The organism is Arthrobacter sp. Ha26 (genome assembly GCF_059091705.1).
Map to the genome: position 1 here is coordinate 226,499 of NZ_JBNHGX010000006.1, position 86,429 is coordinate 312,927.

Annotated in this window: 81 protein-coding genes and 1 pseudogene (1 of these 82 cut by a window edge); 41 read left to right on the plus strand and 41 right to left on the minus strand. The window is 63.6% G+C overall.

Going from position 1 to position 86,429, the window contains the following annotated elements; all coding sequences use genetic code 11:
- Window positions 1-101, plus strand: partial view of a hypothetical protein gene (locus AC5RVY_RS15310; RefSeq protein ID WP_493955554.1) — the end only. The gene continues 340 nt to the left of window position 1, outside the view; only the last 101 of its 441 coding nucleotides appear in the window; the start codon falls outside the window, past its left edge; it ends in the stop codon at window positions 99-101.
- 41 nt (window positions 102-142) lie between these two features.
- Here AC5RVY_RS15310 and AC5RVY_RS15315 read toward each other — a convergent pair whose 3' ends face one another.
- On the minus strand, window positions 143-460 hold the full coding sequence (locus AC5RVY_RS15315; RefSeq protein ID WP_493955555.1) for an Lrp/AsnC family transcriptional regulator: 318 nt from the start codon (window positions 458-460) through the stop codon (window positions 143-145).
- A 12-nt stretch (window positions 461-472) separates the two neighbouring features.
- Here AC5RVY_RS15315 and AC5RVY_RS15320 point away from each other — a divergent pair.
- Window positions 473-1,018 (plus strand): annotated as a pseudogene (locus AC5RVY_RS15320) (aminotransferase class I/II-fold pyridoxal phosphate-dependent enzyme); the annotation flags it as partial.
- Window positions 1,019-1,168: 150 nt separating this feature from the next.
- Entirely contained in the window at window positions 1,169-2,581 is a 1,413-nt protein-coding gene (locus AC5RVY_RS15325; RefSeq protein ID WP_493955643.1) for an amino acid permease, read from the plus strand.
- A 146-nt stretch (window positions 2,582-2,727) separates the two neighbouring features.
- Here the strand turns inward: AC5RVY_RS15325 and AC5RVY_RS15330 are convergent, their stop codons facing one another.
- Window positions 2,728-4,911 carry a translocation/assembly module TamB domain-containing protein gene (locus AC5RVY_RS15330; RefSeq protein ID WP_493955556.1) on the minus strand — a complete coding sequence of 728 codons (2,184 nt, stop codon included), beginning with the start codon at window positions 4,909-4,911 and terminating at the stop codon, window positions 2,728-2,730.
- Between the two features lie 389 nt (window positions 4,912-5,300).
- Between AC5RVY_RS15330 and AC5RVY_RS15335 the strand changes: the two genes are divergently transcribed.
- From AC5RVY_RS15335 to AC5RVY_RS15360, 6 genes are all read left to right on the plus strand, one after another.
- Window positions 5,301-8,210, plus strand: a complete 2,910-nt coding sequence (locus AC5RVY_RS15335) for a DEAD/DEAH box helicase (RefSeq protein WP_493955557.1) — start codon at window positions 5,301-5,303, stop codon at window positions 8,208-8,210.
- 208 nt (window positions 8,211-8,418) lie between these two features.
- The gene (locus AC5RVY_RS15340) at window positions 8,419-8,901 is read left to right on the plus strand and encodes a hypothetical protein (RefSeq protein ID WP_493955558.1); all 483 of its coding nucleotides are present in this window, start codon (window positions 8,419-8,421) and stop codon (window positions 8,899-8,901) included.
- 403 nt (window positions 8,902-9,304) lie between these two features.
- Window positions 9,305-10,453, plus strand: a complete 1,149-nt coding sequence (locus tag AC5RVY_RS15345) for a GmrSD restriction endonuclease domain-containing protein (protein ID WP_493955559.1) — start codon at window positions 9,305-9,307, stop codon at window positions 10,451-10,453.
- Complete coding sequence (locus tag AC5RVY_RS15350) at window positions 10,450-11,547, plus strand: AAA family ATPase (RefSeq protein ID WP_493955560.1); 1,098 nt, start codon at window positions 10,450-10,452, stop codon at window positions 11,545-11,547. Before AC5RVY_RS15345 ends, AC5RVY_RS15350 begins: the two co-directional genes overlap by 4 nt.
- Window positions 11,540-12,484, plus strand: coding sequence for a hypothetical protein (locus tag AC5RVY_RS15355; RefSeq protein ID WP_493955561.1), 945 nt, complete (start codon window positions 11,540-11,542; stop codon window positions 12,482-12,484). Before AC5RVY_RS15350 ends, AC5RVY_RS15355 begins: the two co-directional genes overlap by 8 nt.
- A gap of 418 nt (window positions 12,485-12,902) precedes the next feature.
- Complete coding sequence (locus tag AC5RVY_RS15360; RefSeq protein WP_493955562.1) at window positions 12,903-14,489, plus strand: DUF349 domain-containing protein; 1,587 nt, start codon at window positions 12,903-12,905, stop codon at window positions 14,487-14,489.
- A gap of 283 nt (window positions 14,490-14,772) precedes the next feature.
- Here the strand turns inward: AC5RVY_RS15360 and AC5RVY_RS15365 are convergent, their stop codons facing one another.
- A complete protein-coding gene (locus AC5RVY_RS15365; protein WP_493955563.1) occupies window positions 14,773-15,846 on the minus strand; it encodes a restriction endonuclease subunit S in 1,074 nt (357 codons plus the stop codon).
- A 362-nt stretch (window positions 15,847-16,208) separates the two neighbouring features.
- Window positions 16,209-18,242, minus strand: a complete 2,034-nt coding sequence (locus AC5RVY_RS15370; RefSeq protein ID WP_493955564.1) for a type I restriction-modification system subunit M — start codon at window positions 18,240-18,242, stop codon at window positions 16,209-16,211.
- A gap of 1,159 nt (window positions 18,243-19,401) precedes the next feature.
- Between AC5RVY_RS15370 and AC5RVY_RS15375 the strand changes: the two genes are divergently transcribed.
- The 3 genes from AC5RVY_RS15375 to AC5RVY_RS15385 are packed head-to-tail and all read left to right on the plus strand — an operon-like array spanning window position 19,402 to window position 20,679.
- Window positions 19,402-19,563, plus strand: a complete 162-nt coding sequence (locus AC5RVY_RS15375) for a hypothetical protein (protein ID WP_493955565.1) — start codon at window positions 19,402-19,404, stop codon at window positions 19,561-19,563.
- Between the two features lie 4 nt (window positions 19,564-19,567).
- Window positions 19,568-19,987 carry a DUF6228 family protein gene (locus AC5RVY_RS15380; protein ID WP_493955566.1) on the plus strand — a complete coding sequence of 140 codons (420 nt, stop codon included), beginning with the start codon at window positions 19,568-19,570 and terminating at the stop codon, window positions 19,985-19,987.
- On the plus strand, window positions 19,984-20,679 hold the full coding sequence (locus tag AC5RVY_RS15385) for a helicase associated domain-containing protein (RefSeq protein WP_493955567.1): 696 nt from the start codon (window positions 19,984-19,986) through the stop codon (window positions 20,677-20,679). Before AC5RVY_RS15380 ends, AC5RVY_RS15385 begins: the two co-directional genes overlap by 4 nt.
- A gap of 97 nt (window positions 20,680-20,776) precedes the next feature.
- Here the strand turns inward: AC5RVY_RS15385 and AC5RVY_RS15390 are convergent, their stop codons facing one another.
- The 4 genes from AC5RVY_RS15390 to AC5RVY_RS15405 form a co-directional block, all read right to left on the minus strand.
- A complete protein-coding gene (locus AC5RVY_RS15390) occupies window positions 20,777-21,034 on the minus strand; it encodes a helix-turn-helix domain-containing protein (RefSeq protein WP_493955568.1) in 258 nt (85 codons plus the stop codon).
- 894 nt (window positions 21,035-21,928) lie between these two features.
- Window positions 21,929-22,309: a uracil-DNA glycosylase family protein gene (locus AC5RVY_RS15395; protein ID WP_493955569.1), complete on the minus strand. Its 381-nt coding sequence runs from the start codon at window positions 22,307-22,309 to the stop codon at window positions 21,929-21,931.
- 623 nt (window positions 22,310-22,932) lie between these two features.
- On the minus strand, window positions 22,933-23,463 hold the full coding sequence (locus AC5RVY_RS15400) for a GNAT family N-acetyltransferase (protein ID WP_493955644.1): 531 nt from the start codon (window positions 23,461-23,463) through the stop codon (window positions 22,933-22,935).
- Window positions 23,464-23,471: 8 nt separating this feature from the next.
- Complete coding sequence (locus AC5RVY_RS15405) at window positions 23,472-24,341, minus strand: ribokinase (protein WP_493955570.1); 870 nt, start codon at window positions 24,339-24,341, stop codon at window positions 23,472-23,474.
- 144 nt (window positions 24,342-24,485) lie between these two features.
- Between AC5RVY_RS15405 and AC5RVY_RS15410 the strand changes: the two genes are divergently transcribed.
- Entirely contained in the window at window positions 24,486-25,928 is a 1,443-nt protein-coding gene (locus tag AC5RVY_RS15410) for an MFS transporter (protein ID WP_493955571.1), read from the plus strand.
- A 29-nt stretch (window positions 25,929-25,957) separates the two neighbouring features.
- Window positions 25,958-26,962: a nucleoside hydrolase gene (locus tag AC5RVY_RS15415; RefSeq protein ID WP_493955572.1), complete on the plus strand. Its 1,005-nt coding sequence runs from the start codon at window positions 25,958-25,960 to the stop codon at window positions 26,960-26,962.
- A 216-nt stretch (window positions 26,963-27,178) separates the two neighbouring features.
- On the opposite strand, the gene AC5RVY_RS15420 is transcribed toward AC5RVY_RS15415, so the two are convergent.
- Window positions 27,179-27,529, minus strand: coding sequence for a hypothetical protein (locus tag AC5RVY_RS15420; RefSeq protein ID WP_493955573.1), 351 nt, complete (start codon window positions 27,527-27,529; stop codon window positions 27,179-27,181).
- A gap of 294 nt (window positions 27,530-27,823) precedes the next feature.
- Here AC5RVY_RS15420 and AC5RVY_RS15425 point away from each other — a divergent pair, with 294 nt between their 5' ends.
- Window positions 27,824-28,660 carry a class I SAM-dependent methyltransferase gene (locus AC5RVY_RS15425; protein ID WP_493955574.1) on the plus strand — a complete coding sequence of 279 codons (837 nt, stop codon included), beginning with the start codon at window positions 27,824-27,826 and terminating at the stop codon, window positions 28,658-28,660.
- Between the two features lie 256 nt (window positions 28,661-28,916).
- Here AC5RVY_RS15425 and AC5RVY_RS15430 read toward each other — a convergent pair whose 3' ends face one another.
- Window positions 28,917-29,219, minus strand: coding sequence for a YciI-like protein (locus AC5RVY_RS15430; RefSeq protein WP_493955575.1), 303 nt, complete (start codon window positions 29,217-29,219; stop codon window positions 28,917-28,919).
- 140 nt (window positions 29,220-29,359) lie between these two features.
- On the minus strand, window positions 29,360-30,577 hold the full coding sequence (locus AC5RVY_RS15435; protein ID WP_493955576.1) for an MFS transporter: 1,218 nt from the start codon (window positions 30,575-30,577) through the stop codon (window positions 29,360-29,362).
- Window positions 30,578-30,794: 217 nt separating this feature from the next.
- Between AC5RVY_RS15435 and AC5RVY_RS15440 the strand changes: the two genes are divergently transcribed.
- The gene (locus AC5RVY_RS15440; RefSeq protein ID WP_493955577.1) at window positions 30,795-32,054 is read left to right on the plus strand and encodes a S8 family serine peptidase; all 1,260 of its coding nucleotides are present in this window, start codon (window positions 30,795-30,797) and stop codon (window positions 32,052-32,054) included.
- 19 nt (window positions 32,055-32,073) lie between these two features.
- On the opposite strand, the gene AC5RVY_RS15445 is transcribed toward AC5RVY_RS15440, so the two are convergent.
- Window positions 32,074-32,856, minus strand: coding sequence for a GntR family transcriptional regulator (locus AC5RVY_RS15445; RefSeq protein WP_493955578.1), 783 nt, complete (start codon window positions 32,854-32,856; stop codon window positions 32,074-32,076).
- Between the two features lie 504 nt (window positions 32,857-33,360).
- Complete coding sequence (locus tag AC5RVY_RS15450) at window positions 33,361-34,167, minus strand: alpha/beta fold hydrolase (protein WP_493955579.1); 807 nt, start codon at window positions 34,165-34,167, stop codon at window positions 33,361-33,363.
- Window positions 34,168-34,430: 263 nt separating this feature from the next.
- Here AC5RVY_RS15450 and AC5RVY_RS15455 point away from each other — a divergent pair, with 263 nt between their 5' ends.
- Complete coding sequence (locus AC5RVY_RS15455; protein ID WP_493955580.1) at window positions 34,431-35,294, plus strand: pentapeptide repeat-containing protein; 864 nt, start codon at window positions 34,431-34,433, stop codon at window positions 35,292-35,294.
- A gap of 110 nt (window positions 35,295-35,404) precedes the next feature.
- Entirely contained in the window at window positions 35,405-36,409 is a 1,005-nt protein-coding gene (locus tag AC5RVY_RS15460; RefSeq protein WP_493955581.1) for a metallophosphoesterase family protein, read from the plus strand.
- 29 nt (window positions 36,410-36,438) lie between these two features.
- On the opposite strand, the gene AC5RVY_RS15465 is transcribed toward AC5RVY_RS15460, so the two are convergent.
- The 4 genes from AC5RVY_RS15465 to AC5RVY_RS15480 all read right to left on the minus strand — a co-directional run bounded on the left by AC5RVY_RS15465 (window position 36,439) and on the right by AC5RVY_RS15480 (window position 40,572).
- Window positions 36,439-37,212 (minus strand): DeoR/GlpR family DNA-binding transcription regulator, encoded by a 774-nt coding sequence (locus AC5RVY_RS15465; protein WP_493955582.1) that lies wholly within the window; start codon window positions 37,210-37,212, stop codon window positions 36,439-36,441.
- A gap of 161 nt (window positions 37,213-37,373) precedes the next feature.
- On the minus strand, window positions 37,374-38,378 hold the full coding sequence (gene pdxA / locus AC5RVY_RS15470; protein WP_493955583.1) for a 4-hydroxythreonine-4-phosphate dehydrogenase PdxA: 1,005 nt from the start codon (window positions 38,376-38,378) through the stop codon (window positions 37,374-37,376).
- Window positions 38,378-39,583, minus strand: coding sequence for a four-carbon acid sugar kinase family protein (locus AC5RVY_RS15475; protein ID WP_493955584.1), 1,206 nt, complete (start codon window positions 39,581-39,583; stop codon window positions 38,378-38,380). The genes pdxA and AC5RVY_RS15475 overlap by 1 nt, the downstream gene beginning before the upstream one ends.
- Window positions 39,580-40,572 (minus strand): 2-keto-3-deoxygluconate permease, encoded by a 993-nt coding sequence (locus tag AC5RVY_RS15480; RefSeq protein WP_493955585.1) that lies wholly within the window; start codon window positions 40,570-40,572, stop codon window positions 39,580-39,582. The genes AC5RVY_RS15475 and AC5RVY_RS15480 overlap by 4 nt, the downstream gene beginning before the upstream one ends.
- Before the next feature lie 494 nt (window positions 40,573-41,066).
- Here AC5RVY_RS15480 and AC5RVY_RS15485 point away from each other — a divergent pair, with 494 nt between their 5' ends.
- On the plus strand, window positions 41,067-41,912 hold the full coding sequence (locus AC5RVY_RS15485) for an esterase/lipase family protein (RefSeq protein ID WP_493955586.1): 846 nt from the start codon (window positions 41,067-41,069) through the stop codon (window positions 41,910-41,912).
- A gap of 2 nt (window positions 41,913-41,914) precedes the next feature.
- Here the strand turns inward: AC5RVY_RS15485 and AC5RVY_RS15490 are convergent, their stop codons facing one another.
- Window positions 41,915-42,640 carry a hemerythrin domain-containing protein gene (locus tag AC5RVY_RS15490; protein ID WP_493955587.1) on the minus strand — a complete coding sequence of 242 codons (726 nt, stop codon included), beginning with the start codon at window positions 42,638-42,640 and terminating at the stop codon, window positions 41,915-41,917.
- A 176-nt stretch (window positions 42,641-42,816) separates the two neighbouring features.
- Window positions 42,817-43,269, minus strand: a complete 453-nt coding sequence (locus tag AC5RVY_RS15495) for a DUF4383 domain-containing protein (RefSeq protein WP_493955588.1) — start codon at window positions 43,267-43,269, stop codon at window positions 42,817-42,819.
- Window positions 43,270-43,531: 262 nt separating this feature from the next.
- Between AC5RVY_RS15495 and AC5RVY_RS15500 the strand changes: the two genes are divergently transcribed.
- Genes AC5RVY_RS15500 through AC5RVY_RS15515 form a run of 4 tightly spaced genes read left to right on the plus strand, consistent with a single transcriptional unit; the run spans window position 43,532 to window position 45,966 of the window.
- Entirely contained in the window at window positions 43,532-44,002 is a 471-nt protein-coding gene (locus AC5RVY_RS15500) for a hypothetical protein (RefSeq protein WP_493955589.1), read from the plus strand.
- Window positions 43,999-45,228, plus strand: coding sequence for an Nramp family divalent metal transporter (locus AC5RVY_RS15505; protein ID WP_493955590.1), 1,230 nt, complete (start codon window positions 43,999-44,001; stop codon window positions 45,226-45,228). The genes AC5RVY_RS15500 and AC5RVY_RS15505 overlap by 4 nt, the downstream gene beginning before the upstream one ends.
- Window positions 45,225-45,632: a hypothetical protein gene (locus AC5RVY_RS15510; RefSeq protein ID WP_493955591.1), complete on the plus strand. Its 408-nt coding sequence runs from the start codon at window positions 45,225-45,227 to the stop codon at window positions 45,630-45,632. The genes AC5RVY_RS15505 and AC5RVY_RS15510 overlap by 4 nt, the downstream gene beginning before the upstream one ends.
- On the plus strand, window positions 45,619-45,966 hold the full coding sequence (locus AC5RVY_RS15515) for a PRC-barrel domain-containing protein (RefSeq protein ID WP_493955592.1): 348 nt from the start codon (window positions 45,619-45,621) through the stop codon (window positions 45,964-45,966). Before AC5RVY_RS15510 ends, AC5RVY_RS15515 begins: the two co-directional genes overlap by 14 nt.
- A gap of 40 nt (window positions 45,967-46,006) precedes the next feature.
- On the opposite strand, the gene AC5RVY_RS15520 is transcribed toward AC5RVY_RS15515, so the two are convergent.
- From AC5RVY_RS15520 to AC5RVY_RS15530, 3 genes are read right to left on the minus strand one after another with little or no spacing between them, the layout of a single operon-like run.
- Complete coding sequence (locus AC5RVY_RS15520; RefSeq protein ID WP_493955593.1) at window positions 46,007-46,408, minus strand: type II toxin-antitoxin system VapC family toxin; 402 nt, start codon at window positions 46,406-46,408, stop codon at window positions 46,007-46,009.
- The gene (locus AC5RVY_RS15525) at window positions 46,405-46,671 is read right to left on the minus strand and encodes a type II toxin-antitoxin system Phd/YefM family antitoxin (RefSeq protein WP_493955594.1); all 267 of its coding nucleotides are present in this window, start codon (window positions 46,669-46,671) and stop codon (window positions 46,405-46,407) included. The genes AC5RVY_RS15520 and AC5RVY_RS15525 overlap by 4 nt, the downstream gene beginning before the upstream one ends.
- A 59-nt stretch (window positions 46,672-46,730) precedes the next feature.
- Window positions 46,731-47,669, minus strand: coding sequence for a LysR family transcriptional regulator (locus AC5RVY_RS15530; protein WP_493955595.1), 939 nt, complete (start codon window positions 47,667-47,669; stop codon window positions 46,731-46,733).
- A 236-nt stretch (window positions 47,670-47,905) separates the two neighbouring features.
- On the opposite strand from AC5RVY_RS15530, the gene AC5RVY_RS15535 reads away from it, so the two are divergent.
- The 3 genes from AC5RVY_RS15535 (at window position 47,906) to AC5RVY_RS15545 (ending at window position 50,888) form a co-directional block, all read left to right on the plus strand.
- Window positions 47,906-49,024 (plus strand): PrpF domain-containing protein, encoded by a 1,119-nt coding sequence (locus AC5RVY_RS15535; RefSeq protein WP_493955596.1) that lies wholly within the window; start codon window positions 47,906-47,908, stop codon window positions 49,022-49,024.
- 12 nt (window positions 49,025-49,036) lie between these two features.
- Window positions 49,037-50,476 (plus strand): SLC13 family permease, encoded by a 1,440-nt coding sequence (locus tag AC5RVY_RS15540; RefSeq protein WP_493955597.1) that lies wholly within the window; start codon window positions 49,037-49,039, stop codon window positions 50,474-50,476.
- A 208-nt stretch (window positions 50,477-50,684) separates the two neighbouring features.
- The gene (locus tag AC5RVY_RS15545; protein ID WP_050056011.1) at window positions 50,685-50,888 is read left to right on the plus strand and encodes a cold-shock protein; all 204 of its coding nucleotides are present in this window, start codon (window positions 50,685-50,687) and stop codon (window positions 50,886-50,888) included.
- Between the two features lie 136 nt (window positions 50,889-51,024).
- Here AC5RVY_RS15545 and AC5RVY_RS15550 read toward each other — a convergent pair whose 3' ends face one another.
- Entirely contained in the window at window positions 51,025-51,759 is a 735-nt protein-coding gene (locus AC5RVY_RS15550) for a FadR/GntR family transcriptional regulator (RefSeq protein WP_493955598.1), read from the minus strand.
- Window positions 51,760-51,946: 187 nt separating this feature from the next.
- Here AC5RVY_RS15550 and AC5RVY_RS15555 point away from each other — a divergent pair, with 187 nt between their 5' ends.
- Entirely contained in the window at window positions 51,947-52,483 is a 537-nt protein-coding gene (locus AC5RVY_RS15555) for a gluconokinase (protein WP_493955599.1), read from the plus strand.
- Window positions 52,484-52,528: 45 nt separating this feature from the next.
- Window positions 52,529-53,932 (plus strand): GntP family permease, encoded by a 1,404-nt coding sequence (locus AC5RVY_RS15560; RefSeq protein ID WP_493955600.1) that lies wholly within the window; start codon window positions 52,529-52,531, stop codon window positions 53,930-53,932.
- A 94-nt stretch (window positions 53,933-54,026) separates the two neighbouring features.
- Here the strand turns inward: AC5RVY_RS15560 and AC5RVY_RS15565 are convergent, their stop codons facing one another.
- Entirely contained in the window at window positions 54,027-54,413 is a 387-nt protein-coding gene (locus tag AC5RVY_RS15565) for a TfoX/Sxy family protein (protein WP_493955601.1), read from the minus strand.
- Window positions 54,414-54,560: 147 nt separating this feature from the next.
- On the opposite strand from AC5RVY_RS15565, the gene AC5RVY_RS15570 reads away from it, so the two are divergent.
- Window positions 54,561-55,385 (plus strand): SDR family NAD(P)-dependent oxidoreductase, encoded by an 825-nt coding sequence (locus AC5RVY_RS15570; RefSeq protein ID WP_493955602.1) that lies wholly within the window; start codon window positions 54,561-54,563, stop codon window positions 55,383-55,385.
- Between the two features lie 17 nt (window positions 55,386-55,402).
- Here AC5RVY_RS15570 and AC5RVY_RS15575 read toward each other — a convergent pair whose 3' ends face one another.
- On the minus strand, window positions 55,403-56,812 hold the full coding sequence (locus AC5RVY_RS15575; RefSeq protein WP_493955603.1) for an aminotransferase-like domain-containing protein: 1,410 nt from the start codon (window positions 56,810-56,812) through the stop codon (window positions 55,403-55,405).
- Between AC5RVY_RS15575 and AC5RVY_RS15580 the strand changes: the two genes are divergently transcribed.
- From AC5RVY_RS15580 to AC5RVY_RS15595, 4 genes are all read left to right on the plus strand, one after another.
- The gene (locus AC5RVY_RS15580) at window positions 56,811-57,746 is read left to right on the plus strand and encodes a DMT family transporter (RefSeq protein ID WP_493955604.1); all 936 of its coding nucleotides are present in this window, start codon (window positions 56,811-56,813) and stop codon (window positions 57,744-57,746) included. The two genes, AC5RVY_RS15575 and AC5RVY_RS15580, sit on opposite strands and share 2 nt — an antisense overlap.
- Window positions 57,747-57,766: 20 nt before the next feature.
- The gene (locus AC5RVY_RS15585) at window positions 57,767-58,387 is read left to right on the plus strand and encodes an FMN-binding negative transcriptional regulator (protein WP_493955605.1); all 621 of its coding nucleotides are present in this window, start codon (window positions 57,767-57,769) and stop codon (window positions 58,385-58,387) included.
- A 251-nt stretch (window positions 58,388-58,638) separates the two neighbouring features.
- Window positions 58,639-60,072, plus strand: coding sequence for an amino acid permease (locus tag AC5RVY_RS15590; RefSeq protein WP_493955606.1), 1,434 nt, complete (start codon window positions 58,639-58,641; stop codon window positions 60,070-60,072).
- A gap of 156 nt (window positions 60,073-60,228) precedes the next feature.
- Window positions 60,229-60,993: an IclR family transcriptional regulator gene (locus AC5RVY_RS15595; RefSeq protein WP_493955607.1), complete on the plus strand. Its 765-nt coding sequence runs from the start codon at window positions 60,229-60,231 to the stop codon at window positions 60,991-60,993.
- 5 nt (window positions 60,994-60,998) lie between these two features.
- Here the strand turns inward: AC5RVY_RS15595 and AC5RVY_RS15600 are convergent, their stop codons facing one another.
- Genes AC5RVY_RS15600 through AC5RVY_RS15610 form a run of 3 tightly spaced genes read right to left on the minus strand, consistent with a single transcriptional unit; the run spans window position 60,999 to window position 63,061 of the window.
- The gene (locus AC5RVY_RS15600; RefSeq protein ID WP_493955608.1) at window positions 60,999-61,766 is read right to left on the minus strand and encodes an IclR family transcriptional regulator; all 768 of its coding nucleotides are present in this window, start codon (window positions 61,764-61,766) and stop codon (window positions 60,999-61,001) included.
- Window positions 61,767-61,820: 54 nt separating this feature from the next.
- Window positions 61,821-62,570 carry a cyclase family protein gene (locus AC5RVY_RS15605; RefSeq protein WP_493955609.1) on the minus strand — a complete coding sequence of 250 codons (750 nt, stop codon included), beginning with the start codon at window positions 62,568-62,570 and terminating at the stop codon, window positions 61,821-61,823.
- A complete protein-coding gene (locus AC5RVY_RS15610; RefSeq protein ID WP_493955610.1) occupies window positions 62,567-63,061 on the minus strand; it encodes a hypothetical protein in 495 nt (164 codons plus the stop codon). The genes AC5RVY_RS15605 and AC5RVY_RS15610 overlap by 4 nt, the downstream gene beginning before the upstream one ends.
- A gap of 55 nt (window positions 63,062-63,116) precedes the next feature.
- Here AC5RVY_RS15610 and mmuM point away from each other — a divergent pair, with 55 nt between their 5' ends.
- The gene (gene mmuM, locus AC5RVY_RS15615) at window positions 63,117-64,109 is read left to right on the plus strand and encodes a homocysteine S-methyltransferase (RefSeq protein ID WP_493955611.1); all 993 of its coding nucleotides are present in this window, start codon (window positions 63,117-63,119) and stop codon (window positions 64,107-64,109) included.
- On the opposite strand, the gene AC5RVY_RS15620 is transcribed toward mmuM, so the two are convergent.
- Window positions 64,081-64,632: a dihydrofolate reductase family protein gene (locus tag AC5RVY_RS15620; protein WP_493955612.1), complete on the minus strand. Its 552-nt coding sequence runs from the start codon at window positions 64,630-64,632 to the stop codon at window positions 64,081-64,083. The two genes, mmuM and AC5RVY_RS15620, sit on opposite strands and share 29 nt — an antisense overlap.
- 236 nt (window positions 64,633-64,868) lie before the next feature.
- Here AC5RVY_RS15620 and AC5RVY_RS15625 point away from each other — a divergent pair, with 236 nt between their 5' ends.
- Complete coding sequence (locus tag AC5RVY_RS15625) at window positions 64,869-65,276, plus strand: hypothetical protein (protein WP_493955613.1); 408 nt, start codon at window positions 64,869-64,871, stop codon at window positions 65,274-65,276.
- A gap of 11 nt (window positions 65,277-65,287) precedes the next feature.
- Here AC5RVY_RS15625 and AC5RVY_RS15630 read toward each other — a convergent pair whose 3' ends face one another.
- Both AC5RVY_RS15630 and AC5RVY_RS15635 read right to left on the minus strand, forming a co-directional pair.
- The gene (locus tag AC5RVY_RS15630; protein WP_493955614.1) at window positions 65,288-67,441 is read right to left on the minus strand and encodes a putative bifunctional diguanylate cyclase/phosphodiesterase; all 2,154 of its coding nucleotides are present in this window, start codon (window positions 67,439-67,441) and stop codon (window positions 65,288-65,290) included.
- A gap of 186 nt (window positions 67,442-67,627) precedes the next feature.
- Window positions 67,628-67,897, minus strand: a complete 270-nt coding sequence (locus AC5RVY_RS15635) for a GlsB/YeaQ/YmgE family stress response membrane protein (RefSeq protein ID WP_493955615.1) — start codon at window positions 67,895-67,897, stop codon at window positions 67,628-67,630.
- Between the two features lie 240 nt (window positions 67,898-68,137).
- Between AC5RVY_RS15635 and AC5RVY_RS15640 the strand changes: the two genes are divergently transcribed.
- Entirely contained in the window at window positions 68,138-69,004 is an 867-nt protein-coding gene (locus AC5RVY_RS15640) for an HAD hydrolase family protein (protein ID WP_493955616.1), read from the plus strand.
- A gap of 51 nt (window positions 69,005-69,055) precedes the next feature.
- Here AC5RVY_RS15640 and AC5RVY_RS15645 read toward each other — a convergent pair whose 3' ends face one another.
- Window positions 69,056-70,429: a UDP-glucose dehydrogenase family protein gene (locus AC5RVY_RS15645; RefSeq protein ID WP_493955617.1), complete on the minus strand. Its 1,374-nt coding sequence runs from the start codon at window positions 70,427-70,429 to the stop codon at window positions 69,056-69,058.
- Window positions 70,426-71,595, minus strand: a complete 1,170-nt coding sequence (locus AC5RVY_RS15650) for a glycosyltransferase family 4 protein (RefSeq protein WP_493955618.1) — start codon at window positions 71,593-71,595, stop codon at window positions 70,426-70,428. The genes AC5RVY_RS15645 and AC5RVY_RS15650 overlap by 4 nt, the downstream gene beginning before the upstream one ends.
- Before the next feature lie 365 nt (window positions 71,596-71,960).
- On the opposite strand from AC5RVY_RS15650, the gene AC5RVY_RS15655 reads away from it, so the two are divergent.
- A complete protein-coding gene (locus AC5RVY_RS15655) occupies window positions 71,961-72,821 on the plus strand; it encodes a YsnF/AvaK domain-containing protein (RefSeq protein ID WP_493955619.1) in 861 nt (286 codons plus the stop codon).
- A gap of 281 nt (window positions 72,822-73,102) precedes the next feature.
- Here AC5RVY_RS15655 and AC5RVY_RS15660 read toward each other — a convergent pair whose 3' ends face one another.
- Window positions 73,103-73,564, minus strand: a complete 462-nt coding sequence (locus AC5RVY_RS15660) for a DUF4383 domain-containing protein (protein ID WP_493955620.1) — start codon at window positions 73,562-73,564, stop codon at window positions 73,103-73,105.
- Window positions 73,565-73,715: 151 nt separating this feature from the next.
- Here AC5RVY_RS15660 and AC5RVY_RS15665 point away from each other — a divergent pair, with 151 nt between their 5' ends.
- On the plus strand, window positions 73,716-75,029 hold the full coding sequence (locus AC5RVY_RS15665) for a cell division protein PerM (protein ID WP_493955621.1): 1,314 nt from the start codon (window positions 73,716-73,718) through the stop codon (window positions 75,027-75,029).
- Between the two features lie 24 nt (window positions 75,030-75,053).
- Here the strand turns inward: AC5RVY_RS15665 and AC5RVY_RS15670 are convergent, their stop codons facing one another.
- Window positions 75,054-75,485, minus strand: coding sequence for a hypothetical protein (locus AC5RVY_RS15670; RefSeq protein WP_493955622.1), 432 nt, complete (start codon window positions 75,483-75,485; stop codon window positions 75,054-75,056).
- A 39-nt stretch (window positions 75,486-75,524) separates the two neighbouring features.
- Here AC5RVY_RS15670 and purN point away from each other — a divergent pair, with 39 nt between their 5' ends.
- Complete coding sequence (purN, locus tag AC5RVY_RS15675) at window positions 75,525-76,112, plus strand: phosphoribosylglycinamide formyltransferase (protein ID WP_493955623.1); 588 nt, start codon at window positions 75,525-75,527, stop codon at window positions 76,110-76,112.
- Between the two features lie 177 nt (window positions 76,113-76,289).
- Here the strand turns inward: purN and AC5RVY_RS15680 are convergent, their stop codons facing one another.
- Window positions 76,290-77,642, minus strand: coding sequence for an MFS transporter (locus tag AC5RVY_RS15680; RefSeq protein WP_493955624.1), 1,353 nt, complete (start codon window positions 77,640-77,642; stop codon window positions 76,290-76,292).
- Window positions 77,643-77,783: 141 nt separating this feature from the next.
- Here AC5RVY_RS15680 and purH point away from each other — a divergent pair, with 141 nt between their 5' ends.
- The gene (purH, locus tag AC5RVY_RS15685) at window positions 77,784-79,484 is read left to right on the plus strand and encodes a bifunctional phosphoribosylaminoimidazolecarboxamide formyltransferase/IMP cyclohydrolase (protein ID WP_493955625.1); all 1,701 of its coding nucleotides are present in this window, start codon (window positions 77,784-77,786) and stop codon (window positions 79,482-79,484) included.
- Window positions 79,485-79,547: 63 nt separating this feature from the next.
- Here the strand turns inward: purH and AC5RVY_RS15690 are convergent, their stop codons facing one another.
- The gene (locus AC5RVY_RS15690; RefSeq protein ID WP_493955626.1) at window positions 79,548-79,721 is read right to left on the minus strand and encodes a hypothetical protein; all 174 of its coding nucleotides are present in this window, start codon (window positions 79,719-79,721) and stop codon (window positions 79,548-79,550) included.
- Window positions 79,705-80,679, minus strand: coding sequence for a trypsin-like serine peptidase (locus tag AC5RVY_RS15695; protein WP_493955627.1), 975 nt, complete (start codon window positions 80,677-80,679; stop codon window positions 79,705-79,707). Before AC5RVY_RS15695 ends, AC5RVY_RS15690 begins: the two co-directional genes overlap by 17 nt.
- Before the next feature lie 300 nt (window positions 80,680-80,979).
- On the opposite strand from AC5RVY_RS15695, the gene AC5RVY_RS15700 reads away from it, so the two are divergent.
- On the plus strand, window positions 80,980-83,199 hold the full coding sequence (locus AC5RVY_RS15700) for an NADP-dependent isocitrate dehydrogenase (RefSeq protein WP_493955628.1): 2,220 nt from the start codon (window positions 80,980-80,982) through the stop codon (window positions 83,197-83,199).
- Window positions 83,200-83,328: 129 nt separating this feature from the next.
- On the opposite strand, the gene AC5RVY_RS15705 is transcribed toward AC5RVY_RS15700, so the two are convergent.
- The 3 genes from AC5RVY_RS15705 to AC5RVY_RS15715 form a co-directional block, all read right to left on the minus strand.
- On the minus strand, window positions 83,329-83,850 hold the full coding sequence (locus AC5RVY_RS15705) for a hypothetical protein (RefSeq protein ID WP_493955629.1): 522 nt from the start codon (window positions 83,848-83,850) through the stop codon (window positions 83,329-83,331).
- Window positions 83,847-85,070: a serine/threonine-protein kinase gene (locus AC5RVY_RS15710; protein ID WP_493955630.1), complete on the minus strand. Its 1,224-nt coding sequence runs from the start codon at window positions 85,068-85,070 to the stop codon at window positions 83,847-83,849. The genes AC5RVY_RS15705 and AC5RVY_RS15710 overlap by 4 nt, the downstream gene beginning before the upstream one ends.
- 292 nt (window positions 85,071-85,362) lie before the next feature.
- Window positions 85,363-86,429: LPXTG cell wall anchor domain-containing protein (locus AC5RVY_RS15715; protein WP_493955631.1), on the minus strand; the 1,067-nt coding region annotated here is incomplete at its 5' end.

The window sequence follows — 86,429 nt, forward strand, 5'->3', positions numbered from 1 at the left end:
CGTTCGTCGTGAAATCGAAGCGGATAGTTCGCGATTCCGTTGCCGACCTTTCCGTCGTCCGCCAGTTCCTTGGCGGTAACAAAAACGGATCCCGAATTTAGTACACGTCAGTTTGCCAACCCCTCGTTATCCGGTCACCGCGTTACTCGGAAGGGCGGGACTCCTCCTCCGACAGTCGGCTGATGAGCCCGTCGTACCGGGGCGGCATGAGTTCCAGGATGGAGATGGCCGTGCTGGTCCGCTCGATGCCCTCGATCTCGAGGATCTGGTTGGTGATGCGGTAGAGGTCGGTGGTGCCGCGGTCCACCATCTTGGCCATGAGGTCCGCGTCGCCGGTGGTGGCGTGCACCTCGATGACCTCCGGGATCGCGGCGAGCCCGTTCTCCACCAATCCGGTTCGCGACTGGCTGATGGACAGCGAGAGGAAGGCCATATCCCGCTGGACGACGCCGAGGGCCACGACCTGGACGCAATGGCCGCGGCCGTCACCGGCCGCACCAAGGTCATCCTGCTGTGCACCCCCAACGACCCCACCGGCGTGCCGATCAGCCACGACCACCTCGAGGCCTTCCTGCAGTCCGTCCGCTCCGACGTCCTGGTGGTGATCGACGAGGCCTACGTGGAATACGCCGAAGCCGGCAGCGGCTCCGACTCCCTGGCGCTCTACCGCCGGTACGCGAACGTCTGCATCTTGCGCACCTTCTCCAAGGCCTACGGGCTCGCCGGCCTGCGCGTCGGGTACGCAATTACGACGGCGGCAATCGCCGAAGGTTTGCGCCGCACCGCCCTGCCGTTCGCCGTGAGCGCGCTGGCGCAGAAGGCTGCCATCGCGTCGCTGGACGCGGGGGAGGAGATGGCAGCGCGGGTCTCCGCCGTGAAGAAGGAGCGCGCCCGGATGGCCGCGGAGCTGGAAGCCCAGGGCTGGACGCTGCAGCCGAGCCACGGCAACTTCCTGTGGATCCGTGCCGATGACCAGCTCCTGGCGACGCTGGTGGACGCGTTCGACGCCGCCGGCATCCTGGTCCGCGCGTACCCGGGTGACGGCGTGCGCATCACCGTGGCGGACCCCGACTCCAACAACGCGTGCTCCGCCTCCTGGCAGCCCACGCGGCCTGACAGCTCCCTGACTTCCTACCAAACCGTTCCACCTATAACCGAAGGACTCCCCATGGAACACGAGACAACGACGTCTGACCGCGCCCTCGGCGCGGCCCTCAGACCCCGGCAGCTGACGATGATGGGGCTGGGCAGCGCCATCGGTGCCGGCCTGTTTATCGGCTCCGGCGCTTGTATCCAGGCTGCCGGCCCGGCCGTGCTGATCTCCTACCTCGTGGCCGGCACCCTCATCATCCTGGTGATGTGGGCACTCGGCGAGATGGCCGCCGCCAAACCGGACAGCGGCGCCTTTTCCGTCTACACCGCCAAGGCCTACGGTCCGGTGGCCGGCGCCACGGTGGGCTGGCTCTGGTGGATCCAGCTTGTGGTGGTCATAGCGGCCGAAGCGCTCGGTGCGGCAGGACTGCTGGCTACCATCTTCCCGGCCCTGCCGGTGTGGCTGATGGCCTTGGTGTTCATCGTGGTGCTCACCGCCGTGAACCTCACCAGCGTGAAGAACTTCGGCGAGTTCGAGTTCTGGTTCGCCCTTCTCAAGGTGGCGGCGATCGTCGGGTTCCTCCTGGTGGGCTTCGCGCTGCTCTTCGGTTTGGTACCGGGTGTGCAGTCGCCGGGCCTGGCGAACTTCCTGGGGGAGGGCTTTGCGCCGAGCGGGTTCGGCGGGATCGCCACGGCGCTGTTCGTGGTGGCGTTCGCGTTCGGCGGCACCGAGATTGTATCCGTGGCGGCAGCCGAGACTGCGGAGCCGGCGCGCAGCGTGAAGAAGGCCGTCCGGACGGTGCTGTGGCGGGTCCTCATTTTCTACATCGGTGCCATTTTCGTGATCGCTGCCGTGGTTCCCGTGGGTTCGGAGGGGCTGAAGAGCCCGTTCGCTGCGGTGCTGGAGGCCGCCGGTATGCCCGGTGCGGCCACCGCCATCACCCTGGTCGCCGTTGCGGCACTGCTCTCTGCGCTGAACGCCAACCTCTATGGCGCTTCACGAATGGCGTTCTCCCTGGCGGAGCGTGGTGAAGCGCCGCGGCTGTTGGTTGCCGTGTCCAGGGCGCGTGTGCCGGTTGTTGCGGTCCTGGCCAGCGTTGCGTTTGGTGTTGTCACGGTGGTGCTGGAACTGGCATTCCCTGAGATGGTCCTGGGCGTCCTGCTCAACATCGTGGGCTCAACGTGCCTGCTGGTGTGGACGTCCGCCCTCCTGGCCCAGCTCGCGCTCCGCCTCCGCGCCAATCGCGAGGGTACGGACCTGCCCCTGCGGATGCCCGGGTTCCCGTGGCTGACTTCCCTTGGCTTGCTGATCCTGGCGGCGATCTTCACGGTCGGCCTCATCGGCGAGGATTCGCGTCCTCAACTCCTGAGCACTTTTGGGCTGGTGGCAGTTCTGGCGGTGGCGAACTGGGTGAACCACCGTAACCGCCCAGTTCCGGCAGTTGGCGAATCTCCGAAACATGCACAGGAGCCCTCCCTTATTGACTGAGGAGGCACCTGGATTAGAGGATGCGTGGCGAAGGGCTCGTCCGGCTAGTCGGACGAGCCCTTCGCCATTGAGGAGCAGCGAAGCCACCCTTCGCGGGACATGTCGCAGGAGAATCCATGACCCAGTTACAAGAGCGACGGGATCCCCTAGTCTTTGCGAAGGATTCCGGTTAGCCCTGCTAATAAAAGTGCTGCTAAAAGCCACGACAGGGATTTGATGCCTGCGAATGCCGTAGGAAGCAGCGCGCTGCTGGCAATTTGCCAATTCTTAGCTTGCGCTGTATCGACGGCAGGCAACGCCGTATCGAGCGCGTAAAGTATCGGATTGAAGGCGGGGTAGTTCGGAGGCTGTGTGCTGGTTGCACCTGTAACCAGCGCTGACTGTCCCTCGCTGTCGACTACTACGAACTTGGCCGCTTCGCGATTTGTCGGAGTGAATTCACCAGCGTGACCAAAGGCCAGTGTGAAGGCGAGTGCCACTGCGCCGGTAATCCAAAAAAATGTTCGAAGTGGAAAGTACCCATATCCGACTGTCCAGCGGTACAGCCAGTGAAGAGGTTTGGACCACCATCTTGAAATTCGAGTAACGCGTTTAGCGGCCTCGTAGCGCAACCAGCGAGCTTCTCGTGCCTGACCCATGCGATCAAAAACGGCAGCCGCTTCCTTCCACGGCTGCGGGACGAATTCGTTTTTGCTTCTGGGTACCGTATCCAGCCACCGACCAAGGGCGCGCCTGTCGTGTTTTAGAAACCCATGAATGGCGTTCAGCTTCCACTCCTGCGCGGAAGATAGATCAGGTAGCCCCAAGCCTTCAGCTGGTTTCTCCTTGGCGGTTACTAGCGTTTGAACCTCAGCATATGCGAGGTTGATTTGTCCGCTGACCTTCGCAGGGGCCAAGTGAAGAGATTGGAGTTTTGCGCTCGATAGCCTCAGAGCAACTTCGCCAGGATTACTAAACTTTCCCTCCCTGAGGTTCATTTGTCCTCCAACGCGGCAGCTATGAGCGCGGACTTCACCTTCCACATCGATGCCATCGTTAAGGAAGACGCTGCCTGCTACTTCTGCATAGTCGAGCTTAATCGCGACGCTGCCCGCGGACCTTATTGACGCCTTTTGCATGTTTAGTTGACCGCCGAAAACTGCGCCATGTGCCCGCACTTCACCTTCTACCTGCATGCCGTTAAGGAATGCGCTTCCGATGATTCTTGCGTAGGTAAGATTCAAAGGCACCCCAGACGGATTGAGTAGCTTCGCGTTCTCTAGATTGAGTTGACCTCCAAATCGCGCTGCATGCGCGCGGACTTCGCCTTCCGCTATCGCGCCTCCATCCATGAAGAAGTCCCCTTCAATAATGGAACCTTCAAGGCTAAGTGCTGCATGACCAGGATTGAGTAGTTGCGTGCTTCGAAGATGGAGCTGACCACCTATTCGGGAAGCGGCAGCGCGTACTTCTCCTTGAGCTTCTATATCATCTGCAAAAACGTCCCCGGCGATTATTGCTGCGTCGAGGTTGAGCGCCACTCCATCTCTGTGGTGCAGGGTCGCGCCAGTGAGACGTAGTTGGCCTCCAAACTCGGTCCCGTGCGCGCATACCTCCCCCTCGGCGGTTAGGCCTCCATCGAGAAAGACATCGCCACGTATATTAGCTGCGTTTAAATTGAGGGCGGTGTCTCCGCGATGCTGCTGCAAAGAAGCGCCTGAAAGGATCAGGCGCCCAGTGACCTGGATAGCCTCCGCACGCACTTCGCCTCGCGATTTCAGCTTGTCGAGCAGAACGTCGCCCTGAATTCTAGCGGCATCAAGGTTTAGGGCGGTGTGTTGCGCTCCAAATTCCGCCCTCGCCATGTTGAGGCGTCCGCCGATCTCGGCGTTGCTTAGTCTTACTTCCCGAGAAGATGAAGCTTCAAAGAAACTGACACTTCCGGACGCTCTGGCAAAGTTCAGCCGCGTGCCCGGCATCACGCTTCCGGATAGGTCTAGGACGGACATCGTGGAGTGTTGAAAGCTTGGTGGTTCGAGGAAGACGCTCGAGATGATGGATATCCGAGGTTTTATTATCGTGTAATCCAGATCGAGGACTCCAGAGATGAGGGCGCCGCGAATTCTTAGGCCGCGCGGATCGTATGCCAGGCGTGGATCTAGAAGGACCTTTCTCAGAGCCGCAGCAGGGATTTCTGTGCCAGGCGCTCGCGCCAGCAGCCAGTGTCGATCGATAAGCGCGTCGGGAACCCCCGGCGAGAGATCTATCAAGGTGCCGGTTTTTATAGCGGCTCGAAGTCTGTTGATCCATATTCCGATTCCAGACTGGGGGCTATTGGTTACAGTCGTCATTCCGCTACCATCTATCACTTTGAGTAATAAACCAACTCGCGGAGATAACGGTGGCCCGGTATTCGCAGGATAGTTCCAGATGCCGTTTCATTTGACACCACATAGGTTCGTCCTGTGAGCATGCAACCCCATAGTCTAGGCCTGGCACATATAACCTATGGGGAGCTGTGGTGAAACCTTTATCGGAAGGCTTATATGAACTTTTGAGCACAGAAGCGATGATCGACGGTCTGAGTGCACAGCAAGAAGTTCAGCCAATTTTCGCAGACATCGATGACGAGGACTCCCCGGGTATCCTAGCGCAGCACGTCGCCGCGGCTGTCCGGCAGGCCCTCGAAGCAGCCAGTCCAGTGGACCGAGTAGCCCTGGCGAACCGGCTTCTTCATGAAATGAATAGCATAGATCGAATCGCAGCCGGGCCAACGCAGCTGCGATCCCTTCACCGCCCGGGCCTGCACAAGAGACGACAACTCCGCCGGCCCATCACTAAACTCAGTGATTCTGCGCTTCTCACCAACAGCAAGGACGACCCCAACCTGGCTGCCGAGCTTCGGGCCGAGATGGAGTCAGCCGACACCGTTGACCTTCTCTGCGCCTTCGTTCGGTGGACTGGCCTGAGGCTCCTAGAGCCAGCCCTTGAGCAGCTCAATGAGCGCGGCGCCAAGCTCCGGGTCATTACCACCACCTATATGGGTGCAACTGAGCGCCGGGCCATCGACGAGCTCGTCACCCGGTACGGGGCCGAGGTCAAGATCAGCTACGAAACGCAGGCAACCCGGTTGCACGCCAAGGCCTGGCTGTTCCGCCGTAACACCGGATTCGACACCGCTTACGTAGGCAGCTCCAACCTGAGTCAGGCTGCCCTCCTTGACGGGCTTGAATGGAACGTCCGCCTCAGTTCCGTCGCAACACCCGCCCTCCTGCAGAAGTTCGAGGTCACCTTCGACAGCTACTGGGAGCAGCGGGCTTTCCAGAGCTATGACCCGGAGCGCGACGGCGACAAGCTGGACGCTGCGTTGGAACGGAACGGCGGACGTCGCACAGCGGCGCCGGATGCACCTACCGGTCTTGAAGTTCAGCCGTTCCTTCACCAGGAGGAGATGCTGGAGGACCTGGAAGCGGAGCGGCTCAAGGGTTTCAACCACAACCTCCTGGTCGCGGCCACCGGGACCGGCAAGACTGTCATCGCCGCCCTGGACTACAAACGGCTAAGCGAAGCTGCCCGCACAAACCTAAAACTGCTCTTCGTCGCCCACCGGCAGGAGATCCTGAAACAGGCGATGCGCAGCTACCGCGACGTCATGCAGGACGGAACCTTCGGTGAACTCTACGTGGGGGAGCACAAGCCGCAAGGGTGGAAGCACATTTTCGCCTCGGTCCAGTCGCTCTCCTCCCTGGGTATCGAGCAGCTGGAACCGGACTTCTTCGACGTGGTCGTAATCGATGAGTTCCACCACGCAATGGCGCCCACCTACCGCCGCCTGCTCGACCACCTCAAACCGCAGCAACTCCTCGGGCTCACAGCTACACCGGAGCGCGGGGACGGCGTCGACGTTGCCAAGCAATTCTTCGATGGGCGCACCGCCAGCCAACTGCGCCTTTGGGACGCCCTGGACGCCGACTTGCTGGTGCCGTTCCACTACTTTGGCGTCTCCGACGACGTCGACCTGAGCCAGTTGGAATGGAAACGCGGCAACTACGACACCTCACAGTTGAGCGCCCTCTACACCGGCAATGATGCCCGCGCCGCCAAGGTGATCCGCGAACTCAGGGACAAGGTGACCAGCACCGACCAGATGCGTGCCATCGGCTTCTGCGTCTCGGTACAGCATGCCCACTACATGGCTGAGGTGTTCAACCGGGCCGGCATTGCCTCCGTTGCCGTCGACGGCACCACCGCCAATGCCGACCGCGAGGAAGCCCTGCGGCGCCTGGGGCAGCGGGAGATCAACTGTATCTTCGCCGTCGACCTTTTCAACGAAGGCCTGGATCTGCCGCAGGTGGACACCATCCTGCTGCTCCGGCCCACACAGAGTGCCACGGTCTTCCTCCAGCAGCTGGGACGCGGGTTGCGCCGTGCGGAGGGCAAAGCGGTGCTCACGGTCCTGGACTTCATCGGCCAGCAGCGCCGTGAGTTCCGCTTTGACCTGCGCTACCGGGCGCTGACCGGCTACGGGCGCAAAGAGCTGGAGAAGGCTGTCGAGGACGAGTTCCCGTATTTGCCGTCCGGCTCGCAGATCGTACTCGACCGGGTGGCGCAGAAGGTGGTGCTGGACAACATCAAGGCACAGCTCCGGTTCAACCGGGCGCAGCTGGTCCGGGACATTGCCTCGTATGCCGAGAACGAGCTGGAGGCCTATCTCGAGCGGTCGGGAAACGACGTGAAGACGATCTACCGTTCCACCAGGGACTCGTGGACCGGTTACCTCCGGGAGGCAGGGCTGATCCAAGGGTTCTCGCCTCTGGAGACCGTGCTCCGTGGGAAAATAGAGGAGCTGTCTGACGCGGGGGAAAAAAAGCTCCTCGGTCGCATGGCCGCGCTGATACACGTCGACGATCCGGAACGTGCCGCAGCCTATTCCATGCTGGTTGCTCCCGACGCGCCCCGCTACGCGGAGCTCGGTATGCGCGAGCAAGCTTTTGCACGCATGCTTTTTTACACGCTGTGGGATGACGGAGGCGGATTCAGGACGTACGACGACGGACTCGACCGTCTGCGCAGCTACCAGTTTGTGTGCCGCGAGATCCGCCAGATCGTGAAGCTGGGAGTGGCTGCATCGAAACATTCAGCCCAGAGCCTCGGCTCTGGGCTTCAGCACATCCCGCTGCTCTCGCACGCTACCTACCGGCGCGAGGAGGTGCTGGCGGCGCTACAGTACGGTTCCCTTGAGCAGGGCAAGAACGTCCAGCACCGTGAAGGCGTTGCATGGTGTCCGGCCACGTCCACCGATGCTTTCTTTGTCACCCTGAACAAGGACGACAAGAAGCACTCGGCGACCACGATGTACAAGGACTACGCCATCAGCCCGGAGCTTTTCCACTGGGAGTCGCAGAACGCGACCTCACACAGCAGTCCCACAGGACGCCGCTATCTTGACCGGACTTCGCACGGTTCGAAGGTTCTGATCTTCACGAGGGACACGGCGGACGACGAGACCGGGCTGACAGTTCCATACACGTGCCTAGGGCAGGTGGACTACGTCCAGCACTCTGGTGAGAAGCCCATCGCGATCACCTGGAAGCTACATCGGCCAATGCCTGCTGACGTGTATGCGACCGCCGCGGCGGTCGCGCAGTGAGGTTATGCAGGAACAGAGCTATTCGTGTCATGCAAAGCAGAGGAAAGGAACCGTTGACTGGCGCACTTTCTACAAGTGTTAGTCAGATCTTTACTAAACAGGCCCATTCTTCCGATGTTCTTGGGTGTGGCAAAGTTGATGTCGTTCATCAACTTTGGTGCCTTCACGGCCTTCACGCGGGTGAACGCCTCGGTGGTGTTCCCACTATGTGCGCCGGCGCCGGCGCCGGGCCGGGCAGCAGCTGAACCCGGTGTCCTACGTGGTGGTCCCGGTGATAGGCGCCTACCTGCTCTCCCAGCTGGACAGCAACGCCATTGCGCTGGGGGTGTCCTGGCTGGTGCTGAGCGTGCTGGTCCTGGCCCTGATCACCTGCGGCTTCAAGGCCTCGCCGCCGGAGATAACGGCCACTGAGAAGGCGACGGCCGAGGCAGCGCCTGAACCTTTTGTCAGTCGGCTGTTGGCCCGCAGGGCGAAGGGAAGGAACGCCGTGAGGATAACCCTGGGGCAACGGGGTCGCCTTCCCAGCGTAAGCCACCTTCGAGAAGAAAGGGGAGTACGGTCCGGGTTGATGACCTGTCATGGCCTCCGGCTCCCGGAGTTGGTGCGGTCACTGGCCGTCGCCGGCGCGCAGCTCCTTTTGGTGTGCTGGGTGCTGGGCGAGCACACCAGAAGGACCAGCGGCCGGTGCTGAACGCCGCCCGGCGAGCGAGATCAGCATGTACGCGGCGGGAGTGTTCTGGCGGATACGATGGGGGTTGTTGAGGCGGACCTTGGGATCGAGCCCGGTGTGCGGGCGGTCGTGGTGTCGCTGGAGACGGTGGGGCGAGTGCCAGGGTCGGTCCCCATGTACCGGCAGCGGCGGCTGGAAGGGCGTCGAACTACACTCCTTTCGTTTTCTATCCGGCCGAATCCGTTCGGAAGAGCCAACCGGCTGCACACGTATTCACACCGCGGCCGAGGCCAGCGAAAGTTGCTAATCTACTCATCTTCGTTGTACGCGGATTTCGCCTCGTTGCTCACATAAGGCAGCTGCACAGGCGCGGGAAAGAGTGGACTTTCAACCAGCCAGCTGTCCGGCAACATAAGATGTCCTTATGGAATCGGATCTAAGTCAAATCCTTGAAGAGGACTTCCAAGGCGAACCGACCGGAGTTGAGGCTGAGCGCGAAAGCGATGATGAGCCTGAGGTACGTCCTTGGGACCCGGAAAAAATCCGAGTCTCGACGAAAAATTTCTCGCTCCGAAATATATTAGATATGATCGATTCCCAGGATCTAGATCTTGCGCCTGACTTCCAAAGAAACCAAGTGTGGAAGCTTCGGCAGAAATCAAGACTGATCGAAAGTCTTTTGCTGCAGATTCCGTTGCCTGCGTTCTATTTTGCAGAGGATGGGGACGGTGTCTTGCGAGTTGTAGACGGGTTGCAGCGGCTCTCCACGATTCATTCTTATGCCCGCGCGCTTTCCTTTCCGCTACGCGATTTAGAGTACTTGGAGAGTGAAGAGGAAAAGCGGTATAACGAATTATCGTTGCCACTGCAAAGGCGCCTTCTAAATGCACAGATCGTAGTTCATGTGATCGATCCAAAAACACCGGATGAAGTGAAGTACGATATCTTCAAAAGGATCAATACCGGTGGCGAACCGCTCAATGCGATGGAGATTCGCCATTGTATGAGCAAGGCTCGAAGTAGAGCTTTCTTAAAGCGTTGCACGCAAAGTGCCCAGTTCAAACGTGCCACCGGCGGTGCTTTAGATAAGCATGTTCGGATGCAGGACCGGGAAGCCGTTCTCAGATTTTGTGCCTTCAGCATGTTAGAAGATGGCCATAGCTACGATGAGTTTGGGTCCTTAGAGAGACTCTTGACTTGGGCGAATACGCGCCTGGACAGCCACTCAGTAATTTCCGACGTTGACCTTGATGATCTCTTCCTCCGCTTTGAAAATGCAATGCGAAACGCATATTTAGTTTTTGGAATTCATGCCTTCCGAAAATGGCCTTTTGGCGCGGATCGTCTGCTGCCGATAAACCGCGCGCTTTTTGAGACGTGGTCTGTCGTGCTCTCTCGTTACGATGAGTCAGTTCTGTCGCCGGTTGCAGAAGCCGTCCGCAAGGAAGCTCGATCATCGATGACACGAGAGTCGGAATATCTAGCAAGTATTAGTGCCGCAACATCGGATCCAAAACGGGTCCGTATCCGCTTTGCCGAACCTGAACGCATCCTGCGGAAGTTCTTATCGTGATCACCCAGTTGTCTTTACAATCATTCAAATGCTTTCGACATCTCGAACTCTCCTTCTCGATGCTGAACGTCCTTACAGGCCTAAATGGCAGCGGTAAGAGCAGCGTGGTGCAGGCCTTATTGCTTGCCTTCCAGGCAGGCAGAACTGAAGGGAAGTTTGTACCCCTCGAAGGAGTGTTCGGTCTCAATCTGGGTCAGGCATCGGACATTTTGAATCTGGAGGCTCAGACTAGCGACATTTCGATTCAAATAGATAGTGCCGACCATCGCTGGGTGTTCGATGGGGGTTCAGCAGCTGGCAATGCCTACACGCCTTATCTGACGCTCGTTGGAGAACCCGAACATGAATATTTTCCGGCTGGGGACGTGGGGGGTAGTTTCACCTACCTGGCGGCCGAACGGGTGGGGCCCCGTATTAGTCACCCAGCGGCTCCGGCACATCCTGCCGAATTTCGTATTGGACATGACGGGCGCTACGTAGCGCACGCCCTTGCATCGAATGGTTCTCGAGAAGTCGACGTCTTGCGCCGCCATCCCCGAGCCGGAACGATCAAAACTCTCAGGGCCCAAGTTGAAGCATGGCTAAGCGAACTGGTGGGGCCGACTGAGATTGAGGCGGCATTCGTGCCGGACACAAACTTAGCCACTCTGCGTCTTCGCAAACCGGGGGCCCTGAGCGAGTGGATGCTTCCCACGAACACAGGATTCGGCGTCAGCTACTGCCTCCCCATAATCACTGCGGGACTCCTTGCTTCAAAGGGGGGCATTTTGATTGTAGACAGTCCTGAGGCGCATCTTCATCCAGCTGGTCAATCTGCCATTGGACAGTTTTTGGCGAAAGTCGCGGGGGCAGGGGTCCAAGTGATCATCGAAACACACAGCGATCATGTGATCAACGGAATTCGGAGGGCTGTTGGCGTCAATCAGGTGCTTCCTTTCGACGATGTCAGGATCAATTATTTTAGGGATGGCGTCTCTGAAGAAATAAGGCTGAACAAGCACGGAAAGCTGAGTACCTGGCCAGAAGGATTTTTTGATCAGAGCGATATCGATATGTATGCCCTGACACAGTATCGTTACGTCGCTAATGATTAAGACTGCCTTCTACATTGACGAACAAGGATTTGCCTTTGTAGATGAGGACATTGATGCGGTCGAGCACGCTTTATCGGTTTTTGCTGCAACAGTTGACGATATTGGAGTAGATGTAGGAAGTCTCTCCTGCTGGAGCCAGATTTGGGGTGTCCAGTCCCAGAGTGGTCGATCATTATCCGAGATCTTGTGGACTAAGTCCAAAATTGATCCGTCTCTCCGACGCCGTGTAGGCAATATTTTGGATAGAGCCAGCAATTGGGACAGTCGGGAAGAAGCATCCGGCGTACCCTTGGAAGTGGAAGTCAACGGGTCAATTTTAGGACTGGCGCCAAGTATCGCCTTTGGGCTTCTCCAGCGGCTTATCGGTGAGCGTATTGCCCTCATCACGACCGTGCAAGCATCGCGCCAGGGGCTGACTGGTGTCCGCCTCTTAGCTGAAGCTGATGAGGTCAGCCTGCACTTTCTCGTTGATGTTGTCGATGTTATCGAGTATTGGCGAAACGATGTAGAGATTTCGGATTACAGCGTGAGCGAGTTGAAAGATTTGTGCCCGGTTATATTCAGATCACTTCGATTTACTGACACTGTGTGGAGTCAGTTCAGCCGTTTTTCCGGGGATGAGCGTACGGTTCGGCGTCAACTGATGAGGGACTTGACCGGGTTGAACGATCACCTTTTGAAGATTAGGCGCGAATATACCGACCCACACCGGATCGCTGCTGAGCTACGTTCAGCTGCTGGCGTCGACTGCTCTCCTGAAAGTCCGTTGACTCGAGCCAACCGATCCGCAATGAATGCACGAGAGGTTGTGTTTGAAGGGCAAACAGTCCGGTGTGAATGGCACAGCAAACTAGAACCCCACAGGAATCGAGTGCACTTCGCAGTGTTCAACGACTTCGTGTTGATTGGCATATTCGCGGAGCATTTGCCTACTTGATCAAAGATGTTCTTGCCTGCAGTGTTCCCGTTCCGCTTGGAGGTGGCATAGCCCGTGTTCAACCTGGCCGCGCATGTCAACCGCCGCCCCGAGCCCCACGGGCCGAGAAGATGGCGGTCACTGGAAAGGTGATAGCAGGGGCTTGTTTGAGCTGAGCAGCGGGCTCTACCCACATCCACGAGTGGGGCTTTTGAGGTGTACCGTGGGGTCAGTTCGACCGAGTTAGGAGCTCCATCCCCTCTGGTGGTTCGACTGCCATCTACTTTGAATAGAAACGTTGCAGGTCCTCACATGAGGGCGCATGTCCCTGCATTGGCTCGAGTCACGATAGACTCGTTTTCTCTGAAGTAGGAAGCCGGGCCCCGGAGGCTGCGGTGCAGGACCTGAGTATTTCCCTCCAAGCGAAAGACTTTTAGCGGTGACAGACAGTCAGAAATCCGACGAAACAGCAACAGACCTGACCGGGACGGCGGCTTCCGCCCCCGAGGAAGTTTCAGTTGCAGCCAGCACCCCGGCAGCGGAGGCTCCCGTGGAAGTGGCCCCCGAAAGCACCGCCACCGGGAGCGTTGCCGAGGAGGGCACTGCCTCGGACGCGAATGCGCCCGCAGACCCTTCGCCGGCCGGCACAGCCCCGGAAGCAAGCGCCCCGGCACCGGCTCCCCGTCCGGCTCCCTCTCCGGCCGCCTTCGCTTCCCGCCCCAAGCCTGCCGCCGCGCCTGCCGCAGCTCCGGCACCCGCAGTGCCGGCAACATCGCTGGCAGAAGCGTCAAAGTGGGGCCGCGTTGAAGGGGACGGACACGTCTTTTTGAACATCGACGGCGCGGAGCACCCCGTGGGCCAGTACCCGGGTGTCAGTGACGACGAGGCGCTGGCCTACTTCGCGCGGAAGTACGACGACGTGGTGGCCCAGATTGTGCTGCTTGAACAGCGCGTCAGCTCCAAGGCTCCCAGCACTGACATGCAGAAGACCGTCAACCACCTGCGCGAGCAGCTCGCCGAGCGCAACATGGTGGGCGACCTCCGGTCTGCAGAGGCCCGCCTCGATGCGTTGTCAACGCAGATCGCTGAACTCGAAAAGGCGGAGAAGGCGGAGCACGATGCCGTCCGTGCCTCCGAGCTCGCTGCCCGCGAGGCGATTGTGGCTGAAGCCGAGGAAATCTCCGGCCAGGATCCTGCCCAGACGCAGTGGAAGACTTCCAGCGCCCGGATGAACGAACTGTTCGAGAGCTGGAAGACAGCCCAGAAGAGCGGCGTCCGCCTGGGCCGGAGCAACGAGGACGCCCTGTGGAAGCGGTTCCGTGCCGCCCGTACCGTTTTCGACCGTCACCGCCGCGCTTACTTCTCGCAGCTGGACAGCAACAACTCCGCTGCCAAGTCCGCCAAAGAGAAGCTGATCACCGAGGCCGAAGCGCTGTCCACCTCCACCGATTGGGGCTTCGCCGCGGGCGAGTACCGCCGTCTGATGGACCAGTGGAAGGCCTCCCCGCGGGCCAGCCGCAAGGACGATGACGCCCTCTGGGCACGGTTCCGCGCCGCCCAGGATGCCTTCTTTACAGCGCGCCAGGCAGCCAATGACGAGATCGACCAGGAATACTCCGCGAACCTTACGGTCAAGGAAGCCCTTCTGACCGAAGCCAACGCCATTCTCCCGGTGAAGGACCTGGCAGCGGCCAAGAAGGCGCTGCAGTCAGTCCGGGACCGCTGGGAAGAGGCCGGCAAGGTTCCGCGCGCCGACATGGGCCGCGTCGAAGCCGCGCTCCGGAAAGTGGAGGACGCAGTCCGCCACGCCGAGGAAGAGCAGTGGCAGCGCTCCAACCCTGAGCGGAAGGCACGCACCAACAGCGCCCTGTCCCAGCTGGAATCCGCTATTGCCGGGCTCCAGGAAGATCTTGCCAAGGCCGAGAAGACCGGCGACCAGCGCAGGATCAAGGCCGCCCAGGAAGCCCTTGAAGCGCGGCAGGCCTGGCTGGACCAGATCCAGCGCTCGGCCAGCGAACTCTCCTAGTCCCCTAAACCCAGGCTGTTTCACTTCAGGCCCGGTTCCGGTTATCCACATAACCGGAACCGGGCCTGTGCCAGTTAACGAAGGCGACTCTCCACAAACATCCGTAAACCCGGAATTGAGGAACTGAAGTACTGGCAGTGGAACCACAAAGCACAGCAACCGCCAACGCAGCACCGAGGCCGGAGGCAATCGCGAAAGGCTGAAACCGGTTGGCGACAACGTCGTCCGCCTCATCGACTACTAACCCGCTGCAGCCAGCGCCGGCCATTCAATAGAGGGCGTTCTATGTCATCAGTAACGGAGAAGGTTGGGCCGTAGCCGGCCAGGCAGATACCGCGAGGGCATCTTCCAAGGTCGCTACGGCCTGTTTTTCAAGGAAGTAAGCCTTGCTTCTTCGCGTGTTGGCGTCCAAGACCTTTCGGGCAATGGAAACATGCGTAGCCGTGTCCACTAGGGGTACAGGCACCTGCACAAGGTGGTGGTCTTCAATGTGCTGGACAACAGCGCCATAAGCGTGCTTTCTTACGAGCAATTGCCCTTGAGGGGTAGAAAGCCAAGCGAAGAGGTACGCGGCTTGTTCAGCGTTGGTCGCATTGATTCTGATTATGTCGTGCGTCATTGCCCAACCATCCCAATGCTTCGGTACGAGGGCGGTATCTCCAATGCTTCCGCTACATGTTACAAGCACCATGTTTTCGCATATTGTTAAATCATCGCGAATACGATCCGAATGTTGAGATAAAGCGAGGTGCTTCTTTTCGTAGGGGTCCAATTCGGCGATATCCTTTCCGCTAAAGAACGGAATTCCGTGCTGCGCCTCGACATAAGTGCGCTTGAATTGGCCGGGAAGACGAACACTAGAGGTGAACAAGCGATCACCAAGGGGCCGCCAGGAAACTCCTGCCCTATCAAGAGCGCCGAGTATTAACTCTTGAGAAGTATCGTGGTATGAAGCATCGAAACGGAGATTTAGCTGGTCAGAACGCACACTGTAGGATGAAATCGCATCATCAGTTGTTGAACGAGGAGAATTTTCCAGGTCAGTCAATCCTGCCGCCTGGATAAGCTCGCTTTTAGCCTCCCTTATGAGTGAATTGGCTTCGTCCAGGAGTCGAACAGACTCTAAAATATCCTTGTTCAGGGCACTGGTGATGTCTTCCGGTGGCATCGGCACCGTTATACGCGACAAAAAGTCTGGTTCGATGTGCTGAATAACGGCACCGTAGTTCGCCGACTTCATCAACGTTTGCCCAGCAATCGATTTCATGAATGTATAAACCAGCCCCAACATTCCTTCCGCAGGGTCAATGCGAATGAGATCGTGGCTGAAAACGCTTCCATCCAGCGTGTTGCCCACTACGGCCAGTTTACCTACAGTGCCCGAGCAAGTTAGTAGAATCTGGCCTTTCCGTACCCGAAGTGGGTCCAGAGAATCCGCCGATGATTCAGCTAAGAACCTTGCCGGTCGGGGATCTAAATCAGCTATCTGAGCGGGTTGGAAAAATGGAACTCCTGGCTTTGAGACGTAAGGCCTTTTGAAGCGAGGCCGGTGATAGGCAACAGAAAGACCGGATTTACCAGCTAGCTGCCTCTTTTCGCCCGGAATAAGTTCTACTTGCTCTCTTATCGACGCTATTTCCGTCGTGAAGACAGCCGCTTCTAGCCGTAGCGAATTGGAGAGGACGCTTTCTAGTGAAACGGATGCAAACTTAAGGTTGGTTACCACGCCAGACCCTCTTGTTCTTTCCATTTGGCAAAGGCCGATGCGACTAGGACGGTCTGATCATCGATGACCTTCTCGTGGCGTGTCTGCTCAATAAGCTCACCAGATTCGCTGGGATAGGAGGTTGTTACCTCTTTGAGCACCTCGTTACCCATGTCATCACGACGGTACAAGGTGTTGCCGCGTTTATCGTGGCCAACTCTATCAACAACTGCCATGAAGATGTTGTACGGTGAGAGCCCATTTTTTACGTCAGCGGCTTTTTCGGCGTCCGTCTTCTTCTGGAGGATGAGAATCGAGGTTTGAACGCCAGTGTGAGGCTGAAAGGTGTCCTGATGCATGTCGATGCTGGCCACAATTCGGGTCTCGCGTAAGAGCCACTGACGAATGTAGCCGAGACCTGGAGAGCCAAGAATACTGTCCGGCAGAACTATAGCCAGGCGGCCTCCCGGCTTCAAGAATTGTATGCATCGTTCAACAAACAATTGCTCCGGCGGTACGCCTCCCTGAAGTCGTTCAGTTTTAACCCATTCTCGGCTATCTCCCTTAGGCTTCTCCCATATGTGCCCTAAGGAAAATTGACTCAAAATTTCAGAGTCACGAATCACGATCTTGCTGCCGAAGGGCGGGTTGGTGACAATAACGTCGAAGCGAGCTAGATGATTGCTGTGAGTTAGGGAGTCAGAGTCAATGTGTCTTTCAACGTCTTCCTCACCCGCGTTCAAAGCACTAGACAATGCGCGCCTGAAATCATCCGACCATCGAAAAGGAGGCAGTAAGGTGTCCGCTTGCAGCATGTTCCCGCTGCCGTCATTGTTCATGACCATGTTCATTTTTGATGCCTTCACCAATTCTGGGGAGATATCAAATCCAAAATAGTTTACGCGAATGGCCTCTGCCATGCGTTCATCAAACTGCTTTCTAACTTCCGTGTCCCACTTGTTGATGTCTGGTGTACCAATGCTCGATGCGTATTGTTCCATCAAGCCGCGCATGCTGTTTAGCATTGCTGTTACGAGGAAGCCACCGGTTCCGCATGTAGGGTCGAGAACGCGGTCGTTAGGGGTTGGATTAACCATGTCAACCGCCATCTGCATGACATTACGTGGCGTAAAAAACTGACCTCGATCTCCTTTCAGGTTTGACCCAACAACTTCTTCGTAAGCTTTGCCCTTTAGATCGATATCGGTTGAGAGAAGGCTGAAGTTTTGGAGTTCCGCAACTATTCGAACGAGGCTACGTGGATTAAGTTCAATTTCTTCTCCTCGACCGAAAATCTGAGGGTATTTAGCCTTCACGCGATCAAAAATGGCTACCAGGCGGTTCTTGCATGCCAGCTGCCCATCCGAGTCATTGAGCTCGCCCGGTCGAACAAAGAATTGAAGCGGTGCCGGAAAGTTTTTTTCGTCCTGAATTTTGCAAAAGATGATCTTGAGAAGTTCAAAGAAAGCTTTTTCTTTTTGGAACCCATCAACTGAGTGAATGTAATTATGGCTACTCTTGAAAGCAAACAGCAAGACGTCGCCGGTCCCCTTTTGGAGGTCCCTATGTGCGCGTCCAGCTGGGAGCGCGCCATCCGCTGAGGGAATATCGAGATCTTCAACAAATCCTGGTTTACCATCCTCTTTAACGACCTTGCGCCAAACCTCGCGGTGCCGTCCGTTGGTCCAAAGACCCCATTCGGCATTTAGGCAAGCAGCCATGTAGCTCTTCATCTGCTCAACACCGTTATCTTTATCGGTGGGAGCGACTTTCTCAGCCTTGCATTCTATAATTATCTCAATGTCTTCTTGCAGTGTCCGGGAGCTGTCCGGGTAAATTGCGATGTCAACAGCTTTCCGAGCAGAGCCGACTTTAATGGATTTTTCGATTGCTAGCCTCCCCGGCGGGAACCTAAGGGTGTTGACCAGGCGCCTCTCCAAACTTTGCCTAACGCGCTCTTCCGGTGTGTCCCTGCGGAGCTTGCCGTCAACAAAGTCAACGATTTTTCCGTCCGGGATTACTAAGGAGAATGCAGTCGTCTGGTCCAATTTTGTGACTCTTTTCGCGATAATCGAGCATAGCGATGCTCTTCAACCTTGAGCATAACTGTGTTTCTTAACCGTAGTACGTGGGAGGCGGGCTAGTGGCTCGACACACTCGGGAGCTCCTGCAAACCATGACTTGTTTGGCTCTTGTGACCCTTTTGGGCGTCTTTGCGGCTGTCGACCAGAGCACGCCAGATCCCCGAGCGGTCGTGAACTTTATCCCGCTAACAGCCGCAGCCTTAGCGGGATCGTTCCAAGTGTGCTGATGTATCAGACCGGGACCCGGTCTCGTGGTGTCGCAGTATGACATGTCTCACGACGTTGTCCGTCCCGTGCTCCTACCCCTATCCGGATGCCACTGGCCGTGACTCTGCCTGTATCAAGGTAGTAACGTCGGAGACCATGTTATGGGCAAGGGCCACATCACAACAAGCCGATGAGTGATTGACAGTAGTCGCCGTGCGCTATCAATCGGCCTTGTGACAGCCTCTCGCCTCGAGTGGCGCCCGCTAACCCCTCGCGATGCCGAATGATTGTTAACGGAATCATACGTTCGGACTTGTCCTACAGCGTGATAGGCGTCGTCGTTTAGTACAAGGCTTCGTGCAGGGGCCATTGGTCTCGATTGATTTATCTAGTGGATGACCTGTCAAAGTGTTCATGGCGTTTTTATTGTTAGCTCACAATATTCTTCGGATTCAAGATTCAGCGGGAGCGCGGTCGACTGATCCACTCGGTCGTCACCTGATGCAATTCTTAAAGCCGTGGCTTCGTAAGCCGAAGCAATATAGTCCTCTAAGTCAGTAAGGGACACACGCCAGAGGCCTCGGTTATCTTGCCCCAATTACCGCTGTAGGGATTGTTTGTTTGAGCACCGTGCCCTTCGTTACTCACTCTTTTCAGGGTCGTTGTAAGTATGCCGTCACCTCGCCCGCGGCTGGCCGCCTCCTCCACGATCGACAGGGTGGCGTCTGGCCGATTCAATCGATCGGAGTCAGCTTCCTCTCAGTGATCACCAGTGACAGTTTCGTCGAGCCCGACTTGGGGAGGGGAGTCTTCATTAGTGGGCCAATCCATGACGGCGTGTTCGGTTAGGTGTTGCCCGGTAGCTAGCCTGATCGCCCTCCCGTAGCCTAGGCGCAACGACTATTTGGGGGTAGTAATGACTTTGAGTCCAGCTTTCGGCATTCTCGGTGCCCTGTATGCACTCTTCACGATCGTGCTGGCCGTGATGGCGGTTTACGCCCTGGTGCTGGCCATCATTTTCCTGCGGCTGCGGATCGCCGAACTGAAGCGGGCAGCGCGTACCGGGGACAGCACCTGAACTGATGGCGACAGACAAGGTGGATGTGGGCAGGCCGGGAAAACTCACGTTTGGCGAACTGCGCCGCGAAGCCAGCGGTGAAATCACAGGCGTGACCGTGACGGTGGACGTGGAGAACCTGCGCGCACGTCGTGAGGTCTACCTATATGGATTCTGGGATCTAACGGACTTCTTTGCCGGTCTTGCCGAAGACTGGCGCGGCTGGAGCGGCACCCGCAACTATGAGTCAATTGAACACGACCTTCTGCTGGAAGCGACCCATACGGGAAGCCACGTCGAGCTGCACTTCACCCTCCAGGATCCGTCGTTCCACGACGAATGGTGTGTGCGGGGCAAGCTGACGCTCGATGCCGGCGAAGAACTCAAGCGCGCAAGCGAAGACATCAAGGACCTGTTTAGCCCGCCGCAGGCGCAAGACCCGTGACCCAGATCAAGCGGCCGGCCCCGAATCCCGAGTGGGTGTTGATGTACCGAAAGGGCATTCCGGCGCCGAAGATTGCTACTGGCGCCAGCGTTGCCGCATCCGTCGTCCGCTACCACCTGGCCATCGCCGCCAAGCAGGACGCAGGTCTGCGCCAGGAGCATGCGGCGGCCCTGCCAGCCACCCCGCCCCGGGTGACCGATGCGGGCCGGCGGAACCTGGCCGACATCCTGGCGTTCTACGAGGCCAAGGGCCGACTGCCGGTCAATGGCCGGTCACCCCAGGAATCAGCGTTGGCCGGGTGGCTAGCCCGTCGACGCAAGCAGGCTGCCGAGGGTGGCCTCACCCTCGCCTACGCCCAGGCCCTGGACGCAATTCCCGGCTGGCGGGACTACCCCACGAAGCGGGACGTCGACGCGGCCCGTTGGAAGCAGCGCCTGGCCGAGGTCGCCGCCTACCTGGCCGCCGGACATGACTGGCCCCGGCACAACAAAACCGACGACCAGGAGGAACGGCTTCTGGGCGTGTGGCTGCACACCCAGCGCATTGATTACCGAGCCGGGAAGCTGACCGCAGCCAAGGCAAGGCAGCTCAATGACATCATCCCCGGCTGGCGGCATGGCCGATCAGGGCGTGGCGTGAACAAGGCCATCGAACGTCGGTCTCATCACCATATGCACGTCAAGAGGAACTGACGGCGAGTTCGTTCATCTCCTCACCGTCACCAGCCCTGACCCAGGAGAACCTCAGCTCGTCACCTTGGTCATCCGGCCTCGTTATGTGCCGGACTAGTTACTCCTGACCCTCGCTCTCGGCCCCGTCATCCTGAAGCTCGCCGGCGGCAATGCGCGCAGCAGTGCGCTGGTACGCCTGATTGATGTAGTCCTCAACGTCCTGGCGGCCAATGCGCCACAGGCCCCGGCCCCCAACCTGGAAACCGCGCAGCTCCCCTGTCCTGATCAAGCCCTGCACGAGGCTTTGCTTCACGTTCAGCTCGTCGGCGACCTGGGCCAAGGTCAGGAAACGGGGCTGGTTCGGTTCGTCAGTCACCGGGCCATCCTACGTGAGGGGCGATCCCGGGAGCCGTCATAGGCTCGGCGGCATAAGGGGTTGGGAATCCTTAGCATTGCGTTGTCGATCGTCATCCCGCTGGCCTAAGTTGTCTTCGGCGTCCTCCGCTAGGCGACCGAGTACACCAGCATTTAACACCCACAAGACATCCGGCCGGTGAGGCCACACATCTGAAGCCAGCGATCCTTACAAACCTCGCGTAATACCCTGCACTTCTCAGGATGTTCCTCGCCCCGAATCTCAGGAAACAATCTTCATCAACGGAAGAGACAGGCAAGATAACCCCGGCTACCGAGCTGAAGGCCGCGTAGCTCGCAGGTTTTCAGCAACGTTCGCACCGTTGGCAAACCAACATTGAGCTCCTCGGCAACCTGCTCGGCTGTTAGGAAACGGCGCCTGGGTTCTAGAAGATCATTCGCCCCAGTATCCTAGCCAGGGTGATCGAGCATAAATGTCAGCAGTCGCGTGTTCCTGCTCGATTGCCTCGGCAATGCGTCGCCATGAACGAGTAGCGCTGTCGCCGGAACGACCGATTCTGCACGCAGCTATAGGACGGAGATTGGTCTCGCCAGCCCGATGAGGAGATGTTCGTCAGCCTGGCCCGCGGGCGCAGGGGGAGCGACGAAGGTTTTCTGAAGGGTTTGGTCAAGATCATTGCCAGGTCTTGCGGGAGCGGTTTAGCGTCGTGGATATCATTCGTGGGCGTGTGCTGGTAGTTGGGGCTCGTCCTCTTTGTAGCGTCTTAAGCATCAAGCTAGTCGCGTTTTTCAGGAGTACGCTTCCGGGGCCACACACGCGGCACGGCGCCTTGCCAAGGCACCATATATGAGGCCCTGTGCTTCCGCATGCCGTGAGGCAGGAGCGGGAGAACGGTCAACAGAAACCGGGGCGGCATGTGCGAATAACAGGGAGCCTCTTGAGTTCAGAAGAGGCATTGAGCAACAGCTGGGACCAAGCCGCCTGTGCTTGTTTGGCCAGAAGGAGAACCGTCTTGGGGCGTGATTCCAGCAAGTCCATCATTTCCGCCAGCAAGGGAGCCGCACGGCGCGCTTCGGCCGCCAGAGACCGTGATGCAAAGTCGGGATTTGCGAACCACCAGGGCACGACATTCCAGTGCAGGGACCTGGCATAGGAGAGGCCCGCGGCTTCGGCAGCCAGCGTGGTGGTGTGGGCCGTTTGATCATTGTTGTCCCGGCTGATGGATCCTGAACCAACTTGTGCCTCTCCGGACGGGTTCTGGAGCAGAACCAACACATCGGCGCCCTCCGTAGCCGCCCGTGGGTCGAGGTGGGGAACGCTTTCTTTTATCGAACCCCGGACCTCATCAACCCACTTGCGCAGGGGGCCAACAACACCTTCGTACCTGATTTCCTGCCGGTGCCGCAGGACGTGGGGGAGGTAATGCCGGCTAAGCAAGGTTCCTGCGTTGTTCGCGTGCTTGTTCCATCTTTGGGGATCTGTCTTTCAGCTTGCCCGCCTTTCCCTATCTGCTGCCTCCCGTCCGGCCGCGCGGTAGTGCTACGCACCGTTCAATGAATCTTTTCATCATCGCCGTGCCCTCATCTTCAGGCGTACGCCCCTTGGCCATGCCCTCGTAAATGCCGTCCGAGTAATGCCTGGAGTCGGGGCTGACGTTTGCTTTCGCCCGGAGTTGGCGCCAAAGGCACTCGTATGGAGGGTGCGGCTCTCTGCCGCACCAGTCACAAAAGGCGACCTCGGCTGGTTGCGGCTTTGTAGAGGTGATGGTGCTGATGATCAGCGTTGCGTGGACATGATGCGTGCCTTCCAGACCGACAGCCCGGAGCTGTGGGCGGAGGACATCGCCGAGTAGCCCGGCCCTGCTTGCGGTGACCGAAGAGGAGCTGCAGCCGGACACGTCAGGTGCTCACGAGAGGAGCCGTGGCCTCCGCGAGGTGGAGCGTGAACACCCACAGCAGCACGTCCTCGCCCGGCACATACCAGTCCCGCTCCGGCGCGCGGCGGAAACCCAGCGACTCATACAGACCGTGGGCGCGTTCCATGAACGTGGCGCTGGTGATGCTGATTGCCCCAATGCCCGGCAGTTGCTTGGCGTGTTCAATAATGTCGCGCACCACGGCCCGGCCCGCGCCGCAGCCCTGGTGGGCCGGGTCGACCGCGAGCATCCGGAACTCCAGCTCGCCGTCCTGCGCGATCTCGCTGTAGGGCTGGCCGGCGAACGTTAGTGTCACCGCCGCCACCACCTTCCCCGCAGCCTCCGCCACCCACACCTGCGCATGCTCGGCGCGGTGCTCCACGTCCTCCAGCACGCTCATGTACGGATGGTCGGCGGCGAAGTGTCCTGCCCGGAGGTAAGCGTCGCGGGTGATCCGGCGGACCTCCGGAAAGTCCGCCGCCACTGCCCGTCGGAAGGTGACAGTCAACGGCATAGTGACAGTCACGAGGAAGCGCCCGAGGTAGCGGCGGTCCGCTCCACGTAGTGGCCCAGCTGTGCCAAATCCGGCTGCGAGGACGGATCGCCCACGGCGTCGCCACCTACAGCATTCGCCACGGCCAAAGCCCGCGTGTAGTCCAGTCCGCTCCGGAGCCCCAGGACCAGGGCGGCGCAGAACGCGTCGCCCGCGCCGACGGTGTTCGCCACCGTCACCGCAGCGGACGGCGCCTTGGCCACCTTCCGGCCATGCTCGAACATCGCCGAGCCGTCCCCGCCGTACGTCACCGCCACCAGCTTCGCCTCCGCGAGGGCGGGGATCAGGGCGTACTCGCTCTCGTTGACGATCACCAGGTCGCATCGCTCCAGCAGCTCCGCCGGCAGGTCCATGGCCGGCGCGGCGTTCAGCACAAAAAAACCAGCCGTTTTCCGCGCCGCCTCCAGCACCACGTCCAGGCCCACTTCCAGCTGGCACAGCACCGTCTCGTCTGGGCCGAACTCCACCCCGTCCAGGTGCAGGTGCGAGTTGGCCCCCGGGCACACCACAATCTGGTTCTCGCCGTCGCCGTCCACCACAATCAGCGCCGTCCCGGTCGGCTCGGGCAGGACGGCAACGTCGGCCGTATCAACGCCGGCAGCAGCCAAGGCATCCAGCACCCGCTGCCCGGACGCGTCCTTGCCGACGGCCCCGACCATCCGGGCACTGCCGCCCAGCCGTGCGGCGGCCGCGGCCTGGTTGGCGCCCTTGCCGCCGGGCTGCTCGGACAGGACGGCGCCGCCGATGGTTTCGCCCGCCGTCGGAAGCCGCTCGGCGGTGGCGATCAGGTCCAGGTTGATGCTGCCGACCACGGTGACGGCAGGACGTGTTGCGTTCATGGGAAAACTCCTGAAGGGGAGGGCCGGAAGCGGCCGGGTTTCGAAAAAGTGTAGCGCATGGTTGTACTTGTGAGTCATACATGGTTGTATAACAACTGGAATCACGTAAAGACGATTCCTTCTGCTCGAACAAAGGAGTTTGATGTGAACACCCCAACCCCCGCCGCAGCCGCGCCGCCCGCCCCAGGAGGCGCCGCCGTCGTCGTCCCCGCCGACGCAACCAAGCTCTCCGGCCGCCGGGCCGGCCTGCTGATCTCCACCCTGCTGCTGGGCGTGCTGTCCTTCCAGCTGAACGCCAGCATGGTCACCCCCGCGCTGCCGCAGATCGCCGCCAGCTTCGGCCAAAGCCCGGACAGCGCCGCCCCCGTCCAGTCCATGTTCTTCCTGGCCGGCGCCATCGCCGGGCCCGTAATCGGCCGGTGGAGCGACTTCATCGGCCGCCGCGCCGCGCTCCTGCTGGTCCTGGGCATCATGGGCGCCGGCACCATCCTCTGCATCGCCGCGCCCACCCTGCCGCTGCTGGTCACCGGCCGGTTCCTGCAGGGCGTCTCCAGCGCCGTCTTCGCGCTCGCCTACATCGTGCTCAGCGAGAACCTGCAGGCCAGGGTCTTCGGCACCTCGGTGGGCATCATCGCCGCCATCAACGGGGGAGTGGGCGGCGTGGACGGTTACGTGGGCGGGCTCATGGCCGAGACCCTCGGCTTCCGGTCCATCTTCGTCGTCGTCCTAGTCCTCACCGCTATCGCCGCCCTGTGCATCCTCCGCATGGTCCCCGCCGGACGGCCTTCCGGCGTCCGCGGCGCCATGGACTGGTGGGGCGCCGGCTCCCTCTCGCTGTTCCTGGTGTTCACCACCTACTTCGTCTCCGGCGGATCGGCCGCGGGCTGGACCGCGCCGTCCACCCTGGCCCTGCTGGCCGGCACCATTGCGTCCTTCGCCGCGTTCTGGATGATCGAGAAGCGCCGCAGCCACCCGCTCATCGCCGTGCACCACCTGCGCTCAAGCCAGGTGTGGCCCGTCATCGCCACGACCGTCCTCACCCTCGCCGGCATCTTCGCCGTCATCAACTTCACCGTGGTGCTGCTGAGCCAGGATCACGACGGCGGCTTCGGGCTTTCCGCCTCCGTCTCGGCGTTGCTGTTCCTCACCCCCGCCGCTTTGATTGGCGTGTTCGCCGCACCTTTGGCCGGGTGGCTGGCGGATAGGCGCGGGTGGATCCGGGTCCTTCGGTTCGGGACCGGGCTGAGCCTGGTGTGTGCTGTGGTTGCGGCTGCTTTTTCCACTAGCTCTGTTGCGGTGCTGGTTGCCGTTGCCTTCTTGGGAATCTTCTACAACGGGCTGTTCCTCACCGCCATCAACGGGCTCTCGGTGCTGCTTTCGCCCAAGGAGGCCCCGGCTGCGCTGCCCGGCATCAACGGTGCGTCGTTCGGGATCGGGGCGAGCCTCGGCGTCGTGCTGGTGGCGCCGTTCGCCGCGCAGGCCACGGCCGCCGGGTACGCCACCGCCCTCTGGATCTCGGTGGGCATCACCGCCGCCGCGTTCATCGTCAGCCTCTTCGTCGCCGCCCCCAAGGGCGAGACCGTCTAACCCCTCCATCCCGTTCGAAGGAATCTATTGTGACTGCCCCCGTTTACCTGGACTGCGACACAGGCATCGACGACGCCCTCGCCCTGGCCTACCTGCTCGCCTCTCCTCTGGCTTCTGTTGTGGGCATTGGGACCGTCAGCGGGAACGTCAGTGCCGCCGTCGGTGCCCGCAATACCCTGGACCTGCTGGCTTTGGCTGGGTCTTCTTCTGTGCCGGTGGCTTTGGGGGCGCACGATCCTTTGGTTGGCTCGTTTCATGGCGGGGCGCCATGGGTGCACGGGGAGAACGGGATCGGGGAGGTTGTGTTGGCGCCTTCTGCCGCTTCGCTTGTTGGTGAGTCCGCGGCGGAGATGCTGGTACGGCTGGCGCGCACTTATCCCGGTACGCTGCGGGTGCTGGCGATCGGGCCGCTGACCAACATCGCCGAGGCTTTGCGGCTGGATCCTGCGCTGCCGTCTCTTGTGGAGTCGGTGACGGTGATGGGCGGGGCCGCGCTGGCGCCGGGGAACATCACGCCCGTGGCCGAGGCGAACATCTGGCACGACCCCGAGGCCGCCGCCCTGGTGCTGGCCGCCGACTGGGACGTCACCCTGGTGCCGCTGGACGTGACCATGGCTTCGGTGCTGGAGGAGTCGCACCGGCAGGTGCTGCTGGCTTCTGCCGCGCCGGTGCCGAGGGCGCTGGGGGAGATGCTGGGCTACTACTTCCGGTTTTACGAGGGCATCTACGGCCGGCCCTGCTCCGCCATGCACGATCCGCTGGCGGCGGCGCTCGCTGTTGGCGGTGTCAGGCCTGCTTTGGCACCCGTGGTGCGCGCCGCCGTCGACACCTCCGACGGGCCCGGCCGCGGGCAGACCGTGTGCGACATGCGCGGCTTGTACGCGGGGTACCCTCCGGTGTCAGGAGCGCGGTGCCGCGTGGTGCTCTCGCTCGAGGAGGACTTCGCCCCGCACCTGGTGGGGACGCTGCTGCACTCTGGGGGAAGTACGACGGCAGTTCCTGCCCTCACGGGAGCGGTTCCGTGCCAGGCTTGAGTTTCCTCGCTTAGGACTGCAGGTACTGCATCACCGAAAGGTGGCCGCCCCGCAGCCCAGCTGGTCGTTGAGCGTGGCAAGCAAAGTAGTGCCGCCGTCGTCCGCCAACTCCTCCTGGTGCACGTTTAGCTTCCCTCGTTGCTTGGCTTCTCCGGGGATTCCAGCCTGGAACACGTTGCACCTCTTTGTTGGACAAGCGGCGGCCGCCATGGCGTCCTAGCAGAGACCCTCCTTCACCTGGCGCGTCTCGCCCTTGGCGGCAACGTACAGGGAGCTGACGCGGCACGTCTCACCGCTGTCGGTAATGGTGTTCTGGCTGCCCAGTACCGTCACGTTTTCGAGCTCGATGTAGTGCTGCTTCCAGTCGTAGGACGACTGGACTTCGCCGTCATCGTAGCTCCACTGATCCCTGGCGTTGGTGGTGTTGTAGTAGTCGTCGTCATGGTGCTTCACCACCTGCCGGTACTCATATGTCGAATCGGTGAATACCAGCTCGCGGTGTTCCACGTGGGCGCCGTTGCTGCCGTCGCCATGGTCTGCCATGGCAGGCGAAGCGGTGAGGGTCATAGCCAGACCGGCGGCGGACGCTACAAGTAAACGCGTCGAGCGGTTCATCATGGGGTCCTTTCAACTCATTGTCGGGCTCCCCAGCGCGCAGTAATTGAATGCTAAAAACCGCTCATGGCCTGGTCAACGAATTAACCGGCAACTCTGGTACTGGGAGGGCGGAGTTTAGGGGACTTAGGGGCGGACGTGGCCATGATCGGTGCAATCCTGACGACTTCGGGTGCTCCTAGCCGCCCCCGGCGTGCCGCCGTCGTCCTTCCCCTTCCCAGTGGCACACCGTTGTAGGGTCAGCGCGTGATCGTGCCCAATATCTCCCAGGACGCCGTGGCGGTGGCGGACCACTACGACGAGCTCGATCCCATCTACCGCCAGGTCTGGGGAGACCATGTCCATCACGGACTGTGGGTGACGGGCCGCGAGACACCCACCGAGGCGGTCGAGGCGCTGGTCGACGCCGTCGGGGACCGGCTGCGCCTCCAGCCGGGCCAGGAAGGCGTGGACATCGGCTGCGGCTACGGCTCTACGGCGCGGCGGCTCGCGGTGACACGCAAGGTCCGCGTCACCGGCTTCACGCTTTCACCTGAGCAGGCCCGGTACGCCGCCGCGCATCCCGTGCCCGGCGTAGACATCCACACCGGTGACTGGTTTAGTAACGGCCTGCCCGATGCCTCGGTGAATGCGGCCTGGGCGATTGAATCAAGCGAGCACATGGTCGATAAGCAGGCGTTCTTTGCCGAGGCGCACCGTGTGCTCTCGCCCGGCGGCCGGCTGGTCGTCTGCGCCTGGCTCGCCGGGACCGATGCCAACGGCTGGAAGGTCAGGCACCTGCTTGAGCCGATCTGCCGCGAAGGGCGCCTGCCCTCGATGGGCTCGCGCGAGGAGTATGAGGCGATGGCACTGACGGCAGGCTTTGCGGTCACCGGCTATGAGGATGTCAGCCGGCACGTCGCCCGCACGTGGCTGATCTGCGCCGGCCGGTTCATGAAAGCCCTGCTCGTCGATCCCGGGACCCGCCGCCTGGTCCTCAGGGCACGCAATCGTGACTCATTTCGAAGCATTCCCCGCATGATCCTGGCCTACCGCACCGGTGCGATGCGCTACGGGATATTCACGCTGTCGAAGGCTGAGTAGTAGGGGCGCCGTGGGACCCGGCAAATCAATTCAGGAGAAGCCGGCCTTAGGGAAGTGGCTGGCGTTCGCCACATTGAAGGAGGACGACGGCGGCAGGTACTCCCGCCGTCGTCGTTCCATCCGGCGCTGCTGGCCAGGAGACGGGATCCTGGCACGCTTTGCGCGGTTGCACCCGGCGCACGCCGCAACAAAGTTCTGAAGGCGGGTGGAGCCGCCCTTCGACCCGGGCTTCTGCCCCGACTTTAAGCTGTTGGACTTAGGGGTGAACGGGAGTAGCCGCTTCGTTCCCGAGCACCGTGGTCCAGGGGCTGGCGGCCCACGACGTCACGACGCCGTTGGTGACGTAGGGATCGGCCGCCGCAAAAGCCTTGGCGGCTTCGAGTGCGTTCCCGCCGGTGAAGATCAGCAGCCCTTTGAAGGGGCCGTCACCAACGGCGCCGCCGAGCAGAAGTTCGCCGCGTTCGACGGCTTCCCACCCCAGCCGGAGGTGGTCTCCGCGGTACTTTTCGCGGGTCTCAAGGTAGTTGTCCTGGTACGTGTACTCGAGCACGGCGTGCATGGGTGTCCGTCCTTTTCCTTGCCGGGTTTCTTTCGTTGTAGAAGTAGCCTACCCAGCGGGGCTCAGCCAGAAACGCAGGCAGTCTCGACCTGTGGAATGCCCGGCCCGTCCGTTAACGACGGGCCGGGCAACGGCATTAGCTAAACGCGGTCCTGCGCCGGACGGGTGGCGGCAATGGCGTGCGGGACCGTCACCAGGGCCAGCACCGCGAGGGCGCCAGCCGCTGCGAACACATAGAAACCCCAGGGGTACGCGATGCCTGCAGCCACCAGGCCGCCCGTCACTGCGGGCCCGGCAATGGCGCCCACGCGGCCCACGCCGGCAGCGAACCCGAGGGCGGTGGCGCGCAGGCGGGCGGGGAACAGCTGGCTCACCCAGGCGTAAACGAGCACCTGGGAACTGAAGACGAACACGCCGGTGACGAAGACCAGGGCGTTGAGCAGGATCGCGTTGTCCACCTTGATGCTCAGGAGGGCCAGGCATACCGCGGAGAGGCCGAACCAGAGCAGCACGATGCGTTTGGTGCCGTGCCTGTCGGCCAGGATGCCGGCAATGACGAGGCCTGCGACGGCACCGAGGTTCAACACCAGGAGCAGAGAAAGGCCCGCACTGACCGGATAACCAGCGGACGCCATGAGCTGGGGGAGCCAGGTGTTCAGGCCGTACACCAGCAACAGCCCCATGAAGGAGGCGGCGGCGATCGCCACCGCTACAAGCGGGTAGGGCTTCTTCGCCAGGTCCCGGAATCCGGTCTGCTCCGCTTTCTTCGCTGTCCCCGCGGCCGGCAGGGTCTCCGGCAGTTTGAACCACAGGAACGGTACGAGGGCCAGACCTGCGAGGCCGCCGACGACGAACATGGTGCGCCAGTCGGGAATGACCATCAAAGCCAGGAAGGCCGTTGCTACGGCACCCACGTGGTACCCGGTCATGGTGCGGGTGGTGGACTTGCCTGCGGAACCCGCCGGCGCGTAGTCGTTCATGTAGGCGAGCGCGACCGGAAGGCAGGCGCCAAGTCCCACCCCGGCCAGGAGGCGGAAAGCGCCGAACACGGCCACGCTGGGCGCCCACGCCACCGCGAGGGTGAAAATCGAGAACCAGAGCACACAGGCAACCATCAGTTTTCGGCGCCCAAAGCGGTCTGACAGTGGGGCGATGAACAACGCTCCCAGGCCGACGCCGACGAGGGAAATGGTTGCCACCAAGGTTGCGCCGACGGCGTCAAAGCCAAGGTCGCTGGTCTTGATGAGTGTGGGAATGACGGTGCCGAGCACCACCAGATCAAAGCCGTCCAGGACCATCGCCAGCCAGCAGAGCCAGACAGGCCACCTGGACGTGCGGATGGAGGGTGAAGTTGTCATGTAATCCTCATTGATTAGGGAAAGGCAGGATGTTGGGGCTGAGAGCTACACCACGAGAGGGAGTGATGCACAACATTCTTTATGGAGATGAGGATACCCGCGGCGTTCACTTAACGCACATCCGTTCGACATCCGAACGCGAACCCTAATGTCCCGTATTCCAGGCACTGAATTTGACCCCTATCCAATCGGTGGAGGCTGGCGCAATATAAACGCTATGAAAAAGCTCCTTATCGCCGGTTTCACCGCAGCAGTCATGGGTTTTGGCGCCCTGACCTTCGCAGCCCCGGTTAGCGCAGAGCCGGTCAGCCCAGCGCCCGGATCGTCCTATGTTGAGGGGCAAATACTGGTGAAATTCCGTGACAGCAGGGCGGCGGCCGCGGTACTGGCCTCGCACGGCCTCAGTGACGGGCCGGACATCGGAAGTACAGGGGCACACTTGATCAAGGTGCCGGCTGGTAAGGAACTTCAACTCACTGAGGCACTCAGCCGAAACCCCGCCGTTGAGTACGCCGAGCCGGACAAAGTGGTCACTCCCACCACCACTGACACTTTCTTTGACCGGCAGTACGCGCTGCAGAACAACGGTCAATCATTCCCCAACACCGCGGGTGACATCACCGTCGCGAAGGGCACAGCCGACGCTGATGTGGACGCGGTGGAAGCGTGGAACGTGACCACCGGCACCAGCATTGCAGTAGCTGTTCTGGATTCCGGCGTCGCGACCGATAACCCCGACATCAGTCCGAAAGTTACTGCGCGCGCGAAGTTCACCACTGCGAGGACCAACGAAGATAACTATGGCCACGGCACGCACGTGGCCGGCATCATCGCAGCCACAAAAGACAACGGAATCGGTGTGGCCGGCGTCTGTCCCGGCTGCACCATCCTGGCTGGCAAAGTCCTCACGGACACCGGGATGGGATCCAGCTCAGGGCTCGCAAACGGTATCAACTGGGCGGCTGCCAACGGTGCGAAGGTGATCAACATGAGCCTGGCCGTAGGGGCGTCAACCACCCTCGAAACCGCCGTCAACAACGCCTGGAATAAGGGTGTGGTGCTGGTTGCGTCCGCAGGCAACGGTGGAAACACCACCATGATGTATCCCGGCGCATACCAGAACGTCATCGCGGTTGGCGCCACGGACAACAACGACGTGAAAGCATCATGGTCCACCTACGGTGGCTGGGTGGACGTAGCAGCACCCGGAGTCGCCGTCTACTCGACATTCCCGAACCACCGCTTCACTCTGGCCAGGGAGTACAACCGCTCCCAGGGATACGACATCGGCAGCGGCACCTCGATGGCTTCACCGATCGTCGCGGCAGTTGCCGCCTTGGCCTGGAGCACGCCTGCCGGCACTTCGAACGCCGCTGTGCGCACCAAAGTGGAGTCCACTGCGGATCCTGTTGGCGCTGTCTCTGACTGGGCGCACGGCCGCGTGAACGCCTACAACGCAGTGAAGCCAACGCTGTGAAGTAATGCCGCGGCCACGTTTAGGACTGGAACTGCTGCATCACCGAGAGGTGGCCTGCGCGGGCTGAGACCAGGCACTTTGCCAGATAGAAGGGCCGGTTGCCCTGCCGGACGTACTGGGTGAGGACCAGCACCGGATCCGACGGGCGCAAGTCCAGCAGCTTGGCCCGGCTGGGGCCCACCTGGCTCAGGCTGACCTGGCACTCACCCGGACCGGCCAACCTGCCCAGTTGCTTGTTGAGCGTGGCAAGCAAGGTGGTGCCGCCGTCGTCCTCCAGCTCAAGGGGCGCGGCTGGGCCCTTGTCGAAGCTGACGGGCTGGGCGGTGACGTTTTCCTGCAGGTGGGCGATGGACTCGCCGTCGCGGATCAGGACCGATTCCCAAAGCCAGCAGTCGGTGCCGGGCTCGACGCCGATGCCGGGGGCGACGAATTCGGACGCGGCCTGCCGGACCACCTGGGTGCGTTTGACTTCCAGCGTCTGCCCGGCGCTGCCGAGGACTTCCTCAAAGGGGCGGATGCGTTCGATGCCGATCCGGGGGAGCGTGTCCGCGACGAAGCGTCCGACGCCGCGCCTCGCCCTGATGAGTCCGTCCTCCTCGAGCAGCATGAGGGCTTCGCGGACCACGGTGCGGCTGACTTTCATGTCGGCACCGAGTTCGGTTTCGGTGGGGATCATGGAGCCGGGGGTGAGGAGGCCGTTGCGGATGGCTTCGGCGACCCGGGAGTACACCGCGACGCGCAGGGGTGCGCCGGGCTGGGCGGCCACCGGCTGGGACAGGAACCGGGCGGCATCCTGGTGCACGTTGTTGCCTCGCTTTTGTGGGGTGTTTACGGGTTTCCAGCCTAGCAAGTTGCACGTGTTTGTTGGACAAGCGTCATCCATGGCCCGCCGCTTCTGGGCCAACTTTTTTCAACTGGGAAACCGGGACCCATCCATTGTCGTCGCGGCTACGAATCCGGAGTGGATCTACCGCTCCAGGCTCTAGGCAGGGGGCGGAGACTTCGCTGCTGGAGCAAACCGGCAGCACCTAAACGCCAGCTGAAACGAGCCGATGATGGCAGAAGCACAGTTTGACCAGTTCCTGCGGGAAGCTACCACCTTCGACCCCGAGTCCGACCGGACCCTGGAAGGGGATCTCTTGTTCGGCCTATACACGAGCTGGTGCCAAATCAGCCGGACCGCGCCAACCACAGAGACTTCGTTCTGGTCCGCAATGAACAACCGGCTCCAGCCAGGATGCAACGGCCTCCACATGAAAGGGCCGGCAGCTGCGGACTACATCCTTAACAGCTACCCCGGGCTGGTCTAAAGGGTCCGGGCCTCGGAAGAGGCGTGCTGCCCTTCCGGATGTCCTTCCGCAGCCGCCCAGTGCCGGCGGAGCGCCTCAGCCAGCCGTTCCGGTTCAATCCGGTGCGGCGGGTCGAAGTGGTGGCGCCTGGGGAAGACCTCCAAATGGAAGTCGGGAAAGAAGACCCGGGCCAACCTGGTGGCAATCTCGCCATAGTCATCCGGATGGCTGAGGCCGCCGAGGGCGAAGAACACCGGCTTGTTGAAGGCTGCCAGCCGTGACCGGTCCAGGTCGTAGTCCTTGAAGGTGCGCAGGAACGCCCGGATTCCCGCGGGCCGCTTCGCCATCCACGGCGGCGGGGGAGCCGCCGCCTCCTGCGGCGGAAGGACGACGTCGGGCCTCACCCCCAGCCTCATGAAGGCGGGCATGAATTCCTCAGCTGGGAGGGCCTCCAGCTGCCCGTACTTTTTCCAGTGTTCCGTGTAGGCAGGACTCCAGTCCCAGCTTCCGGCCCAGGCCGGCTCCAGCAGGGCCAGGCTCTGCAGCCTTTCGGGGTGCTTGGCAGCGAACGCCAGCGCGGCGGCGCCGCCGCCTGAATAGCCCACGAGGTGGAAGGTCTGCCAGCCCCGGGCGTCGGCTTCCCACAGCACGCCGTCCGCCTCGGTATCCAAGGTCCAGTCCGCCGACGGTTCGCTCTCCTTGTACAGCTCCAGGTCTTTGGCAACGGCCTGCACGTCCGGCCCCAGGGCTTTGAGCAGGGGCCCGTAAGCCAGGTCTGCCGGGAGCACTGAACCGGGAAGAAGGATGACCCGAATCGGTTCCATGCAGAAACCATACGCCCGCACGGGAGGTACGCAATGGGCGGAGATTCGCTGTTTCTCGTGGTGGTTCGCGTGCCGGGACGGCTGGCGCTCGCCGAGGTATCCTAAGTCCAGTGTTAATTCATTGTTCTCTGTGACCCAGAGCCCTTGCAGCGATTCCAGTTCGCTCCTTCGAGGAGTGGTGATTCTGTGTGCCCGCGTGGGGAACTCCAGCTGGAGTTCCCCGAGCCGCCGGCCCATCACCGAACCCGTCACTGGAAGATCCCATGGAAACGACACCAACCACACCCTTTGCACCCCCTTCACCTGCCCTCGAGCGGCAGTCCCTGCGCCCTGACTGCGGCAACTGCTTTGCCCTCTGCTGTACAGCCTTCGGGTTCTCCCGATCGGCAGACTTCGCTCTCGACAAACCGGCTGGCTCGCCCTGCCAGAACCTGGCCGCGGACTTCTCCTGCACCATCCACGACAGCCTGCGCCCCAGGGGTTTTCGTGGCTGCACCGTCTTTGATTGCTTCGGGGCCGGACAGAGCGTTTCGCAGCAGTTGTTTGCCGGGAAGAGCTGGCTCGACCACCCGGAAACCAAGGACCTGATGTTCTCCGCGTTCAAAACCGCCCGGCAGTTGCATGAGATGCTCTGGTACCTTGCCGAGGCCCAGGAGCGGACGTTCGATCCAGACGCCTCGCGGTCTGCGCTGGAACTGCGGAAAGCGATCGGGCAGGCGGTCAGCGGTGGTCTGCCGGAGCTGCTTTTCGTGGATGTTCAGGAGCTTCACTCCCAGGTGAGGTCCATTCTGATGGATGTCAGCGAAGAAGTGCGGGCGGGCTATTTTGCTTCCGGTGCCGATCATCTGGATTCAGCGCTGAAGCCCGGGGCGGACTTGATGGGCTGGAACCTCAGGTCCCGCCGGTTGTGCGGCGCGGACCTCAGAGGGGCCTACCTCATTGCCGCGGACCTGAGGGGCTGCGACTTATCGGGGGTGGACTTGCTCGGCGCGGACCTCAGGGACGCACGGCTGGACGGCGCGGATCTGTCGAAGGCCCTGTACCTGACGCAGCCGCAGGTCAACGCTGCTTTGGGCAGCAGCACCACCGTTTTGCCGTCGGACCTGGCAATGCCGTCGCACTGGTGAATCGTCACCCTTGACACTCATCCGACCCTTTAGGAGTATCAAGGTGCCGGTGGGTTGGCTTCTCCTTGGAGAAGCCGACCTCCGGTTCGGCTTCTCTAAGGGGTTATTGGATGCAGTCAGCACTCCCTCGTCGCAGAGCCTCCCGGGGTGTGGCCGCCATCGCCGCAGTTCTTCTGGCGGTCTCTGCCGCGGGTTGCACCGGTGAGCCGAAACCGCCCGAGTCCCCGTCCCCTTTGCCTGATGTCCGGATCGCAGCTGTGGGCGACATGAACGACGCGGAGAACCTTGACCCGGATAGCCCGTCCGGCCGGAACGGTGCGGCGATTAGCAAGCTCGTGGAGAATAACGAGATTGACGCCTTTTTGGGGCTCGGGGACTTTCAGTACAGCACGGCGAAGTGCGAGGACTACGTGAACTACTGGAGGCCGCTGTGGGGTGGCACGATGCCCAAGTTGTACTGGGTGTCCGCGCCCAACCATGACTGGGAGCCCGGACGCAACGAAGACCTGGACAACTTCATGAACGGCCAATGCCCTGGGGCTCCGGAGAAGTCTGCGATCAACGAGGAGCGCGGGTTCATCTCCAATGGGGAACCATATTCGAAGGACTTCGGAAACTGGCACTTCGCTTTCCTGTCCTCCGCCCTGTGGCGCTACAACCAAGCGCAGGCTTCAGCTGCAACGACGTGGCTGGACAAGGACCTCAGTGCTGCCAAGGCCGCAGGCAAGCACCTGGCAGTGGTGTACCACGAACCCTATTTCACATCGAACACGGAATCACACGAGCGGGCAGCCGACCAGAAGCCGTGGATCGACGTGATGTGGAAGCACCGCGTCCGGCTGACCCTGTCCGGGTCACAGCACAACTACGAACGGTCCTGCCCGGTGAACAATGCGGATAAGTGCGTCGCTGACGGGATGACAGCATTCCAGGTTTCAACAGGGGGTACCGAACTGCGCCCCTTCACCAGCAAGCCGCGGTATATACAAAAAAGGTTCAGCAACACCCACGGGTTCCTCCGACTGACATTGCATGGCGACGGGTCTTTCGACTGGAACTTCGTTCCGACCACAGGGAAGAGCAAGGACTCGGGTAAGCGCTCCGCGCCCCAGTAGAAGCGATCCCGCAAAAGACCGCTGCAGACTCAACCGGCTGCCGGCGCCACCTCCACCGCAACCCCCGCATCCTTGAACTTCCGCACCTGCTCGGGGTCGGCGCCGTCGTCCGTTACGAGGGTCCAGGGCAAAGCCAAACGCGCCCAGGCGTGAAACGGCCGGAGGCCGAGCTTTGACGAGTCGGCCAGGACGTAGACGTCCCGGCCGCGGCGGGCCATGAGCTCCTTGAGCCGGGTCTGGGCGTGGTCCGCCTCGCAGATTCCGTCCTCGGCGGTGACAGCATCGGCGCCCAGGAACACCCGGTCAAAGCTCATCCGCTCGAGCGCGGCCTCGGCCAAGGGACCGACGAAGCTCTGCGAAACAGCGCGCAGCCGGCCGCCCAGGCAGTCCACCACGATGCCTTCGGATTCGGCGAGTTCCTGCATGGTGTTGATGCCTGGGGTGGTGACGGACAGCTTGTCGAAGCTGCGCAGTTCGTGAGCCAAGGCACCCACGGTGGAGCCGGCGTCGAGCAGGATGTTCTCGCCGGGGCGTATCACGGATGCCGCCCAGCGGGCGATCGCATGCTTCTGCTCGAATGCCTCGCCGGTGCGCTGCCGCAGCGACGCCTCCGGGTGAGCGCCCAGCGCCATGGCGCCGCCGTAGGTGCGGGCCAGCCGGCCCTGGCTGTTCAGCAGCGCCAGGTCCCGGCGGATGGTGGATGCCGTGACCTCGAACCGGGCAGACAGTTCCTCCACGGATGCGAGGCCAGTGGTCACGGCGAGGTGGTAGATCTCCTCGCGCCGCGCGTTTGCGCTGAGCATTCCCGGTCTCCTTCCCGTGGCAGTGGTAACCATGCTAGTTCCGGTTCCGGGCTTCCGCGGGCACAACCACCGGGAGGACGGGCTCAACCATAGGGATCCAGCAGGGACGGCAACGGCCGGTCAGCAATTCTACGCTGACCGGCCGTTTGTCCTGCGGATGCTTATAGGGCCTCTTCGCGCGCCGGCGCCAGGTCCACTGCCTGCCGCAGTGCCTCAAGAAGTGACTCGTGGTCCGCCACGTTCTTGCCTGCGATGTCGAAGGCCGTCCCGTGGTCAACAGACGTGCGCACCACGGGCAGGCCCACGGTGATGTTGACGCCGTTTTCCAGGCCGAGGACCTTGACCGGGCCGTGGCCTTGGTCGTGGTACTGGGCCACCACCAGGTCGAAGTCACCGCGGCCGGCCAGGAAGAACAGGGTGTCGGCCGGCAGCGGGCCGAAGGCGTCGATCCCGTCCGCCTGGGCCTTTTCGATGCCGGGTTGGATCTTCTCTGCCTCTTCGCCGTAGCCGAACAGTCCGTTCTCGCCAGCGTGCGGGTTGATGGCGCAGACGGCGATCCGGGGGTTTTCGATCCCTGAGGCGCGCAGCAGTTCGTAGCCGCGCTTGATGGTCCGGTAGACCAGGTCGCCGTTGATCTTGGCGATCGCATCGATTAGCCCGATGTGCGTAGTGACGTGGATGACGCGCATCTTCGGGGCGGTCAGCATCATGGACACTTCCTCGGTGCCGGTCAGTTCGGCGAGGAGTTCGGTATGGCCGGGGTATTTGTGGCCGGCGGCGTGCAGGGCTGCCTTGTTCAGCGGTCCCGTGCAGATCGCGTCCACCTTGCGGTCCATGGCCAGCTGAACGGCCTTCTCGATGAACAGGAATGAACCGTGCCCGGCGGCGGCGGACAGCTCACCCCAGGCCAGGTCCTCCGGGATGCAGTCGATGTCCAGCACGTCAATGGTGCCTTCTTCGAACAGCGCCTCTGACGGTTCCGAAACCCTGCGCAGGGTCAGCGGGCTGGAGACGATGTCCGCGGCAAGCTGCAACCTGCGAAGATCACCGATCACGAGCATGCGTGCCTTCGACCGGAGTTCGTTGTCGGCCAGGGCCTTGACGATGATTTCCGGGCCAATGCCGGCTGCATCACCCATGGTGATGGCAACAATCGGGCGTCCCATTATTTGATACTCATTTCAGTCGTTGTGCCAGTGAGAAACTGTGTGGTCCGGGCGAGCGTACCGGCGTCCCCGAAGGCGCCGGCCTTGGTGACCAGCAGGGGGAGGGGTTCAGGCAGCAGGCTCATCACGACGCCGGGTTCAATCTCCCCGAGAACGGTGAAGCTGCCGGCGCCAAGGGCTTTCAGGACAGCGGTGGCCGTTTCCCCGCCCGTGAGGACGAGGGCGTCGCAGTGCCCGATGCCCGCAGCGGTGGCGCGCGCCAAAGCCTCGGCCACCACAAGTGCCTGCGACTTTTCGACCGTGCCCATCGGATCGGGCGTCAGCACCACGTCCGTCCGGGCCATGGCCTCCGCAACGTTACGCGCAACCGCTGGATCCTCCAACGCTGCGTGGTCCAGCGTGATGTGTTCCGCGCCGGCCGCAATGAGTGCCTCGGTTTGCTGCCGCGCGAGGCCGGAGTAGCTGCCGATCACCGTCAGGGTCCGTCTGACATGCCGTGCCTCTGCGTTCCGGGCCTGCCTTCCTTCCCGCCCGGAGGCGATGTGCCCGGCCAGCCCACCGGAACCCACCAGGAGTGCGGGAAAGTCCAGCAGGTCCGCCGCGGCCGCAATGACCGCGAGGTCGTCGTCGGAGTAGGCATCCAGTACGACGGCGTCAGTACTGCTTTCCTGCGCGTTCTGCAGGTGCCGGGCCAGTTCCTCGTGGGTGCGTCCGGTTTCCCTGCCCGCCACTTCGACCATAAGGCCGCCGGCGGCGAGTGCTGCGGAGACATCGCCCCCGAAGCTTCCCTTCGTGTTCGGGACGCCGTCGACGTGGACCACGCCGCCCTGCGTGGTTCTTCCGGTGGCGGGAAAGGCCGGAGCCACAATGGCCAGGCCCCTGCCGCCGTCCTGCGCGATCCGCGCAAGTGTTGCCGCGACTTCCACGCCCACATTGCCCCGAAGCAACGAATCAATCTTCTTGAAAACCCGCCGGTCCTGCCCAAGAGCCCGCCCGGCCGCCGTCGTGACGGCCACCCCGGCTTCCCCCTGTGCCAGATAGCGGCTCTCTGTATTGATCGAAAGGATCTCGGCCTCGGGCCAGGCACTATCGACGTCGAGGATCACGCAACTGCTGTGCGTGGGGCCGTAGGCGGCGGCCGCATCGGCCGCCCCCGTCAGGTCGTCCGCGATGATTGCCCACCGCGTGGTTGCGTTGGTGTTCATACTGCTGGGGACACCTCGGGAGTTGCCGCCGCGGTTTCCTTCGCCTTAAGGCGTTTGGCGTACCAGGCAACCACGAGGGGGCAGCCGATGGCGGTGACCACTACGGATGCCGCGACCAGCACGGTGGCAGGCCCGGCGGCGGGAGCGTAGGCGGGGTTGGCTGCCGCCACCAGCATGGGAACGGTGGCCGCGTTGCCCGCGGTGGTGGCTGCCGCCAGGCCGGCAATGCCGGAGCCTCCGGTCAGTTTGTCTGCGAAGAAGAGCACAGCTCCGCCGGCGATCAGCACGAACAGGCCAAGCGCGACTCCCAGCAGGCCTGCATTAACTACCTGTCCCAGGTTCAGCCCGAAGCCAAGGGCGAGGGCGAAGAACGGAATGAGGACCGGGGCTGCGGAGGAGAGGAACTTGCGCATGGCCGGGTCAAGGGCGCCCAGGATGGCTCCGAGGAGCAGGGGGATGATGGCGCCCACAAGGGCCTGCCACGGGAAGGCCGACAGGCCGGCGACTCCAAGGGTAACCATGGTCAGGAAGGGGCCCGATTCAAGCGTCATGACCGAGTAGGCCGCAACGTCCTTGGGCTTGCCGTACTGGCCCATGAGGGCCATATACATGCCACCGTTGGTGTCGTTCAGGGCAGCCAGGATGGCCAGGACCGACAAACCTGTCAGCAGGCCGCCGTTGATGGGAAGTTCACCCATGAACCGGCCTGCGATGACGCCGATGATGACCGCGAAGAGGACCTTGCTGCCGAAAAGGACGCCGCCCTTTTTCAGGATGTAGGGGGTGGCCTTGATATCGATGCTGGCACCCATGCATACATAAAACACGGCAAGGATGGTGGTGCCGCCAGTGAAGAGTGCACCAGTGAATGAGCCGAAGAATTTGGCGGAGTCTGGGGCGAAGGTGCCGAGCAGGGCACCGATGAGCAGGGGGATCAACATCATGCCGCCAGGAACTTTTTCCATGGTGGCCTTGATTGGGACAGACATGAAGCAACCTCATTGTTGTTGGGGGGAGAGGGGATCGAGCCGCCCGGCTCCGATCATGATTAAAATCATAAGGACACTGCGCGTTCAGCGCAACCCCCAATGCGCGAAACGCGCAAATATTCGTTCCTGCAGGCTTTCCCCCGAGCGCTGCATCACCTTCTGCAGGTTTTCCTGCGACGCCTCGCCACGTCCTGCCGAGGGCCTCAAGCGCCCGGCGGTTTCCCGTGCTGCACGTTCGTGCAAGCATGGGTGACCGGGTCTCTCAGACCTCCGACACCTGGCATCTAGCTACTCATCAGTAACAACGCCGAGGATGGGCAACGCGCCCGATGGCGAGGGCCCGCCGGCAGAAGCGCTTTCTCCACGCACGTTTGTGCAGAGCCCATCGGCTGCAGCGGATGGGCTGCCAGCATGGAAAACCCGGCCGCAACCTGAAAGTCGCCATCGTCCATCAGTACCGGCCGCCCCGTTGACAGCTAAACAAAGAGGTTTTCATGTCACTGCTTGCCCGCGCCCTGTCCGTCGCCGCTGCCGCCGTCCTTGCCAGCTCCGTGGTTGCCGCTCCTGCCCAAGCCGTTGAGATATCCCCACCCAGAGCCAACGACTGGTCCTGCAAACCGACGGCACAGCATCCGTATCCGGTCATCCTTGTCCCTGGAACGTTCGAGAGCATGGAAAAGAACTGGTCCACCCTGTCCCCGTACCTCAAGGGCGAGGGGTACTGCGTCTTCGCCCTCAACTACGGCGAAACAAACGGCGTGTATGCCACCGCCCCCGTGGCCGAATCCGCCAAGGAACTGGCCCCGTTTGTCGATGCGGTCCGTTCCGCCACCGGCGCGAAGAAGGTCAACCTGGTGGGCCACAGCCAGGGCGGCATGATGCCCCGGTATTACATGGGCTTCCTGGGCGGCGCGAAGTACGTCCACCAGCTCATCGGCATCGCACCGTCCAACCATGGAACTCAAGGCCTGATCGTCCCGCCGCCGGGTTTTGTTCCGGATCCGGACTACACGGGGCTTGGGTGTGCTGCCTGCGCCGACCAGCAGGCAGGCTCGGCCTTTATGCAGAAACTCAACGCAGTCGGCGACACAGTCGCGGGGCCGTCCTACACAGTGCTCTCCACGATCCATGACGAAGTGGTCATTCCCTACAACAGCCAGTTCCTGGCGGGCCCGGCCCGGCAGGTCACCAACATCACCATCCAGGACAAGTGCCCGGCCGATGCCTTCGAGCACGACCAGACGCCGAACGATCCCGTGGTGCACCGGCTCGTGGCCCATGCGCTAAGCAAGGCTTCGGGCCCGGCCGATCCTGCCTACCAGCCCGCCTGCATCTATTAGCACTAGAGCGTCTCGGGAATCGGGCGTCCCGGGAAGAGCGTGGCGTACTGTTTCCGGTACATCCTGCGCCCAAAGAGCCGGTAGGCGAGGCGCACGGGCGGCGGGATCTCCTTGAACAATTCCTTCCGGTCCGCCGGAGGATTCGTGGCCAGCACCATGCCGAGGTAGCCCACCAGGAACTTGTTGCTGACCTGGCTGCTCCCGTGCTGCGCCGCCGTCTTCATTTCCTTCTCAGTCATCACCCTGTCCACGGCGGGCATCACCTCGGTGACCTCCCGGCGAAGGTGGACGTTGAGGACCGCCGACAGGTCCTCGTAGAGGGCGGCGAGTTCCGCCCCGGTCTCCTCGTCGGCCGTCTGCATCCAGCGCAGGCGGACCGGCCCGATGTGCTCCAGCCGTTGGGTGACCTGCCTGTGCTGATCGAGCATTTGCCCGATGTGCAGGGCGCAGGCCGGTGCCCGGTCCTGCAGCTGCGGGTACATGAGCTGGTCTTCGCTCTCGTGGTGGAGGTGGAGCAGCTTGTCGAAGTTCCCCAGCACCTCGCCCACGTATGCGGCGCGGGCAGTGTCTCCGGCGGCGGCGGAACGCACCAGGCCGGGCGCCTCGTTGTACGCCCAAAGGAAGACGCGGTGGATGCGGCGCATGCCAGCCGTCCCGCTGCACAACACCGGCCCCGGCGGCACGGGAGCGGCAGTCTCGCCGGGCTTCATGGTGAAGAAGTCACTCATCGGATGGTCCCTAACGCTCGTCGCACGAGACCAGGACGCGCCTCTCCCCGGCAGCATCGTATCCTTCGCCCTTTTGCCACACAATGGCAACGGAACGGGGATGGCCCCGGCAGCAGCAGCTGCGGCCGGGGCCATCCAGGTGAATCGTCGAGGCGGGATACCGCCGGGGGAGTGCGTTAGGCGCGGGCCTTCGTGTGGCCCTTGGTGAGGATCACGGCCAGGGCAATCATTCCGACGCCGAGCAGCAGGTGCAGGACATTGTCGAAGCCGTTGAGGGGCACGAAGTTGCCGGCGGAATCCTGGGGGACCACCAGGCCGTAGATGAAGAGGACCAAGTAGATGACTCCGCCGTAAAGGAGGAATGAGCGGGCGCCGGTGGCGGACTTTGCCAGGGCCAGGCCGGCTGCGCCGAAGAGCAGGTGGACGATGTTGTGCAGCGCCGAGACCTGGAACAGGCCCAGCAGCATGGCCTCGGAATGGTGGCCGGCGAAAGCCAGCTGTTCGTAATTGCCCGTGATGCCCGGAACGAAGCCCAGGATGCCGACCAGCAGGAATACTGCTCCAACAGCCATTGATGCCTTCTGGACGTTGGTGCGGGCCGCCATACCGGTGCTGGTGTGTGTTGCCATGGTGTTCTCCTGATTGCGATATGTGTTTATGGATCGGAGGGTTCTTGACCTGCCCATCCAAGGGGTTATGCCGGTTATTCGCGGGCCGCCGCATTGCGGATGGGTGGAATTCCACAAAAACCGGCAAATTCCCGCGCACTTTGATCCCGCCATGCCCAGCGGCTGCCGAAGTGCTATACCTATGCTCAAGGCAACTAAATTTCCCGTTTGCTAAAGGGGCGTTGGGACCACCCGGACCGCATCCGGAGTCTGGAGGCGCATAGTGCTGAGCGGACCAGCCACTGCACCCCGGCCTCCGGCACGTCGCCTCCACGTACTGGCCGCCTGCGTCACAGCGCTCGCGGTCCTCACCGGCTGCAGCGGGACCAGCAGCACCATTTCCACTGCTGTTGAGGACAGTTCATCCGCCGTCGCCACGGCCAGGCTTGCCCTCAAGCTCGACTCCGACGGCAAGCTCACTAAAGCTGCCACCGCCACGTCCCTCGACGATGCCCTGAAGGAACTGCAGGCCAGCCGGAATTCCGTGCTGAAACTTTCGCCCGGCGCAGCCGAGGACCGGGCCATGGTGCAGGAGACACTCACCGTCCTTAACGACTGCACCGCCGGCCTCACCACCGCCCGGGACGCCGTAGCCTCCGACGACGGCCATCCCTCCCTTCCCGACGGCGACAGGCAGCTGGCCGCGGCGGCTGACCGGCTGTCCGGACTGCTGGCAAAGGACGGCGGAAAGTGAAGCGGCTCCTCGGCGTCGCACTCGGCGTCCTGACGGCGATCGGCGGGTTCGTGGACATCGGCGACCTGGTGACCAACGCCGTCGTCGGCTCCCGCTTCGGCCTGTCCCTGGTGTGGGTGGTGGGCGTGGGCGTCGTGGGCATCTGCCTGTTCGCCAACATGTCCGGGAGGGTGGCCGCGGCGTCCGGCAGGGCAACCTTCGAGGTCATCCGGGAGCGGCTCGGGCCCCGCGCCGGGCTGGCAAACCTCTCAGCGTCCTTCCTCATCAACCTGATGACCGTCACGGCGGAGATCGGCGGCGTGGCCCTGGCGCTCCAGCTGGCCAGCAGCGTCCACTACCTGCTCTGGATCCCGGTGGCGGCGCTCGCCGTCTGGCTGGTGGTGTGGCGGGTCAAGTTCTCCATCATGGAAAACGTCACCGGCCTTCTGGGGCTGACCCTGATCGTGTTTGCCGTGGCCCTGTTCCTGCTCAGGCCCGACTGGAACAACCTGGCTGGCCAGGCCCTGAGTCCAGCGGTCCCGGCGGAGGAAACCATGTCCTCCTACTGGTACTACGCCATCGCCCTGTTTGGCGCCGCCATGACACCGTACGAGGTGTTCTTCTTTTCCTCCGGCGCTGTGGAGGAAGGCTGGTCCATCAAAGACCTGGTCCAGTCCCGGATCAACGTCCTCGTGGGCTTCCCGCTGGGCGGCCTACTGTCCGTGGCCATCGCAGGCTGCGCCGCCGTGGTGCTCCTGCCCGCCGGGATCGCAGTAACCTCCCTGTCGCAGGTGGTCCTTCCAGTAGCAGAGGGGGCAGGAAAGGTGGGCCTGGCGGTGGTGCTGGTGGGCGTGGTGGCCGCGACTTTCGGCGCAGCACTGGAAACCACCCTCTCCAGCGGCTACACGCTGGCCCAGTTCTTCGGCTGGTCCTGGGGCAAGTTCCGCCGCCCCGGGCAGGCCGCCCGCTTCCACCTGGCCATGATCATCTGCCTGTTCGTCGGACTGGCGGTCCTCGCCACCGGTGTGGACCCCGTGCTGGTGACCGAATATTCCGTCGTCTTCTCCGCGATCGCCCTGCCCCTGACGTACCTGCCCATCCTGATCGTGGCCAACGATCCGCAATACATGGGCCGGCACGTCAACGGCCGGCCGGTCAATGTGCTGGCCATGGTCTACCTGGTGATCATCCTGGCGGCCTCGCTCGCGGCGATACCCCTGATGATCGTGACGGGAGCCGGATCATGAAGCCGCACCCACCGCTGGCTGCGCCGCCCCCAGTGGCAGGACGCATCCTTGACGCCCAACTGCACCTGCTGGACCGGCAGGTTCTGGATAACGACGGCGTTCCGGTCACCACGGTGGATGACCTCGAGTTGAGCGGGCCTGCTTTGGACGTGGACCTGGAGCCTGGCACTCCCGCACCCGTATTGACGGCTCTGCTGACCGGACCGGTGCTGGGAACGCGGATCTTCGGCGGCAGGCCGCCGTCGTCCCGCCTTATCCGCATTCCGTGGGAGGACGTGGCCAGCGTTGCCGTGGTGCTGAAGCTCGGCATCGGCGGCGAAAACCTCGATGCCGGCTGGGTGGAACGCTGGATCCGGGACAAGATCATCAACCGTATTCCGGGAGGCCGCCATGATCCTCGGTGACCTGCTGGGAGTGGATGTTTTTGACGACGGCGGCACGCGCCTTGGCAGAGTGGCCGACGCGCGGTTCGCCGTGGACGGCACCCCGCGGCAGCTTCTGGCCGAGGCGCGGCTGCTGGGGCTGGTGGTGAGCCCTCACAGCGCGTCCTCGTTCCTGGGCTACGAGCGGACCGAACTCAGCCAGCCGTGGCCGCTGCCCGAGCTGTTGCGGTGGCGGCACCGGGGGTCGTTCCTGGTGCTGTGGGAGGACATCGCCATGATCGGGGCACAAGGCGTCCGGCTGCGCAGGGGCTTCACCGCCTACAGTCCCGAGCTGCAGCATACCGGGGAGGAGTGACGGGGCGGCAGGTTCGCGATTCTGCGTCTGACGCCATGTCCTATCCCGGGGGCCTGGCGGGCGAGAGTACCCTCAGCCCAGCCTCAACAGCTGCTGTCAAAAGCTCGGCGTCATAAGCGATGAGGAGATCGGCTTGCAGCCGGATGGCCGTAGCCAGATGGATGGCGTCTGCACTGCGCAATCGGCCGGGCATTGCCGCCGCATAGAGAAGGTCAGGCCTCGCAATGTCAACGAGGTTGATGCCGGCCAACACGGCATTTACCAGTTCGGCAGGGAGCGCGCGGCGGCTCCCGGCGCAGTGGAGTTCGGTGTAGAGGAGCATGGATGCCACCAGCTTGTCTCCCCTGGAGGTGGATGCTGACAAGTATTCGGCTAGCTCGTCCGATTCCCGTTCTGTCACCACCAGCTTTAGAACGGCCGAGGTGCCCACATAAACGATCAACGGCCTCCTCGCAGGTCGTGCAAAATTTCTGCCGTGCTTGTTGCGGAGGCGACCCGCGGGAGGGCACGGAAATCGACGGGACCTGCGAGGGCCGGCCGTACCTGGCCGGCCAGCAGGAGACGCTCAAACGGTGAAACCGACGGCGGGATCAACGTCGCAGCGATTTCGCCGTTGTTGGTGACATCTATCGTTTCGCCGTTTTTGACGCGGTCGAGGATCTTGCTGCTCTGGTTGCGCAGCTCGCGATGGGGAATAGTTGTCATGGCTGCCTCCTGTAGCAATTGTAGCAAGCCTGGGCCGTTCATCGGGGCGGGAAGTGCTGTTAGAGGTAGTCTCCGGCCCGTTCGCGGGCGACTTCCAGCAGGGTGGAGTGGAATGCCACCTCGGCCGGCGCGTACACCTTGTCCTGGCGCTGGGCCAGCAGGATCCGCCGCAACGGGGCGGTAGGACCGAGGCTGAGCACCCGCACGTCGGGATGCTGCAGTGACACGGCGGTTTTGGGAACCATCGCCACACCCATTCCAACACTCACCATGGCCTGGGCTTCCTGGTAATCATTGGCGAGGAATCCGATGGTCGGTTCGAACCCGGCGTCGTGCGCCGAACGCTGCAGCACCTCCACCACGGGGTGCGCCTCCGCCCGCACGATCCAGGACTCGTTCCGCAGGTCCTCCATGCTGACCTCGTCCCGCCCTGCCAGTTTGTGGCCACGCGCCACCAGGATCACGGTGCTTTCCTGGAAGACTTCGGTAATCCGGATGGACTCGTCCTCGAAGCGGTTCCAGGGGTAGTCCCAGAGCAGGCACAGCCCGGTGGCACCGGACTCGAGGTCAGCTACGAGTTCGTCGAAGCGGGCGCTGCGCAGTGAAAGGCCGATGGCGGGGTACCGCTTCTTGAACGTCCGGATGACTATCGGCAGGAATGATCCGGCCAACGTAGGGAAGGTGCCCACGGTCAGCGAACCTCGCTTCAACCCGGCAATCTGGCCCAGGTCCGATTGTGCTGCCTTCATCTGCCGGACGATCTTGCGGGCGTGGCCGGCAAGAATCTGCCCGGCCTCGGTGGGCACCACGCCGCGGGACCGGCGGTTGAGCAAGGGCTGCCCCACCTCCTGTTCGAGCTTGCGCAGCTGCTGGGAGACGGCCGACGGCGTATACATCATCAGTTCCGCTGCAGCGGTGATCGATCCTTGTTCCACCACCTCTAAAAGCAGGGCCAGGCGCCGGACATCGAACAGGGGCTGATCCTCTTCGTTAAGCATCCGTTTGCCTCTCTCTACTTGTCGTTCATCCACTGCATGCACGCGGCGGTCCGCAGCTGAAACGGCCATTCCAGCAACGTCCGGGCTGCAGAAAGCCGGCTGGAAGCCCGTCACTGTCAATGATTGAAGCAACTCTACATCCCCGTCAAATAATCCGACATTGTCCTTCATTGTGATCTGGCTCAACCTTTTCTCAGGACCTCAACAAACTGTGAGGCAAAGGAGAGGTGCAAGCAATGAAGATCGAAGCGGAGTGGATGCGCGGAGGCACCAGCAAATGCTGGGTGTTCGAGGCGGAGCACCTTCAGGAGGGAGGAATCAGCCTTGATGTTCTGCTGCCGCGTCTGTTCGGCAGCCCCGACCCGCGCCAGATTGACGGAGTCGGCGGGGCGACCTCCACCACCAGCAAGGCCATCATCCTGCACCGGCCCACCGCCGGGGATATCGACGTCGAGTACACCTTCGCCCAGGTAGGCATCGAAGAAGCCGGGGTGGACTGGGGCAGCAATTGCGGAAACGGCTCCGCAGTTGTGGGCCTCTACGCCATCGAGAAGGGCTGGGTGGTTCCCACGGGAGACATCACCCGGATCGTCACCCGCAACACCAACACCAACCAGGTCATCGTCCAGCGCGTACCCACCCCGGCAGGGGCCCTGCCCATCATTCCCGAAGGACAGATGCCCGGCGTGCCGTTCGCCGGCTATCCGGTGGGGCTCGGCTTCCAGGATCCCGCGGGCAAAACCACCGGCGCCCTGCTTCCCACCGGCGCGGTTACGGACAGCATCACCGCCGGCGGAACCCGCTGGACCGTATCGATGGTCGACGCCGGAGCGCCGGTGGTGATGGTCCGCGCGGAGGAGCTGGGCCTGGACCCGGCCCGTTACCAGGGCTGGCGAGCAGGCGTGGAGCTGCAGCTGGAAACCCTGGAGCAAATCCGGCGGCAGGCAGCGGTACGGATGGGACTGGCTCCCACCAGCGCCGAAGCGGCCCGGGCCATCCCCAAGCTGGCCATCGTGGCTGCCCCCGCCGAAGGCGAAGCCGGCACCGACGTCAACGTCATGATGCTCTCCATGGGCAAGCCCCACCCGGCCCTGGCAATTACCGGCAGCATCGCCCTGACCCTCGCCGCACGCACCCCGGGAACCGTACTGCATGCCATTACGGGGGACGCGCCGGCAAGCACCCTCAGGCTGCGGACCCCTGCCGGGGTGATTGAAACCTGGAGCGAGGAGCACCAGGGAAGCCTGCTCGTCGGCGTCGACCGCACTGCCCGCACCATTGCCACCACCATCATCCACCTCCCCGAGGTTTCCGGCTGCGCCCCAGCTGCCGCCCTCGCGGGAGCCACTCAATGAGGAGTTAGCACCATGACCAGTACTGCCAACCGCACCGCCGCGCCCGAGGCCCTTCAGGACAAGGGTCCTAAGCGTCCGAACCGCCGCCGCCGTATCCTACTGATGGCCGTGGCCGCTCTAATCCTGGGCCTGGCTGCCCTCGTGCTGGGGAGTGGCATCCTCAACCCGGCGGCCATCACGGACCCGGAGCACAGCATGACAGCCGTACAGATCATCCCGCTGGTTATCCTGGTGGTGATGTTCGTCGTCGCCACAAAATGGCCGCTGAACATCGGCGTGATGGGGCTGGTGGCCTCCTTCTGCGTCGGCTATTTCATGCTCGGCATGACCGATAAGCAGATCCTGGAGGAGTTCCCGGCCAGCATCGTGCTGACCATCATCGGCGTCACCTACTTCTTCAGCATGGCCCAGCGGAACGGCACCATCAACATCATCGTCCAGACCTGCGTCCGGCTTGTTCGTGGCAAGACCATGCTGCTGCCCTGGGTCTTCTTCCTGATCGCTGCCGCGCTGACCTCGCTGGGCACCTTCTCGCCGGCCGCCGTCGCGCTTCTCGCCCCGGCAGCCCTCGGCTTCGCCTATGAATCCCGCATCCACCCCGTGGTGATGGGAGCGTTCATCATCAACGGTGCCCACGCCGGCGGCTTTTCCCCGCTGTCCGTGGCCGGTGTGCTGGTGCACAACATCGCCGTTGAGAACGGCTTCCCCATTTCCCAGGGCTCGCTGTTCATTGCCAGTTTCGCCCTGAACCTCATCCTCTCGGTCCTGACCATTGTGCTCTTCAGCCTCTTTGGCAAGCTGCGCGACGGCCAGGGCGGCCTCCATGCCGACGTCGACACCACCAGCACCGGCCGCCCGCACGGCCAGCAGATCCTCACCCTGGTCCTGATCGCCGTGATGCTCGTGTGCACCCTGGGCTTCCACATGCCCATCGGTTTCGTGGCCCTCTCCGCCGGGCTCCTGCTCGCCTTCGTGAACATCAAGGAGCACCAGACCTTCATCGGCGGTGTCTCCTGGTCCACCGTGCTGCTGGTTGCCGGCATGATCACCTACGTCTCACTCCTGCAGCACGTAGGCGTCATCGACACCCTGGCCGAGCAGGCCCTGGCGCTGGGTGCGCCCCTGCTCGTGGCACTGGTCCTGTGCTACGTGATCGGCGTCGGCTCGGCCTTCGCCTCCTCCACGGCCCTGCTGACCGCGTTCATCCCGCTCGCCGGTCCGCTGCTGGCCACCAGCACCCTGAGCGCCTCGGGAACCGTGGCGGCACTGGCGATTGCCGCCACGGTGGTGGATGTCTCGCCCTTCTCCACTGACGGTGCGCTGGTGGTTGCCAACGCCCGCGACGACGACCGGCAGCGCGTCTACAAGCAGCTGATGATGTACGCCGGCGGCGTGGTGCTGGTTGCCCCGGCGCTGGCCTGGGCGCTGCTGGTGCCCACGGGCATCATGTAGGCGGGAAATTGGGCGGTGCCGCGGCGGTGGTAATCCACGTCGCAAAACTCCTGTAGGGTTGATCCTGTTGTTGTGTTTATGCAGTTGGTAGTTCAGGCAGTACGCGCGGTCGAAAGTCCGCGTTCTTCTGAAGTAGCGGTTTGAACATCTCACGCCGGAGGACCCGAAAGTCGGGACTTTTCCTCCACCTTCACGAAGGACAAAAATAATGGCTACTGGCACCGTCAAATGGTTTAACGCTGAAAAGGGCTTCGGCTTCATTTCCCCCGATGACTCCTCACAGGACGTTTTCGCACACTACTCTGCGATCAACTCCAACGGCTTCCGCTCCCTCGAAGAGAACCAGAAGGTTTCCTTCGAAACCGAGCAGGGCCCCAAGGGTCCCCAGGCCACCAACATCCAGGCTCTCTAATTTCTTAGGGAAACTGGGGCCTCAGGGTTTCAATTTTTGAGCAGGGCCGGTCACTGACCGGCCCTGCTTTTGCTTAACCCGGGTGTGTTACCAAGTTCCGTGCTGGGTCCCGGCCGTCCATGCCGGGACCGCTGCCTTAGTGCAGCCCCATGGCGTTGCGGACCTCATCGAGGATGTGGTGCATGGCCGATTCCGCCACCGCCGTATCGCCGCCGGCCACGGCTGCAGCCACATCCTCGTGCGCCCGCAGCGCTTCCTCCCGCGGCTTGAACGGCATCAGCCCCTGCTGGGTGCGGCTGGTCAGCACCTCAGCCACCATGCCTTCAAGGGCCTGGAACATCTCGTTGCCGCAGCTTCGCAGCAACAGCTGGTGGAATTCGATATCCGCGGCCAGGAAGCCCTGGAGATCACCGGCCTCACCGAGCCGCCGCAGGTCGGCGGCAAGAGACGTCAGTTTGGCCCGCTCGGCCGCGCTTGCCCTCCGCGCGGCGCCGGCAGCAGCAATGGGTTCGACGGCGATGCGCAGCTCGGTGAGGCTGCTGTACTGGATCTCGCGCCCGTCTGAAGCAAGCCGCCAGCGCACCAGCTTGGGGTCGAACACATTCCAAAACCGGCGCTCCTGCACCACGATGCCCACGCGCCGCCGCGAGTACACCAGGTTCATCGATTCCAGGACCTTCATGGTGTCCCGGGCCACGGTGCGCGAAATTCCATACTCCTGCTGAAGGCCCTCCAGGGTGAGCCGGCTGCCCGGTGGCAGGTCGCCGGAAGCCACGGCTACGCCCACCGCCTGCAAAACGCGTTCATGCATGGCAGGGGAGGCCCCGCCGTCGTTCGCGTTGTCCGCGTCCTGTGGTGTCGCCGTCGACATCTTTCCTGCCTTCCTCTGCGCCTGCGCGCGGTACCAGCCTACCTAAGAAAAAACAAAGGTATGACTTGTGACACGGAAAGATAGTATTTATTGAGGAGAAAGGTGCTACCTTATTTCGAGCGCAGTCCTTCAAGGATGCGCAGAAGCTTTCTTCACTAAGCCAACGGCGTCTTCTTCGGAGGTAAACATGCAGTACCCCGCCACGCACCTGGTGGTGATGGGCGTTGCCGGTTCCGGTAAGTCCACCATCGCGGCCGCTCTGTCCCAGCAGCTGGGCTGGGCCTGCGCCGAAGCGGACGAGTTCCACCCGGCGTCCAACATCCAGAAGATGAGCCAGGGCATCCCCCTGCAGGACGAGGACCGCTGGCCCTGGCTGGAGGAAATCCAGTCCTGGATGACTGACAAGGCCCGCAGCGGCGAGAGCACCGTGCTCACCTGCTCCGCCCTCAAGCAGAGCTACCGCCAATTGCTGGCCCAGGCGGAGGGCCGGGTCCTGTTCCTGCACCTCCACGGCGAAGCGGACCTGATCGGCCAGCGCATGCAGGGCCGTGAAGGCCACTTCATGCCGCCCACGCTCCTGCCCAGCCAGCTGGCAACCCTTGAGCCGCTGAGTGATGAGGAACTCGCCGCCGGAAGCCTCCGTCTGGACATCTCCCAGTCTCCGGAAGACCTGGTCAAGACCATCATCGCCGCGCTGCACCTCCCCGCAGCCAACGCATCCTAAGCATTCCCCAATCCCCAACAAGTAGTTCTGTTTCAAAGGAGAACCATGACCATCGAAGGATGGACCCAGACGCTGGGAGCAGGCCCCCTTCTGCTCATAGCCGCAGCCGCGATCCTCGGCCTGCTGTTCCTGATCATCAAGCTGCGCGTGCACGCCCTGATCGCCCTGATCCTGATCAGCCTCGCCACGGCCTTCGCCACCGGCATCCCCGCCAACCAGGTGGTGCCCGTCCTGATCAACGGATTCGGCACAACGCTGGGAACTGTCGCGCTCCTGGTCGGCCTGGGCGCGATGCTGGGCCGGATCGTGGAAACCAGCGGCGGCGCGAAAGTGCTGGCCGATTACCTCATCTGCGTCTTCGGCGAAAAGCGCGCACCGTTCGCGCTGGGCCTGGCGTCGTTGATCTTCGGCTTCCCGATCTTCTTCGACGCCGGCCTGGTGGTCATGCTGCCGGTCGTCTTCGCCGTCGCCCACCGCCTGGGCGGAGGAGTGCTCCGTTACGGACTGCCCGCCGCCGGCGCATTTTCCGTGATGCACATCTTCCTGCCCCCGCACCCGGGACCGGTCTCCGCCGCCACCTTCTTTGACGCCAACATCGGCCTGGTCCTGATCGCGGGCCTCATTGTCGCCATCCCCACCTGGTACGTCACCGCCTATCTCTACGGCCTCTACACCGGCAAGAAGCTGGTCCTGCCCGTGCCGGAACTTCTCGGCCACGCCACCGCCGAAGCCGAATCGCACCCGCCCCGCTTCCGCACCATCGTTGGGCTGCTGCTCCTCCCGCTGGTCCTGATCTTCATCAACACCGGCCTGAACACCCTGGCCTCCTCCGGTGTGCTGCCTGCGGGCGTCAAGAACGAGCAGTGGTTCCAGGTCCTGCGGACCATCGGTGAAACTCCTGTGGCGCTGCTGATCGCCGTCCTCGTGGCCATGTTCGTCCTGGGTGCCAAGCGCGGCAAGGACGCCGGTGCGCTGGAGAAGCTGCTCGAGTCCTCGCTTGGCCCGGTCTGCTCGGTCATCCTGATTACCGGCGCCGGCGGCATGTTCGGCGGCGTCCTGCGCACCTCCGGCATCGGCAAGGCCCTGGCCGACGTCCTGGGCGGCGTGGGCATCCCGCTGATCCTCGCCGGCTTCCTGATCTCCGCCATCCTCCGCATCGCCCAAGGCTCCGCCACCGTGGCGTTGACCACCACCGCAGGCCTGATCGCCCCGGCTGTGGCTTCTGCCGGACTGAACGGCATGCAGGTCGCAGCCATGGTCATCGCCGTCGCTGCCGGTTCCGTGGTAGTCTCCCACGTCAACGACTCCGGCTTCTGGCTGGTGGGCCGCTTCTTCGGCATGGACGTCAAGACCACCCTGAAGACCTGGACGGTGATGGAAACGCTGATCGGCGTGATGGGCTTCGCCATCGCCGCAGTCATCTTCCTGGTGGCCGGCCTGGCGGGTTAGCCCCCCAACTGGGTAGCGCCAGGTGTCGTTTTGAACCCTCAAAACGACACCTGGCGCTACTTACTTTTAAGGGTGCTGACGAAAGTGGGGGTGATTATTTGCCTGCTGACCGGGCTTTGGTGGCTTTCGGCTCTTTCGGCGGGAGCGTGGAGATGTATTCGAAGGCTTTGTGGATCCAGGCTTTCGCCCGGGCGTCGTCGCCGTCGCCTTCCTCGTTCCACATCTCCGGCAGCCCCGTATAGCCGCCCATCGGCCGTTCCGCGGGGCCGAAGGGGACAGTGCGTTCCGAGCCTTCGAGTTCATCCCGGTCTTCGGGGGATAGCTTGATCCCAATGGTGGGCCCGAACAGCCCGGCGAACATGTTGCCGTTCACGAAGGCCCCCAGGTTGCCGAACATGGGCTTGACCACCACATCAGGGTGGTCCGGGACCAGGGACCGGAACCGTTCCTTGTCCTCGTCTGACGCTTTGGGCATCTCCATGATGTTTCCCTCCCCGGGGCTCGGCTGTGTGTGCAGGATATGCCCTGCCGGGGGCGCCGGGGAACACCCGGCCGCCCGCCGTCGTTATGCCAAAGGCACCGCGCTCCCATCGGACGCCTGAACCTTCTTTCGACCAAAGGACACCCCTTGACTCCTCGCACCATCGTGATCACCGGCGCCAGCGACGGCATTGGGGCAGCAGCCGCCCGCACCCTGGCGAAGGCAGGGGAGCAGGTGGTCGTCGTCGGACGTTCGGAAGAGAAGACCCGCGCCATTGCCAAGGAATTGAACGCCGACTACTTCGTCAGCGATTTTGCCGACCTGGCGCAGGTGCGCACCCTCGCCGCGCAGCTGAAGTCCGACTACCCGCGCATCGATGTCCTGGCCAACAACGCCGGCGGCATCATGGGCAAGCGCACCCTCACTGTGGACGGCAACGAGTCCACCTTCCAGATCAACCACCTGGCGCCGTTCCTGCTCACCACCTTGCTGATGGAAACGCTGACGGCGAGTAACGCCAAGGTGATCAACACGGCCAGCGCCGCCAACGGCTTCGGCAGGCTCGACCTGTCCGACCTCACCGCCGAGCGCAGCTACTCCACCAACCGCGCCTACGGCACCGGCAAGCTTGCGAACATCCTGTTCACCTCCGAGCTGGACCGCAGCTATGCCGGCCAGGGCATTACGACGGCGGCATTCCACCCGGGCGTGGTCCGCACCAACTTCGCGGCGGCGTCCACCAGCCCGTTCCGGCATGCTTACACCACGCTGCTGAACCGCTTTATGCTGACCCCGGACCAAGGCGCCGACACCTTGCTGTGGCTCATCAACGGCACGGCCGGCAAGGACTGGATCTCCGGCGCCTACTACGCCAAACGCGCCCTGGCCAAGGCCAACCCCCAGGCCTACGATGCCGAACTGGCCCGGGGGTTGTGGGAGAAGAGCGAAGAGCTGGTTCGGCTCGCTTCCTAGCCCCTTCCCGAACTTACTCAGCCGTTCCTGGCGAGGGCCTCACCGATGATGCGCGCCCCCTCGGGATAGGCGCCCGGGTTCGGGCCTGAGTAGTTGAGCCGCACGTACGGGGCGGCGGGCTCGGCGGGGAACCACTCCGTGCCGGCAGCAATCATCACCCCGGCATCCTCGCAATCCCGCGCAAGGCGCGGCAGGTTGGTTCCCTCCGGCATGCGCAGCCAGAGGTTCAGGCCGCCTTTGGGCAGCAGGTCGATGTGGGCTTGCGGGACGTGCTCCCGGACGCTGGTGACCAGCAAGTCCCGCCGCGACTGCAACTGCTGGCGGAGGTTCCGCAGGTGCGTCTGCCACCCCGGCTGGGTCACCACATCCAGGGCCGCCGCCTGCAGCAGTCCGCTCACGTACATGGACTCCGCTGCACGCTGGGCGAGGATCCGTTCGCGGGCCGGGCCCCTGGCAATGACCGCGGCAATGCGGACGGCGGTGGAAACACTCTTGGTCAGGGACCGGATGTAGATAACGTGGCCGGAGTCGTCCCGCGTGGCAAGCGGAAGCGGGTCCGAGGTGATGCCGAAGTCGTGCGCCCAGTCGTCCTCGACAACGAACGCGCCGTGCCGGCGGACCACGTCCAGGACTTCATCGCCCCGCCCCGGCGCCCATTGCCCTCCGGTCGGGTTGGCGTAGTTGGGCTGAGCATAGAAAGCCCTCGCTCCGGTCTCTGCAAAGGCGCGGTCCAGTTCCACCGGGTCCGGGCCGTCCGGGCCGGTGGGCACCGGAACCACCCGTACACCCGTCTGCGCCGCCGCAAGGATGGCGCCCCAGTAGGTTGGGGACTCCATCAGCAGCGGCTGGCCGCTGCCCACCAGCGCACGGAAAATGGAACTGAGGCCGCTTTGGCTTCCGGGCAGCACGATCACGTTGCCCGCCGTCGGGGGAGAGATTCCGGCGGGCGTGGCCGAACCCAACTCCTGCGCGAACCACTGCTGCAGTTCCGGCATGCCGGCTGCCGGCGGACGGGACAGGGCGGCATCACCGCGCGCGGCGCGGGCCAGGGCCGCACGGACCAGCCGCTCCGGCAGCAGCTCCCGGTCCGGGTAGCCGGAGTGGAACTGAATGACGCTGTTGGGGACGTCCCGCATGGTCCCGGAAGCAGAGGGAAGGGCCGACGGCGGTGCCCCCAGGGCTGCCGTCTGCCAGCCGTAGTCGGCGGGCCGTGCAGTCCGGACGGCCCGCACGAACGTCCCGACGCCGGGCCTGCTTTCAACCAGCCCCTGGGCGGTCAGGACCTGCAGCGCCTTCTGCACCGTCACCGGGCTTGCCTGGTATTCAGCCACGAGGGAACGGGTGGAAGGGAGCCGGGCGCCGGGGGCAGCAGCTGCTATCCACTGCTTCAAAGCCAAAACGATGCGCGAACTGCTATCGTTGTTCATGAAAGACAATAGTAGCGCTACTGTGCTGAAACGCCCGCCGATATCCGCCCGCCGCTTGGCGGGAGTCTGGTGGGGACTCCTGGGAGTGGCGGCGTTCTCCTTCACTGTTCCATTCACCCGGGTTGCCGTCGCCGGCCTCTCACCGCTGTTTATTGGCTCTGGCCGCGCAGTGATCGCCGGCGTCCTCGCTGCCGCAGCCCTCCTGCTCACCCGGCAGCGGCTCCCCTCCGCCCGGGCCTGGGCACGGCTGTCACTTGTGGCCGGAGGCGTCGTCGTCGGCTTTCCGCTACTCACGTCCTTTGCCCTCACCGCCGTTCCAGCAGGGCATGGTGTCGTGGTCATCGCGCTCCTGCCGGCCGCCACAGCCTCGGCCGCCGTACTGCGCACCCGGGAACGTCCGCCGGCCGTCTTCTGGGTGGTCATGGTGCTCGGCTCCCTGGCGGCCATCACCTTTGCCGTCCTGCAGTCCGGCGGATTCGGCCACCTCCACTGGGCGGACCTCCTGCTGCTGGGCGCTGTGGCCTGTGCCGCGGTGGGGTACGCGGAGGGCGGGCTGCTGGCGCGGGAACTGGGACCGTGGCAGACCATCGCCTGGGCGCTCGTCCTCGCATTGCCGCTGATGCTGGCTCTCGCCGTTCTCTCCATCGCGGTCCAGCCGCCGTCCGCCACGCCGGTGCAGTGGGCTGCCTTCGCCTACCTCGCCGTAGTCAGCATGTTCCTGGGATTTTTCGCATGGTACCGGGGGCTTGCCATCGGTCCCATCGCACAGGTCAGCCAGATCCAGCTGGTCCAGCCTGTCCTCAGCATCTGCTGGGCTGCGCTCCTGCTCGGTGAGGAGCTGACCTGGACCACCATCGTCGGCGGCTTGGCGGTCATTGCCTGCGCGGGCGCCGCTGTCCGGGTGCGGCTCCGCACTCCCGCCCCAACCTCCTGACCCTCCCGAAAGGACCTGCCATGTACATCCCCGCCCACTTTGCCGCCGATCCCGACGCCGTCCACCGCCTCCTTGCCCGGCCTGCCGCAGCCAACCTGGTCACCATGACGGAGCAAGGCCTGCTCGCTACACTGCTGCCGTTCGTCTTCGACCCGTCCGTGGGGGAGCGCGGCGCACTGTACGCCCACGCCGCACGCAACAACCCGCAGTTCTCTGCCGCCACAACCGGTGAGGCGCTCGCCATTATCCAGGGCCCGGACGCCTACATCTCGCCCTCCTGGTACCCCTCCAAAGCCGAGCACGGCCGGGTGGTGCCTACCTGGAACTACTCCACCGCCCACGTGTACGGCCGGCTTGTGGTCCATGACGACGCCGACTGGCTGGCCCGGCACGTCCGCCAGTTGACGGACGTCCACGAGGCAGCGCGGGAACATCCGTGGTCCGTGGACGACGCACCTCCGAAGTTCATTGCCGGCCAGCTGCGCGCCATCGTGGGCGTTGAGCTGGTCATCAGCCGCATCGAAGCCAAGGAGAAGCTCAGCCAGAACCGGTCCGCCGCGGACGCCGAAGGTGTGGCCAGGGGGCTAAGGTACAGCGGCAATGAGACCGGCGCCGCAGCAGTCGAACGGGCGCGCAACTAGCCAGCCACAGTAGGGCGGACCACGGGCGGACGCCCGCCTTCCTTCGAGGCGGAAGCACCGCCGTCGTAACTTCTCGCGGGCGTCACTGAAAGTAATAAGAGTGCAACATAAGCATCACATTATGTTTTTGATGACCGAAAATTCGGGGCGCATGCTACTTTCAGCACTGTCGACGTGCAATTCTTCGTTTCCGTGACCGGGTCAGGGGGACTGCGCGCCCCATCTCATCGACCGACCCATTGGAGACGCCCGTGGAACCCTCAACCCCGCTCACGCTGGACAGCCAGCCAGCAACGCCGCTGCTGCCGGAATCCGGACTCCGCCGGTCCATGTGCCCGCGGCACCTGGTGATGATCGCGATGGGCGGCGTCATCGGCTCGGGCCTGTTCCTCAGCTCGGGCTACACCATCTCCCAGGCCGGCCCGCTCGGGGCGGTGATCGCGTACCTGGTGGGCGCCTTCGTGGTGTACCTGGTAATGGCCTGCCTGGGCGAGTTGGCCATCGCGTACCCGGTATCGGGGGCATTCCACATCTATGCTGCGCGCTCCATCGGGCCCGCCACAGGCTTCGCCACCGCCTGGTTGTACTGGCTGTGCTGGGCTGTGGCTATCGGCTCGGAGTTCACCGCCTCCGGCCTGCTGATGCAGCGGTGGTTCCCGGAGGTGGAGGTCTGGGTCTGGTGCCTGGTCTTCGCCGCGGTGCTCTTTGGCTTCAACGCCGTCTCAGCCAGGTTTTTCGGCGAGACTGAGTTCTGGTTCGCGATTGTGAAGGTGGCCGCGATCATCGGCCTGATTGTCCTGGGCGGCGCTGCCCTGCTCGGTTTCCACCCGCTGAGCAGCGGTGGCAGCCACCCCTTCATGTTCGAGAATTTCGCCACCGAAGCAGGCCTGTTCCCCAACGGCTTCACCGGCGTGCTGGTTACCGTACTTGCCGTCTTCTATGCCTTCTCCGGCTCGGAGCTCATCGGAGTCGCGGCCGGCGAAACCAGGGACCCCGCCACCAGCATCCCCAGGGCCATGCGCACCACCGTGGTCCGCCTGCTCATTTTCTTCGTCGGGGCCATCGCAGTCATCGCGGCCACCATCCCCTACACCGAAGTGGGCCTGGACGAGAGCCCGTTCGTGACGGTCTTCTCCGCCATCGGCCTCCCCTTCGCCGCAGACATCATGAACTTCGTGATCATCACGGCACTCCTTTCTGCGGGCAACAGTGGCCTGTTCTCCTGCGCCCGCATGCTTTACTCCCTGGCCGACGAGGGCCATGCGCCGCAGGCCCTGAAAAAGCTGACGCGGCGCGGCATCCCCCTGACCGCGCTCTCGGTGAGCATGGTGGGCGGGCTTGCATCACTGATCAGCAGCGTGGTGGCCCCGGAAACGGTGTACCTGGTCCTGGTCTCGGTGGCGGGCTTCGCGGTGGTGGGCGTGTGGATGTCCATCACCGCCTCGCACTTTTTCCACCGCCGCGCCTTCGTGCGCAACGGCGGCGACGTGACAGCCCTCGCGTACAGGGCACCCCTGTTCCCGCTGGTGCCCATCCTGGCGTTTTCGCTGTGCGTCATTTCCCTGATCGGCATTGCGCTCGACCCCGCCCAGGCCGCCGCGCTGTACTTCGGCATCCCGTTTGTGGCCGGCTGCTACCTCTGGTTCCATTTCCGGCACGGACGCAAGGCCCTGCCCGCACACTAAGCGGGGACGGACGACGGCGGCTGTCGGCAAGGTTCGCAGGGCACCTCCCGGGACGGTCGCCGTCGTTCTTTCCACCGATGGCTCCTGCCCCACTTAGGGAGGGGGCAGGCCGTGGAAGAATAGGGCGAGGTTTCCGGCGGGGAGGGGCAAAGAAGCGTGGATTCGTCCGCTGAGGCGTCGTCGATGGCGCAGGGGCTCCGCATTGTGCGGCTGGTGGCCGACCGGGAGAAGCGGGGCCGCCAACTGCTGGGCGTGTCGCAGCTTGCCGCCGAGCTGGGCATGGAACAAAGCCGCGTTTCCCGTCTCGCGCAGGAACTGTGCGACCTCGGGCTGCTGGAGCGCCTGGATCGCGGGCCCTTCCGGACCGGGCAGCGGTTCTTCAGCCTCGCCGCCTCGCTGAACACCGGCTGGGTGCGGGACGCGAAGGCCGAGTTGGAGTCGCTGGTGGCATCGCTCGGGCTTCGGGCGCGGCTTTCCGTGCGGGACGGCTACCGCGTGATCCTGGTCCGGACGTCGAGCAACGACGCGCTTCCCGGCAGTTTCGTCAAGCCGGGGATGGTGACCCCGGTCTGGTGCACCGGCGCCGGCCGGGCGCTGCTGTGGGATCACGACCGGCAAGCCGTGGACGCCCTGCTCGCGGACGTGAACTACATCGGCATTGGCGGTCCAGGTGCTGCCCACTCCACGGGCGAAGTGTGGGACCTCATGGTGCGGGACCGCGCTGCCGGCTACATCGCCGCTGCTGAGGAATTCGAGCACGATGTGGTGGAACTGGCGGTGCCGGTCAGGGACGTCAGCGGTGCCATCCTTGCTTCGCTCAGCGTGCTGGGAAGCCGCGCCGGGATCCGGTCGGGCTCCGATGCTGCCGCGGCCGCTCTACTCCGCGCGGCGGAACGGCTCGGGTCCGTCCGGGCGGGCTAGTACAGCTAGTCCTGCGGCCGGTAGCCCAGCTTCGACTCAAGCCACCTGCCCTGTTCCACCAGCGCAGCAGCACAGGCTTCCCGCCGCGGCTCCATCCGCGCCTTGATACCCACAATCTGCAATGCCGCCACTACGTCACCCTTGAAGTCCCGTACCGGGACGGCCAGGGAGTAGAGCCCGGGTTCGGCCTCTTCATCCACAATGGAGTAGCCCCGCGCCCGGGCCGCATCGCGCCGGGCGAGGAAGTCGTTCACGCCGGCGGGCGTGTTGGGGCCGTGGCGGACAAAGGGGACGTCCGCGAAGACTGTCCGCACTTCTGCTTCGGAGGCCTCCCACAGGACCGCCTGCCCGGCGTCACTGCAGTAGGCGGGGTAGGGCCGGCCCAGCCAGGAGCCGACGAGGTTGCTGCTGGCAGGCACGCTTTCGCCGATGGTCACCGTGCTGTCACCCTGGAGGACGCCGAGGAAGCAGGCTTCGTCGGTTTCCTGCGCCAGCGTGTCCAGGGCAGTGGCGCCGTCACCCTGGAGCCGGCGTTCCGTCAGCAGTTGGGCGTCCGTCAGGAGGCGCCAGTCCAAGCTGTAGGTGCGTTGGCCGGTGCGGGTGAGGAAGCCTTCCTGCTCCGCGCCGCGCAGGTTGCGGGACACCTGGCTGCGGTCCTTGCCCAGGTCCGAGGCGATGGCCGCGACTGTTCCGCCGGGATGTCCCTCTGCGTGCCTGGAGCCCACTGCAAACACGGCCATGATTCCGCGGCCCATGCTGGAGGTTTTTGACATGGAGTTGAGTCTAGTGGAGCGTCCTTCCCCGCGGCTTCGGGGCCGCAGTGGGGTTCAGCAGATGGCAAACACCCGTGCTGGGAAGCCGCTTCCGCCCAAGGGTTTGGGCCAGCTTGCCACGACGGCGGCCCCCGCTTCCGGCAGTCCGTCCAGGTTGGCCAGCAGTTCGATCTGCCAGCGGTCCTGCTCGAGGATGTAGGTTTCCAGGCTGAAGTCCTGCCGGGATGTGGCCAGGCCAGGGTCTGTGTCCGTCTGCTCGTGGCCGATTGCCGCGATCCGCCGCTCGTTGACAAGGAAGGCCAGCACGTTGAGGGACCAGCCCGGGGTGTGGCTGACCCCGTCACAGTCCCGGTTGGCCATGGCCGCGGCATCCGGCCAGCGGTTGCTCCAGCCGGTGCGCAGGGCAACGAAGGCGCCCGCGGGAATGGCGCCGTTCCGGCTTTCCCAGTCCTGCACGTCCTGCAGTGTTGGGGTGGCGTCCGGGTTTGCCGCTACCCGGGAGGTGATATCCAGGACCACCAGGGGAAGGACCATCTCCGACACCGGAAGCTGGTCCAGCGTCCTGCCGCCGCGAATGAAGTGGGAGGGCGGGTCCACGTGGGTTCCCCATTGGCCCACGATGGTGTACCGGTGCGCGGTGAACCCGTCACCCTTGTCCAGGTCGAAGAGTGCTGCCCGCTCCTCGTCGGGGAAGGCGGCAAAGTGTGGCTGGCCCGGGTGGAAGGCGTGCGTCAGGTCGACGAACTGCCGGCCGGCGAGCACTGACTGCAGGCCTTCCCACACGGAAGTGGCAGTATCCGTCATGATGCGGCTGCTCCTTCGGTTGCCGGTGCCAGCGCGCTGCTGGAGACGCTGATGGGTCCGGTCAGTTCGATAACCGGCACCTCCCACGGATGGATGTCCACGATCAGGCGCAGGAAGCGCTCCACGGCGGCATCCCCCAGCGAGGCATCAAAGTAGGTGGTGAAAACGAAAGTGGGGGACAGGGTCTGCTCGCCCACCCGGCCCAGCGTGGGATGGGCCCCCTCGGCCGTGGTGAACCCTTCAAAGCCAAGCCCTGACTCGAACACGTGCTTGTAGTTGCCGAAGTCGCCCAGTTCACGGAACTGCGCCAGCGCCTGCAGGAGTGCTGCGATGCCCGGATCGTCCCGGAAAGCCGCCGCTTCACCCTTGGCGAGTTGCCCGAAAGTGGTGCCGCTGATGGGCCAGTGCACGCGCAGCTTGCGTACCGGGTGCAGTTGAACGTCCAATAACCTGTCCTCTTTCCTCCCGCCGGGCTGACGGTTGCCTGCCATCGTGACAGAAAGAAATAATCATTACAAGCATAAGTAAATGCGTATTATGACTACTATGTCTTCGAAAGTGTCCCTGTCCTCAGTACTGGAATCCGGGGAAGACCTCGCCGCCGACGGCGCCCTGGCCACCGAACTTGAGGCTCGTGGCTGCGATCTCGCAGACCCCCTGTGGTCGGCCAAAGTTCTGCTTGAACAGCCCCGGCTGATCAAGGACGTCCACCAGGACTACTTTTCCGCCGGTGCCAGGATTGCCACCACAGCCAGCTACCAGGCCACGCCGCAGGGCTTTGCCCGCCGGGGGATCGGCGAACGGGAGGCACTGGAGCTGGTGGCGTTGTCTGTCCAGCTCGCAGCTGAGGCCCGCCGCGAGCATCTGGGCAGTGTTCCCGGCGACGGACCCCTGTTGATCGCTGGATCGGTGGGCCCTTACGGCGCGTATCTGGCGGATGGCTCGGAGTACCGCGGGGACTACGTCCTGACCGCCAGGGAATTCCGGGACTTCCACCGGCCCCGCATGGCAGCGCTCGTGGAGGCGGGCGTCGATTTCCTTGCCTGTGAGACCCTCCCGTCCTTTGCCGAGGCCGAGGCGCTGCTGGCACTCACGCAGGAATACGACGTCGAATCCTGGTTCTCCTTCAGCCTCCGGGATGGTGCGCACATCAGTGATGGCACCCCGCTGACGGCCGTCGCGAAGCTTTTTGCCGCGCAGCCGCGGGTGGCTGCGATCGGTGTGAACTGTGTCCCGCTGCCGCTGGTGACCCCCGCCCTCACTGAGCTGCGCCAAGCCACCGACAAACCGCTGGTCGCGTATCCGAACTCCGGGGAAACCTACGATCCGGTGACCAAAACTTGGGGCCCCGCCACACCGGACGGAAGCGCTGGCCACCCTGCGCAGTTCGGCAATCCCGGCCAGCCCCGCAGCCTGGCCGAAGGAACCGGATCCTGGCGGGACCTCGGCGCCAGGATTATCGGCGGCTGCTGCCGGACGACACCCGGCGACATTGCCGCCGTCGCACGGGCTACCCGCCCAGGCGCCCGTAAACGCTGACCACGTTGCCCTTGCTGGTCCGGTACTGGTCCTGGAGGGCGAGCCTGGTGGTGGGATCTCCGTCCTCAAACAGGCGGCGGCCTGTGCCGGCGATGACCGGGTGGGTCATCAGCGTCAGCGAATCCAGCAGCCCGGCGAACAGCAGCTGCCGGGTCACCGAGATGCTGCCGCACACTGCGATCTCGCCGCCGTCGCGCTCCCGCAGCTTGCCCACGAACTCTTCCAGCGGGGCGTCCATAATGCGCGAGTTCTGCCATTCCAGCGGTTCCGTCAGGGACCGGGAAGCCACATACTTTTCCACGGGATTGATGAAGGCGGCGAAGTCCTGGTCCGCTGAGGCGTTGGGCCAATATTCGGCCCATTCCTGGTAGCTGACCCGGCCCAGCACCACGGTGTCCACCGTGTCCATCATTTTGGTCAGGCCCACACCGAGTTCGTCATCGAAGCTGTCGAACTGGAACTTGAAGGGCTCGGACACCACGCCGTCAACGGAGTGGAACAGGCCGGCAGTGACTTTTCGCATGTAAAGACCTCCAGGGTGGCGCCAGTGTTTCGGGCTAAGCCGGCAGCTGTGCCGGTCATGACCACCGTATTAGCTGGCACCCGCAGCAGGGAAGAGGCGGACAACCGGCCAACCCGGGTCCCGACGGGCGTTAGCTTCATCACCACCGCCTGCGTGTTGCCGGGATTCGCGCTGCGGCAGCCCCATACTGGTTTTGAGCGGCTGTTGCCGTGCCCCGGCCAGGCAGGAGGAAGTGCATGGAAAACCTGAAAAAAATCGTGTCCAACCAGTATTTCCCGGCCGCCACGGTGCTCACCGCAGTGGTCCTCTTTTGGGTCACCGGTCTTTTGGGCGGCCTGTCCCTGCTGAACAACAACCAGCCTCCGCTGACCACCCTGACCTGGATGCTCTTCGTCTACCTGGCGGCCGTACTCACCCCGCTGGCCGGCATCGTGGCCGCCGTGGACCTGATCCGCCGCTGGAAGCGCAACCGCGCTGCGGAAGCGGCAGACACTTTTGCGGCAGCCGCTGTGGCGGAAGCGTCTGAGGTCGAGCCGGCCGCTACCTCCGGAGCAATGGCAGACCGACCCGCCGAACCTGCCCGCTCCAAAAATCTCCAGCCGCAGAAGGACCCGAAACAGACGGGACGCGACAAGGCCGCGTAGGGCATTTCCCTTTACCGCCCCTTGAGCGCGCTGAGCGCTTCTTCCGCATGATGCAGGGCGTACTCGAGCCGCTCGCCCGGTTCGGGCAACGAGAACAGATACCCCTGCAACGAGTCGCAGTCCAAGGCCGTGAGGTAGTCCGCCTGGGCCACTGTCTCCACGCCCTCCGCCGTAACCGTCAAGCCGAGGCTGTGGGCCATATTGATCATTGAACTGAGGATGGGCAGGCGCTCGGCGCCGGTGCGCACCATGGACACAAACGTTTTGTCGATCTTGACAGTGTCTACCGGCAGGTCCTGCAGCCGGCCCAGGGATGAATAGCCGGTGCCAAAATCGTCCAAAGCAACCCGGGCACCGGCGTCCCGCAAGATGCTGAGCTGTTTGATCAGGCTGCAATCGGCGTCGAAAAATACTGACTCCGTCACTTCCAGCATCAGCTGGTAGGGAGCCACGCCGCTGGCCTCAGCCAGGCGCAGGACTTCGTCCGCGAAATCCCTGTCCTGCAGCTGCGCGCCGGAGACGTTCAGCGCGAGTGACCGGGACGGGTCCTCGCTGAGCCAAGAGGCCAGCTGCAGCATCCCGAGGGCCATCACTTCGGCGCCGATTTCGTTGATCAGTCCCGTCCGTTCAGCCAGCGGGATAAAGACCGACGGCGGCACGCGCTCGCCGTCCCTGTCCCACCGTGCCAGAGCCTCGAACTTCACCACCTGGCCCATCCGGTGCGACACGATGGGCTGGAAGTCCACCGAGATCTGGCCCCGGGACACGGCCAGCTGCAGCCCGCTCTCCATGTCTGTACGCCGCACCAGGGCTGCCATCATGTCGTGGTGGAACCGGAGGAAGCGGTTCTTTCCTGCCGCCTTGGCCGCATACATGGCGATATCCGCCTGCCGCAGCAGCTCAGAGGGGCCAACGTTGTCCTGTCCCAGGGACGCAAGCCCCAGGCTGAGGCTGGGCCGCAGCACCGTTCCGCTGATGGTGACGGGAACGTGCAGGCAGCGGACAATGCAGGCGGCAATGGCATCGGCATCCGGGCAGGCGGTCAGCAGCACCACGAATTCGTCCCCGCCCAGCCTGGCCACCACGTCAGCGGTGGGGACACAGCCACGGAGCCTGCGCGCCACCTCAATCAGCATGTCGTCGCCGGCCTGGTGCCCCAATATGTCGTTGACTTCCTTGAAATCATCCAGGTCCAGCAGGAGGACATCCACTGCCTTCAGCCGCGGCTCTTTCAGGGCGTCCGCCAGTCCATCGTTGAAGACCGCCCTGTTGGCAAGCCCCGTCAGCGGATCCTGGAAAGCCATCGCGCGCAGCTTCTCTGTTTGCGCCGCCAGATCAAGCATCGCCTGCTGGGCCTGTTCCTGCGCCTTGCGCCGCGGGGTGACATCCCGGAAGCTCCACACCCTGCCCACAATCCGGTCGCCCACCCGCTGGGGCCGGGAATAGCGCTCGAATGTGCGGCCGTCCTTGAAATCCAGGACGTCGTGGCTCTCCGCTGCGGGGTTGTCCTCCAGTTCGTTGATTCGGCCCATAAATGCCACGGGGTCGGCCACTTGGGAAACGACGAGCCGCATGATCGGTTCTTCGCCATTGCCCTTGAGGAGCTCTGCGGGGATGCGCCACATGGCCAGGAACTGTTCATTGAACCCAGCAACGTGGCCCTGGTTGCTCATCACCAGGATGCCGTCCGCCGTGGATTCCAGGGTGGCCGTCACCAGGGACATTGCCTCGCGCAGGTCCTCCTCCGCGGCGGCCCGGTGCGACGTACCCCGCACCGAGAGCAACAGCCGGGGCGCTCCACCGTGTGTCCGCTGGCCGTCCGGGTCCTCGCCGGGGAGCAGTGCCGCTGCCACCTCCGCCGAAAACACCGTCCCGCTGCTGTTCACGCAGGATACCGCCCGCGGCGGCAGCTGTTTCTCCGGGTCGGCGAGCAGTTGCTGGAAAATCCGGTCCACTTCGCCCTGGAAGCCCTCAGCAAACAGCGAATGGTGGTTCCGCCCGGCCAACTCACTCCGGCTGAAGCCGAAAAGCCGCTGCGCAGCGGCGTTGGCCACGGTGATGCTGCCGTCGGGGACCACGGCGAGGAGGGCATCGGGACTGGCGTCCAGGACCGCACCGAGCGCAGGCTCTGCCAAACCCTTGCTGTGGCCTTGAGAATCGGCCATTGCACCACCCCCTCGCACATCATAAAGTCCCCGCTCCGAAAATACAGGGGCCGGGGGAGCCTTTTTTCCAAACGCCTCACAAATCCTGCCGAATGTGGTCAGCGGCTTTTGGGTGGTCCCATCAGTGCATAAAAAAGCGCCGCCCTCCTTGTGGGGAGAACGGCGCTTGGCGTTTACGAAATGCGGCTATACGCGGCGGCCGCTCCGGTTGGTAACTGCGCCGTAAATCAGCAGTACAATAATCGATCCGAGAATGGCAAGCAGCCAAGTGCGAATATCGAAGAATTCAGCCAGTCCGCCGCCGAATATCAGCGAGCCGATCCAGCCGCCCAGGATAGCGCCGACGACGCCGAGGACCATGGTGATTACCCAGCCCCCGCCCTGACGTCCCGGCAGGATGGCCTTGGCAATAGCACCAGCGATCAGGCCCAAAATGAGAAATCCGAGAATACCCATGTTGTCACTCCTTAATCAGTAAGTTGTGCCGTGCCCCCATGTCCGGTTCCCTAATTCAATCAGTGTGCTTACTGTACTTCAAGACCTTGAATATCACGGGATGACTGTCAGTTTGGCCGGCCGGAACCACGGGCTGCACGCAGTTGCGGGCGCGGGCGCCATAAGCAGCATTTTTCGGGCCCGGGAAAAGTCGCTTCGCATAGAGTTGATTGTCCCGGCCAACAACCAAGGAGCTCCGGCATGTCCAGCCAGCACACCATCCGGCCACGTGCCATCTTCCTCGACATCGACGGCACCTACGCGGACCACGGAGTAGTACCGGACGCCCACGTGGAAGCCGTGCGGACAGCCCGGCGGCTTGGCCACCTCGTCTTCGTGTGCACCGGCCGCCCGCTGTCCATGGTGCCGGAACACATCCTCGATGCAGGTTTCGACGGCATCATCACGGGCGCCGGAGCCCGCGTGGAGCTTAACGGCGAAGTCCTCAAAGACAGCCGTTTTGAACCGGACCTTGCGGCCCTCATCGTGGAGACTCTTGACGCGAACAGCGCCGCCTACATCCTGGAAGCACCAGGCGCACTGTACGGCCGGACCGGTGTGGACCAGCGCCTGAGGCAGGTACTCGGTCCCATTTTCGAGGGCCGTCCCGGACATGACGGGGTGTTGAGCACCGACGTGGATCCCCTTGAGGACATCCTGGGTCCGATGCAGTACGGCGATGACCTCCGCCATGTCTCCTTCGCCAAGATTTCCTGCTTTGATTCCCCTGTGCCGCTGACTGAACTCATGACCGGCTTCGGCCCGGAGGTGGGGCTTATCCCCAGTTCGCTGTCAGCGTTGGGTGACCGCGCCGGGGAGATCTACATGGCAGGGACCCACAAGGCGGTGGGCATCCAGGTGCTGGAGGAGCGCCTGGGCCTGAACCGGGAGGACATCATTGCCATCGGCGACAGCGCAAACGACATCGAAATGCTGGAGTACGCCGCGGTCGGCATCGGTGTGGAGGGCGGCCATCCGGCGGTGCTGGCTGTCGCTGACCGCCTCACAGCTGGACCCGCCGGAAACGGAGTGGCGCTGGCATTTGCCGAGCTGGGCCTGTTGAACTGACTCCTTCGGCAGATGGCCGCCGGCCATTGACTCCGTCTACGTCAACTCCAGTTATGCCAGCTGACCGGCTACCGCAGGCACCGGTCCGGCTGAGGTCCCGAGGCCGCGTACCACCCAGCCTTCGGCTTGCCAGGCCGTGGCATCCAGCGCGTTGCGCGCGTCAAGCAGCACCCGGCGTCGTACCAGCGCACCTGCAACGGCAGGCGAAAGCCGGCGGTACTCCTCCCATTCGGTGAGGAGCAGGACCACCTCCGCGCCCTCGAGCGCCCGCAGGGTGGTGGGCTCGAACCGGAGCCTGGAGTAGCGCCGCCAGGCATGGTTCACGGCTTTGGGGTCGGTCACCGTCACGTGGGCCCCGGCAGCAGCGAGGCGGTCCGCAACGTCCAGGGCAGGGGAGTCCCGGATGTCATCCGTGTCCGGCTTGAAGGATGCGCCAAGCACCGTGATGGAGCGCCCGGCCAGGCTGCCGCCGCAGAGTTCCGCGGCCAGGGTGACCGTCCGGGCGCGCTGGCCAAGGTTGACGTCATCCACCAGCTGCATCCATTCCTCCACAGCAGTAACCCTGAGGCCGGCCGCCTGGGCCCGGAAGCTGCGGATGTCCTTGGGCAGGCAGCCGCCGCCGAAACCCAGCCCGGGGTGCAGGTATCGCGCGCCGATCCGCGGATCCATTCCCATCGCCTCAGCCAGTTCTGCCACGTCCGCGCCGGCGGCGTCGCAGAGCTCGGACATGGCATTGATGAAACTCACCTTGGTGGCGAGGTAGGCGTTCGCCGCCGACTTGATCAGTTCGGCGGTGGCGAAATTGCACACGAAGCGGGGAATGCGCGCTGCCAGCAGCGGCTCATAGACGGCGTCCAAGGCGGCGGTCACACCAGTTGGCGCGCCAGTCAGCACATTGAACGCTGCTGCCCGGCCGCCGTCCACTCCGTAAACCAGCCGGTCCGGCACCAGTGAGTCCTTCACCGCTGTGCCTTGCCGGAGGAATTCGGGGTTCCAGCCCAGCAGGACATCCGGGCGTGTCCGCAACACCCCACGGAGCATGTCCACCGTCCCCACGGGTACGGTCGATTTCCCGACGACGACGGCGCCCGCGGCAAGGTTCGGCAGCAGCGCCTCCGCTGCGGCGGTCAGAAAGGTGAGGTCAGCGGCGTCGGACGTCTTGTGCTGGGGCGTTCCCACGCACAGGAAGTGCACCTGTGCGCCCATGGCATGGGCCGCCTCCGTTGAGAAAGTCAACCGTCCCGTGGCCAGGCCGTCCTGCAGGAGTTCGTCCAGGCCGGGCTCGTGGAAGGGGGCATGGCCGCGGGAAAGCTGGTCCACTTTGGCGGGGTCGACGTCGATTCCCACCACTGTGTGCCCCATAGACGCCAACGTCGCGGCGTGTACTGCGCCGAGATAGCCGCAGCCAATGACGGAGATCTTCACTGTGTTGCTCCTTCGGTGTTGATTGACCCCGTGCCTGCATTGAGGGGAACCGGCGTGCCGGCAACGACCTCTTCGTAATGCCGGACCAGCTGTTGGCAGAGGGCGGGCCAGGTCCTGTCCTGCACGGATGCGTGTGCTGCTGCAGCGAAGGCGCGGCGCTTGGCGTCGTCGCCCATCAGGTCCAGTACCCGGGTGCGCATCCCGGACAGGTCTCCGGGTTCGTAGAGCCAGCCGGTCCGGGAGTTCTCCACCAGGTCCAGGGGGCCTCCGCGGCCCGTGGCCACCACCGGCACACCCGATGCCATGGCCTCCTGGATGGTCTGGCAGAAGGTTTCGAACTCGCCCGGATGGACAAAAAGATCAAAGGAGGCCATCGCACCGGCCAAGGCCTCGCCGCCCAGGAACCCCGTGAAGGCCGCCCCCGGCAAGGCCTCCTCCAAGGCAGCCCGCTGCGGTCCGTCGCCCACGACCACCAGCTTGGTGCCGGGCAGCCCGGCCAGGGCGGCCAAGTCCTCCACCTGCTTCTCCACGGCTAGCCGGCCCACGTAGCCAATGATTCTCTCACCGTGGCGGGCCACCGTGGCCCGCCACCCGTCGTCGCGCTTTTCCGGCGAAAAGCGTGCCGTGTCCACACCCCTGCGCCACATCCGGACCCGGGGAATGCCGCGGCCGCGCAACTGGTTCAGCGCGAACGTGGACGGCACCAGGGTGCGGGTGGCGAGGAGGTGGATGTTTTCCACCCGGCTCCAGGCCCAGTTCTCCAGGAACGGGACGCCGTACCGGGCCGCGTAGCTGGGAACTTCGGTCTGGTAAATCGCCACTGTGGGGATGCCCAGCTGCCGGGCAGCCTGGACAGCGCGCCAGCCGAGGACGAACGGCGAGGCCAGATGGACCACATCCGGTGCATACTCGGCAAGGATTCGCTTGACCCGGTACACACCGCCCATCGCCACCCTGACGTTCGTGTAACCGGCCATCGGCACAGCCGGCAGTCGGTGGATCCCGGCACCCTTCACGCAGTCCGGGGCGTCCGTATCCTGCGTGGAGGGGGCGATCACCAGGACGTCGTCGCCCCGCTCCTGCAAGTGGTCCAGCACCCGCAGGATGGAGTGCGTAACACCGTTCATCAGGGGCAGGAACGATTCAGCAATAATTGCGATCCTCACCCCTCCACCGTGGGCGGGCGGCGTTGCCGGGCGGGGGACCGGACGTGACGCCGCGGGAAAGGTTAGGGAAACTTCAGGGCGTCGCCGGCGCAGCTGGAACGGGGGGCTCCGGTCCGTCGGGACCGCGAGGTAGGCTTGAACTTTTTTCAGGGCAAAGCTGCCTGTCAGACCGGGGTCAAGGCATTCGGCACGAAGAAAATTAGTAAGTAGACTTCCCTTTTGATGCTAAGCCTGCTTACTGTATACGGGCAGCTAGCGCGAAGCCTTCAGCAGAGGGGGCGGAGGCCGCACTCCGGGGGACCCTCCGGTACCGGGATATCCAAAGCTAGCTAGACCCAGCGCAACGACACATCCAAGGAGACGTCATGCTCAACAGGGAAAACCTTGAAAGCCTGCTCAACAAGGGCGGGAACGTCCTCGGTTCCGACGGCGAGAAGATCGGTTCGATGGGACAGCTCTACGCGGACGACGATACCGGGGAGCCCACCTGGGTTACGGTCAAGACCGGCCTCTTCGGCACCTCCCAGTCTTTCGTTCCGGTAGAAGGGGCACACACGCAGGGAGACGACTTGGTGGTTCCCTTTACCAAGGACCACGTCAAGGATGCCCCCCGCGTAGATGTGGACGGACACCTCACCCCTGAGGAAGAAGACCAGCTGTACACCTACTACGAGCGCGGCGCCCGGACCTACTCCGACACCCGCAACGACGTGGACTTCCAAGGCGATGCCGACCTAAACGCCGGCACGCCGAACGCGGGCACAGACGGCTACGCAGCCGGCACGGCAGGCGGCACCTCGGACCGCGGCGCCGTTGGCCACGACACCTCCGGCCCCACCACGGACGACGCCATGACCCGCTCGGAGGAGCGGCTTCACGTCGGCACCGAGCGCGAGGCCGCCGGCCGGGCCAGGCTCCGGAAGTACGTCACCACGGAAAACGTCACCAAGACCGTTCCGGTGCAGCGCGAAGAGGTCCGCCTCGAGCGCGAGCCCATCACTGATGCCAACCGCGGTGCTGCCCTTGACGGCCCGGACATCAGCGAGGAAGAGCATGAGGTGATCCTGCACGAGGAACGCCCGGTGATTGAGAAGGAAACCGTTCCGGTGGAGCGTGTCCGCCTGGACAAGGAAGTAGTCCAGGACGACGTCACGGTTAACGAGGAAGTCCGCAAGGAGCACATTGACGCCGACGGTGACGGCGTTGACGGCAATTCCCGCCGCTGATCCTTACCCCTGAGGTACTGCTGACGCGCCGCTGAACGGACCGGCGCGAAGGCAACACACAGCGAACGACGCCGGGAGTCCATTTGGGGGCTCCCGGCGTCGTTGTGCATGCGGAACTTTCTCTTGCCGCGACTGTACGCTTTTGCGGCGGTATAGCCGCGGAGTGCTGGTGCAGCCACGCCGGAAGCGGCAACTGCACCAGCCAGTAGGACGAATATCTTCAGAACTTAGTGTTCTTCTTTCATTCGCGGCTCCTGTTTTCCCGGGTTACGGATACCGGGCTATGTCCTGTCGGCCGCCACGTTCCTGGAGAACAGCCAGCCGGCAACAATCATGACGACACCCAGCGCCAGGTGGGTCCAGTTATCAGCCATGTTCAGCGACAGGAAATTCGCCGCCGAACCAACGCCGACAATGAGCCCGAAGATGGCCAGGACGACGTACAGCGCACCTGCTCCGAGAAGGAAATTACGGGCGCCGTGCTCGGTGCGGGACATTGCCAGGGCGGTTGCACCGATAGCCAGCTGCACCAGATTCAGCAGCATGGATACCTGGAACAAACCAAGGAACATGGCATGTGAAGCCGGTCCGAGGAACATCAGTTCGCTGTATTGGGTGGTGACGCCCGGGATAAAGCCCAGGACACCCACCAGCATCAAAACAATTCCCACTCCCATGCCCACGTTTTGGACGTCTGCCCGGCCAAAGTGAACGCCGTGTGCATGCGGGGATGCGGTAGTCATTTCCAACCTCCTGCCACTACTGTGGACAGTTAAATTTTACGGCTGGGCCTTGCGAAAAGCGCCGGTTCAACGGGGCATTGAGTCGGTGCTCACACGGGTTGTGCCTGTCGGTCACGGACCGGACGGGGCGGCCGTGACACCATGGAAAACGATGAAACTGCGCGCTGATCAGACCGGAGACCGTGGCCTTCCCATGCCCTTGTGGCTGCAGGGCGCCCTCGAGACGGCGCAGGCAGCCATCATCTCGGCACTGGTGGTGATCGCTCCGGTCCTGGCGGTTTGGGCCACTGCGGGTTTCCATGACAGCGCGGTCGACTTCCTGGCCCGCCTGGCCGGCCAATCCTGGCTGCTGGTCCATGGTGTGCCGCTGGAGCTCCATGCCGCGGGCTCCACTGCTGCAGCCAACTCCGGGTCCGGGCTGCTGACACTTATTCCGCTTGGCCTCACCCTGATCCCTTTCCTGCTGGCCTGGCGGGCCGGCCGGCGGCTGGCCCGGGCCTCATACACGGACCAACTGTGGCAGGCACTCCTCGGTTCCTGGCTGGTCTACGCGGCCTTCGGTGCGGCAACGGGCTTCATCTGCCGCACGCCCGACGTCGGCATCAACCCTTGGCATGCCATGTTCATCCCCCTCATTCCGTACGCACTGGGCATGGTGATCGGCGCACGCCGTGAGGCAGGCTCCTGGAGCCGGCTCATCGGCGTCGACGCCGTGGACTGGATTTCCCGCACCAGCCAGCATTCGCGCTGGGCCGGGTCCTACCTCGGCTCCGCCGCGAAAGCCGGTTTTGTGGCGGTGGTGTCAGCCCTGGCGCTGGCCGCGCTGCTGCTGGCCGTTGACCTGTTCATTCACTGGAACCTGGTAGTTGCCGTCTATGAAGCGCTCGACGCCGGCGCGGTAGGGGGCGTGGCCCTCACCATTGCCCAGCTGGGTTTCCTGCCCAATCTCGTGGTGTTTGCCCTGGCGTGGGCGTCCGGTTCCGGTTTTGCGATGGGCCTGGGGTCCCAGGTGGGTCCCCTGGGCACCGCCGTGGGTCCTCTTCCCTCCATCCCGGTGCTGGCGGCCATCCCGGCGGGCCCCCTGGATTACGCCTTCGTCGCCTTGATCGTCCCGGTCCTCGCGGGGGTCCTGGCGGGCTGGTGGTTCCTGCGCGAAGGTGAGAACCACTTCGACGAGTGGCTCTCCATCAAAATCCGCGCCCGCTGGTTCACCGCCACGGTTTCCACCCTGGTGCTTGGGCTGCTGTGCGGGCTGGCCGCCGGGCTGATGACGGCCGGGTTGGCGTGGCTTGCCCGCGGTTCGGCTGGAATCGGACGCCTCACCGCGATTGGCCCCGACCCGTTCTGGACGGGGGTCTGGGTGGCTGCTGAAGTTGCTGCCGGCGTCGTGGTGGGTTACGCGGCCGGGCCTTGGCTGGAACGTGAGCAGGCAGCCAAGGAAGAGGACGCGGAGCTGGTCCGGTAAGACCGGGCGTTCGCTTGGGGGTGTCTAGGGGAGCTGGGTGGGCAGCGAGCCCTGCAGCTGAACCCTGCAGGCCGACTGAGCCTGGTCGGTCAGAGCGCGGCCGACGCACTCCTGGTACTCACGCACCTCACTGAAGAACAGAGCCGTGACCAGGACCAGCAGCACCATGATCGCGGACACTACCAGGCCGGAAATGGTGCCGATGAGTACCAGCCGGGACTCCTTCAACCTAGCGGCCCGGACCAGCAGCACCACGCCGAGGGCCAGGCTGGCGGCCGTCAGGAGGGCCGATAGCCAGAGGTAGTTGATGTCAAGCTGGTACACGATGAACGCGCCGAGCACAGAAACCACAAAGATCCGAAACAGGGTATGGGTCTTGGCGAGCGAGGCCTTTGCTGCCTCGCTGAGCGGCGGTTTTGTGCGCTGCTGCCCAGCCGGTTGCGGTGTGGTGTTCATGTTTTCCAGCCTACGCGAGCCTGCCCATAAGCTAGAGCCATGCGCATCGTAGTCCTCGTTTCCGGAACCGGGTCCAACCTCCAGGCGGTCATTGACGCGGTTAAGGCAGGGGAACTCGACGTCGACATCGCCGCGGTAGGGGCAGACCGGCCGGGCACGTATGGGGTGGAGCGGTCCGCCGCTGCCGGCATCCCCACGTTTGTGGTGGACTTCAAGGCCTATGCTGACCGGGCACAGTGGAACGCCGCCCTCACGGAGGCCGTGGCGGCCTTCGAACCGGACGTGGTGGTTTCCTCAGGATTCATGCGGATCGTGAGCCCGGAGTTCATCGATGCTTTCAACGGCAAATACCTCAACACGCACCCCGCCCTGCTCCCGGCCTTCCCGGGCGCCCACGGGGTCCGGGATGCCATGGCATACGGCGTGAAGGTCACCGGCTGCACTGTTCACTGGGCGGACGCCGGCGTGGACACCGGGCCCATCATCGCCCAGGAAGCGGTGGTCATTGAGGAGTCCGACACAGAGGAAACCCTGCACGAGCGCATCAAGGTGGTGGAGCGCCGCCTCCTGGTGTCCACGCTGGCAGGCCTGGCCGCCGCCCAGCGGCGCGCGGCCGAGACGGTTTGAGCCTGCTACATCGGCCAGTGTGTCCTCACTTTTCGTAGTGGGCTGATCTTGGCCCCCTACCACAGCGTCATTGACGGGCACGTTCCTGTTCGAGGCGCAAACTCCCTGTCGCACCGGAAATGTGGTCTGCGCCAATGAATGTCCGCGTCGAATTTGAAGGAGCGTGTCGCTGGTCTCCTAGTCGAGGCGGCGCTGCTTGGTCTCAGGGGAGAAGAACGCCATCCACAGCACTGCGAGGAGCACCAGTCCGCCGGCCAGGGCAAAGGACGTGGCCAGGCCCAGCTCCGGCCAGAAGTAGTTCGCGAAGATGAGCGGGCCGAAGCCGGCGCCCAGCCGCGAAAACGTGGATGCCCAGCCGAAACCGGTGCCGCGCAGCTCGGTGGGGTAGAGCTCGGAAACGTAGGCGTACAGGACCGGGATGGCAACCTGCACCACGAATCCGAACACCAGAAGCCAGAACACGGCGGCCGTGGGGATGTCCACCACGATGGCCACGATGACCAAGGTCAGGGCGGACAGTGGACCGGTGATGGCCAGGATCCATTTGCGGCCCACCCGTTCCACGAGCAGGGCCGCCACGACAACGCCCAAAAGCCCGACGGCGGCCATGGACGCGGTGGTGACAAACGCCTTGTACTCGGCAAAACCGGCACCGATCAGGATCCGCGGCATCCACGTCAGTGACAGGTAGTAGACCAGCAGGATGGTGAAGAACAGGGACCAGGCCGCAGCCGTGATTTTCCAGTTGTACTGCCACACCAGGCGCAGCTGGTGCCAGGCGCTGCCGGCCGAGAGCCGGGGCACTTCCTTGGCATCGGGCAGGCTGTAGACCCGCGTCTCCGCGCCGGTGGCGGCCACCAGCCCGTCAATGACTTTCGCTGCTTCCTCCCGCCGGCCCTTCCGGATCAGGAACAGCGGGGACTCCGGCACGCTCCGGCGGACCCAGAACACCAGCAGTGCAGGCAGCACCATCACCAGCATGGTCAGCCGCCAGTCGCCGTAGAGGGCCACCAGCCCGGCGGAGACAAACCCGGCCAGGGCGGCGCCCACCGGCCACCAGCCATCCATCGCCGTAAGGACCTTGCCGCGCTGCTTCCGGGGCGTGAACTCGCCCACCAGGGCGTAGTCCACAGGGATGCAGCCGCCCAGGCCGAAGCCGGCCATAAAACGGAACACGCAGAACAGCATGAAGTCGGGGGAGAAGGCGCCCAGCACGGTGAACAGGGAGAAGATCAGCAGGGTGGCCGTGAAGGCCTTTTTACGTCCGATGGTGTCTGCAATGGTTCCCCATACAAAAGCACCCAGGGCCATGCCGATCAGGTTGGACGTTCCCACCCAGGCCACCTCGCCCGGGGTAAGCGCCCAGTGCACGGAAAGCAGCGGAATGAGGATGCCGTTCAGCGTCACGTCCCAGGCGTCGAACATGAAGCCGAGGCCACCGATCACGAAAATCCTGCCCTGGACTTTCCATCGCCATGGCAGTTCCTGGACCACCTGTTCGCCGCTCGGCACAGTGGTGTAAGTATTCATCGCAGCCTCCTGGGAAAACTCTAGCCGGGCCCACCGGTGTTCACACTCCAGCAGACACGCGGGGCAACCTGCGCTTCGCGATAAACTGGCCGTATCCCCACCAACCGCGGCACTGGTCCGCGATATAAGACGGAGACATTTGTGAGCTTCACGCAGCATGAGCGCGTATCCATTGACCGTGTTCCCATCCGCCGGGCCCTGATCTCGGTTTACGACAAGACCGGTCTGGAGGAGCTCGCCCAGGGCCTGCATGCAGCGGGCGTGAAGCTGGTATCCACCGGGTCCACGGCGAAGAAGATCGCGGCCGCGGGCATCCCGGTCCAGGAGGTCGAGGAAGTCACGGGGTCACCCGAAATGCTGGACGGCCGCGTGAAGACCCTGCACCCGCGCGTGCACGGGGGCATCCTCGCTGACCGCCGCGTGGCGGCGCACATGGACACGCTCACCAGCATGCAGATCGAGCCTTTCGACCTGGTGGTGGTGAACCTCTACCCGTTCGTGGAGACCGTGAAGTCCGGCGCTGCCCAGGATGACGTGGTGGAGCAGATCGACATCGGAGGGCCCGCCATGGTGCGCTCCGCAGCGAAGAACCACGCCGCCGTCGCCATCGTGGTGGACCCCTCCTTCTACGGCGAGGTAGTCACCGCTGCCGCCGAGGGCGGGTTCGACCTGAAGACCCGGCGCCGGCTGGCCGCCAAGGCGTTCGCCCACACGGCGTCCTATGACAACGCCGTGGCCACCTGGACGGCGAGCCAGTTCCTGGACGAAGACGGCGACGGCGTCATCGACTGGCCGGCCTACGCCGGCCTTTCCCTCGAACGTTCCGAAGTGCTGCGCTACGGCGAGAACCCGCACCAGCAGGCAGCCCTCTATGTTGACAAGGCTGCACCCGCGGGCATCGCGCAGGCAGACCAGCTGCACGGCAAGGCCATGAGCTACAACAACTTCGTCGACGCCGATGCAGCCCTCCGCGCTGCGTACGACTTCAGCGAGCCCGCTGTGGCCATCATCAAGCACGCCAATCCCTGCGGCGTCGCCGTGGGTGCCGCGGATGCCCCCGACCCCATTGCTGACGCCCACGCCAAGGCGCACGCCTGCGACCCCGTCTCCGCCTTTGGTGGCGTTATTGCCGCGAACCGCACCGTGACTGCGGGCATGGCCAACACCGTGAAGGACATTTTCACGGAGGTTGTTATTGCCCCGGGCTTCGAACCGGAAGCGGTGGAAATCCTCTCCAAGAAGAAGAACATCCGCCTGCTCGCCCTGCCGGATGGCTACGGCCGCTACCCCACGGAGATCCGCCAGGTTTCCGGTGGTGTCCTGGTCCAGGTCAGCGACAAGGTTGATGCCGACGGCGACAGCCCCGCCAACTGGACCCTTGCCGCCGGCGAAGCCGCCGACGACAAGACCCTTGCGGACCTGGCATTTGCCTGGACCGCCTGCCGCGCCGCCAAGTCCAACGCCATCCTCCTTGCCCAGGACGGCGCCGCCGTCGGCATCGGCATGGGCCAGGTCAACCGCCTGGATTCCTGCCGGCTGGCTGTGGAGCGGGCCAACACCCTCGGCGTGAATGTTGAGTCCGACGTCGAAGGCGCCGGCGGCGCCACCAACGTCGGAACGACAGGTACAGGTGCCAGCGCCGCACCCCAGCGTGCCCGCGGCGCAGTAGCAGCTTCCGACGCGTTCTTCCCGTTCGCGGACGGCCTGCAGATCCTGATCGACGCCGGCGTCCGCGCAGTGGTGCAGCCCGGCGGCTCGGTGCGGGATGAGGAAGTCATCGCGGCAGCCAACGCGGCCGGAATCACCATGTACTTCACGGGTGCCCGCCACTTCTTCCACTAGAAGTAGAACGAACGACGGCGCCTGTTCCCTCAAGGGGTACAGGCGCCGTCGTTGTTTGCTGGGTTAGTCCTGGCTGGCTGGACGCGGGCCGGGTTCCGGAAGCCGGAGCTCCCGGGGCTTGGCTTCCGCCATCCGCTCCGCTGTCCAGTACTCGAGGATCTCCTCGCGCGTCTGGTTCAGGTCGCTGTGGCTTACGCCGTCCTCACCGGAAGGCGGGTCCTTAGGATGTTGCTGCACTGTTGTATGCCTGCTGGATCACGGAACCCCAGTAAGGGCCGTACATTACGGCTGAACGGTCGTAGCCGTAGCTGTTGATGGAGTTCTGGACACCGGTGGAGCTGGTGCCGATGAACCACGGGCCGCCGGAGGAACCGCCAGTCATGTCGCAGGGAATGCCCTGGGTGTTGAACTGCGGATTGTAGGGGTCCTTCGACGTGGTACCGGTGCAGCTCTTGAGGGTTTGGCCGTCGAAGGGCGAAGCTGCCGGGTATCCGAAGGACTTGTAGGTCAGTCCGCGAGCCTGGTTGAACGCTACGCCCGAGGCGCCGACGACGTCAGCCAGGTTCTGCCCGCTGCTGTTCTTGCCAACAACTGCGAATCCGGTGTCGTAAGCCATATCCCCGCCGCTGCTCCACTGGGTGGGTGCATGCAGTGAGGTAGCGGTCCACTTGCCGTAGGGGGCGGCGCCGTTCTCGTACGCGGGAATGAAAACGAAGTTCGTGGCGAAAGCGCCCGGTCCCTCGTTGACGCAGTGCCCCGCCGTTGACACGGTGCTCTTGTTCTTGGCGGACACAGAGTTGCCCGAGCAGACGTAGTTGGTGCCGCCGAGCGTGAAGAAGACCTTGCCGATGTGCTTCACGGGAGCTTCGCTTTGCGCGAGGGTCTGGGTCTGCTTTCTGCGGGTGGCCTTGACCTCTGTGCTCTTGCCCTTTTCCACGAGCAGGGGGCTGGACCGGTTACCCCGTTCCAGGGCCTTGCCGGCCAGGACGTCCCCGGGAATGGCGGTCAGCATCCGGTCCACTGTCCAATAGTCAGCTGCGCCCGTATTTGCAACGGCCGCACTGGTAACGGAAGGGTTCTTCTCGTCCCCGGAAGCGGCTGGGGCAGCGGCGGCTCCGCCTGCCGCGGTGAGGGCCAGAACGGCGGCCGCCGAGAGGCTCAGAAGGCCGGAGGCCAGGGACCTGGTGCGTGTCATTGTTGTCCTGTCTGAAACGGAGATCGGCCGGAAGGCACGTCCTGAATTTATCGAGATATGACAGATTTGTAAATAGGAGTGACGTATCATGTAGCGCCTGCGGGGGCTCCTGGCGCCCTCCGCCGCGGAAAACGCGAGGGCCGGATGGGGCACCTGGGCGGGTGCCGCCGTCGTCCGTTCTCCATCGCAGTAATCCTCCTCGCCGGCGGGGTAACCGAGGGGTCCCGGTAGGGTTCAAAGCCCCGTACTCGGGTAAGTTGTAGATGATAACCAAGCCGACCCACAGGGAGACGCCCGCGCATGTCCAAGATTATCTACACCCACACCGACGAAGCGCCGATGCTGGCTACCTATTCGTTCCTGCCCATCATCGAGGCGTTCGCCTCAACAGCAGGTGTGGAGGTGGAGACCCGCGACATTTCGCTCGCCGGCCGCATCATCGCCGTCTTCGGTGACTACCTGACCCCCGGGCAGCAGATCGGTGACGCCCTTGCTGAACTGGGTGAACTGGCGAAGACGCCCGAAGCAAACATCATCAAGCTGCCCAACATCAGCGCCTCCATCCCGCAGCTGAAGGCAGCCATCGCGGAGCTGCAGGGCCAGGGCTACGCCCTCCCTGACTACCCGGACAACCCCTCCTCGGATGAGGAGACAGCCGTCCGCTCCCGCTACGACAAGATCAAGGGCTCCGCCGTGAACCCCGTGCTGCGCGAAGGCAACTCGGACCGCCGGGCACCCCTGTCCGTGAAGAACTACGCGCGCCAGAACCCGCACTCCATGGGCGCCTGGACCCCGGAGTCCAAGACCAACGTGGCCACCATGGGCCAGGACGATTTCCGCTCCAACGAGAAGTCAGTGGTGATCGAGTCCGAGGGCACCATCGCCATCCAGCTGGTCCGCGAAGACGGCTCTGTGAAAGTCCTGAAGAAGGCGTTCCCCGTCCTGGCCGGCGAGGTCATCGACGGCACAGTGATGCGCGCCGCGGCGTTGGATGAATTCCTGAAGGCCCAGGTTGCCCGCGCCAAGGAAGAGGGCGTGCTGTTCTCCGCCCACCTCAAGGCCACCATGATGAAGGTCTCGGACCCCATCATCTTCGGCCACGTGGTGAAGGCCTACTTCTCCGAACTGTTCGAGACCTACGGCAAGCAGCTTGCAGCCGCCGGCATCAGCCCCAACAACGGCCTGGCCGCCATCCTGAGCAGCCTTGAGGACCTGCCGGAGGACGTCCGCGAAGGCGTCCAGTCCCTGATCAAGAAGGGCCTCGACGACGGCCCGGCCCTGGCCATGGTGGACTCGGACAAGGGCATCACCACCCTGAACGTCCCCAGCGACGTCATTGTGGACGCGTCCATGCCGGCCATGATCCGCAGCTCCGGCCACATGTGGGGCCCGGACGGCAAGGAAGCCGACACCCTGGCCGTGCTGCCGGACAGCTCCTACGCCGGTATCTACCAGGTGGTCATCGATGACTGCCGCGCCAACGGCGCCTACGACCCCACCACCATGGGAACAGTGCCGAACGTGGGCCTCATGGCCCAGGCGGCAGAGGAATACGGCAGCCACGACAAGACCTTCGAAATCCAGGAAGCAGGAACGGTCCAGATCGTGGACGGCTCCGGCAACGTCCTGATCGAACACCAGGTCTCCGTAGGCGACATCTGGCGCGCCTGCCAGACCAAGGACCTGCCCATCCGGGACTGGGTCAAGCTGGCCGTGACCCGTGCCCGCGCCTCGCAGACCCCGGCAGTGTTCTGGCTGGACGAGGAACGCGCCCACGACGCCAACCTCATCAACAAGGTCAACGGGTACCTCAAGGACCACGACACCGAGGGCCTGGACATCCGCATCATGTCCCCGGTCAAGGCCATCGCGTTCACGCTGGAGCGCATCCGCAAGGGCGAGGACACCATCTCGGTATCCGGCAACGTCCTGCGCGACTACCTCACGGACCTGTTCCCCATCCTGGAACTGGGCACCAGCGCCAAGATGCTCTCCGTGGTTCCGCTGATGAACGGCGGCGGGCTCTTCGAAACCGGCGCCGGCGGATCCGCTCCGAAGCACGTCCAGCAGCTGCTCAAGGAAAACCACCTGCGCTGGGACAGCCTGGGCGAGTTCCTGGCCCTGGCCGTCAGCTTCGAGCACCTGGCCACCACCACCGGCAACGCCCGCGCCCAGGTCCTGGCCGATACCCTGGACCGCGCCACCGGCACCTTCCTGCTGGAAAACAAGTCCCCGAGCCGCCGTGCAGGCGAACTGGACAACCGCGGCAGCCACTACTACCTGGCCCGCTACTGGGCGGAGGAACTGGCCAAGCAGACGGACGACGCCGACCTGGCCGCCGCCTTCAGCTCCATCGCCGGTGAGCTGTCCTCCAAGGAGGAGACGATCGTTGGCGAGCTGGCTGAGGTCCAGGGCTCGCCCGTCGACATCGGCGGCTACTACCGCCCGGACGATGCCAAGGCCGCCGCCGTGATGCGCCCGTCCGCCACGCTGAACAAGGTGCTTGCCACCCTGAGCTAGGGATCGAGCGTCAGCTAATAAGCAACGCCAAGAGGCGGCGTCCCGGTTTTCCCGGGGCGCCGCCTCTTTCGTTGGTGGCTGGGGGCCAGCTTGCCGCCCTGCCGGCAGACCGCCGTCGTGCGCCTGCTCCTAGTCCTTGCCTTTGCCCTTGTCCTCGTTGCCCTTCTTGTTATCAGCGTTGCCGTTGCCTGCGTCAGGCGCGGGGGCCTGCGTTTGGGCGGCCTCCTGGGAGGCCTGCTCCGAGGGCTGTTCCGACGCCTGTTCCGCAACCTGGGTATCAGCCGACTCCTCAGCGGCCGGAGCTTCTTGTGTGGGCTTCGCCGCCGCGGCGATCGCCTCATCAAGGTCGGCGCGTACGGCCGCAACGATGGTAGTGATGGTCTGGCGGCGTTCCTCGGAAACCTGGCCTTTGCTCTGCGCGGCCGCCAGTTCCCCCTCAAGGTTTTCCAGGGCTTTCAGTGCGGCGGCCGGATCGTTCCGCGAAGAAGCCTCGCTCACCTCCAGGACCCGTGCCTGGAGCTGCCGGGCAGCGCCGGGCTGCAGGTCGGCATCATTGGGGCCGCAGCCCGTTAACAATCCGGCTGCCAGCACCGCAGCAGTCAAAACCATGCCCCTTGACCGGCGGTGGCCGCGGGTGTTGCTGCCCATCATGGCTCCACGCTCTTCTGGAGCTCCTCCAGGTGATCGCCCAGGACACCGGTCACCGTAGGGTAAGGCACGACGTCGGGCGTGGACTGGGCGGACAGGCTCATCAGCACTGCAGCCACAACGGCCGCCGCCACCACGGCTCCAAGAAGCACCAACAGCCACATCCGCCGCCGCCCTGACCTGGCGGAGCGCTCCTTCGGGGAACCCTTGCCCCTCTTGCGGACTCCCGCAACAAGGGGGGAGGTCTTGTCGACCGGCCCTGCGGCTTCACGGATTTCTTCCACCGATTCCTCGGCGGTGATGGAAGGCGGGTGGAACGGCATGGCCGGCAGCACCCGCGTGGTTTCCGGAACGAGTTCGCCGGGCGTGGACGCGGGCGATACCAGTGCCTGCCTCAGCGCAGTCTCGATGTCCGCCGCTGCGGGGCGTTCCAGCGGCTCGATTGCCGTCATGGATCGGATGAGATCGGCCCATTCCTTGGGCAAGTCCTCGGGGATCTCAGGTGCGCGGTGCAGCCGGGCAACGGCCGACTCCACGGCGCCACCCGGGTACTCCACAGTGCCCTTGATGCATTCAAGCAGCACGAGTCCCAGGGAATAGATGTCCGAGGCGGGGGAGAGGGGCTGGCCCAGGGCCTGCTCCGGGCTGAGGTAGGCGGCTGTGCCCACCATGGTTCCGGTGGCGGTGAGGCGGGTTGCGTCCGCGATCCTGGCGATGCCAAAATCTGTGAGCTTAGGGCGCAGCGGCTCGCCGGGGCGGATTTGCACCAGCAGGATGTTGGCGGGCTTGATGTCGCGGTGGATGATCCCCAGGCCGTGTACGTACGCCAGGGCATCGGCGATGCCGGCCCCAATCACCGAGAGTTCCTCCAGGGGGACCTGGCTGTGCCGGATCCGGGTCCTCAGGTCCTGGCCGTCCACCAGTTCCATGGTGAGGAAAGGCCTGGGCTCATCGGGAATCCGGGTGTCGATGCCGGCGTCGAAAAGTGTCACCAAACCTGGGTGATTAAGGGTAGCCAAGAGCTGGATTTCCGCTTCCTGGCGCTTCAGCTCATCGGCGTCGGGTGCCTGCGGGGCGAAGAGCTTAAGGGCAACGTCCCGGCCCAGTTTCTCATCCCGGGCGCAGTAGACCGATGACATCCCGCCGCGGCCAATGACCTCACCCAACCGATAACGTCCGCCGACCACTTCATTCTTGATGGAGCTAGGCGATTCCGCCACCATACCGTTCCTCCCGGTGCGCCGCGGCACTGTCGTACCTCAAATTATACGGGCGGTGGAGTAAACGGACGATCGGCCCTGGCGTATCTGTTCGGCGACACGCCGACGGCCCGGCGGCGAACCTCTAGCTTTCGCCGCCGGACCACCGGCCACAAGGACATGTGTGCTGATGACATGTTTGCGTGAATGTGAGTATGTGAGTTTGTGTGTTTTGCGGGGTCCTCCCTTCCCTCAGCCTGCTGGCTGCTGCCGCTTCAGGCGCATGGTGCAGGCACGGTCACTAGGCCTCTGGTGCTTAGGACACCCTGCGCTTGCGGAGGAGGACCAGGAGTCCAGCTACCAGAAGCAGCACGGCGAGCGGGACGAGCGAAGCGTCCATGCCCGTGTTGGCCAGAACAGTGCTGCCTTTGGCAGTCCCGCCCTGGGCTGCGGTGTTGCGTGCGCTGGTGTCGACGCTGATGGCGCCGCTCACTGCGGTGGAACCTGCCGGTGCTGCCGAGAAGCCGCCGGTACCGGCCGTGCCGGCGTCAGTACCGTTGGTATCGCCGGTGGTGCCGTCAGTGGTGCCGCCGGTGCCGGGGGTACCTGTTCCTGGAGCGTTCGTGCCAGGGTCAACCGTTCCCGTGCCTCCGGTGTTGCCGTCGATCGGATCAGTTCCCGGGTTGTCAGTGCCAGGGTTCTCCGTTCCCGGCGTACCGGTTCCCGGGTTCTCTGTGCCGTTGCCCGTGTCGCCCAGACCGAGGCCGAGGTCGATGCCCAGATCAATTCCCGCGCCGACTCCATCATTACCGCCTGATGTGCCCGTGCCGAGATCGATGACTGCGTCAACCACGGTGCCGAGGTTGCCCGTGCTGCCGCCGGTGGTGCCGTTGCCGAGGTCGAGACCAACGACTGCGTCAACGACGGCGTCCAGTCCGCCGGAGGTGAGTCCGCCGGTGGTGCCGTTGCCGAGGTCGAGACCAACGACTGCGTCAACGGCGGCGTCCAGTCCGCCGGTGGTGAGTCCGCCGGTGGTGCCGTTGCCGAGGTCGAGACCAACGACTGCGTCAACGGCGGCGTCCAGTCCGCCGGTGGTGAGTCCGCCGGTGGTGAGTCCGCCGGTGGTGCCGTTGCCGAGGTCGAGACCAACGACTGCGTCTGCGGCGGCGTCCAGTCCGCCGGTGGTGCCGTTGCCGAGGCCCACTGCTACGTCTGCTGCGACGGCGAGGTCGGCGGCTGTGGTGTCGGTTCCGTTGGCGATGGTGTTGCCGAGGCCGAGGCCCACAGCGGCTGCTGCAGCGAGGTCGGGGCTGGTGGTTTCGCCGGTCCCTGTTGTGGTGCCGAGGTCCACTGCTACGTCTGCTGCGGCGGCGAGGTCGGCGG

What these genes read in the sequence shown, in the direction of transcription:
- AC5RVY_RS15325 (WP_493955643.1), top strand. Translation starts at nt 1,169, where the DNA reads ATGGAACACGAGACAACGACGTCTGACCGCGCCCTCGGCGCGGCCCTC.
- AC5RVY_RS15330 (WP_493955556.1), bottom strand. Translation starts at nt 4,911, where the DNA reads ATGACGACTGTAACCAATAGCCCCCAGTCTGGAATCGGAATATGGATC.
- AC5RVY_RS15335 (WP_493955557.1), top strand. Translation starts at nt 5,301, where the DNA reads ATGAATAGCATAGATCGAATCGCAGCCGGGCCAACGCAGCTGCGATCC.
- AC5RVY_RS15345 (WP_493955559.1), top strand. Translation starts at nt 9,305, where the DNA reads ATGGAATCGGATCTAAGTCAAATCCTTGAAGAGGACTTCCAAGGCGAA.
- AC5RVY_RS15355 (WP_493955561.1), top strand. Translation starts at nt 11,540, where the DNA reads ATGATTAAGACTGCCTTCTACATTGACGAACAAGGATTTGCCTTTGTA.
- AC5RVY_RS15375 (WP_493955565.1), top strand. Translation starts at nt 19,402, where the DNA reads ATGACTTTGAGTCCAGCTTTCGGCATTCTCGGTGCCCTGTATGCACTC.
- AC5RVY_RS15380 (WP_493955566.1), top strand. Translation starts at nt 19,568, where the DNA reads ATGGCGACAGACAAGGTGGATGTGGGCAGGCCGGGAAAACTCACGTTT.
- AC5RVY_RS15400 (WP_493955644.1), bottom strand. Translation starts at nt 23,463, where the DNA reads ATGCCGTTGACTGTCACCTTCCGACGGGCAGTGGCGGCGGACTTTCCG.
- AC5RVY_RS15405 (WP_493955570.1), bottom strand. Translation starts at nt 24,341, where the DNA reads ATGAACGCAACACGTCCTGCCGTCACCGTGGTCGGCAGCATCAACCTG.
- AC5RVY_RS15420 (WP_493955573.1), bottom strand. Translation starts at nt 27,529, where the DNA reads ATGACCCTCACCGCTTCGCCTGCCATGGCAGACCATGGCGACGGCAGC.
- AC5RVY_RS15430 (WP_493955575.1), bottom strand. Translation starts at nt 29,219, where the DNA reads ATGCACGCCGTGCTCGAGTACACGTACCAGGACAACTACCTTGAGACC.
- AC5RVY_RS15435 (WP_493955576.1), bottom strand. Translation starts at nt 30,577, where the DNA reads ATGACAACTTCACCCTCCATCCGCACGTCCAGGTGGCCTGTCTGGCTC.
- AC5RVY_RS15440 (WP_493955577.1), top strand. Translation starts at nt 30,795, where the DNA reads ATGAAAAAGCTCCTTATCGCCGGTTTCACCGCAGCAGTCATGGGTTTT.
- AC5RVY_RS15450 (WP_493955579.1), bottom strand. Translation starts at nt 34,167, where the DNA reads ATGGAACCGATTCGGGTCATCCTTCTTCCCGGTTCAGTGCTCCCGGCA.
- AC5RVY_RS15455 (WP_493955580.1), top strand. Translation starts at nt 34,431, where the DNA reads ATGGAAACGACACCAACCACACCCTTTGCACCCCCTTCACCTGCCCTC.
- AC5RVY_RS15460 (WP_493955581.1), top strand. Translation starts at nt 35,405, where the DNA reads ATGCAGTCAGCACTCCCTCGTCGCAGAGCCTCCCGGGGTGTGGCCGCC.
- AC5RVY_RS15465 (WP_493955582.1), bottom strand. Translation starts at nt 37,212, where the DNA reads ATGCTCAGCGCAAACGCGCGGCGCGAGGAGATCTACCACCTCGCCGTG.
- pdxA (WP_493955583.1), bottom strand. Translation starts at nt 38,378, where the DNA reads ATGGGACGCCCGATTGTTGCCATCACCATGGGTGATGCAGCCGGCATT.
- AC5RVY_RS15475 (WP_493955584.1), bottom strand. Translation starts at nt 39,583, where the DNA reads ATGAACACCAACGCAACCACGCGGTGGGCAATCATCGCGGACGACCTG.
- AC5RVY_RS15480 (WP_493955585.1), bottom strand. Translation starts at nt 40,572, where the DNA reads ATGTCTGTCCCAATCAAGGCCACCATGGAAAAAGTTCCTGGCGGCATG.
- AC5RVY_RS15485 (WP_493955586.1), top strand. Translation starts at nt 41,067, where the DNA reads ATGTCACTGCTTGCCCGCGCCCTGTCCGTCGCCGCTGCCGCCGTCCTT.
- AC5RVY_RS15490 (WP_493955587.1), bottom strand. Translation starts at nt 42,640, where the DNA reads ATGAGTGACTTCTTCACCATGAAGCCCGGCGAGACTGCCGCTCCCGTG.
- AC5RVY_RS15495 (WP_493955588.1), bottom strand. Translation starts at nt 43,269, where the DNA reads ATGGCAACACACACCAGCACCGGTATGGCGGCCCGCACCAACGTCCAG.
- AC5RVY_RS15510 (WP_493955591.1), top strand. Translation starts at nt 45,225, where the DNA reads ATGAAGCCGCACCCACCGCTGGCTGCGCCGCCCCCAGTGGCAGGACGC.
- AC5RVY_RS15515 (WP_493955592.1), top strand. Translation starts at nt 45,619, where the DNA reads ATGATCCTCGGTGACCTGCTGGGAGTGGATGTTTTTGACGACGGCGGC.
- AC5RVY_RS15525 (WP_493955594.1), bottom strand. Translation starts at nt 46,671, where the DNA reads ATGACAACTATTCCCCATCGCGAGCTGCGCAACCAGAGCAGCAAGATC.
- AC5RVY_RS15530 (WP_493955595.1), bottom strand. Translation starts at nt 47,669, where the DNA reads ATGCTTAACGAAGAGGATCAGCCCCTGTTCGATGTCCGGCGCCTGGCC.
- AC5RVY_RS15535 (WP_493955596.1), top strand. Translation starts at nt 47,906, where the DNA reads ATGAAGATCGAAGCGGAGTGGATGCGCGGAGGCACCAGCAAATGCTGG.
- AC5RVY_RS15540 (WP_493955597.1), top strand. Translation starts at nt 49,037, where the DNA reads ATGACCAGTACTGCCAACCGCACCGCCGCGCCCGAGGCCCTTCAGGAC.
- AC5RVY_RS15545 (WP_050056011.1), top strand. Translation starts at nt 50,685, where the DNA reads ATGGCTACTGGCACCGTCAAATGGTTTAACGCTGAAAAGGGCTTCGGC.
- AC5RVY_RS15550 (WP_493955598.1), bottom strand. Translation starts at nt 51,759, where the DNA reads ATGTCGACGGCGACACCACAGGACGCGGACAACGCGAACGACGGCGGG.
- AC5RVY_RS15555 (WP_493955599.1), top strand. Translation starts at nt 51,947, where the DNA reads ATGCAGTACCCCGCCACGCACCTGGTGGTGATGGGCGTTGCCGGTTCC.
- AC5RVY_RS15560 (WP_493955600.1), top strand. Translation starts at nt 52,529, where the DNA reads ATGACCATCGAAGGATGGACCCAGACGCTGGGAGCAGGCCCCCTTCTG.
- AC5RVY_RS15565 (WP_493955601.1), bottom strand. Translation starts at nt 54,413, where the DNA reads ATGGAGATGCCCAAAGCGTCAGACGAGGACAAGGAACGGTTCCGGTCC.
- AC5RVY_RS15580 (WP_493955604.1), top strand. Translation starts at nt 56,811, where the DNA reads ATGAAAGACAATAGTAGCGCTACTGTGCTGAAACGCCCGCCGATATCC.
- AC5RVY_RS15575 (WP_493955603.1), bottom strand. Translation starts at nt 56,812, where the DNA reads ATGAACAACGATAGCAGTTCGCGCATCGTTTTGGCTTTGAAGCAGTGG.
- AC5RVY_RS15585 (WP_493955605.1), top strand. Translation starts at nt 57,767, where the DNA reads ATGTACATCCCCGCCCACTTTGCCGCCGATCCCGACGCCGTCCACCGC.
- AC5RVY_RS15600 (WP_493955608.1), bottom strand. Translation starts at nt 61,766, where the DNA reads ATGTCAAAAACCTCCAGCATGGGCCGCGGAATCATGGCCGTGTTTGCA.
- AC5RVY_RS15605 (WP_493955609.1), bottom strand. Translation starts at nt 62,570, where the DNA reads ATGACGGATACTGCCACTTCCGTGTGGGAAGGCCTGCAGTCAGTGCTC.
- AC5RVY_RS15610 (WP_493955610.1), bottom strand. Translation starts at nt 63,061, where the DNA reads ATGGCAGGCAACCGTCAGCCCGGCGGGAGGAAAGAGGACAGGTTATTG.
- mmuM (WP_493955611.1), top strand. Translation starts at nt 63,117, where the DNA reads ATGTCTTCGAAAGTGTCCCTGTCCTCAGTACTGGAATCCGGGGAAGAC.
- AC5RVY_RS15620 (WP_493955612.1), bottom strand. Translation starts at nt 64,632, where the DNA reads ATGCGAAAAGTCACTGCCGGCCTGTTCCACTCCGTTGACGGCGTGGTG.
- AC5RVY_RS15625 (WP_493955613.1), top strand. Translation starts at nt 64,869, where the DNA reads ATGGAAAACCTGAAAAAAATCGTGTCCAACCAGTATTTCCCGGCCGCC.
- AC5RVY_RS15630 (WP_493955614.1), bottom strand. Translation starts at nt 67,441, where the DNA reads ATGGCCGATTCTCAAGGCCACAGCAAGGGTTTGGCAGAGCCTGCGCTC.
- AC5RVY_RS15635 (WP_493955615.1), bottom strand. Translation starts at nt 67,897, where the DNA reads ATGGGTATTCTCGGATTTCTCATTTTGGGCCTGATCGCTGGTGCTATT.
- AC5RVY_RS15640 (WP_493955616.1), top strand. Translation starts at nt 68,138, where the DNA reads ATGTCCAGCCAGCACACCATCCGGCCACGTGCCATCTTCCTCGACATC.
- AC5RVY_RS15655 (WP_493955619.1), top strand. Translation starts at nt 71,961, where the DNA reads ATGCTCAACAGGGAAAACCTTGAAAGCCTGCTCAACAAGGGCGGGAAC.
- AC5RVY_RS15660 (WP_493955620.1), bottom strand. Translation starts at nt 73,564, where the DNA reads ATGACTACCGCATCCCCGCATGCACACGGCGTTCACTTTGGCCGGGCA.
- AC5RVY_RS15665 (WP_493955621.1), top strand. Translation starts at nt 73,716, where the DNA reads ATGAAACTGCGCGCTGATCAGACCGGAGACCGTGGCCTTCCCATGCCC.
- AC5RVY_RS15670 (WP_493955622.1), bottom strand. Translation starts at nt 75,485, where the DNA reads ATGAACACCACACCGCAACCGGCTGGGCAGCAGCGCACAAAACCGCCG.
- purN (WP_493955623.1), top strand. Translation starts at nt 75,525, where the DNA reads ATGCGCATCGTAGTCCTCGTTTCCGGAACCGGGTCCAACCTCCAGGCG.
- AC5RVY_RS15680 (WP_493955624.1), bottom strand. Translation starts at nt 77,642, where the DNA reads ATGAATACTTACACCACTGTGCCGAGCGGCGAACAGGTGGTCCAGGAA.
- AC5RVY_RS15695 (WP_493955627.1), bottom strand. Translation starts at nt 80,679, where the DNA reads ATGACACGCACCAGGTCCCTGGCCTCCGGCCTTCTGAGCCTCTCGGCG.
- AC5RVY_RS15700 (WP_493955628.1), top strand. Translation starts at nt 80,980, where the DNA reads ATGTCCAAGATTATCTACACCCACACCGACGAAGCGCCGATGCTGGCT.
- AC5RVY_RS15705 (WP_493955629.1), bottom strand. Translation starts at nt 83,850, where the DNA reads ATGATGGGCAGCAACACCCGCGGCCACCGCCGGTCAAGGGGCATGGTT.
- AC5RVY_RS15710 (WP_493955630.1), bottom strand. Translation starts at nt 85,070, where the DNA reads ATGGTGGCGGAATCGCCTAGCTCCATCAAGAATGAAGTGGTCGGCGGA.